110 protein-coding genes, 7 tRNA genes and 1 other RNA gene (2 of these 118 running past the window's edge) are annotated in these 111,096 nt (G+C 69.5%); 44 read left to right on the plus strand and 74 right to left on the minus strand.

What is annotated here, in order from left to right; all coding sequences use genetic code 11:
* The 4 genes in view from ACLBWJ_RS02410 to ACLBWJ_RS02425 are tightly spaced (at most 46 nt apart) and all read right to left on the minus strand, a layout consistent with a single transcriptional unit that may run on beyond the window.
* Positions 1-1,086, minus strand: the 5' portion of a protein-coding gene (locus tag ACLBWJ_RS02410) for an acetolactate synthase large subunit (protein ID WP_112614396.1). Its footprint begins 717 nt before the window's first position; the window shows 1,086 of its 1,803 coding nt (coding positions 1-1,086); the start codon lies at positions 1,084-1,086; its stop codon lies beyond the left edge, outside the window.
* 46 nt (positions 1,087-1,132) lie between these two features.
* Complete coding sequence (gene ilvD / locus ACLBWJ_RS02415) at positions 1,133-2,839, minus strand: dihydroxy-acid dehydratase (protein ID WP_112614394.1); 1,707 nt, start codon at positions 2,837-2,839, stop codon at positions 1,133-1,135.
* Between the two features lie 29 nt (positions 2,840-2,868).
* On the minus strand, positions 2,869-3,660 hold the full coding sequence (otsB, locus tag ACLBWJ_RS02420) for a trehalose-phosphatase (protein ID WP_447659681.1): 792 nt from the start codon (positions 3,658-3,660) through the stop codon (positions 2,869-2,871).
* Entirely contained in the window at positions 3,657-5,138 is a 1,482-nt protein-coding gene (locus tag ACLBWJ_RS02425; RefSeq protein WP_447659682.1) for an alpha,alpha-trehalose-phosphate synthase (UDP-forming), read from the minus strand. The genes otsB and ACLBWJ_RS02425 overlap by 4 nt, the downstream gene beginning before the upstream one ends.
* A gap of 81 nt (positions 5,139-5,219) precedes the next feature.
* Here ACLBWJ_RS02425 and ACLBWJ_RS02430 point away from each other — a divergent pair, with 81 nt between their 5' ends.
* Positions 5,220-5,477 (plus strand): hypothetical protein, encoded by a 258-nt coding sequence (locus ACLBWJ_RS02430; RefSeq protein ID WP_112614388.1) that lies wholly within the window; start codon positions 5,220-5,222, stop codon positions 5,475-5,477.
* 18 nt (positions 5,478-5,495) lie between these two features.
* Here ACLBWJ_RS02430 and ACLBWJ_RS02435 read toward each other — a convergent pair whose 3' ends face one another.
* Complete coding sequence (locus tag ACLBWJ_RS02435; protein WP_447659683.1) at positions 5,496-6,680, minus strand: acetyl-CoA C-acyltransferase; 1,185 nt, start codon at positions 6,678-6,680, stop codon at positions 5,496-5,498.
* Positions 6,681-6,984: 304 nt separating this feature from the next.
* Between ACLBWJ_RS02435 and ACLBWJ_RS02440 the strand changes: the two genes are divergently transcribed.
* Positions 6,985-8,289, plus strand: a complete 1,305-nt coding sequence (locus ACLBWJ_RS02440; protein WP_447659684.1) for a DUF222 domain-containing protein — start codon at positions 6,985-6,987, stop codon at positions 8,287-8,289.
* A gap of 71 nt (positions 8,290-8,360) precedes the next feature.
* Here ACLBWJ_RS02440 and ACLBWJ_RS02445 read toward each other — a convergent pair.
* Positions 8,361-8,436 (minus strand) — tRNA-Lys (locus ACLBWJ_RS02445).
* Between the two features lie 94 nt (positions 8,437-8,530).
* Between ACLBWJ_RS02445 and ACLBWJ_RS02450 the strand changes: the two genes are divergently transcribed.
* From ACLBWJ_RS02450 to ACLBWJ_RS02465, 4 genes are all read left to right on the plus strand, one after another.
* Positions 8,531-9,367 carry an inositol monophosphatase family protein gene (locus ACLBWJ_RS02450; RefSeq protein WP_447659685.1) on the plus strand — a complete coding sequence of 279 codons (837 nt, stop codon included), beginning with the start codon at positions 8,531-8,533 and terminating at the stop codon, positions 9,365-9,367.
* Positions 9,364-9,924, plus strand: a complete 561-nt coding sequence (locus ACLBWJ_RS02455; RefSeq protein WP_112614380.1) for a hypothetical protein — start codon at positions 9,364-9,366, stop codon at positions 9,922-9,924. The genes ACLBWJ_RS02450 and ACLBWJ_RS02455 overlap by 4 nt, the downstream gene beginning before the upstream one ends.
* Positions 9,924-10,316 carry a nuclear transport factor 2 family protein gene (locus tag ACLBWJ_RS02460; protein WP_282502471.1) on the plus strand — a complete coding sequence of 131 codons (393 nt, stop codon included), beginning with the start codon at positions 9,924-9,926 and terminating at the stop codon, positions 10,314-10,316. Before ACLBWJ_RS02455 ends, ACLBWJ_RS02460 begins: the two co-directional genes overlap by 1 nt.
* A 74-nt stretch (positions 10,317-10,390) precedes the next feature.
* Positions 10,391-10,549 (plus strand): hypothetical protein, encoded by a 159-nt coding sequence (locus ACLBWJ_RS02465; protein ID WP_269266462.1) that lies wholly within the window; start codon positions 10,391-10,393, stop codon positions 10,547-10,549.
* 69 nt (positions 10,550-10,618) lie between these two features.
* On the opposite strand, the gene ACLBWJ_RS02470 is transcribed toward ACLBWJ_RS02465, so the two are convergent.
* Together ACLBWJ_RS02470 and ssrA are read right to left on the minus strand one after the other, a co-directional pair.
* Positions 10,619-10,870, minus strand: a complete 252-nt coding sequence (locus tag ACLBWJ_RS02470) for a hypothetical protein (protein WP_447659686.1) — start codon at positions 10,868-10,870, stop codon at positions 10,619-10,621.
* A 100-nt stretch (positions 10,871-10,970) separates the two neighbouring features.
* Positions 10,971-11,340: a transfer-messenger RNA gene (gene ssrA, locus ACLBWJ_RS02475) on the minus strand.
* 132 nt (positions 11,341-11,472) lie between these two features.
* Between ssrA and ACLBWJ_RS02480 the strand changes: the two genes are divergently transcribed.
* Complete coding sequence (locus ACLBWJ_RS02480) at positions 11,473-12,135, plus strand: SIMPL domain-containing protein (protein ID WP_447659687.1); 663 nt, start codon at positions 11,473-11,475, stop codon at positions 12,133-12,135.
* Between the two features lie 26 nt (positions 12,136-12,161).
* Here the strand turns inward: ACLBWJ_RS02480 and smpB are convergent, their stop codons facing one another.
* The 4 genes from smpB to prfB all read right to left on the minus strand — a co-directional run bounded on the left by smpB (position 12,162) and on the right by prfB (position 15,807).
* The gene (smpB, locus tag ACLBWJ_RS02485; protein ID WP_112614374.1) at positions 12,162-12,638 is read right to left on the minus strand and encodes an SsrA-binding protein SmpB; all 477 of its coding nucleotides are present in this window, start codon (positions 12,636-12,638) and stop codon (positions 12,162-12,164) included.
* Between the two features lie 83 nt (positions 12,639-12,721).
* Entirely contained in the window at positions 12,722-13,636 is a 915-nt protein-coding gene (ftsX, locus tag ACLBWJ_RS02490) for a permease-like cell division protein FtsX (protein WP_112614372.1), read from the minus strand.
* Positions 13,633-14,613, minus strand: coding sequence for a cell division ATP-binding protein FtsE (ftsE, locus tag ACLBWJ_RS02495; RefSeq protein ID WP_023951105.1), 981 nt, complete (start codon positions 14,611-14,613; stop codon positions 13,633-13,635). The genes ftsX and ftsE overlap by 4 nt, the downstream gene beginning before the upstream one ends.
* 81 nt (positions 14,614-14,694) lie before the next feature.
* Positions 14,695-15,807, minus strand: a complete 1,113-nt coding sequence (gene prfB, locus ACLBWJ_RS02500; RefSeq protein WP_023951108.1) for a peptide chain release factor 2 — start codon at positions 15,805-15,807, stop codon at positions 14,695-14,697.
* A 25-nt stretch (positions 15,808-15,832) separates the two neighbouring features.
* On the opposite strand from prfB, the gene ACLBWJ_RS02505 reads away from it, so the two are divergent.
* The 6 genes from ACLBWJ_RS02505 to opgC all read left to right on the plus strand — a co-directional run bounded on the left by ACLBWJ_RS02505 (position 15,833) and on the right by opgC (position 23,355).
* On the plus strand, positions 15,833-17,164 hold the full coding sequence (locus ACLBWJ_RS02505; RefSeq protein ID WP_274178029.1) for an MFS transporter: 1,332 nt from the start codon (positions 15,833-15,835) through the stop codon (positions 17,162-17,164).
* Position 17,165: 1 nt separating this feature from the next.
* Positions 17,166-18,020, plus strand: coding sequence for an endo alpha-1,4 polygalactosaminidase (locus ACLBWJ_RS02510; RefSeq protein WP_447659688.1), 855 nt, complete (start codon positions 17,166-17,168; stop codon positions 18,018-18,020).
* A 91-nt stretch (positions 18,021-18,111) separates the two neighbouring features.
* Positions 18,112-20,118 carry a glycosyltransferase family 2 protein gene (locus ACLBWJ_RS02515; RefSeq protein ID WP_447659689.1) on the plus strand — a complete coding sequence of 669 codons (2,007 nt, stop codon included), beginning with the start codon at positions 18,112-18,114 and terminating at the stop codon, positions 20,116-20,118.
* Between the two features lie 3 nt (positions 20,119-20,121).
* Positions 20,122-20,457, plus strand: coding sequence for an STAS domain-containing protein (locus ACLBWJ_RS02520; protein WP_064956687.1), 336 nt, complete (start codon positions 20,122-20,124; stop codon positions 20,455-20,457).
* Positions 20,450-20,869, plus strand: coding sequence for an ATP-binding protein (locus tag ACLBWJ_RS02525; protein WP_323987585.1), 420 nt, complete (start codon positions 20,450-20,452; stop codon positions 20,867-20,869). The genes ACLBWJ_RS02520 and ACLBWJ_RS02525 overlap by 8 nt, the downstream gene beginning before the upstream one ends.
* Positions 20,866-23,355, plus strand: a complete 2,490-nt coding sequence (gene opgC, locus ACLBWJ_RS02530) for an OpgC domain-containing protein (RefSeq protein ID WP_447659690.1) — start codon at positions 20,866-20,868, stop codon at positions 23,353-23,355. The genes ACLBWJ_RS02525 and opgC overlap by 4 nt, the downstream gene beginning before the upstream one ends.
* A gap of 30 nt (positions 23,356-23,385) precedes the next feature.
* On the opposite strand, the gene ACLBWJ_RS02535 is transcribed toward opgC, so the two are convergent.
* From ACLBWJ_RS02535 to ACLBWJ_RS02575, 9 genes are all read right to left on the minus strand, one after another.
* Positions 23,386-24,558, minus strand: coding sequence for a SpoIIE family protein phosphatase (locus ACLBWJ_RS02535; RefSeq protein WP_282502464.1), 1,173 nt, complete (start codon positions 24,556-24,558; stop codon positions 23,386-23,388).
* A 95-nt stretch (positions 24,559-24,653) separates the two neighbouring features.
* Entirely contained in the window at positions 24,654-25,070 is a 417-nt protein-coding gene (locus ACLBWJ_RS02540; protein ID WP_282502463.1) for a pilus assembly protein TadG-related protein, read from the minus strand.
* Positions 25,067-25,528 (minus strand): TadE family protein, encoded by a 462-nt coding sequence (locus ACLBWJ_RS02545; protein ID WP_447659691.1) that lies wholly within the window; start codon positions 25,526-25,528, stop codon positions 25,067-25,069. Before ACLBWJ_RS02545 ends, ACLBWJ_RS02540 begins: the two co-directional genes overlap by 4 nt.
* Entirely contained in the window at positions 25,503-25,889 is a 387-nt protein-coding gene (locus tag ACLBWJ_RS02550; protein ID WP_282502461.1) for a TadE/TadG family type IV pilus assembly protein, read from the minus strand. The genes ACLBWJ_RS02545 and ACLBWJ_RS02550 overlap by 26 nt, the downstream gene beginning before the upstream one ends.
* 1 nt (position 25,890) lies before the next feature.
* Positions 25,891-26,079: a hypothetical protein gene (locus ACLBWJ_RS02555; protein WP_274177752.1), complete on the minus strand. Its 189-nt coding sequence runs from the start codon at positions 26,077-26,079 to the stop codon at positions 25,891-25,893.
* A 30-nt stretch (positions 26,080-26,109) separates the two neighbouring features.
* Positions 26,110-27,027, minus strand: a complete 918-nt coding sequence (locus tag ACLBWJ_RS02560; RefSeq protein WP_274177751.1) for a type II secretion system F family protein — start codon at positions 27,025-27,027, stop codon at positions 26,110-26,112.
* Positions 27,024-27,887, minus strand: coding sequence for a type II secretion system F family protein (locus ACLBWJ_RS02565; protein WP_447659692.1), 864 nt, complete (start codon positions 27,885-27,887; stop codon positions 27,024-27,026). Before ACLBWJ_RS02565 ends, ACLBWJ_RS02560 begins: the two co-directional genes overlap by 4 nt.
* Positions 27,884-29,059 carry a CpaF family protein gene (locus tag ACLBWJ_RS02570; protein WP_404568002.1) on the minus strand — a complete coding sequence of 392 codons (1,176 nt, stop codon included), beginning with the start codon at positions 29,057-29,059 and terminating at the stop codon, positions 27,884-27,886. The genes ACLBWJ_RS02565 and ACLBWJ_RS02570 overlap by 4 nt, the downstream gene beginning before the upstream one ends.
* 90 nt (positions 29,060-29,149) lie before the next feature.
* Positions 29,150-29,776, minus strand: coding sequence for a TetR family transcriptional regulator (locus tag ACLBWJ_RS02575; RefSeq protein ID WP_323987574.1), 627 nt, complete (start codon positions 29,774-29,776; stop codon positions 29,150-29,152).
* A gap of 86 nt (positions 29,777-29,862) precedes the next feature.
* Between ACLBWJ_RS02575 and ACLBWJ_RS02580 the strand changes: the two genes are divergently transcribed.
* Together ACLBWJ_RS02580 and ACLBWJ_RS02585 are read left to right on the plus strand one after the other, a co-directional pair.
* Positions 29,863-30,801: an ABC transporter ATP-binding protein gene (locus tag ACLBWJ_RS02580; protein ID WP_447659693.1), complete on the plus strand. Its 939-nt coding sequence runs from the start codon at positions 29,863-29,865 to the stop codon at positions 30,799-30,801.
* On the plus strand, positions 30,791-31,570 hold the full coding sequence (locus ACLBWJ_RS02585) for an ABC transporter permease (RefSeq protein WP_447659694.1): 780 nt from the start codon (positions 30,791-30,793) through the stop codon (positions 31,568-31,570). The genes ACLBWJ_RS02580 and ACLBWJ_RS02585 overlap by 11 nt, the downstream gene beginning before the upstream one ends.
* A gap of 470 nt (positions 31,571-32,040) precedes the next feature.
* Here ACLBWJ_RS02585 and ACLBWJ_RS02590 read toward each other — a convergent pair whose 3' ends face one another.
* Positions 32,041-32,982: a LysR family transcriptional regulator gene (locus ACLBWJ_RS02590; RefSeq protein ID WP_447659695.1), complete on the minus strand. Its 942-nt coding sequence runs from the start codon at positions 32,980-32,982 to the stop codon at positions 32,041-32,043.
* 118 nt (positions 32,983-33,100) lie between these two features.
* On the opposite strand from ACLBWJ_RS02590, the gene ACLBWJ_RS02595 reads away from it, so the two are divergent.
* The 5 genes from ACLBWJ_RS02595 (at position 33,101) to ACLBWJ_RS02615 (ending at position 37,184) form a co-directional block, all read left to right on the plus strand.
* Entirely contained in the window at positions 33,101-34,144 is a 1,044-nt protein-coding gene (locus tag ACLBWJ_RS02595; protein ID WP_447659696.1) for a putative oxygenase MesX, read from the plus strand.
* 15 nt (positions 34,145-34,159) lie between these two features.
* Positions 34,160-35,212 carry a methionine synthase gene (locus ACLBWJ_RS02600; RefSeq protein ID WP_282502459.1) on the plus strand — a complete coding sequence of 351 codons (1,053 nt, stop codon included), beginning with the start codon at positions 34,160-34,162 and terminating at the stop codon, positions 35,210-35,212.
* A gap of 77 nt (positions 35,213-35,289) precedes the next feature.
* Positions 35,290-36,123, plus strand: coding sequence for a formate/nitrite transporter family protein (locus ACLBWJ_RS02605; RefSeq protein WP_447659697.1), 834 nt, complete (start codon positions 35,290-35,292; stop codon positions 36,121-36,123).
* A 106-nt stretch (positions 36,124-36,229) separates the two neighbouring features.
* Positions 36,230-36,311, plus strand: a tRNA-Leu gene (locus ACLBWJ_RS02610).
* Between the two features lie 51 nt (positions 36,312-36,362).
* On the plus strand, positions 36,363-37,184 hold the full coding sequence (locus ACLBWJ_RS02615) for a DedA family protein (RefSeq protein ID WP_447659698.1): 822 nt from the start codon (positions 36,363-36,365) through the stop codon (positions 37,182-37,184).
* Here ACLBWJ_RS02615 and ku read toward each other — a convergent pair whose 3' ends face one another.
* A complete protein-coding gene (gene ku, locus ACLBWJ_RS02620; protein ID WP_323987567.1) occupies positions 37,185-38,162 on the minus strand; it encodes a non-homologous end joining protein Ku in 978 nt (325 codons plus the stop codon).
* A 61-nt stretch (positions 38,163-38,223) separates the two neighbouring features.
* On the opposite strand from ku, the gene ACLBWJ_RS02625 reads away from it, so the two are divergent.
* On the plus strand, positions 38,224-40,650 hold the full coding sequence (locus ACLBWJ_RS02625) for an ATP-dependent DNA ligase (protein ID WP_447659699.1): 2,427 nt from the start codon (positions 38,224-38,226) through the stop codon (positions 40,648-40,650).
* Here ACLBWJ_RS02625 and rdgB read toward each other — a convergent pair.
* From rdgB to murI, 3 genes are read right to left on the minus strand one after another with little or no spacing between them, the layout of a single operon-like run.
* The gene (gene rdgB, locus ACLBWJ_RS02630; RefSeq protein ID WP_274177734.1) at positions 40,647-41,240 is read right to left on the minus strand and encodes an RdgB/HAM1 family non-canonical purine NTP pyrophosphatase; all 594 of its coding nucleotides are present in this window, start codon (positions 41,238-41,240) and stop codon (positions 40,647-40,649) included. The genes ACLBWJ_RS02625 and rdgB overlap by 4 nt on opposite strands.
* The gene (gene rph, locus ACLBWJ_RS02635; RefSeq protein ID WP_112614334.1) at positions 41,237-41,968 is read right to left on the minus strand and encodes a ribonuclease PH; all 732 of its coding nucleotides are present in this window, start codon (positions 41,966-41,968) and stop codon (positions 41,237-41,239) included. Before rph ends, rdgB begins: the two co-directional genes overlap by 4 nt.
* A 31-nt stretch (positions 41,969-41,999) precedes the next feature.
* A complete protein-coding gene (gene murI, locus ACLBWJ_RS02640) occupies positions 42,000-42,836 on the minus strand; it encodes a glutamate racemase (protein WP_114587995.1) in 837 nt (278 codons plus the stop codon).
* A 79-nt stretch (positions 42,837-42,915) separates the two neighbouring features.
* Here murI and ACLBWJ_RS02645 point away from each other — a divergent pair, with 79 nt between their 5' ends.
* Positions 42,916-44,238 (plus strand): nicotinate phosphoribosyltransferase, encoded by a 1,323-nt coding sequence (locus ACLBWJ_RS02645; protein ID WP_447659700.1) that lies wholly within the window; start codon positions 42,916-42,918, stop codon positions 44,236-44,238.
* A gap of 113 nt (positions 44,239-44,351) precedes the next feature.
* Here ACLBWJ_RS02645 and ACLBWJ_RS02650 read toward each other — a convergent pair whose 3' ends face one another.
* The 3 genes from ACLBWJ_RS02650 to ACLBWJ_RS02660 are packed head-to-tail and all read right to left on the minus strand — an operon-like array spanning position 44,352 to position 47,670.
* Positions 44,352-44,618, minus strand: coding sequence for a DUF3039 domain-containing protein (locus tag ACLBWJ_RS02650; protein WP_023951164.1), 267 nt, complete (start codon positions 44,616-44,618; stop codon positions 44,352-44,354).
* 23 nt (positions 44,619-44,641) lie between these two features.
* Positions 44,642-46,177, minus strand: coding sequence for a hypothetical protein (locus ACLBWJ_RS02655; RefSeq protein ID WP_447659701.1), 1,536 nt, complete (start codon positions 46,175-46,177; stop codon positions 44,642-44,644).
* Positions 46,153-47,670 carry an ABC transporter ATP-binding protein gene (locus ACLBWJ_RS02660; protein WP_447659702.1) on the minus strand — a complete coding sequence of 506 codons (1,518 nt, stop codon included), beginning with the start codon at positions 47,668-47,670 and terminating at the stop codon, positions 46,153-46,155. Before ACLBWJ_RS02660 ends, ACLBWJ_RS02655 begins: the two co-directional genes overlap by 25 nt.
* Before the next feature lie 206 nt (positions 47,671-47,876).
* Between ACLBWJ_RS02660 and ACLBWJ_RS02665 the strand changes: the two genes are divergently transcribed.
* Genes ACLBWJ_RS02665 through ACLBWJ_RS02675 form a run of 3 tightly spaced genes read left to right on the plus strand, consistent with a single transcriptional unit; the run spans position 47,877 to position 49,758 of the window.
* The gene (locus tag ACLBWJ_RS02665; protein WP_114587798.1) at positions 47,877-48,569 is read left to right on the plus strand and encodes a phosphocholine cytidylyltransferase family protein; all 693 of its coding nucleotides are present in this window, start codon (positions 47,877-47,879) and stop codon (positions 48,567-48,569) included.
* 35 nt (positions 48,570-48,604) lie between these two features.
* Positions 48,605-49,540: a hypothetical protein gene (locus tag ACLBWJ_RS02670; RefSeq protein WP_447659703.1), complete on the plus strand. Its 936-nt coding sequence runs from the start codon at positions 48,605-48,607 to the stop codon at positions 49,538-49,540.
* Entirely contained in the window at positions 49,537-49,758 is a 222-nt protein-coding gene (locus tag ACLBWJ_RS02675; RefSeq protein WP_114587800.1) for an SCO4848 family membrane protein, read from the plus strand. The genes ACLBWJ_RS02670 and ACLBWJ_RS02675 overlap by 4 nt, the downstream gene beginning before the upstream one ends.
* Before the next feature lie 18 nt (positions 49,759-49,776).
* Here the strand turns inward: ACLBWJ_RS02675 and ACLBWJ_RS02680 are convergent, their stop codons facing one another.
* On the minus strand, positions 49,777-51,045 hold the full coding sequence (locus tag ACLBWJ_RS02680) for a CDP-glycerol glycerophosphotransferase family protein (RefSeq protein WP_447659704.1): 1,269 nt from the start codon (positions 51,043-51,045) through the stop codon (positions 49,777-49,779).
* 56 nt (positions 51,046-51,101) lie between these two features.
* Here ACLBWJ_RS02680 and ACLBWJ_RS02685 point away from each other — a divergent pair, with 56 nt between their 5' ends.
* Positions 51,102-52,193, plus strand: coding sequence for a glycosyltransferase family 2 protein (locus tag ACLBWJ_RS02685; protein ID WP_447659705.1), 1,092 nt, complete (start codon positions 51,102-51,104; stop codon positions 52,191-52,193).
* A gap of 1 nt (position 52,194) precedes the next feature.
* On the opposite strand, the gene ACLBWJ_RS02690 is transcribed toward ACLBWJ_RS02685, so the two are convergent.
* Genes ACLBWJ_RS02690 through ACLBWJ_RS02700 form a run of 3 tightly spaced genes read right to left on the minus strand, consistent with a single transcriptional unit; the run spans position 52,195 to position 56,421 of the window.
* Positions 52,195-53,646: a CDP-glycerol glycerophosphotransferase family protein gene (locus ACLBWJ_RS02690; protein WP_447660081.1), complete on the minus strand. Its 1,452-nt coding sequence runs from the start codon at positions 53,644-53,646 to the stop codon at positions 52,195-52,197.
* Positions 53,646-54,893 (minus strand): CDP-glycerol glycerophosphotransferase family protein, encoded by a 1,248-nt coding sequence (locus ACLBWJ_RS02695; protein WP_282502445.1) that lies wholly within the window; start codon positions 54,891-54,893, stop codon positions 53,646-53,648. The genes ACLBWJ_RS02690 and ACLBWJ_RS02695 overlap by 1 nt, the downstream gene beginning before the upstream one ends.
* A 43-nt stretch (positions 54,894-54,936) precedes the next feature.
* Positions 54,937-56,421, minus strand: a complete 1,485-nt coding sequence (locus tag ACLBWJ_RS02700) for a S1C family serine protease (protein WP_282502444.1) — start codon at positions 56,419-56,421, stop codon at positions 54,937-54,939.
* A 100-nt stretch (positions 56,422-56,521) separates the two neighbouring features.
* Between ACLBWJ_RS02700 and ACLBWJ_RS02705 the strand changes: the two genes are divergently transcribed.
* On the plus strand, positions 56,522-57,721 hold the full coding sequence (locus ACLBWJ_RS02705) for an aminotransferase class I/II-fold pyridoxal phosphate-dependent enzyme (RefSeq protein WP_269266493.1): 1,200 nt from the start codon (positions 56,522-56,524) through the stop codon (positions 57,719-57,721).
* Here the strand turns inward: ACLBWJ_RS02705 and ACLBWJ_RS02710 are convergent.
* Both ACLBWJ_RS02710 and ACLBWJ_RS02715 read right to left on the minus strand, forming a co-directional pair.
* Positions 57,695-58,513 carry a carbon-nitrogen hydrolase family protein gene (locus tag ACLBWJ_RS02710; RefSeq protein WP_282502443.1) on the minus strand — a complete coding sequence of 273 codons (819 nt, stop codon included), beginning with the start codon at positions 58,511-58,513 and terminating at the stop codon, positions 57,695-57,697. The genes ACLBWJ_RS02705 and ACLBWJ_RS02710 overlap by 27 nt on opposite strands.
* Positions 58,510-59,025: a DUF6328 family protein gene (locus ACLBWJ_RS02715; protein ID WP_269266495.1), complete on the minus strand. Its 516-nt coding sequence runs from the start codon at positions 59,023-59,025 to the stop codon at positions 58,510-58,512. The genes ACLBWJ_RS02710 and ACLBWJ_RS02715 overlap by 4 nt, the downstream gene beginning before the upstream one ends.
* Positions 59,026-59,159: 134 nt before the next feature.
* Here ACLBWJ_RS02715 and ACLBWJ_RS02720 point away from each other — a divergent pair.
* A tRNA-Met gene (locus ACLBWJ_RS02720) sits at positions 59,160-59,233 on the plus strand.
* A gap of 93 nt (positions 59,234-59,326) precedes the next feature.
* Here the strand turns inward: ACLBWJ_RS02720 and ACLBWJ_RS02725 are convergent.
* Complete coding sequence (locus ACLBWJ_RS02725) at positions 59,327-59,794, minus strand: MarR family transcriptional regulator (RefSeq protein ID WP_274177724.1); 468 nt, start codon at positions 59,792-59,794, stop codon at positions 59,327-59,329.
* 94 nt (positions 59,795-59,888) lie between these two features.
* On the opposite strand from ACLBWJ_RS02725, the gene ACLBWJ_RS02730 reads away from it, so the two are divergent.
* The 6 genes from ACLBWJ_RS02730 to ACLBWJ_RS02755 are packed head-to-tail and all read left to right on the plus strand — an operon-like array spanning position 59,889 to position 64,930.
* Positions 59,889-60,944, plus strand: coding sequence for a polyprenyl synthetase family protein (locus tag ACLBWJ_RS02730; protein ID WP_447659706.1), 1,056 nt, complete (start codon positions 59,889-59,891; stop codon positions 60,942-60,944).
* Positions 60,941-61,816 (plus strand): phytoene/squalene synthase family protein, encoded by an 876-nt coding sequence (locus ACLBWJ_RS02735; protein ID WP_447659707.1) that lies wholly within the window; start codon positions 60,941-60,943, stop codon positions 61,814-61,816. The genes ACLBWJ_RS02730 and ACLBWJ_RS02735 overlap by 4 nt, the downstream gene beginning before the upstream one ends.
* Entirely contained in the window at positions 61,813-63,408 is a 1,596-nt protein-coding gene (gene crtI, locus ACLBWJ_RS02740; RefSeq protein ID WP_447659708.1) for a phytoene desaturase family protein, read from the plus strand. The genes ACLBWJ_RS02735 and crtI overlap by 4 nt, the downstream gene beginning before the upstream one ends.
* 3 nt (positions 63,409-63,411) lie before the next feature.
* On the plus strand, positions 63,412-63,759 hold the full coding sequence (locus tag ACLBWJ_RS02745; protein WP_114587808.1) for a lycopene cyclase domain-containing protein: 348 nt from the start codon (positions 63,412-63,414) through the stop codon (positions 63,757-63,759).
* Entirely contained in the window at positions 63,756-64,058 is a 303-nt protein-coding gene (locus tag ACLBWJ_RS02750) for a lycopene cyclase domain-containing protein (protein WP_447659709.1), read from the plus strand. Before ACLBWJ_RS02745 ends, ACLBWJ_RS02750 begins: the two co-directional genes overlap by 4 nt.
* Positions 64,055-64,930, plus strand: coding sequence for a prenyltransferase (locus tag ACLBWJ_RS02755; protein WP_447659710.1), 876 nt, complete (start codon positions 64,055-64,057; stop codon positions 64,928-64,930). Before ACLBWJ_RS02750 ends, ACLBWJ_RS02755 begins: the two co-directional genes overlap by 4 nt.
* A gap of 30 nt (positions 64,931-64,960) precedes the next feature.
* Here ACLBWJ_RS02755 and ACLBWJ_RS02760 read toward each other — a convergent pair whose 3' ends face one another.
* The 16 genes from ACLBWJ_RS02760 to ACLBWJ_RS02835 all read right to left on the minus strand — a co-directional run bounded on the left by ACLBWJ_RS02760 (position 64,961) and on the right by ACLBWJ_RS02835 (position 83,395).
* Positions 64,961-66,529, minus strand: a complete 1,569-nt coding sequence (locus tag ACLBWJ_RS02760; protein ID WP_378718301.1) for a Rieske 2Fe-2S domain-containing protein — start codon at positions 66,527-66,529, stop codon at positions 64,961-64,963.
* 104 nt (positions 66,530-66,633) lie between these two features.
* Positions 66,634-69,564 (minus strand): DEAD/DEAH box helicase, encoded by a 2,931-nt coding sequence (locus ACLBWJ_RS02765; protein WP_447659711.1) that lies wholly within the window; start codon positions 69,562-69,564, stop codon positions 66,634-66,636.
* Positions 69,565-69,610: 46 nt separating this feature from the next.
* Positions 69,611-70,021, minus strand: coding sequence for a transcription antitermination factor NusB (nusB, locus tag ACLBWJ_RS02770; protein WP_094261760.1), 411 nt, complete (start codon positions 70,019-70,021; stop codon positions 69,611-69,613).
* A 16-nt stretch (positions 70,022-70,037) separates the two neighbouring features.
* Entirely contained in the window at positions 70,038-70,598 is a 561-nt protein-coding gene (gene efp, locus ACLBWJ_RS02775; RefSeq protein ID WP_112614292.1) for an elongation factor P, read from the minus strand.
* A 53-nt stretch (positions 70,599-70,651) separates the two neighbouring features.
* Positions 70,652-71,095, minus strand: a complete 444-nt coding sequence (aroQ, locus tag ACLBWJ_RS02780; RefSeq protein WP_447659712.1) for a type II 3-dehydroquinate dehydratase — start codon at positions 71,093-71,095, stop codon at positions 70,652-70,654.
* A gap of 28 nt (positions 71,096-71,123) precedes the next feature.
* Complete coding sequence (gene aroB / locus ACLBWJ_RS02785) at positions 71,124-72,200, minus strand: 3-dehydroquinate synthase (protein ID WP_112614288.1); 1,077 nt, start codon at positions 72,198-72,200, stop codon at positions 71,124-71,126.
* On the minus strand, positions 72,197-72,706 hold the full coding sequence (locus ACLBWJ_RS02790; protein WP_269266504.1) for a shikimate kinase: 510 nt from the start codon (positions 72,704-72,706) through the stop codon (positions 72,197-72,199). The genes aroB and ACLBWJ_RS02790 overlap by 4 nt, the downstream gene beginning before the upstream one ends.
* The gene (aroC, locus tag ACLBWJ_RS02795) at positions 72,703-73,914 is read right to left on the minus strand and encodes a chorismate synthase (RefSeq protein WP_112614284.1); all 1,212 of its coding nucleotides are present in this window, start codon (positions 73,912-73,914) and stop codon (positions 72,703-72,705) included. Before aroC ends, ACLBWJ_RS02790 begins: the two co-directional genes overlap by 4 nt.
* Positions 73,915-73,918: 4 nt before the next feature.
* The gene (locus ACLBWJ_RS02800) at positions 73,919-74,779 is read right to left on the minus strand and encodes a shikimate dehydrogenase family protein (RefSeq protein ID WP_282502437.1); all 861 of its coding nucleotides are present in this window, start codon (positions 74,777-74,779) and stop codon (positions 73,919-73,921) included.
* The gene (gene mltG, locus ACLBWJ_RS02805) at positions 74,760-76,172 is read right to left on the minus strand and encodes an endolytic transglycosylase MltG (protein ID WP_447659713.1); all 1,413 of its coding nucleotides are present in this window, start codon (positions 76,170-76,172) and stop codon (positions 74,760-74,762) included. The genes ACLBWJ_RS02800 and mltG overlap by 20 nt, the downstream gene beginning before the upstream one ends.
* Before the next feature lies 1 nt (position 76,173).
* A complete protein-coding gene (gene ruvX / locus ACLBWJ_RS02810; RefSeq protein WP_269266507.1) occupies positions 76,174-76,644 on the minus strand; it encodes a Holliday junction resolvase RuvX in 471 nt (156 codons plus the stop codon).
* Positions 76,641-79,304, minus strand: a complete 2,664-nt coding sequence (alaS, locus tag ACLBWJ_RS02815; RefSeq protein WP_447659714.1) for an alanine--tRNA ligase — start codon at positions 79,302-79,304, stop codon at positions 76,641-76,643. Before alaS ends, ruvX begins: the two co-directional genes overlap by 4 nt.
* A gap of 67 nt (positions 79,305-79,371) precedes the next feature.
* Positions 79,372-79,674, minus strand: coding sequence for an ATPase (locus ACLBWJ_RS02820; RefSeq protein ID WP_114587817.1), 303 nt, complete (start codon positions 79,672-79,674; stop codon positions 79,372-79,374).
* Between the two features lie 88 nt (positions 79,675-79,762).
* On the minus strand, positions 79,763-80,392 hold the full coding sequence (rpsD, locus tag ACLBWJ_RS02825; protein WP_023951228.1) for a 30S ribosomal protein S4: 630 nt from the start codon (positions 80,390-80,392) through the stop codon (positions 79,763-79,765).
* Between the two features lie 156 nt (positions 80,393-80,548).
* Complete coding sequence (locus ACLBWJ_RS02830) at positions 80,549-82,066, minus strand: tetratricopeptide repeat protein (RefSeq protein WP_447659715.1); 1,518 nt, start codon at positions 82,064-82,066, stop codon at positions 80,549-80,551.
* 3 nt (positions 82,067-82,069) lie between these two features.
* Entirely contained in the window at positions 82,070-83,395 is a 1,326-nt protein-coding gene (locus ACLBWJ_RS02835; protein ID WP_447659716.1) for a replication-associated recombination protein A, read from the minus strand.
* A gap of 99 nt (positions 83,396-83,494) precedes the next feature.
* Between ACLBWJ_RS02835 and ACLBWJ_RS02840 the strand changes: the two genes are divergently transcribed.
* The 3 genes from ACLBWJ_RS02840 to ACLBWJ_RS02850 all read left to right on the plus strand — a co-directional run bounded on the left by ACLBWJ_RS02840 (position 83,495) and on the right by ACLBWJ_RS02850 (position 85,788).
* Positions 83,495-83,809, plus strand: a complete 315-nt coding sequence (locus ACLBWJ_RS02840; protein ID WP_282502433.1) for a dioxygenase — start codon at positions 83,495-83,497, stop codon at positions 83,807-83,809.
* Positions 83,810-83,877: 68 nt separating this feature from the next.
* Positions 83,878-85,140 (plus strand): DUF349 domain-containing protein, encoded by a 1,263-nt coding sequence (locus ACLBWJ_RS02845; RefSeq protein WP_282502432.1) that lies wholly within the window; start codon positions 83,878-83,880, stop codon positions 85,138-85,140.
* Positions 85,141-85,233: 93 nt separating this feature from the next.
* Positions 85,234-85,788 carry an SAM-dependent methyltransferase gene (locus ACLBWJ_RS02850; RefSeq protein WP_282502431.1) on the plus strand — a complete coding sequence of 185 codons (555 nt, stop codon included), beginning with the start codon at positions 85,234-85,236 and terminating at the stop codon, positions 85,786-85,788.
* Here ACLBWJ_RS02850 and ACLBWJ_RS02855 read toward each other — a convergent pair.
* The 10 genes from ACLBWJ_RS02855 to pdxS form a co-directional block, all read right to left on the minus strand.
* The gene (locus ACLBWJ_RS02855) at positions 85,775-88,027 is read right to left on the minus strand and encodes a RelA/SpoT family protein (protein WP_112614264.1); all 2,253 of its coding nucleotides are present in this window, start codon (positions 88,025-88,027) and stop codon (positions 85,775-85,777) included. The two genes, ACLBWJ_RS02850 and ACLBWJ_RS02855, sit on opposite strands and share 14 nt — an antisense overlap.
* Positions 88,028-88,076: 49 nt before the next feature.
* Positions 88,077-89,066: a protein translocase subunit SecF gene (gene secF, locus ACLBWJ_RS02860; RefSeq protein ID WP_112614262.1), complete on the minus strand. Its 990-nt coding sequence runs from the start codon at positions 89,064-89,066 to the stop codon at positions 88,077-88,079.
* Positions 89,066-90,781: a protein translocase subunit SecD gene (secD, locus tag ACLBWJ_RS02865; protein WP_323987561.1), complete on the minus strand. Its 1,716-nt coding sequence runs from the start codon at positions 90,779-90,781 to the stop codon at positions 89,066-89,068. Before secD ends, secF begins: the two co-directional genes overlap by 1 nt.
* 44 nt (positions 90,782-90,825) lie before the next feature.
* Entirely contained in the window at positions 90,826-91,329 is a 504-nt protein-coding gene (locus ACLBWJ_RS02870; protein ID WP_274177711.1) for a preprotein translocase subunit YajC, read from the minus strand.
* Positions 91,330-91,408: 79 nt separating this feature from the next.
* Positions 91,409-92,434 (minus strand): Holliday junction branch migration DNA helicase RuvB, encoded by a 1,026-nt coding sequence (ruvB, locus tag ACLBWJ_RS02875; protein WP_112614224.1) that lies wholly within the window; start codon positions 92,432-92,434, stop codon positions 91,409-91,411.
* Complete coding sequence (ruvA, locus tag ACLBWJ_RS02880) at positions 92,427-93,044, minus strand: Holliday junction branch migration protein RuvA (protein WP_112614222.1); 618 nt, start codon at positions 93,042-93,044, stop codon at positions 92,427-92,429. Before ruvA ends, ruvB begins: the two co-directional genes overlap by 8 nt.
* Before the next feature lie 70 nt (positions 93,045-93,114).
* On the minus strand, positions 93,115-93,684 hold the full coding sequence (gene ruvC / locus ACLBWJ_RS02885) for a crossover junction endodeoxyribonuclease RuvC (RefSeq protein ID WP_258524533.1): 570 nt from the start codon (positions 93,682-93,684) through the stop codon (positions 93,115-93,117).
* Positions 93,685-93,808: 124 nt separating this feature from the next.
* On the minus strand, positions 93,809-94,570 hold the full coding sequence (locus ACLBWJ_RS02890) for a YebC/PmpR family DNA-binding transcriptional regulator (protein WP_112614218.1): 762 nt from the start codon (positions 94,568-94,570) through the stop codon (positions 93,809-93,811).
* 10 nt (positions 94,571-94,580) lie between these two features.
* Positions 94,581-95,180 carry a pyridoxal 5'-phosphate synthase glutaminase subunit PdxT gene (gene pdxT / locus ACLBWJ_RS02895; protein ID WP_274177708.1) on the minus strand — a complete coding sequence of 200 codons (600 nt, stop codon included), beginning with the start codon at positions 95,178-95,180 and terminating at the stop codon, positions 94,581-94,583.
* Between the two features lie 16 nt (positions 95,181-95,196).
* Positions 95,197-96,093: a pyridoxal 5'-phosphate synthase lyase subunit PdxS gene (gene pdxS, locus ACLBWJ_RS02900; RefSeq protein WP_404568052.1), complete on the minus strand. Its 897-nt coding sequence runs from the start codon at positions 96,091-96,093 to the stop codon at positions 95,197-95,199.
* 86 nt (positions 96,094-96,179) lie between these two features.
* On the opposite strand from pdxS, the gene ACLBWJ_RS02905 reads away from it, so the two are divergent.
* A complete protein-coding gene (locus ACLBWJ_RS02905; RefSeq protein WP_323987559.1) occupies positions 96,180-97,508 on the plus strand; it encodes an aminotransferase class I/II-fold pyridoxal phosphate-dependent enzyme in 1,329 nt (442 codons plus the stop codon).
* Positions 97,509-97,512: 4 nt separating this feature from the next.
* Positions 97,513-98,364 (plus strand): pyridoxal kinase PdxY, encoded by an 852-nt coding sequence (pdxY, locus tag ACLBWJ_RS02910; RefSeq protein ID WP_269266518.1) that lies wholly within the window; start codon positions 97,513-97,515, stop codon positions 98,362-98,364.
* Between the two features lie 9 nt (positions 98,365-98,373).
* Here the strand turns inward: pdxY and ACLBWJ_RS02915 are convergent, their stop codons facing one another.
* The 3 genes from ACLBWJ_RS02915 to thrS form a co-directional block, all read right to left on the minus strand.
* A complete protein-coding gene (locus ACLBWJ_RS02915) occupies positions 98,374-98,943 on the minus strand; it encodes a hypothetical protein (RefSeq protein ID WP_274177706.1) in 570 nt (189 codons plus the stop codon).
* Positions 98,944-99,032: 89 nt separating this feature from the next.
* On the minus strand, positions 99,033-99,590 hold the full coding sequence (locus ACLBWJ_RS02920) for an HIT family protein (protein WP_274177705.1): 558 nt from the start codon (positions 99,588-99,590) through the stop codon (positions 99,033-99,035).
* A complete protein-coding gene (thrS, locus tag ACLBWJ_RS02925; protein WP_274177704.1) occupies positions 99,587-101,623 on the minus strand; it encodes a threonine--tRNA ligase in 2,037 nt (678 codons plus the stop codon). Before thrS ends, ACLBWJ_RS02920 begins: the two co-directional genes overlap by 4 nt.
* A gap of 198 nt (positions 101,624-101,821) precedes the next feature.
* Between thrS and ACLBWJ_RS02930 the strand changes: the two genes are divergently transcribed.
* Positions 101,822-102,982, plus strand: a complete 1,161-nt coding sequence (locus ACLBWJ_RS02930; RefSeq protein ID WP_282502566.1) for an SLC13 family permease — start codon at positions 101,822-101,824, stop codon at positions 102,980-102,982.
* A 41-nt stretch (positions 102,983-103,023) separates the two neighbouring features.
* Here ACLBWJ_RS02930 and ACLBWJ_RS02935 read toward each other — a convergent pair whose 3' ends face one another.
* The 4 genes from ACLBWJ_RS02935 to ACLBWJ_RS02950 all read right to left on the minus strand — a co-directional run bounded on the left by ACLBWJ_RS02935 (position 103,024) and on the right by ACLBWJ_RS02950 (position 103,925).
* A complete protein-coding gene (locus tag ACLBWJ_RS02935) occupies positions 103,024-103,530 on the minus strand; it encodes a glycine cleavage system protein R (RefSeq protein ID WP_282502423.1) in 507 nt (168 codons plus the stop codon).
* Between the two features lie 98 nt (positions 103,531-103,628).
* Positions 103,629-103,700: transfer RNA gene (locus ACLBWJ_RS02940), tRNA-Val, on the minus strand.
* A gap of 27 nt (positions 103,701-103,727) precedes the next feature.
* Positions 103,728-103,798, minus strand: a tRNA-Cys gene (locus ACLBWJ_RS02945).
* 55 nt (positions 103,799-103,853) lie between these two features.
* Positions 103,854-103,925, minus strand: a tRNA-Gly gene (locus ACLBWJ_RS02950).
* Positions 103,926-104,076: 151 nt separating this feature from the next.
* Here ACLBWJ_RS02950 and ACLBWJ_RS02955 point away from each other — a divergent pair.
* Positions 104,077-104,153, plus strand: a tRNA-Val gene (locus ACLBWJ_RS02955).
* Positions 104,154-104,309: 156 nt separating this feature from the next.
* On the opposite strand, the gene ACLBWJ_RS02960 is transcribed toward ACLBWJ_RS02955, so the two are convergent.
* From ACLBWJ_RS02960 to zapE, 4 genes are all read right to left on the minus strand, one after another.
* Positions 104,310-105,044 carry a VIT1/CCC1 transporter family protein gene (locus ACLBWJ_RS02960; RefSeq protein WP_274177701.1) on the minus strand — a complete coding sequence of 245 codons (735 nt, stop codon included), beginning with the start codon at positions 105,042-105,044 and terminating at the stop codon, positions 104,310-104,312.
* A 136-nt stretch (positions 105,045-105,180) separates the two neighbouring features.
* Positions 105,181-105,744, minus strand: a complete 564-nt coding sequence (locus ACLBWJ_RS02965) for a type II toxin-antitoxin system PemK/MazF family toxin (protein WP_447659717.1) — start codon at positions 105,742-105,744, stop codon at positions 105,181-105,183.
* Between the two features lie 184 nt (positions 105,745-105,928).
* Positions 105,929-107,197, minus strand: coding sequence for an ammonium transporter (locus ACLBWJ_RS02970; protein WP_112614198.1), 1,269 nt, complete (start codon positions 107,195-107,197; stop codon positions 105,929-105,931).
* Between the two features lie 165 nt (positions 107,198-107,362).
* On the minus strand, positions 107,363-108,391 hold the full coding sequence (zapE, locus tag ACLBWJ_RS02975; protein WP_274177699.1) for a cell division protein ZapE: 1,029 nt from the start codon (positions 108,389-108,391) through the stop codon (positions 107,363-107,365).
* A gap of 33 nt (positions 108,392-108,424) precedes the next feature.
* On the opposite strand from zapE, the gene ACLBWJ_RS02980 reads away from it, so the two are divergent.
* Positions 108,425-109,132 (plus strand): dihydrofolate reductase family protein, encoded by a 708-nt coding sequence (locus ACLBWJ_RS02980; protein ID WP_274177698.1) that lies wholly within the window; start codon positions 108,425-108,427, stop codon positions 109,130-109,132.
* On the opposite strand, the gene ACLBWJ_RS02985 is transcribed toward ACLBWJ_RS02980, so the two are convergent.
* Positions 109,086-110,306, minus strand: coding sequence for an alpha/beta hydrolase family protein (locus ACLBWJ_RS02985; protein WP_274177697.1), 1,221 nt, complete (start codon positions 110,304-110,306; stop codon positions 109,086-109,088). The genes ACLBWJ_RS02980 and ACLBWJ_RS02985 overlap by 47 nt on opposite strands.
* Positions 110,307-110,331: 25 nt before the next feature.
* On the opposite strand from ACLBWJ_RS02985, the gene ACLBWJ_RS02990 reads away from it, so the two are divergent.
* Both ACLBWJ_RS02990 and ACLBWJ_RS02995 read left to right on the plus strand, forming a co-directional pair.
* Complete coding sequence (locus tag ACLBWJ_RS02990) at positions 110,332-110,922, plus strand: DUF3000 domain-containing protein (RefSeq protein WP_114587835.1); 591 nt, start codon at positions 110,332-110,334, stop codon at positions 110,920-110,922.
* Positions 110,915-111,096: the beginning of a ribonuclease D gene (locus ACLBWJ_RS02995; protein WP_282502421.1), read on the plus strand. It continues 1,015 nt past the right edge of the window; the window shows 182 of its 1,197 coding nt (coding positions 1-182); it begins with the start codon at positions 110,915-110,917; its stop codon lies off the right edge, out of view. The genes ACLBWJ_RS02990 and ACLBWJ_RS02995 overlap by 8 nt, the downstream gene beginning before the upstream one ends.

Genomic DNA, 111,096 nt, shown 5'->3' on the forward strand with positions numbered 1-111,096 from the left:
CGTGTCGGGCTTGCCGTCACCGATGACGCCGCGGAAGGCCGACTCGAGGTCGACCAGCACGTCGCGCACATCGCCCACGATCGGGACGTCGGCGAAGCGGATCTTCGAGATCTCGGCCGGATCGATGTCGACGTGCACGACCTTGGCGTGCGGCGCGAACAACGACGCCTTGCCGGTCACACGGTCGTCGAAGCGCGCACCGAGGGCGACGATCAGATCGGACTCCTGCAGCGCGAGCACCGCGGGCACCGTGCCGTGCATGCCCGGCATGCCGAGGTGCTGCGGGTGCGAGTCGGGGAAGGCGCCGCGCGCCATGAGCGTCGTGACCACGGGTGCGCCGGTCGCCTCCGCGAGCGTCAGCAGCTCGTCGGATGCGCCGCCGCGGATGACACCGCCGCCCACGTACAGCACGGGCTTGTGCGACTCGGCGAGAAGCTGCGCAGCCGCTTGGATCTGCTTGCCGTGCGCCTTGGTCACCGGACGATATCCCGGCAGGTCGATCTTCGGCGGCCAGACGAACGGCGCGCTGTTCTGCTGAGCGTCCTTCGTGATGTCCACGAGAACCGGGCCGGGGCGGCCGGTGCCGGCGATCTCGAAAGCCGCGGCGATCGCGCCGGGGATCTCCTCGGCGGTCTTCACGAGGAACGAGTGCTTCGTGATCGGCATCGTGATGCCGACGATGTCGGCTTCCTGGAAGGCATCCGTGCCCATGAGGGTCGAGAACACCTGCCCGGTGATGCAGACGAGCGGGACGGAGTCCATGTACGCGTCGGCGATCGCCGTCACGAGGTTGGTCGCGCCCGGGCCCGAGGTGGCGATCGCGACGCCGACCCGGCCGGATGCCGCGGCGTAGCCCTCGGCCGCGTGCCCTGCACCCTGCTCGTGACGGACGAGGATGTGGCGCACCGCCTCGTCGTCCATGAGCGGGTCGTAGACGGGCATGATCGCGCCGCCCGGGAGCCCGAAGACCTCGGTGACGCCGAGATTGTCGAGCGATCGGACAACGGCCTCTGCTCCCGTGATCACGGGTGCCGAGGGTGTGCGGGACGGCGGCCGGGGAATGGCCGCGGAGATGTCGGTGGACATGGTGATGAACCTCGCTGGAGAAGAGGAGACGATGTCGGAGCCGAAGTCAGCCGGTGGTCGCGCCCTCCGCGGCGGAGCGCACGAGCTTGGAGTACTTGGCCAGAACGCCACGGGTATAGCGCGGGGGAAGAGGGGCCCAGCCGTCACGGCGGGCGTTCAGCTCAGCCTCGTCGACGAGTAGGTCGAGGGAGCGAGCCGCGATATCGACCCGTATCAGATCACCATCGCGCACGAATGCGATGGGACCTGCGTCCACCGCTTCGGGTGCTATGTGGCCGATGCACAGGCCGGTTGTGCCGCCTGAGAATCGTCCGTCCGTCAAGAGTAGTACATCTTTTCCGAGCCCGGCGCCCTTGATGGCGGCGGTGATGGCGAGCATCTCGCGCATGCCCGGTCCACCCTTCGGGCCTTCGTAGCGGATGACGATGACCGAGCCCGGCTCGATCTCACCGTTCGCCACGGCATCCATCGCCGCGCGCTCGCGCTCGAACACACGCGCGGGCCCCTCGAACACCGCGGCGTCGAAGCCTGCGGTCTTGACGACGGCGCCCTCGGGGGCGAGCGACCCGTGCAGGATCGTGATGCCGCCGCTGGCGTGGATCGGGTTGTCGAACGTGTGGATGACCTTGCCGTCGATCGGCTCCGGGTCGAGGTCGCGGAGGTTCTCGGCGAGAGTCTTTCCGGTCACGGTCAGAGCGTCGCCGTGCAGCAGCCCCTCGTCGAGCATGGCCTTCATGACGACGGGGATGCCGCCGTGCCGGTCGACGTCGTTCATGACGTACTGGCCGAAGGGCTTCATGTCCGCGACGTGCGGCGTCTTGTCGCCGATGCGGTTGAAGTCGTGCAGGCTCAGGTCGACCTCCGCCTCGCGGGCGATCGCGAGGAGGTGGAGGACGGCGTTCGTCGAGCCACCGAGGGCCATGACGAGGGCGATCGCGTTCTCGAACGCCTCCTTCGTCAGGATGTCCTTCGTCGTGATGCCCTGACGCAGGAGGTTGACGACGGCCTCGCCCGAGCGATGGGCGTAGTAGTCGCGACGGCGGTCGGCCGACGGCGGCGCGGCGGAGCCCGGCAGGCTGAGGCCGAGGGCCTCGCCGACGGAGGCCATCGTGTTGGCGGTGTACATCCCGCCGCAGGCACCCTCCCCCGGGACGATCGCGCACTCGATGCGCTTGAGGTCCGCCTCGCTCATCTTTCCGGCACGGCACGCGCCGACACCCTCGAACGAGTCGATGATCGTGACGTCCTTCTCGGTGCCGTCGCTCAGCTTGACCCAGCCCGGCATCGTCGAGCCGGCGTACAGGAAGACGCTCGACAGGCCGAGGCGCGCGCTCGCCATCATCATGCCGGGGATCGACTTGTCGCAGCCGGCGAGCAGGACCGTGCCGTCGAGGCGTTCGGCCATGATGACGGCCTCGACCGAGTCGGCGATGACCTCGCGCGACACGAGGGAGAAGTGCATGCCCTCGTGGCCCATCGAGATGCCGTCCGAGACGGAGATGGTGCCGAACTGCAGCGGGTAGCCGCCGCCCGAGTGGACGCCCTCCTTGGCACCCTGCGCGAGCCGGTCGAGGCTCAGGTTGCAGGGGGTGATCTCGTTCCAGCTCGAGGCGATGCCGATCTGGGGCTTGTCCCAGTCCTCGTCGCCCATTCCGACGGCACGGAGCATGCCTCGGGAGGTCGTGGCTTCGATGCCGTCGGTGACGGCACGACTGCGGGGCTTGATGTCGATGGTCTCGGAGCTGTCGGACATTCTCGAATTCTATGCCCGTGCGGCAGGGCTCATTCTCCCGCCCGGGCCTCGGCGAGCCGTCCCAGCAGGACCGCGAGGGCGGCGGCATCCGCCACTCGGTATTGAGCGACCGTCTCTCCCCCACCCACGCGGATCCCCACGTCGCCCGGGTCGAGCGAGGCGAGCGCGTCCTCGTCGGTCACGTCGTCGCCGGCGAAGAGGACGACGTCGGCCCCGACCCGATCACGGAGGCTGCGGACGGCCGAGTCCTTGCCCTCGTGCCGCGAGGCGAACTCGAGGATGTCCTGGCCGGTGCGGCGGCGCCACGCGGGCGCCTCGGTCCGGACGAGATCATCGATCCGGGTGGCTGCCTCGGCGGCCTGCTCCCGATCGGCCAACCGCGTGTGGAGGGCGAACCCGAACCGCTTGTGCTCGATCCATGCGCCGTCGAGGCCTCCGATGATCTGCTCCGCGCGCGCCGTGAGCTCGTCGCGGAGTGAGACGTCGCTGTCGCTGTCCTGGGCGGAGTCCGCGCCCGGATGCCAGAACTCGGCACCGTGCGAGCCGGCGAGATGTATCCGCGAATCCGGCTCGCGCTCGGAGATCTCGGCCAGGTGTTCGAGCGTACGACCCGACACGAGCGCGACCGTCGTCGCGGGTGCGTGAGCGAGCCGCGCGAGCGCGTCGCGCGCGGCGGGCAGCATTCTGGCCGACATCGGCTCATCGACGAGCGGGGCGAGCGTGCCGTCGAAGTCGAGCGCGATGAGGAGGTGCCGTGCGCTCGCTGCGCGCGCGACGGCTTCTGCGAGACCCTCGGGCGATGTGGACGCGACGGCGCTCATGCGCGGTGCTCCGCTTCGGTGGCGGCGGTCGAGACGGCGCGCGCGGTGGCAGCCGACTCAGCCGGGCTATTGGACTGAGCGGCGGTAGCGAGCGCGTCCAGGAATGATCGTGACCAGTCGTCGACGTCGTGTTCGCGGACGCGCTTGCGGAGAGCCCGCATGCGCCTCCCCTGCTCGGCTGCGGGCATCTCGATCGCCCGCACGATGGCATCCTTCATTCCGTCGATGTCGTGCGGGTTGATGCGCACGGCGCTCGCGAGTTCGTCGGCAGCACCGGCGAACTCGCTCAGGACGAGTACCCCGCGGTTGTCGATGCGACTGGCGACGTACTCCTTCGCGACGAGGTTCATGCCGTCACGGAGCGCGGTGACGAGCATGATGTCGGCGGCGAGGAAGAGGGCCACCATCTCTTCGCGCGGGAACGCCTGGTGCATGTAGCGGATCGCGCTGTGACCCCAGGTGTCGTGGTCGCCGTTGATGCGCGCGACGGTCAGCTCGATCTCGTCGCGCAGCTGCACGTACGACTCGACGCGCTCCCGGCTGGGGCTGGCGACCTGCACGAGAGTGGCGTCCTCGACGGAGACCCGTCCGTCCTCGATGAGCTCGCCGAAGGCCTTGAGGCGGTGCCGGATGCCCTTCGTGTAGTCCAGCCGGTCGACGCCGAGCAGGACCGTCTTGGGGTTGCCGAGATCCTCGCGGATCTCCGCGGCCCGCGCCTGGATGTCAGGACGCTGTGCGAGCTCGATGTAGTCGTCGGTCGAGATCGAGATCGGGAACGCCTTGGCGAGTGCCGTGCGGTGCCCTCCGCCCGGGGCGGGGACGCGGATGCCGCTGGCCTTGGTTTCGTACCGCAGTTGACGCCGCACAGCGCGCGCGAAATTGCCGGCGTCGGCCACGCGCTGGAAACCGATCACGTCAGCGCCCAGGAGGCCCTCCAGCACCTGCTTCCGCCACGGGAGCTGCGAGTACAGCCCGTAAGCGGGGAACGGGATGTGGTGGAAGTACCCGATCGTGAGGTCGGGACGCATGTCGCGCAGCATCTTCGGCACGAGCTGCAGCTGGTAGTCCTGCACCCACACGGTTCCGCCGTCCGCTGCCACCGCAGCCGCAGCCTCGGCGAAGCGCCTGTTCACGCGCTGGTATGCCTCCCACCAATTGCGCCGGTATCGCGGGGCGGCGATGACGTCGTGGTAGAGGGGCCAGATCGTGTCGTTGGAGAAGCCCTCGTAGTAGTCCTCGACGTCGGCGCCGCTGAGGGCGACGGGAACGAGGTGCATGCCGTCGAAGTCGAACGGATCGAACTCGAGGTCGGGCTTTCCGGGCCAGCCGACCCACGCGCCCTCGGTGCGGCGCATGACGGGCTCGAGGGCGGTGACGAGCCCTCCCGGCGAACGGCGCCATTCTCCGTCCCCACCACCGTCCGTGTTCCGGTCAACCGGAAGCCGGTTGGCGACGACGACGAAATCAGCGGTGCTCATGCATGCCTCCAGGCTGCGATCGGCGGTGATCCCAGCCTACCCGCGCGCCCAGCGCCCCCTGCGGGCGGCTACGTTTGTGGTATGCGCAAGTACCTTTTCGGCACCGGCCTCCTCTCCGCGATCACCGGTGGCGTGACGCTCCTCCGCTCGGCCCGCAGCGACGAGCCGTTCACGTGGCGCACCGCCCTGGCATGGCTCAGCTGGGGCATCACGATGGCGCTGGCGATCGGCGCCGTCGTCGACAGCTACCGCGGTGCTCGTGGGCGGCTCGTGGCGGACGACTCGAACGTCGACCGCGACAAGCTCTTCGCGGAGCGGGTCAAGCGCGGCCGGCGCTGACCCCGGGTCGAGGCGGGCTCAGCGCGTCAGGATGAGCGCTTCGCCCTGACCGCCGCCGCCGCACAGACCCGCGGCCGCTGCGCCGGCTCCGCGGCGCGCGAGCTCATGGGCGAGATGGACGACGAGCCGTGCTCCGGAAGCGCCGATGGGGTGCCCGAGCGCGATGCCGCCGCCGTCGATGTTGACGATGTCAGCAGAGACACCGAGCCGGCGCACCGATGCTGCCACGACGGCGCCGAACGCCTCGTTGATCTCGACGAGATCGAGCTCCGAGACCGACATACCCTGCTTGGCCAGCGCCCGCTCGATCGCGGCGGCCGGCTGCTCGTGGAGCGAGTTGTCGGGACCGGCGACCTGGCCGTTGGCGCCGACGACGGCCATCACCGACCATCCCTCCCGCTCGGCGCACTCGCGCGTCGTCAACACGACCGCCGCTGCGCCATCTGAGATCTGAGAGGCATTGCCGGCGGTGATCGAGCCGTCCTTCGCGAAGGCGGGACGCAGCCCACCGAGGGTGTCGACGGTCGTATCGGCACGGATGCCCTCATCGGTATCGACGATGAGAGGCTCGCCCCGACGCTGCGGCACCGCCACCGGGGCGATCTCAGCCGCGAAGCGGCCTGCGTCGCGGGCTGCCGCAGCACGCTGATGAGAGCGCGCGGCAGCGGCATCCTGGTCCTGCCTGGACACAGCGAACCGAGGGTTGAGGCGCTCGGTCGAGGCGCCCATGCTCTCGCGGTCGTACGCATCGGTGAGCCCGTCGAAGGCGGTGTGGTCGAGCACCTCGATCGATCCATAGGACCAGCCCGAACGCGAGCCCGGGAGGAGGTGGGGCGCCCGGCTCATCGATTCCATGCCGCCGGCTACCACGACCTCGGCGTCGCCGAGCGCGATCATGCGCGCGGCGTCGATGATCGCCGTGAGGCCGGAGAGGCAGACCTTGTTGACGCTCGAGGCCGGGACGTCCCAGCCGATGCCGCCCGCGAGCGCGGCCTGCCGAGCCGGATTCTGTCCATTGCCCGCGGGGAGGACCTGCCCCATGATGACGGCGTCGACCGCAGTGGCGGCGACGCCTGATGCCGCGAGAGCACCGGCGATGGCGGCGCCACCGAGCTCGGGGGCCGGAACGGACGACAGACTCCCCTGCAAGCGCCCCTGCGGCGTGCGGGCGGCGGCGACGATGACGATCTCGGGCGTGGTCATGTTCTCAAGCCTACGAGCGTCCCCGACGTCGATGGCCCGTGCAGGTCCCCGCCGCGGGGACGAGATTCCGGCCCCTGTGGAGAGTGGCGGGCCGATGTCGGGGGTTCGTGACAGTATTCGAACATGCATTCGAATGACGAACTCGGCGGCCGACTCGGCAGCGGGATGGGCAGCGACGGTGACGTCGATGCCCTGGCGGTGCTGGTCGCGGATGCCGAGGGCGCGGCGGATGCTGCGCGGTTGGCGCAGATTCGTGAGGTTCGGGTGCTCGCTGCGGCGGGGGGTTCTCGCGGAGAAGCAGGCCGTGGGCGCGTCGGAGAAGGTCAAGGCGCGCGAGATGGCGTTGCGCGGGATCGCCGCGGAGCTGGCCGGGGTGTTCGTCGCGACCGACCGGACACTGCAGCGGCGGATCGACGAGGCGCGCGATCTGGTCGACAACTTCCCGCTGACGATGGCCGCGTGGGAGGACGGGCGCATCGTGCGTGGGCATGTGCGGGTGATTCAGGAGGTCGGATGCCTCGTGCCCGTGGAGGGCCGGGCGGAGTTCGAACGCGTCGCGATCGAGCGGTGCGAGGGCGAGACACCGAACCGGGTGCGGGACGCGTTGCGGATGATCGCGGAGCGGATTCACCCGCGGACGTTCACCGAACGGCACGAGGAGGCAGCGGCGGGGCGGTGCGTGTGGGTGCAGCCCGGGCCGGATGGGATGTCCGATTTGATCGCGACCTTGCCGACGGTGATCGCGGACGGGATCGTGGACCGGCTCACTCGTCAGGCGCGGGAGATCATCAACGCGCGGGCCCAGGCTGACGCGGCGGGCGTTGACGCTGACGCGCCTGACGCTCGAGCCGACACCAATGGCGGCGCGCCCGGCGCCGACACGACAATCCGCGACGGGTCGTCGTTCGTCGACGATGCCCGCACCATCGACCAGGTCCGCGCCGACGTGTTCTCCGACCTCCTCCTCGCTGCGTCGCCGGCGCTCGACCCGACCGGCACCGGTGACGGCGACGGAACGCTCGGGGCGATCCGGGCACACGTGCAAGTCGCCGTGTCCGCGCTGACGCTCATGGGACAGGACGACGGGCCGGCCGACCTCGCGGGGCGCTCCCCCATCGACGCCGCCACCGCACGCGAACTCGCAGGTAACGCGACCTCCTGGGAACGGTTGCTCACCCACCCGGTCACGGGAACCGTGCTCGAGTGCGACAGCTACCGGCCCACCGCCGCCATGGTCAGGCTGCTGCGGGCCCGGGACCGGCACTGCCGGTTCCCCGGATGCCGGCAACCCACGATCCGGTGCGAACTCGACCACACCATCGCCGCATCCGACGGCGGTGCCACCCACGTGTGCAACCTCGCCAACCTCTGCAAGAGACACCACGACGTCAAACACCACACCCGATGGCACGTGCGACAACTCGCGGGCGGAAGGCTGATCTGGACCTCACCCACCGGGCGGATCTACCGCGAAGACGCACCACCACCACTCGTCGCATTCACCGTCACGGAACCGCCCGGCGGTGACGGACGGCACTCCGTCCTGCACGCAGCACCGACCGGGTCGGTCGCTGTCGCGCGGCCCGCTCGCAGCGCTCCGCCGTTCTGAGGCGCTCGACCGCGCCCTGACGGCAACACACGAAGGCCCCGCAACTGGCGAGAGTTGCAGGACCTTCGTGCTGGTGCACCCCCTGGGACTCGAACCCAGAACCCACTGATTAAGAGTCAGTTGCTCTGCCGATTGAGCTAGAGGTGCAGGCTGTTCGCAGTGAAGCGAACCGAGGAGAAACGTTACCCCACTTCGCGTCGTCGCGCCAATCGAGGCCCCCGGCGCGTCGTATCCTGGAGCCGTGACCCCCACCACACCGGATCTGACAGCGCCTTCTGCAGACGCCCTGGCCGACGACCTGGCATTCGCACTCCGGTTGGCAGACGCCGCCGACGCGGTGAGCATGGCCCGTTTCGACGCGGCCGACCTCGACGTGCACCTGAAAGCGGACGCGTCGCACGTCACCGAGGCAGACCTCGCCACAGAACGCGCCATCCGCGACATGCTGGCCGCCGAGCGCCCGGACGACGGCGTGCTGGGCGAGGAGTATGGCGCCACCGGCGACGCACGACGCCAGTGGATCATCGACCCGATCGACGGCACCGCGAACTACCTCAAGGGCATCCCGATGTGGGCGACCCTGATCGCGCTGTCCGTGGACGGCACGCCTCGCGTCGGCGTCGTCAGTCAGCCGGCCATCGGTCGTCGCTGGTGGGCCGCGACAGGGCACGGGGCGTGGACGAACGTCCCGGGCGAGACGACGCCGCGGTCACTCTCGGTCTCGTCGATCGACGACCTCGCGCAGGCGAGCATCAGCTTCCAGAGCATCCACCAGTGGGATGAAGTCGGCCGGGGCGAACAGCTCCTCGCACTCTCGCGCCGAGTCTGGCGCGATCGTGGCTACGGCGACGCGTGGCCCTACATGCTCCTCGCCGAAGGACGGCTCGAGTTCGTCGCCGAGTTCGGTGTCAAGGAGTACGACCTGGCCGCCCACGTGCCCATCGTCACCGAGGCAGGGGGACGCTTCACCGACATCGACGGCGCTGAGACCCTGTCGACGCGCTCATCGCTCGCGACCAACGGCATCCTGCACGACACCTTCCTCGAGATGCTCGCTCACGAGGGCGGTCGCGCATGACCCGGCGGCACGCATCCCTCGTCCTGGCGACCGGCTCGGCCCTGGCTCTGACGTTCCTGACCGGCTGCTCCGCACCCGAACCGACGGAGACCGCGCCGCCGGAAGCCGTCCCCTCCTCTCCCGTCGCGACGCCAGAGGCCACCGCCTCGGAGCCGGCGCTCCCGGACCCGACCTGCGAGAACATCATCCGAGAGGCCAGCCTCGAAGAGCTGCAGTCGCAGGGCTGGGAGTACCAGCAGGGCCCGTTCATGATCGGCGAGATGCAGATCGACGCGGGCGTCTCCTGCACCTGGACGAACGCGGCCGAACCTGGCGGGAACATCCTCCAGTTCGGCTGGGCACCGCTGACAGCCGCCGAGACCTCAGACGCCGAGCGCGCCCTTGTTTCGGAAGGCTGGATCCGCGAAGAGGGCGACGGCGGGGTCTACATCACCGAAGATCCGGCGTTCGCGCTGAACATCGACGGCGACGGATACGGCGTCACATACTTCTTCGGCGAAGGCTATGCCCAGGTCGCCGATGTGAAGCAGGGCCTCGTCGTCATCGAGCGACGTTGATGGGAGAGCTTCACGCCGTCGGTGTCGCCGACGATCTGGCGGGCCGTATCCGCGACGCCGAACGCGACCTGCTCACCAGTGCCGTCCGGCAGGACGCGCGCCGCCTCCGCGAGCTCATCCACCCGGACTTCACCGAGATCGGCCGGTCCGGCCGCCTATGGACGCGCTCCGACCTTCTCGTCGAGCTCCTGGAGGAGGCGACCCGCGACACTCCGCATACGGACGAGTGGGTCATCCAGCGCCTCGACGTGGACACGGTGCTCGTGACATACCGGCTCATCGCCGGTACCCGGGTCAGCCGGCATTCGTCGGTCTGGGCCACCTCGGGTGACGTCCTCGCGCTGCGTTTCCACCAGGGCACCGAACAGTCGGCTGCCGACGCACGTCCGTAGCCTCGCGCATAGAGTCTGCGGCCCGCGAGGTCAAGCACCTGCGGTGAGGCGGCACCCACGTGCACAATCGAGGCATGCCTGCACTTGCGATCATCCTCATCATCATCGGCATCGCGTTGCTGTTTACGGGAATCTTCGTCGAAGCGGTGAAGTTCCTGCTCTTCATCGGCATCGCGCTGATCATCATCGCGGTCATCGCCTGGCTCATGCGTTCGATTCGCAACAAGACCTGAGACCGCACGTATCAGCGAAAGCCCCTGCGCCTCAACCGAGGTCGGGGGCTTTCGCTTGCGCCGACAGCATCACTCGGGACCCTCGTCGTGTGCGGCAGCGCCGTCACGACGGGCCCTGATGGCGCCGATCAGTGTCGCGACCCAGAACACCAGCAGCACGCCGAACAGCACCGCGAGCACCATCGTGAATGCACCGCCGTCACCGCGCGCGACGGACCAGACGTTCATGGCGAGCAGGCCGGCGGCCACCACGATCTGGACGATCAACAGCCACAGCCGCGATCCCGACCACGTCCTCACGTTGTCCCGCCAGTACGCCATGCCCCGAACGTAGCGCACGACGGTGTCGGCTCGACATAGCAGAAGCCCCCGATCCCCTGTTTCCAGGGGGATCGGGGGCTATGCAGCGTGACAGCGGCAGTGGTGGAGATGGGGGGAATCGAACCCCCGTCCATCGCTGAGATACGGCGTCTTCTCCGGGCGCAGTCTGTGAAGGCGTTCTGCTCGGCCCCGACTTTCAGTACAGACACATAAGTCGACGGGCCCAGTCCGGGAAGAGTCCCGCGTGACGTCCGGACGCCGTCACGCAGCAAGATCCCTAGATGACGCCAGGGTCCGTGGCGGGATCACACACGGTCTGACGGACTATCGGGCTCGCTTACGCAGCGAGGGCGAAGTCAGTGCGCTTGGATTCGGCACTTATAGTTTTGCAGAGATCGTTAACGAGATAACCCTGCATCCTCGGCCCGCTTCTCGCCGACACACAGGCGATGTCGAAACCGATCATCCCCTTGAGCCTTCGGTCAAAGGGCCGCTGTCACACTGTGGACTTACCAAACCGGATGCCGCAGCACCCGAGCACTACAGACTACAACCGATCGGCGCCCCACGCCATTCCCACCCTTCGCGCCTAGAGTCGGAGCATGGCAGACATCCTCATCTCCGTCCGCGGCGAGGCCGAGCGACGCGTCTCGCCCGAGGTCGCGATCGTCTCCGCCGCCGCCTCCGCCGACGGTCCTCAACGGACCGCCGTCGTCTCCCGGGCGACCGCGACGATCGCACCCCTGCGCACGCGCCTCGAGGAGCTCACACGAGCGGGCGTCGTCTCGAGCTGGTCGAGCGGGTCCGTCTCGACCTGGTCCGACCGGCCGTGGAACCCCGAGGGGAACCAGCTCGCACCCGTGCACCACGCGACGATCGACCTCGTGGCCACATTCGACGACTTCGTCGCGCTCGCGGAATGGGTGTCTCTGCTCTCCGACGACGAAGGGATGCGCGTCTCGAACGTCGAGTGGCAGCTCTCCCCCGCGACACGGGCGACGATCGAACGCGAGGTCGCGACCTCCGCCGTCGGCGTCGCTGCGGCACGCGCCTCGGCGTACGCGACCGCGCTCGGTCACGGCACGGTCGAGCCTGTCGAGATCGCCGATGTCGGGCTCCTCAGCGGCGCCGATGCTCCGCCTGCCGCGCCGGTGTTCGCGCGAGCGGCGACGATGTCAGCCGACGCGTCGTCCGGGGGCATCGAGCTCCGGCCCGCTGAGATCGACGTGACCGCCGCGGTCGAGGCGCGCTTCCGCGCCCGTTGACGACCGGACGGCGAAGCGGGATACCGCTACTCGCCGAGTCGGTTGCGGGTGCGCATCGCCCGCTCCGCCTCGCGCTTGTCCTCGCGCTCGCGGATGGTCTGTCGCTTCTCGAACTCGCGCTTACCCTTCGCGACCGCAATCTCGACCTTCGCCCGGCCGTCCGAAAAGTACAGCCGTAGCGGTACGAGGGTGTACCCCCCGGCGCTGACCGCGTGCGAGAGCTTGATGATCTCCTCTTTGTGGAGCAGCAGCTTTCGCGTGCGTTTGGTCGCGTGATTCGTCCAGTGACCCTGCGAGTACTCCGGAATGTGCACGGCATCGAGGTAGGCCTGACCGTTGTCGATGTAGGCGTAGCCGTCGGTGAGGTTCGCGCGGCCCTGCCGCAGCGACTTCACCTCGGTGCCGGTGAGCACGAGACCCGCCTCGTACGTCTTCTCGATCGCGTAGTCGTGTCGGGCGCGCTTATTGCTCGCCACGAGCTTCTCGCCCTGTTCCTTCGGCATGACGCGCCTCCTTCCTGGTGCACTGGCGCAGCCCTACAGTCTAGGGGTACGGCGACGCGCGGGCGACGCGGCGGGGTTCGGCCTCAGGCGCGCAGCCACCGTCTGATCGCGAACCCGGCCGAGACGGCGGCCAGCACGACGCCGATCACGATGACAGCCGGAACCACCAGCGCGACGTCGCCCAGGTTCACCCAGGTCGTCACGAAGTCGATCTGCGACGACAGGTAGTCGCCGACTCCGACCTGCACCATCGCGATGATCGCGACGCTCGCGAGAGCCGATCCGATCAGCGCCGCGAACACCCCCTCGAGGATGAAGGGCGTCTGGATGAACCGGTTGGAGGCTCCCACGAGCCGCATGATGCCGAGCTCCCGCCGCCGCGCATAAGCCGACAGCCGGATGGTCGTCGCGATGAGGAGCACCGCAGCGATCAGCATCAGACCGGCGATGCCGACCGCGATGTATGTGGCGACGGTGAGCGCCGAGAACAAGGGGTCGAGATACTGCAGCTGGTTCGCGACCTCCTCGACTCCGTCGAAGTCTTTGAACGCCTCGCTGATGACGTCGCTCTGCGACGGGTCGGCGAGGTTGACCCAGTAGGTGTTGTTCAGCTGCTCGGGGCTGACGAACTCGGCGTAGTCCTCCCCCATGAGCGAGAGGACGTTGTCGTACGCCTCCTGACTCGTCTCGAACCGCACATCGCGCACGACGCTCTGCAACGCGGGCGAGGCCAGCCTCTCGGCGACCGCCGCGATCTGCTCGTCGGTCGCGGGACCGTCGGCGCAGTTCTGCACCGTCGCTTCCTCACGGCACATGTAGACGGCGACCTGCGCACGCTCGGACCAGTAGTCCTTCGTCTTGCTGATCTGCATCTGCATGAGCATCGCCGCACCCACGAAGGTGAGCGAGACGAAGGTCACGAGGACGACGGAGATCACCATCGACGCGTTGCGGCGCAGGCCCGTCAGAGCCTCGCCGAGGATCAGGCCGACTCTCATGACGTGGGCCCCACTTCGTCGCTGCGATCGTCGCGATCGCCGAGTCCGAGCTTCTTGGCGACGTCGGGCAGTCCGAGGCCGGCAAGATCGATGTCGGGGGCGACGATCGGGATGGCCCGCGTCTCCCCGACCGGCGGCGGCGGCTCCGCCGGCGCCTCGGGCTCGTCGGGCACCGGGACGTGCGCGGTGGGCGGGGTCTCGGCGATCTCACGCTGCAGCTCCAGAACCGCCGTGAGAGCAGCGACCGCGGCAGCGCCGCGCACCGGCTCGGGGGCCAGGCTCGGGAGTGCCGAGGTGTCGCCGTACCCGCCGCCGACCTCGTCGCGGACCATGACGCCACCGCTCAGCTCGATCACGCGGCGCTGCATCTGGTCGACGAAGCCGGCCTCGTGCGTGGCCATCACGACCGTCGTGCCGTTGGCGTTGATCCGGGCGAGCAGCTGCATGATGTCGACGGATGTCGCGGGGTCGAGGTTTCCGGTGGGCTCGTCGGCCAGGAGCACCTGCGGCCGGTTGACGATCGCGCGCGCGATGGCGACGCGCTGCTGCTCTCCGCCCGAGAGCTCGTGCGGCAGCCGCTTCTCCTTGCCCGCGAGGCCGACGAGCGCGAGCGCCTCCGGAACGGCCTGCGAGATGAAAGCGCGAGACGAGCCGATCACCTGGAGGGTGAAGGCCACGTTCTGGAAGACGGTCTTGTTGGGCAGCAGCCGGAAGTCTTGGAAGACCGCGCCGATGTGGCGACGGAAGTAGGGCACCTTGCGCGTCGACAGGCCGCGCAGGTCGCGGCCGAGCACGACCACGCGCCCCTCGGAGGCGACATCCTCGCGCAGGATCATCCGCAGGCACGACGACTTGCCGGATCCGGAAGCGCCGACGAGGAAGACGAACTCGCCGCGCTGGATCTCGAAGTCGACGTCGCTGAGCGCGGGCTTCGAGGTGCCGCGATACCGCTTGCTGACGTGTTCGAACCGGATCATGACTCGATGAGCCTAAGCGGCTCCCCCGCACAACCACGCCGCGACACCCGCGCGCCGCGGCATCCGCGCCTCAGCACTCGATCAGGCGTCGTCGTCCTTGCGCTTGCGCCACCGGATGCCCGCGGCGATGAACCCGTCGAGGTCGCCATCGAAGACGGTCGACGGGTTGCCGACCTCGTGGCCGGTGCGCAGGTCCTTCACGAGCTGCTGGCCGTAGAGGAAGTAGGAGCGCATCTGGTCGCCCCAGCTCGCGGTGATGGTGCCCGCGAGCTCCTTCTTCTTCGCCGCCTCTTCTTCACGCTGCAGCAGCATGAGTCGGGTCTGCAGAACACGCATGGCCGCTGCGCGGTTCTGGATCTGCGACTTCTCGTTCTGCATCGACACGACGATGCCGGTGGGGATGTGGGTGATGCGCACGGCCGAGTCGGTGGTGTTGACCGACTGCCCACCGGGACCGGACGAGCGGAAGACGTCGACGCGGATGTCGTTCTCGGGGACGTCGACCTCGACGGCCTCCTCCATCACCGGGATGACCTCGACGGCGGCGAAGCTCGTCTGGCGCTTGTCCGCCGACCCGAATGGGCTGATGCGCGCGAGACGGTGCGTACCGGCTTCGACCGACAGCGTGCCGTACGCGTAGGGCGCGTCGACCTCGAACGTGGCCGACTTGATCCCCGCACCCTCGGCGTACGAGGTGTCCATGACCTTCACGGGGTACTTGTGGCGCTCGGCCCAGCGCAGGTACATGCGCAGCAGCATGTCGGCGAAATCAGTGGCGTCGTCGCCTCCCGCGCCCGAACGGATCGTCACGACCGCCGCACGGTCGTCGTACTCGCCGTCGAGCAGGGTCTGCACCTCGAGCTGGCCGATGACCTCTTCGAGCTGCTTGAGCTCCTTGCGCGCCTCCTCAGCCGATTCCTCATCGTCCATCTCGATCGCGAGCTCGACGAGGACATCGAGGTCGTCGAGTCGGCGCTCGACCTCGGTGACGCGCTTGAGCTCGGCCTGGCGGTGGCTGAGGGCGCTGGTGACCTTCTGAGCCTTCTCGACGTCATCCCAGAGATCGGGCGCGCCGGCCTCCTCGGAGAGGCGGGCGATCTCGGCCCGGAGAGCCTCGACGTCGACCACCGCCTGGATGTCGGCGAACGTGGAGCGCAGGGCCTGGATGTCGGCGGAGATATCGAATTCGAGCATGGCACTCCAGAGTATCGTGGAAGCAATGGGAGCCAGCGACGAGAACGAACCGATCCGCCGCGTTCTCTGGCGCCTCGCCCCGATGATCTACGGCCCGACGACCCTGTTCGGTCTCGGCGAGGGCGCCGTCATACCCCTCATCCCGGTCATCGCCGCCGAGCTGGGCGCCGACGTCGCCACCTCGGCGCTCGTCGCCGCCGCACTCGTGGTGGGACAGCTGTGCGGCAATCTGCCCGCTGGGTGGGCCGTCGCCCGCATCGGCGAGCGGGCCACCATGATCATCGCCGGGCTGCTCGCCCTCGTCGGTGTCGGGGCTATGGCCTTCGCCCCGGTGCTGGGGGTGTTCGCGGCATCCGTCTTCCTCATCGGCATCTGCGCGGCCGCCTTCGGAGTCGCCCGTCACGCGTTCATGACCACCCGCGTGCCGCTCACATTCCGCGCTCGGGCCCTGTCGCTGCTCGGCGGCAGCTTCCGCCTCGGCATGTTCGTCGGACCCTTCATCGCCGCTGCGCTGCTGTGGGCGTTCGGCGACGAGCACGCCACGATCTGGTTCTTCGGCGTCTGCCTCGTCGCGATGATCGCGCTGGTCGCCTTCGGGCCCGAACCCGAGAAGCGGCTGGGACCGCCGCCCGCCATCGCACGGACCGTCGAGGGCGAAGCGATCACGACGGCGCCCGTCCGGACGCGCCGCGTCCCCGGCACCGGTGTCGTCCGCACCGCTTGGCGCAATCGCGACGTGCTCGCGCGGCTCGGCGTCGCCGCCGCGTCGCTGTCGGCGTTGCGATCCACGCGCCAGGTGCTGCTGCCGCTGTGGGGCGTCGCGATCGGACTGGACGGCTCGACGATCGCACTCGTCGTGGGCGTCTCGGGAGCCATCGACTTCGCGCTCTTCTACGCCAGCGGTCAGGTCATGGACCGCTTCGGCCGCCTGTGGGCGGCCCTCCCCGCCATGCTGCTCATGAGCGCGGGCCTCATCGCGCTGGCAATCACGTCGGCCAGCGCGCAGCCCGAGCTCTGGTTCGCGCTCTTCGCCGCCGTGCTCGGTGTCGGCAACGGACTTTCGAGCGGCATCCTCCTCACTCTCGGAGCGGATGTCGCGCCGACGGCGAACCCGGCCCCGTTCCTCGGCTCCTGGCGCACGCTCACCGACGCGGGCGGTGCCGCCGCCCCGCTGCTGGTCTCCGGGATCACGGCTGTCGCCTCGCTGCCGGTGGCAGCCGGTGTCATGGGCGTATTCGGTCTCGTCGGCGCGTTGGGGTTCATCCGGTGGGTCCCCCGCTTCGTCCCGCGCACCCGGATCAGCCGTGATCCCGAGGGCCCGGACGGCGGCCCCGACGACCGTGACGACCCCGCGTAGCATGCTCGTCGTGCGCAGATTCGCGGAGGCCGGCTCGGCCATCCTGATCGCCGCCCTTCTCTCCGGCTGCACTGTCGGCATCCCCGGGCACGGGGATGCGAAGAGGGATGTCGCCGAGTCAGCTCACGCCGTGGACGTCACGCTGCCGCCGGCCGGCGGAAAGCCGGACTACCAGCTGGGCGGAGCGTACCCGCCCGGCGAGGCCGTGGAGATCGTCGGCCGCGACCGCACAGCAGAGCCCGCGCCGGACCGTTACTCGATCTGCTACGTGAACGGGTTCCAGACGCAGCCGGCAGAACGCGACCTGTGGGATGACGATCTGCTCGTGACGGTCGACGGCGAGCCCCTCATCGATCCGGACTGGCCCGACGAGGTGCTGATCGATTCATCGACGGCCGACAAACGCGAGCGCATCCTCGCCCTGGTCGCCCCCTGGATCCGCGGCTGTGCCGAGTCCGGGTTCGACGCGGTCGAGTTCGACAACCTCGATTCGTTCACGCGCTCCGAGGGCATGCTCGACATCGACGGCAATCTCGCTCTCGCCGCCGCCTACGTCGACATCGCTCACGATGCGGGTCTCGCCGCAGGCCAGAAGAACGCCGCGGACTTCGCTCACCAGCTCCGCGACGAGGCAGGCTTCGACTTCGCCGTCGTCGAGGAATGCGCCGCGTATCTCGAGTGCTCCCGCTACACCGAGGTCTATGGCGAGGCCGTCGTCGACATCGAGTACACCGACAATCTTCCGCGCACCTGGGACGAGATGTGCGCCGATCCGGAGACCCCGCTTTCCGTCGTGCTGCGCGATCGGGGCCTGACGGTGGAAGGCTACCCTGAGCATGTAGCGACGCATTGCTGAGGCGAATCTTGGTCTGAACGTCGTTCCTGGCGCAACCCGTTTCAGGTTGCGACCGGGGGCTGACAGCGTTGCTCTCGACCGAGGGAGATCGATGGTCTTCGAGACGACGTTGGGCCGCGAGGGGACGCGGCGGGATGCGGCGCGCCAGTCGAAGAAGTCGTCGAGACGTCTCGCACTGATCCGCCTGGTGGTTCTGCTCGCAGCGATCTCCGGTGTGAACTACATCGTCTGGCGCTGGCTCGCCTCGGTGAACTGGGAGGCGTGGTGGATCGCCGTGCCCCTCGTGCTCGCCGAGACGTACAGCCTGATCGATTCGCTCATCTTCGCCGTCGGCGCCTGGCGGCTGCGCGAACGCCACGATGCGCCGCCGCTGACACGCGAGGTCACGGTCGACGTCCTCGTCACCACGTACAACGAACCGCTCGACCTCGTCATGCGCACGGCGCGCGCCGCGCAGGCGATCAGCTACCCGCACGAGACCTGGATCCTCGACGACGGCGACCGGCCCGAGCTCCGCCGTCTCGCCGAGGCCGAGGGCATCGGCGTCGTCACCCGGTCGCAGGCGTGGCGTGACCGGCCGCGCCACGCGAAGGCCGGGAACATCAACAACGCCCTCATGGTCACGGAGGGCGAGTTCCTGCTCATCCTCGACGCCGACCAGGTGCCCTCGCCGAAGATCCTCGATCGCACGCTCGGCTGGTTCATGGACGACAAGGTCGCCCTGGTCCAGACGCCGCAGTGGTTCGTCAACGTTCCACCCAGTGACCCGCTCGGCAGCCAGGCGCCGTTGTTCTACGGCCCGATCCAGCAGTCGAAGGACGGGTGGAACGCGGCGTTCTTCTGCGGATCGAACGCGATCCTCCGCCGCGAGGCACTGATGCAGCTCGGGGTCTCACGCTACGTCGACGAGGTCACGCTCGCCGTCAACCGCGGCGTGCGATCCTCCCGTCGCGTGCTCGCACGCGCGCGTCGGGATCACGGCTCGGACCCGCGCATCACGGCCGCCCTCGACACCGTCGCGGACGCCCTGGATCAGGTGAAGGTCGAGATCGCGCGCGGCGATGCCCTCGCCGATGTGACTTATGCGTTCCAGAGCCGCATCGATCGGGTGCGTCGGGAGCTGAGCGATCAGGACGTCTCCGACGTCCGTGAGGAGTTGCGCGCTCTCGCCGAGCTCACCGCCGACACCGAGGCCCTCGCCGTCATCGATGAGGTCACTCTCGACGCTCTGGGCGATCGGAGCCTCTCTCCGCTGGCTGCGCTCGAGTCGATCAGCATGCTCGTCTCGGCGTTCGATGTCGGGCGCGACGAAGAGGCCCAGGCGATCATGCCCCTCGCGACCATCTCGGTCACGGAGGACATGGCGACCTCGATGCGGCTGCACGGTCTGGGCTGGAAGTCGGTGTACCACGACGAGGTGCTGGCCGAGGGTCTCGCCCCCGAGGATCTGCCGACGATGCTGACGCAGCGGCTGCGATGGGCTCAGGGCACCATGCAGGTGATGTTCCGCGAGAACCCCCTCGTGCAGCGCAGCCTCAGCTGGGGCCAGCGGATCATGTACTTCGGCACGATGTGGAGCTACTTGGCCGGCTTCGCCGGCATCGTCTACATCGCCGCGCCCGTGCTCTACCTGACGTTCGGCGTCATGCCCGTGCAGGCGTGGAGCGTCGACTTCTTCGCGCGCTTCATCCCCTTCTTCCTCCTGAACCAGCTGCTCTTCCTCGTCGTCGCCAACGGACGCCCGACCTGGCGCGGTGCCCAGTACTCGCTCGCGCTCTTCCCCGTCTGGATCCGCTCCGTGACGACGGCGTTCGCAAACGTCTACCGCGGTCGAGCCTTGGGGTTCGCCGTCACCCCGAAGACGCGCGCCGCCGAGGACAGCCCGCGATGGGACCTCGTGAAACCGCAGCTGATCGCGATGGCTGCGCTCGTCCTGTCGCTCGTCGCCGTCGCCATCCGGTACGCCGTCGGGCAGGCGCAGGGCATCGCGCCCCTCATCAACATCGTCTGGGTGCTGTACGACCTCATGGTCTTCAGCATCATCATCCGCGCCGTGCTCTACCGGCCACCGGCACACCTGGAACTGAAGGAGACCTGACCCATGCTGGACCTCGATATCGACGTACGCGAGAACGGTCGGGTCGTCCGCCCCCACGGGCGGCTCACCATGGTCTCGGCCCGTCCTTTCCGCGAGCGGGTGACCGAAGAGATCGCCGCAGCGGGCGAATCGCCCGTGATCGTGGATCTGTCGGATGTCGCCTTCATCGACTCGTCGGGCCTCGGCGCCCTCGTCGCGTGCCTCAAGACTGCACGTCAAGGCGGCGGCGACCTGCGGCTCGCCGCGCCGAGCGAACAGGTGACGATGGTGCTCGGTCTGACGAACCTCGACCGCGTGCTCCGGCCGCGCGCCACCGTGCAGGACGCCCTCGATGGCTGAGGTCGTCCACCGGTCGCTCGTCGCCGATGTCTCGCTCGAGAGCGTCGAAGCCGTCCATGATCTGCTCGCATCGTGGTGGGAGGAAGCCGGCGACGTCGAGCCCCGTACGCGCTTCGCATTCGAGATCGCCGTCGTCGAGATCGCGGGCAACATCGTCGAGCACTCCGTAGCCGCGCACGGCGCCGAAGGACGGCACTTCACCCTCGACCTGCAGGCCACACCCGAGGCATTGACGGCGACCTTCGAGGACGACGCTCAGCCCGCCGAACTCGACCTCAGTGCTGTGACCATGGCCGACGCCGACTCCGAGGACGGCCGCGGCCTCGCCCTCGCCCTCGCGAGCGTCGACTCCGTCGAGCACCGCTACGAGAACGGGCGCAACGTCTGGACTCTCGAGTGCCGCCGCGAGTGACGCGGCACCTGCGGCGGGCGCTGGCGGCCCTGGCTTTAGCGACGGCCACCGCTCTTCTGACGGCGCCCGCGGCGATCGCTGATACCGGCGAGCCTGCCCCCGTCGCGCAGGACGGACTCTGGTTCGGCCCGGAGCTCGACTGGGGCTCGGACGGCCCCGACGGATACGCCGACCGGCTCGGCGAGACGCCCGCGACCTACGCCATCCGCTTGTCGTACCCACTCGATGACAGAGCCCGCCAGGACTGGTCTCGCGCAGCCACGGCGGCCTCCGCCCAGGGCGCCGTCCTCGTCCTGAGCATGGAACCGCGGGTTCCTCTCGCGGACCTGACGCGCGACGATGCCGCGGCGTTCAACGCGATGCTCGAGAAGATGCAGGGCGACTACGACACGCACCATCTCGTGCGTTTCGCCCCCGAGATGAACGGTTCGTGGACCTCGTGGGGGCAGCAGCCGCGCGAGTTCGTGCGCGCGTTCGAGGCCGTGTCCGACGTCGTCCACGACGGCGGATCGGGAGCCGAGATGGTCTGGGCCCCGTCATACGGCGCGGGGTACCCCTTCGAGCGCGCCGACGGGCGCCTCGACGACCTCTCCCCCGCGGACCTTCGAGCTCTCGACACCGACGCGGACGGACTGCTGACCGAGGCCGACGACCCGTACGGCCCCTACTTCCCCGACGCGGATGCCGTCGACCGGGTAGGCCTGACGATGTTCTACTTCGGCAAGGGCGAGTCGGGAGCTGCCGCGGGTCGCGACGTGCCGCTCGTGTCGAACAGCGCTCCTGACGAGGGTGAGGTGGCCGCGCGCCTCGACGAGCAGTGGGGCTACACCGTGCCGCAGGCGGAGACCTTCTACGACAGGTTCGCGGCGGGCGAGAGCCGGGACATTCTGCTCGACACCGGCGCGCTCTACGACTTCTCACTCGACGGAGACACCGAGATCGCCGTCAAGCAGGGCTGGTGGCGCCAGGTGCTCGCCGAGCTGCCCGACCACCCGCGGATCACCGCGGTCACCTGGCTCGAGGCCGTGCGCGAAGAAGCCGAGGCCGGCGCCCAGGAAGTCGACTGGCGTCTGACCGCCTCGGGTGAGCTGGCGAGCGCGTTCCGCGCCGACCTCGCGGCATCCGGGCAGGTCCAGTGGAGTCCGATCACCGACGTGATCACCCCCGAGCAGGCCTCGGCCAGCACCGTGCAGGTGCGCGAGGGCAACGACGAGATGAACTGGATCACCGGCGCCGCCGCCGTGCTCGCCATCGCGTTTCTCGTCTCGGGGATCGTGGGACGGACGCTGCCGTCGTGGCGCTACCCCGACGATTCCGCGACTCGCGACCTGCGCATCGACATGATGCGGGGCTTCGTCATCATCGTGGTCGTCGTGACGCACATCGAGGTGCTGAGCCCCTACTCGTTCGCGTCGCGGAACATCATCGGCGCCATCACGGGTGCCGAGCTCTTCGTCCTGCTGAGCGGCGTCGTCCTCGGCATGGTCTTCCCCGCCGCAGTGAAACGCGGCGGGGAGTGGGGCGCGGCGCTCGCTGCGTGGGCCCGAGCACGAAAGCAGTACCTCGTCGCGCTCGCCGTCATCCTGCTGATCTTCGTCGTCAGCTTCGTGCCGTTCATCGACGCGTCGGCGATCATGACGTTCACCGACCGCGGCACCGGCGAGGACGGTCAGGCGACCTCCGGCCGCGTCTACGACCTCTACCCGAATGCCGATCGCCTGCTCGACTACCCGCCGCCGTGGTACGCCGTGCGCCAGCTGCTGCTGCTCGAGATGGGACCGTGGCCCTTCAACATCATGGGGCTGTTCGTCGTGCTGAGCCTGGCCTACCCCGCGCTCATGTGGCTCATCCGCCGGCGCCTGTGGTGGCTCGTGCTGGCGGGCAGCTGGGGCCTGTACGCCCTCCACATCACGATGCCGGAGCTGTCACCGCTGCCGTCGCAGTTCAACGCGGTCTTCCCCCTGCTTGCCTGGCAGGTGCTCTTCACGCACGGACTCGTCATCGGGTACTACCGGCGCCAGATCATCCGGGCGCTCACCTCCACACCGGGGAAGATCCTCGTCGGGCTCTTCGTCGTCGGCTACGCCGGGTTCCTCGTCTATCTCTGGGCGGGCGACAGCTTCGGGTTCGAGCCGGCCCCGTTCCCTGCCGGCCTCTACGGGATGCTCTACGACTCGGGCTACCCGCGGATCGATCTGCACTGGGGGCGCCTGCTCGACCTCGTTCTCGTGATCACCTGCAGCTACGCCGTGCTCACGGTGGCCTGGAGGCCGATCAACGCGGTCATGGGGTGGCTCTGGATCCCGCTCGGGCAGGCGAGCCTCTACGTGTTCATCGTGCACGTGTTCTTCGTGCTCGCCGTCGCGAACATCCCCGGCCTCGACCGGCAGAGCTTCTGGCAGGGAACGCTGATCCATACCGCGGTCATCGCGCTCATCTACCTGATGGTGCGGCGGCGGTTCCTCTTCTCGGTGATCCCCCGCTGACGCGCGGTCAGAGCGCGCCCGCGCCGTGCGTCAGCGCACCGAGATGACCACCGCCGTCACGTCATCGTCGACGACGTGCTCGGAGACGCGGATGGACAGCTCGTCGAAGAAGGCATCCGGTTCGCTGGCGCGGCGGAGGTCTTCGCCGATGAGACGCAGGCTGTCGAGCGTGGAGTCATAGGCGTCGAGGGCCCCGTCCGAGACGGAGACGATCAGGTCGCCGTGACCGACCACGGTCTCGCCCGCCTCCCACTCGGCGTCGGAGGGGCGCAGGCCGAGCGGGAGGTTGCGGGAGCTCAGGCGCTCGCTCGTGCCGTCGGCGCGGAGAAGCAATGTGAGCCCGTGCCCCGCATCGACGTAGGCCACCCGGCCGCTCCGGGTCTCGATAACCGCGTGGAACAGGGTGGCGAAGGTCTCGCGATAGCGCTTGTCGTGCCGGGCATAGTCCTCGACCGAGAGCATCGCCTCGACGGGGTCGAGGTGGGCGCGCTGCTGGAGTGCGCCGATCAGCTCCTCGGCGAACCCGCCGGCCTCTTCACCCTTGCCCATGACGTCGGCGAGAGTGACGATGATGCGGTCTCCGACCTGTTGCCAGCTGCTCCGGTCACCGCTGACCTGCCCATACGGGATCGCCAGGGCGGCCAGGCGAACCTCCCCCGCCGCCAGACGGTCATCACGCACGGCCGGGGCGACCGACGCGGCGGGCACGGGCCCGGCACCGGAGACACCGGGATCGTCCATGCGCATCTCGGCCTGCGCCCATAAGCCGAAGCGCTCGAACGCGTCGCGGTCGGCGTCGCTGAGATCACGAGGCGAGGTGTCGAGCAGGCAGAGTGTGCCGACGGTCTCTCCCGCATCGGTGTGGATCGGAAAGCCCGCGTAGAAGCGGATGCCGTGCTCGGCGACGATCGCGCGGTCGGCGAACCGCGGGTCGGCGCGGCCGTCGGGAACCTCGAGGACGGCGGGCTGCTTGACGGCCTCGCCGCAGAACGAGTCCTCGATCGGGGTGTGCCGGAAGTCCGACTCCGCCGGCTGCGACTTCGTGAACACCGTCTCGGAGTTCACGACGTTGACGACGGCGTAATCGACGTCGAACATCTCGCGTGCGAGCCGCGTGATGCGGTCGAAGCGCTCCTCCGGGGCGGTGTCCATCAGACCGAGTCGCGTCACCGCGTCGTCGTTGACATCGAGTTGCTGGGTCATGAGTGGGCTCCCATCCACGCATTGCCGGTCCTCCGACCCTAGTCAGCGCGAATTCCTCCGGTAAGGAGGTTGCATTATCGCTGCGCGTCCGGGACTCAACGCAGCACGGTCCGGCTCGTCGCGGTCGCCTCGACCCTCACGCCGTCGGGCACGAACACCGATGACACCGGAGGGTGCCACACCGTCGCCACGGTGACTCGCGCGGACACCCCATCGGGCGTGCCGGCTTCGACCAGCGTCACGTCACCGGTTGCCGCGATGACCTCGGCGGCCAGGTCACGGACGTCGGCCGGGTCGAGCACAGTGCGCGGTGAGCCTTCGTCGACGACCAGCGCAAACCCGTCGGATGCCGCCAGGGCCGCGGCATCCGCGACGGCGTCCGCCCGCTTGTGGGCGAGATACAGGCTCATCGCGTCCGCGCCGACGAGGACGAGCACGATGGCGAGCAGGGCGTATCCGAGTGTGAGGGGCAGCACGCTCCCCTCGTCCCCCAGCCGGTGATGACGCCTCATGGCGCGCCCCACAGGCGCGGCATCCGTTGCACCGCGGTCGCCTCGATCGGAACACGGGCGAGCCGGTCGAGGCCGAGCACGGGAGGCACGAGCGGAAGCGTCGCCTCGGTCTCCGCGGTGACGCGGAACATCTCGCCCGGTCGCGGGCACGGACCAGCCCCGTCGCACGAGACGGCGAGCGCGAGATCGTCCGCCGCCATGCCGTACTCGGCGGCGATAGCGCGCGTGATCGCTTCAGCGCGCGTGTCGGCCTGGGCTACATCAGTGGCTGTCGCAACCGCGCGGGCGATGTGTCGTGCTGCCGCCTGAGCCGCGAACGTGTGCGACTGAACGATGCCGAGGGAGACGATCAGGTATACGACGGGGACGAGCAGGATGAGTCCTGCAGTCAGGAACTCAAGGGACGCCGATCCGTCATCGTCGCCACGTCGCTTACTCCCCGTCGTCCGCAGGCGCATGCGCGGTCACCTCCCACGCTGCCGGGATGCCCATCAATCCGACGAGCGGCAGGGTCAGCCGCATCGTCACCTGCACCATGGTCGCGTCGTCGACCGCAGTGCGCTGTGCCCGAACGCCCTGCACGAACCCCGCCCCGAGCGTCCGGTCGACGATCTCCCGGGCGCGCGCGGCTCCCTCTCCGTCGGTCACGTCGGCGAGCGCGGCGTCGTAAGCGCCTTCGACAGCCGCGTCGTGAGCGACCCCCCGAACGTAGACGGCGAGAGCGAGCTGCATGACCCCCAGGGTCAGCAGGGTCAGCAGCGCTCCGACCATCACGAACTCCGCCGGACTCGACCCGCGGTCGTCGAGAGCGAACGCCATGTCAGAGTCCGGACACTCGCGCGATGGCCTGTTCGAACAGATTCGACAGCGCGGGCCCGGCGAGCGCCCAGATGACGACGACCAGCCCGGCCGTCATCAGGGTGACGAGCACCCAGCCGGGAACATCGCCTCGCTCGTCATCCCGGAGATCTCGTGCAGCGCCTCGGACCATCGTGACCGTTCGTCTCATCGCGTTTCCTTTCTTCGTTCTGAATGTGGTTCACAGCCCCAGGCGCAGCATCACGATGCCGGGGAACACCGCGAACAGGACCGAGAGAGGCAGCACGAGGAACACCAGCGGAAGCAGCATGAGGATCTCCTTGCGCCCGGCCTGCTCGATCAGAACCCGCTTCGCGTCCTCGCGCGCATCGGCAGCCTGGGTCTGCAGGACCTGCGCCAACGGGGCGCCACGTTCGATGGCTCCCACGAGCTGGTCGACCGCGCGATCGATACTGGCCACGTCGAGGGAGCGCGCCATGTCGCGCAGGGCATCGATCAGGGTCGACCCGGTCCCGGCGGCCAAGACGGCGGCGCGCAGATGTGCGGTCAGTTCGCCGGCGCCCACCTCGCTGACGCGGCGCAACGCATCGTTGAGGCTCTCGCCCGCAGAGAGGCAGAGCGCGAGGAACTCCAGCACCGTGGGCACCTCTTCTCGCACCTGCCGCATCCGCTTCTCCGCGGCCTGGGCCAGCACCATGTGGAGACCGAGCATTCCGGCGGCAGCGAGAACGACCGGAAGCAGCAGCGTGGCGCCGTTCGCATCGCCGCGCATCACGACGGCGACGGTCAGCGCGGTGCCGAGCGTGAGTCCCCCGACCCCCGCGAGCAGCTGCCGGAGACGGAACCTCTCGGGCGTCAGCGCCCAGCCGGCCCGCAGGAGCCGTCGCCGGAGGGCTACCGGGCCGCCCAGCTTCGCGCCCATCCGCGTGGCGCGTTCCCGCCAGCCTGCGAGCCACGACGAGCCCGCATGGAGCGGGGTCAGGCCGATCGGATCGGCGATGTCGCGCAGATAGGGCGCAATCCTGCGCTCAAGAGGTGGCGCGACCCATCGCGGCATTCCGGAGATCGTGAGAAGCACACCGGCAGCAAGCGCTGTGCCCAGCACGACGGCAATGGCGAGCTCCGACACCCCGGTCACCGCACCCACCGCCGCGGTTCGGGAAGCCGGCCGATCCGCAGCATGACCCGGTATGCGAGGAACGACACCGCCGCGCCCACGATGATGAGGATCGCTCCCTCCGCCGAGGCATACGCGCGGGCCCCTTCCGGTCGAAGTGCCAGGAGCGTGAGCACCACCCAGGGAGCGATCAATCCGAGCACGGCTGCGCCTCGGATCCACGACTGGCGCGCCTCCACCTCGGCGCGGAGAGCCGCATCGGCGCGGACGGACGTCGACAGCGCCCTGAGAACCGGGACCAGCTCAGTCCCTCCGACCTGCCGGGCCATCCGGAGGGTCTCGACGATGCGGTCGGCCACCGGGTCTGCGAGAACCGCCTGCAGACGCGCGGCACTGGTGTCGAAATGACCGGACGCGGCGAGATCTCGCGCGAAGCCCCGGAAGGCGCGTCGCAGGGCGGGCGGCCCGGTCTCGGCGATCGACGAGACCGCGTCACCGAGCGGCATCCCGGCCCGAACCGATGCGACGAGCAGATCGCAGACGTCGGGCCAGAGCCCCCGGCGCACTTTCCGAAGTCGGCGGGCGCGCGAGCGCAGCCAGGCCGTCGGCAGCAGCGCTCCTGCCCCGGCAGCGACGGCGGCGACGACGGGGAGGGAGGTCACCAGCCAGGCAGCCGCGGCGGCGAGCGCTGCTGACCCGACCGATATGGCGCCGAGCCCGCTCACCGGCGCATGTGCGAACCCGGCGGATTCGAGGAGGCCGCGGCCGAATCCGCGAGCGCGACCGGATGTGGCTGGTGTCATCGCCTCACGAGGCGACAGCCACGGCGCGACGATGAGCACGAGCCCGGCGCCGAGGGTCGCGCCCCAGAAAAGGGTCACCCGTGGCTCCGATACACCGACCGGGTCGCGATCACACCGTCGGTCACGGCGCCGGTGGGCGACACGATCTCGGCGACGCGTCGGCGCCCCGAGTCCAGGAGCTCGCAGTGCACCACGATGTCGACGGATGCCGCGAGGGCATCACGCACGAACTCGACGTCGATGTTCCGCCCGGCCAGAAGCGGGAGGGCCGAGAGCTTCCGCAGCGCGTCCGCGGCGGAGTTCGCGTGCACCGTTGCGGCGGCGGGCACGCCGGTGTTGAGAGCAAGGAGCAGATCGAGAGCTTCGGCATCGCGCACCTCCCCCACGACGAGGCGGTCGGGTCGCATACGGAGCGCCTCCTTCACGAGGCGCCGCAGCGTCACCTCTCCCCCGCCCTCAAGGCTTGGCTGCCGGGCCTGCAGGGCGACGACGTCGGGCAGATCGACGAATAGCTCGAACGTCTCCTCCACCGTGACGACGCGCTGCTCGGCGGGGCTTGCTGCAACCAACGCGCTGAGCATGGTCGTCTTACCCGCGTGGGTGGCCCCGGACACGATGATGTTCCGTCCGCTCGCGATCGCGGTGCGCAGGATGTCCGCCGCCTCCACGGTCACCGACCCGACCGCCACCAGGTCGTCGAGCGTGCGGAACGTGCGGAGGAACTTGCGGACGTTGACGGCCCAGTGCCGCGTGATGTCTGGGATGACGACGTGGAGCCGGGAACCGTCGGGAAGCGACGCGTCGGCGAAGGGTTGACTCAAGTCGACGCGGCGACCGCTGGCGTGCAGCATCCGCTCGACCAGGTCGCGCACCTGCTCCTCGGTCAGGGCCAAAGCGACCCTCTCGCTCCGTCCGCCTCGCGCGACGAAGACGCGGTCGGGAGCGTTGATCCACAGCTCCTCGACACTCGGATCATCGAGCAGCGCCTGCAAGGGGCCGTAACCGGCCACGGATGCCAGCACGCGGCGCACCGCAGCGGACTCGTCGTCGACCGCTTCGAGCCCGCGTGCCAGAGCGAAATCGTTGTGTCGCTGCACCTCCGCGACCGCGACGCGCTCGACCTCGTCCGGGCGCTCGGCAGGATCGATGCCCTCCGACCGCAGCCGATCGCGCAGACGGCACGCGATCCGCGTCTCGGGAGGCAGATCAGGCGGCTCGGACCCGGATGCGGAAGAGAGGGAGATGCTCACCCGCAGCATCGTGGTCGTTACCTCGTCAGCCCGTGGCGACTTTCCACAGGGCTAGCTCCAGCGCTCAGGCCGGCGCCGGCGATCGAGGCGCTACCCTGCCTGATCCCGGGCCTCGTGAAGCGTTCGCGCGAGCGACAGCACTGCCGTCTTGTACAGCTCGGGTCTCACATTCTCCGGGTCGAAAAGGGCCAGCGCAGACAATCCCAAGTCGAGGGCCGTCAGGATGCGGAACTGATCGGCGGGAGGCATTTGCGCGAACCTGCTGTCGGCCGGGATCGGGGACGCGTCGGCCGGGATGTCGTCGGGCGGCGATATGAACCCGAGGAACTCAGCCGTTAGTCGGTCATCCCGCAGCGCGTAAGGAATGAAGTCGAAGACCAACCGCGCGTAGCTGGCGCGATCGCCGCTTCTCGCAGTGCGGATCCAGATGTCGCACCACGCTTCGAGTCGTTCATCGTCATTCGTCGCCCTCTCGAGGGTGGCACGAAAGTCCTGTGCCTCCGGCGAGAGCGCCTGACGGTATCGGATGACCTCCAGGATCAGTTGACCTTTGTCGCGGAAGTTGGAGTAGACCGCCCCCTTCGTCAGTCCGGCTTCCAGCGCCACGTCGTCGAGAGAGGCGCCTGCAACGCCGTGCGCGGCGAAGATCCGCTCTGCCGCTTCGAGCAACAGCGTCCTGTTCCGCTGCCGCTGTTCATCGCGGGTCGTCCGTGTCATGGGTCGAATCCTAGAACAGCGCGACCAGCCGCCTTCGACACCGTCGAGGCGTTGATCCGGGTTTCGAATACTGTCAGTATCTGGATATGGAACGCGTAGCAGCTGGCACCGACGCCCTATCGCTGGAGCAGATCACCAAGATCTACAAGCGAGGGGGTACTGCGGCGAATCGGGCGGTCAGCCTGACCTTCCGCCCGGGTGAGCTCGTCGCGTTGGTCGGCCACAACGGGGCGGGGAAGACCACACTCCTCAATCAGATCATCGGAGTGGTGAAGCCTACCTCCGGGGACATCCGTTACGGAGCAGCCTCGCTCGTTTCGTCACCGGATCTCGCGCGCCGGGTCGCGTCGATGATGCCGCAGATGCACGCTCCGCTGACGGGCGTGACGCCGTGGCAGGCGATAACGTCGATCGCCCGATTGAGGGGCCTCTCTGGATCAGATGCCAAGACCGCCGCGCTCGGCTTGATCGATTCGCTCGACATCGAGCCCTGGAAGAACACCGGCGGCGAGAAGCTCTCCGGCGGCCTGCGTCGATTGACGTCGTTCGGGATGGCTGTGATCGCGCCCCCACCGGTGCTGTTGATTGATGAGCCCACAAACGACGTCGACCCGATCCGGCGGCCCCTGATCTGGCGACATCTGCGCCGGCTCGCCGATGACGGACACACCGTCGTGGTGGTCACGCACAACCTGGTCGAAGTCCAGCGCGCCGCCGACCGGTACGTGTTGCTCCAGAACGGCACAGTCCTCGTCGACAGCACGCCGAGCCAACTGCGTCAACAGGCGCGCACCGCCACCCTCACCGTTTCTCTCCATCCCGGTTGCGAGGTCACGACAACTCCCCCGGTCGCAGCGCACATGGTCGACGACGATGGGCAGCTCACACTCGACCTGGAACCGGCGCAGATCCCCGCCGCGATCGAATGGGTGCTCCACCTGGTCGATACCGGCACCGCTGACACCTATGCGCTCGCGCCGGCATCGCTCGAAACCCTCTACGAAGGGATCACCCATGGCCGTTGACGTTCTCACGACCCCGACGATCAGCGTGCCACGCCGGCGCGCGTGGCTCGGCAGCTGGTGGGGTCTTGTCCGGTGGAGCCTGACTCGGCACAAATACCTCTTGCCGGCGTTCACCGTGGTGCAAGCCCTATTCGCCATCGCGATCGTTTACGGCCTCGCGCTGATGATCCCGAACATCGGCGCCGAGGCGGCCCGCTATCTCTCCTCAGGCGCCTGGACGCTGGGAATCATTGCCGTCGGGTGCGTGCTCGCCCCGCAGATCATGAGCACCTCGAAGCAGGAGGGCCTGCTCGACTATCAGAGAACCCTTCCGGTTCCGCGCTCCGCGATCCTCCTCGCTGACGCCGTCGTCTGGAGCTTCGCGGCGTTGCCCGGGATCGCGGTCGGAATGCTCGCCGCGTTCCTGCGCTTCGAGCTCGACATCCACCTCGACCTGCTCGCCGTGGCCGCGATCCTCGCTGCGCAATTCACCGCGGTGAGCATCGGCTACGCGATCGCGCTCTGGCTGCCGATGGGTGCCACGTCTCTCGTGACGCAGGTCATCATGATCGGGGGCTTGCTGTTTTCACCGATCACCTACCCCGCCGAGCGCCTCCCCGAATGGGCCGTCACACTCCACCAGTTCCTTCCGTTCGCGCCGATGGCAGACATCATCCGCGAAGCGGCTTTTCGGACCGGCGAGAGCCCGGTGGTGAACATCATCGTCGTGGCCGCGTGGGCGACGGCGGCATACTCGACGGCTTATCTCGCGCTGCGCAAGAGGCGATGATCTCGCCATCAGCCGTTCCGTGCGCGTCTACCGCGCAGGCGAGCCCCTGTCATACGCCATGCCCGCGGCATTTCTGACGGAGATGTCTGCTTCCAGTTTGGGCGGACTTTCCATGCGACGAAGGCGCTTGCTGCGAAGATCGCTCCGAGCACGGCAGGGATCCAACTCTGCACGGTGGCGTCATCGCCGAGCGCCGCTGGTAGCAACCAGATCAGGCTCGCTCCCGCCGCCGCTGCGATGATGAAGAAGAGCAGAAAGTGGCCTCTCGAACGCTTCATAACTCACCTCCGGTGAAGCAGCCCATGACGGCTCCGATAGACGCCCCGCCAACGGCCGCGATGCCGCCGATGCATGCTGCACAGATGGTAGCAGTGGGGGCGTAACGGGCACCCGGCATCGTGGCCGCTACCCCGTGAAGCGGTGGCGACCTTCCACAGGGCCGGTCGGCTCACCACCTCGCCACCCCAGCCTCACCCGAGCAATTCGATGCCGAACCCCGCGACGACGGCCCGCACCTCGTCGAGATACCGCTGCGCCTGCTCCGTGAGCGGAACAGCCGTGCGGCCGATCCAGCCGATCTCGATGCGCTCGTCGACGTCGAGGGGCACGGCGACGATCTCGGGGTCGAGGTCGTCGCTGATGATGCCCGTCGAGATCGTGTAGCCGTCGAGGCCGATCATGAGGTTGAAGATCGTCGCACGGTCCGACACCCGGATCTCCTGCGTGCTCGAGAGCGTCGAGAGGATCTCCTCGGCGAAGTAGAACGAGTTGTTCGCACCCTGGTCGAACGTCAGGCGGGGCAGGTCGGCGAGGTCGTCGAGCGTCGCGCGGGCCCGCGAGGCGAGCGGGTTCCGGCGCGCGACGAAGATGTGCGGCTGGGCGACGAACAGCGGGTGGAACGCGAGCCCGGAATCGCGCAGCAGCTTGTCGATGACATTCCGGTTGAAGTCGTTGCGGAACAGGATGCCGAGCTCGCTGCGCAGCGTCCGGACGTCTTCGATGATGTCCCACGTCCGGGTCTCGCGCAGCGAGAACTCGTACTCCGGCGCCCCGGTGCGCCTGACCATCCGAACGAACGCGTCGACGGCGAACGAGTAGTGCTGTGTCGAGACACCGAGCAGCCGGCGCGACGGCGGCCGCCCGAGGTAGCGCTGCTCGAGCAGCTCGGCCTGCTCGACGACCTGGCGGGCGTAGCCGAGGAACTCGACGCCGTCGGTGGTGAGAGTCACGCCTCGGGCCGAGCGCACCAGCAGATCGCGGCCGACCCGCGCCTCGAGGTCCTTCATCGCCGCCGACATCGTGGGCTGGGCGACGTAGAGCAGATCGGATGCCGCCGAGATCGAGCCCTCGGCGGCGACCTCGATGAAGTACTGCAGCTGCTGAAGGGTGATCCCGCTTCGACGACCGGACATAGAGCCAGCCTATGGCAAAGGATAGTGACAGCGGATTACCCGATGGCTCCCCTCTGCCCACACCATGGAGCCAACATCTTCCGCATGGCTCTTCGGAGCTCCGCTTGATTGGCTGCTCATGGCGAACGAATTCGCGTTCCGCATCTCGACGACACGCTTCGACGAGGACTACTCCCCCTCCGACTCATCGCGGATCACGACCAACTTCGCCAACCTCGCCCGCGGCGAGCGCCGCCGTGAGAACCTCCGCGGAGCGCTCGCGATGATCGACGCTCGCCTGAATGACCTCGCCCGCACCGACAACCCGGAGGGCGACCGCTACACCGCCGAGCTCGACATCGTCTCGGTGAACCTGCGGTTCGAGGATGACGCCGAGGATGCGGCGACGCATGCTGCCGACGACCGCGAGTTCCCGTTGCTCGAGGTGCTCGACATCCACGTCCTCGATCGCCAGACCGGCGAGCGCCACCATGGCATCGTGGGCAACAACTTCTCGTCCTACCTCCGCGACTACGACTTCAGCATCCTGTTGCCCTCGGCCCAGCAGACGCCCGGCGCGTTCGTCGTGCCGGAGGACTTCGGCGACCTCCACGGGAAGCTCTTCCAGCACTTCCTCGAGTCCGACGCCTACCGCGAGCGGTTCCCGCAGTCGCCCGTCGTCTGCATCAGCGTGTCGACGAGCCGCACCTACCGGCGTAACGGCAACCGGCATCCGGTTCTCGGTGTCGAGTACGAGCAGGACTCCTTCTCGCTCACGGACGAGTACTTCGCCAAGATGGGGCTGCAGGTGCGGTACTTCATGCCGCGCGGCAGCGTCGCCCCGCTGGCGTTCTACCACCGCGGCGACCTGCTCGCTGAGTACACCGACCTGCAGCTGGCCGGCACCATCGGCACCATGGAGACGTTCCAGAAGATCTACCGGCCCGAGATCTACAACGCGACCGAGCCGGCGGGCGAGGTCTACCGGCCCACCCTCGAGAGTGACGACTTCGTGCGAACGGACATCACCTACGACCGGGTCGAGCGCAGCCAGCTCGCCACGACGCAGGGCAAATACGCCGAGGAGCACTTCGTGACCCCACACCGGCAGGTGCTCAGCCGCTGGGCCGCCGACTACGCCGCCCCGACCGCCGAGGCCGTGCCGGCCGCGCTGACCCGCTGACCCGAAGGACGATCCGTGTCGCATTCCCTCCTTCCCACCTCGACCGTCGGCAGCCTGCCCAAGCCGTCCTGGCTCGCCAAACCCGAAGTTCTGTGGTCGCCGTGGGAGCTGACCGGCGATGTGCTCGTCGAGGGAAAGCGCGATGCTCTCCGCGCTGCCGTTCACGAGCAGGAGCGCCGCGGACTCGACATCATCAGTGACGGCGAGCAGACGCGCCAGCACTTCGTCACGACCTTCATCGAGCACCTCGACGGTGTCGACTTCGAACGGCGCGAGACCGTCCGCATCCGCGACCGCTACGACGCGAGCGTCCCCACCGTCGTCGGCGCCGTCAGCCGCCGGCGGCCCGTCTTCGTCGATGACGCGGCCTTCCTCCGGCAGCAGACCGACCGCCCCATCAAGTGGGCGCTCCCGGGCCCCATGACCATGATCGACACGCTGGCCGATCGTCACTATCGGAGCCGCGAGAAGCTCGCGTGGGAGTTCGCGACGATCCTCAACCAGGAGGCCCGAGAGCTCGAGGCCGCCGGCGTCGACATCATCCAGTTCGACGAGCCCGCGTTCAACGTGTTCTTCGACGAGATGAAGGACTGGGGTATCGCCGCACTCGAACGAGCCGCCGAGGGCCTGCGCGCCGAGACGGTGGTGCACATCTGCTACGGCTACGGCATCGCGGCGAACAACGAGTGGAAGGCGACGCTCGGTCCGGAGTGGCGGCAGTACGAGGAGTCGTTCCCGCTTCTCCAGCGCTCGAGCATCGACGTCATCTCGCTCGAGAGCCACCACTCGCACGTTCCGGTGGAGCTGATCGAGCTCATCCGAGGCAAGAAGGTGATGCTCGGCGCCATCGACGTCGCCAGCCACGAGGTCGAGACGCCGGACGAGGTCGCCGAGACCCTCCGCCGTGCCCTCGAGTTCGTCGACGCCGACAAGCTGATCCCGAGCACCAACTGCGGCATGGCACCGCTGCCCCGCGCCGTGGCGAACGACAAGATCAGCGCCCTGGTGGCCGGGGCCGCCATTGTCCGAGCCGAGGTCTCCGAGCCGAGCGCGCTCGCCGTGCGCTGATCGGGTTATCCCCGGCCCGCCGCCCCCTTTCGGCCCGCGCATCGAGCGCACACTGGCGGCGGAAGGACGGTGATCCCGTGCTCACGATCCCCGAGGCGCTCGCCGCACAAGCCGAGAACGGCCGCCACAAGACGGACGGGCTGCGCTCGCCCGCTCGCTTCACGGTGTCGGGCATGCTCGCCGGCGCTTACATCGGCGTCGGGGTCGTTCTCATGGTCACGGCAGCCGGGCCCCTCTTCGCGGCGGGCTCGGGCTGGGGCAAGCTCGTGTCGGGACTGGTGTTCGGGGTCGCCCTGACGATCGTCGTCATCGCGGGCGGCGAGCTCGTGACCTCCTCGATGATGACGGTCCCCCAGGCGACGCTCATGAGGGCCGTGCCGGCGGGGCGCGCCGCCGGGGCGGTCCTGTGGACGTTCGGCGCCAACCTCGTCGGATCGGCCGTGTTCGGAGCGCTGATCGTCGCGTCGGGGGTGCTGCACAGCAACGCCGCGGCCGGCACGATGATCTCCGACATGCTCGCCGCGAAGGCACACGAGTCGCCGGTCGAGCTGTTCGTCCGCGGCATCCTGTGCAATGTGCTCGTCTGCATCGCGATCTGGATGACGGTGCGGCTGCGCAGCGAGACCGCCCGCATCCTGGTCGTCTTTGCGGCGATCCTCGCGTTCATCACATCCGGCTTCGAGCACGTCGTGGCGAACATGACCACGTTCACGATCGGTCTGCTCTCCGGCGACCCGTCGGCGACCGTGGGCGGCTTCGCCCTCAACCTGCTGCTCGTCGGCGCCGGGAACCTCGTCGGCGGCGGGCTCGTCGTCGGCGCCGGATACTGGTTCGTCGGCGGCTCCCCGCGACTCGCTGACGCCCCGGCGAACGTCCCGAACTCCGGACTCAGGAGCTCCATCGCGCGATAGGTGGGCCCGAGCGGCCATGCGCGCCGCGACCGCCCCATCGTCTCGGCGAATTCGGGGGTTATCCGGACGGATTCGCTTATCGCTGACGCCTAGACTGAACCCGTCCGCGGGAGTGGTGGAATTGGCAGACACGCAGGATTTAGGTTCCTGTGCCTCACGGCGTGTGGGTTCAAGTCCCACCTTCCGCACGGATCGGGCGTTCGCCCGCCCTCGCGTCATCCTCTCCCGACGGGAAACTCGTGCATCAGATCGCCCTCATCCCCTGGCTCGACCCCGCCACCATCATCAGCGCGGCGGGTCCGTGGGCTCTGCTCGTGGTGTGCTTCATCATCTTCGCCGAGACGGGACTGCTCGTCGGCTTCCTGCTCCCCGGCGACACGCTGCTGATCATGGCCGGCCTGCTGTCGAACCCGGTCACGCACGCCCCCCACGGAGTCTTCGGGATCAACGTCTGGATCGTCGGTCTCCTGATCGGATTCTCGGCATTCCTCGGCGGTGAGGTGGGCTACGTGATCGGTCGCAAGGGCGGTCCCGCCGTCTTCGAGCGCAAGGAATCGGGCCTGTTCAGTCGCCGCAACGTCGAGCGCACGAACGCGTTCTTCGAGCGATACGGCGGCGTCACCGTCATCCTCGCCCGATTCGTGCCCATCGTCCGCACGTTCGCGCCCGTCGCCGCCGGTGTCGGCAAGATGCCGTGGCATCGGTACTCGCTCTACAACCTCATCGGGGCCGTCATCTGGGGCTTCGGCCTGACCGTGATCGGCTACCTCGTGAGCCTCATTCCCGGCGTCGGCGAGTTCGTCGCGAAGTACATCGACGTCATCCTGCTCGCGGCCGTCGTCGGCACCGTCTTCTTCATCGTGTGGCACTACTTCGCCGAGAAGCGCAAGGCGAAGAATGAGATGGCCGCGGGGCCCGACGAATACACCGACGCCGACGAGGCGCGCGAGCTCGTGCTCGACCCGGAGGTCTTCCGCGAGCACGGCCACGGCGCTCCGCACGCGCACCGCCCCGACGCGTCCACGACCGACACCGACCGGCGCACCGACCCGCGGAGCTGATCAGGAGGCTTTCGCGCTCTTCTTCGCCGGAGCCTTCTTCTCGGCCGGCTTCTTCGCGGGAGCCTTCTTCGCGGGAGCCTTCTCGTCCGTGTCCTTCTTCGCGGCGCTCTTCGCGGTGCTCTTCTTCGCGTCCGTCTTCGTGCCGGAGCGCCCCGCGTCGCCGCCGTCCGACGTCTTCGAGCCCCCGCCACGCGCCGCACGGCTGCGCTCGACACTCGCCCGCAGCGCCTCCATCAGATCGATGACCTCGCCGCCCTCCTTCTCGGCCTTCTCACCGAAGGTCTCCGAGGTGTCGAGGGCGTCGCCCTTCTCGAGCTTGGCGTCGATGAGCGTCCGCAGCTCCTCCTGGTACTCGTCCGTGAACGCCTCGGGATCGAAGTCGCTCGAGAAGCTCTCGACGAGGGATGCCGACATCTCGAGCTCCTTCGCCGAAATGCGCACCGACTCGTCGAGGGCGGGGAACGCCGCCTCCCGAACCTCGTCCGCCCACAGCAGCGTCTGCAGCACGAGCACATCACCCCGCACGCGAAGCGCGGCGAGCCGCGTCTTCTGCCGCAGGGAGAACCGCACGATCGCGGTCCGGTCGGTCTGCTCGAGCGTCTTGCGGAGCAGGACGTACGACTTCGGCGAGGAGGAGTCGGGCTCGAGGTAATACGCCTTGTCGAGCGTGAGCAGGTCGATCTGATCGCTCGGCACGAACTCGACGACGTCGATCTCGCGGCTCCGCTCGGAGGGCAACGACGCCAGGTCCTCCTTCGTCAGGACCACGGTCTGCTCGCCGTCGTCGTAGGCGCGATCGATGTCGGCGTAGGGCACGACCTCACCGTCGATCTCGCAGATGCGCTGGTAGCGGATGCGCCCGCCGTCGGCGTTGTGCACCTGGTGCAGCGGCACGTCGTGGTCCTCGGTCGCCGAGTAGACCTTCACCGGCACATTGACGAGCCCGAAGGTGAGGGCGCCTTTCCAGATCGATCTCATGCACGAAGTACACACCGCAACCCCTCACCGACGCCAGCGGGTGGCGCAATAGCCTGTCGGCATGGCAGGAGAGCAGACGGTCCAGGTCGACGGCCGCCGGCTGCGCCTGTCGAACCTCGACAAGGTGCTGTACCCGAGAACGGGCACCACGAAGGGCGAGGTGATCGACTACTTCTCGCGCATCGCGCCGCTGATGCTGCCGCATCTCGACCGGCGCCCGGTGACACGCAAACGCTGGCCCGAGGGCGTCGAGCAGCCGGACTTCTTCGCCAAGGCCCTCGAGCCCGGAGCCCCGTCGTGGCTCCCCCGCCTGCCGATCGACCATTCCAGCGGCTCGAAGGACTATCCCCTCGTCGAGGAGGTCGCCTCGCTCGTCTACCTCGCACAGGTCGCGAGCCTCGAGCTGCACGTCCCGCAGTGGCGCTTCACCGACGCCGGCGAGCGCGGCGCCCCCGACCGGCTCGTCCTCGACCTCGATCCCGGCCCCGGCGTCGGCCTGGCCGAGTGCGCCGAGGTGGCGCGGTGGGTGCGCAGCATCCTGTCGGACATGGGCATGGAGTTGTTCCCCGTCACGAGCGGCAGCAAGGGCCTCCATCTGTACGCTCCGCTCGCCGGCGCGCAGACGAGCGATCAGGCCTCCACGTTCGCCAAGGAGCTCGCCCGGGCGCTCGAGGCCGACCACCCCGACCTCGTCATCAGCCAGATGACCCGCAGCGCCCGGGCGGGCAAGATCTTCCTCGACTGGAGCCAGAACAACGGCTCGAAGACCACCATCGCTCCCTACTCACTGCGTGGCCGCGACGAGCCGACAGTGGCCGCACCACGGACGTGGGACGAGCTGGACGACCCCGACCTGCGCCATCTGCGCTTCCACGAGATGCTCGAGCGCGCCCGTGACCTCGGCGACCTGCTGACGCCCCTCGCGCCCCGGCGGACGGCACCGCTCGCGCCGTACCTCGCCAAGCGCTCCGCGGACCGGACTCCCGAGCCGATGCCCGAGGCGGTGTCGGTGAGTGCGTCGGGGGTTCCGGGTACCGGCTCCGCCGGCAAACCCCGGTTCGTCATCCAGGAGCATCATGCTCGCCGCCTCCACTACGACCTGCGACTGGAGCGGGATGGCGTACTCGTCAGCTGGGCCGTGCCGCGCGGCATCCCCGAGACACCGGACCGCAACCATCTCGCCGTGATGACCGAGCCGCACCCGATGGAGTACCTGACCTTCCACGGCGAGATCCCGGCCGGTGAGTACGGCGCGGGAACGATGACCATCTGGGACACCGGTCTCTACGACCTCGAGAAGTGGCGAGACGACGAGATCATCTTCACGCTCCGAAGCACGAACGGCGGAGGGGCAGCCGATGCGCGCCTCGTGCTCATCCGCACCGGCGGGTCGGGTGAGAAGTCGCAGTGGTTGCTGCACCGGATGAGAAGCGACGTCACGGATGCGGCAGGCGCGGCGAGCCCCGGTTCTTCAGCATCCGAGACAGCCGCGTCGTCGCTGGGCGCGGCGGGTCCGGTGCCGCCCATGCTGGCCGTCCCCTCGTCGCCCGGGCCCGCCCGCGCGGCCGCGGAACGGTGGGGTCCCTGGGTCGAGTTCAAGTGGGACGGAGTCCGGGCGATCGCCTTCTGGGACGGCAAGCGGATGCGGTTGTACGCGCGAAGCGGTACCGACATCACCGCACGCTACCCCGAGCTCACCGACGCAGATGCCGATCTCGGCCTGGGCGACATTCCCCTCGTGCTCGACGGTGAGATCGTCGCGCTCGACGAGGCGGGCCGGCCGAGCTTCCCGCTCCTGCAGAACCGGATGCACCTCACCAAGGCCCGCGAGATCACCCGAGAACGGGCTCGGACTCCGGCCGACTTCTTCGTCTTCGACCTGCTGCGGCACGGCGACCGTGATGTCACTGATCTCCCGCTGCGGGAACGTCGTCGCCTGCTCGAGTCCGCGTCGGCGCGAGCACGGCCTCCGCTGGCCGTGCCGCCGGTGACGGATGACCTCGACGCTGCGCTCACCGCGGCCCGCCAGCTCGATCTCGAGGGCGCGGTCGTCAAAGACCCCTCGTCCCGCTATCGCATCGGCGTCCGTTCCGAAGAGTGGCTCAAGGTCAAGCTGACGCGAACGCAGGACGTCGTCGTCGGTGCCATCCGGCCGGGCAAGGGCGCCCGACGGGGCGGCATCGGGTCGCTGCTGCTGGGCATCCCCGACGACGACGGGGCGCTCCGGTACGCCGGTCGCGTGGGGTCGGGGTTCTCGGATGCCGAGCTGACACGGCTCACCGCGGCCCTCGACCCCCTCCGCACCGATCGGAATCCGTTCGTGGGTGTCCCGGCGGCCGACGCATCCGATGCGCTGTGGGTGCGACCCGAGCTCGTCGGCGAGGTCGAGTTCGCCGAGTTCACCCCCGGCGGCATCCTGCGCCATGCCCGGTGGCGCGGCCTGCGGCCGGATCGAGCGCCCGGCGACGTCCGCCGCGACGACGGCTAGAGCGAGCGCAGCACCTCGGTGAGCGCTACGAAGGCTCGCGCCCGGTGCGACGCGGCGTTCTTCTCCGCGGCGGACCACTCCGCGACGGTGCGAGCGGGCCCGGACTGCCCGTCGGGAACGAAGACGGGGTCGTATCCGAAACCACCCTCGCCGGCCGGCTCGGCGGCGAGCCGCCCCGTCCAGACGCCCTCGACGACGTGCTCGGTGCCACCGTCGACGAGCGCGATGACCGACACGAACTGCGCGGTGCGACGCGGGTCGGCGATGTCGGAGAGCTGATCGAGCAGCAGGGCCGTGTTGGCGGCGGCATCCTTCTTGTGGCCGGCCCAGTAGGCCGAGAAGGCGCCCGGGGCTCCCCCGAGGGCGTCGACGCAGATCCCCGAGTCGTCGGCGAGCGCCGGCAATCCCGTGTGCGCCGCTGCGGCCCGGGCCTTGATCAGCGCATTCTCCGTGAAGGTGACGCCGTCCTCGACCGGCTCCGGACCGTCGTAGCCGATCACCTGCAGATCGGGGCGGACCGCCGCGACGATCGCGTGGAACTCCTCGACCTTGTGCGGGTTGTGGGTCGCCAGGACGATGCGGCCGGTCATGCCAGCGTCGCCGCCTGGATGTCACGCAGCTGCGCGCATCCGTTCACACCGAGCTCGAGCAGCGCGTCGAGCTCGCGCTTGTCGAAGGGCGCGCCTTCGGCGGTGCCCTGCACCTCGACGAAGAGCCCGCGGCCGGTGACGACCACGTTCATGTCGGTCTCGGCCCGCACGTCCTCGACGTAGGCGAGGTCGAGCATCGGCGTTCCGTCGATGATCCCGACCGACACCGCCGACACCGAGTCGACCAGCGGGGCGGAGCGCTGTGCGATGAACTTCTGCGACCGGCCCCACTCGATCGCGTCGGCCAGAGCCACGTAGGCTCCGGTGATCGCGGCGGTGCGGGTGCCGCCGTCGGCCTGCAGCACGTCGCAGTCGATGACGATCGTGTTCTCGCCCAGCGCCTTCGTGTCGACGACGGCGCGCAGGGCACGACCGATGAGACGCGAGATCTCGTGCGTCCGCCCGCCGACCTTGCCCTTGATCGACTCGCGGTCGTTCCGGCTGTTCGTCGCGCGCGGCAGCATGGCGTACTCGGCCGTGACCCAGCCCTTGCCCTTGCCCGTCAGCCAGCGCGGGACGCCGTTGGTGAACGACGCCGTGCAGAGCACCTTGGTACCGCCGAAGCTCACGAGAGCCGATCCTTCGGCATGGGCGCTCCAGCCGCGCTCGATCGTCACGGTGCGGAGCTGGTCGGCGGTGCGCCCGTCGGCGCGCAGGGAATCGGTCATGAGGGGTCTCCGATCGGACGGCGGATGAGGGTCAGGATGCGGGTGGGGCGAGCTTCGGCAGCACGATCGCTCCGGTCTGGACCATGCGGACCGACGGCACGCCACGACCCATGAGCCGGTCGGCCAGGTTCAGGAAGTCGTCGCCGGAGTCGCCCGTGGCCTCGTAGACGTGACGGGGAACCGCGTCATCGTTCGCGAGCAGGCCGCGGGAGACCAGCTGTCGGTACACGTCCTTCGCCGTCTCGGAGTCGCTCGACACGAGCGCGACGTCGGGGCCCATGACGTAGCTGATCGCGCCTTCGAGGAAGGGATAGTGGGTGCAGCCCAGGACGAGCGTGTCGACCCCGGCGTCCCGGAGCGGCGCCAGGTACTCCTCGGCCACGGCGAGCACTTCGGGAGACTGCGTGATGCCCGCCTCGACGAACTCGACGAACCGCGGGCAGGATGCCGCGAACACCTCGAGGCGCTCGTTGACCTCGAGCATGTCCTGATACGCACGAGATGCGATCGTGCCGATCGTGCCGATGACGCCGATGCGGCCGTTCCGGGTGGTGGAGATCGCCGCGCGCACGGCAGGGTTGATGACCTCGACGACCGGGACGTCGTAGCGCTCCCGCGCGTCGCGCAACAGGGCCGATGAGGCGGTGTTGCACGCGATCACGAGCATCTTCACGCCCTCGTCGACCAGAGTGTCGAGGACCTCGAGCCCGTAGCGCCGGACGTCAGCGATGGGCTTCGGGCCGTAGGGCGAATGAGCCGTGTCGCCGATATAGAGCAACGACTCTCGCGGCAGCAGCTGCGAGATCGCCCGCGCCACCGTGAGCCCGCCCACGCCCGAGTCGAAGATTCCGATGGGCGCGTCATTCACGATCATCGAGCCTACCTGGCGTCGCACCCTCACATCCCGAGGCGCTGCAGCGGGATGCGGCGTCGCTACAGTGGCACACATGGCCTCCAGCGCTCTGCTCACCGACCGTTACGAGATCACGATGCTGCAGGCTGCGCTGCGCGACGGCACCGCCGATCGGCACTGCGTGTTCGAGGTCTTCGCGCGTCGGCTCCCGGGCGGGCGGCGATTCGGCGTCGTCGCAGGCACCGGGCGACTGCTCGAGGAGGTCGAGAACTTCCGCTTCGGCGACGAGGAGCTGGAGTTCCTGCGCGAGCACGGGGCGCTCGACGAGCAGACTCTCGCGTGGCTCGCCGACTACCGCTTCACGGGCACGATCACCGGATACCGCGAGGGCGAGCTCTACTTCCCCGGCTCGCCGGTCCTGACGGTCGAGGGCACCTTCGCCGAGGCGGTCGTGCTCGAGACCCTCGTGCTCAGCATCCTCAACTACGACTCCGCCGTCGCCACGGCGGCGGCGCGTATGGCGATCGCCGCCGGTGACCGCCCGCTCGCCGAGATGGGCTCGCGTCGTGCGCACGAGCGCAGCGCGGTGGCTGCGGCCCGGGCCGCGCACATCGCGGGCTTCGGCGCGACCAGCAACCTCGAGGCGGGCCGCACGTGGGGCATCCCGACCATGGGCACCGCCGCACACGCCTGGACGCTGCTCCACGACACCGAGGAAGCGGCCTTCCGCAGCCAGATCGACGCTCTCGGCGTCGACACCACGCTGCTGATCGACACCTACGACATCACCGAGGGCGTCGCGACGGCGATCCGAGTCGCCGGTACCGGCCTCGGCGGCGTTCGGATCGACTCGGGCGACCTCCCGACCGTCGCAGCCGACGTCCGCGCGCAGCTCGATGCACTCGGCGCGCGCGACACACGCATCACGGTCACGAGCGATCTCGACGAGTACGCGATCGCGGCCCTGGCGGCATCCCCCGTCGACGCATACGGCGTGGGGACGTCACTCGTCACCGGCTCGGGCACCCCTACAGCGGGCATGGTGTACAAGCTCGTCGCGCGGCAGAACGACGACGGATCGTGGCTCTCGGTCGCGAAGGCGTCAGCGGACAAGGCCTCCCACGGGGGTCGCAAGACGGCGTTCCGTGCGCTCGACGGCGGTACGGCCAAAGAGGAGGTCGTCGTCGTCTCCGACGGCTTCGAGCCGCTCGACACCCCTGCCGAGCACCCCGACGCGCGCGCACTGCAGACGACGCTCTTCTCGGATGGGCGTGCTGTGACCGAATGGATCGGGGCCGCGGGGGTTCGCGCCGCCCGCGCCCACCACGCCAGCGTGATCGAGGAGATGCCGGTGCGCGCTCTGGCGCTCAGCCGATCCGAGCCCGCGATCCCCACGGTTTACCACGACGCCGATTGAGGTCGCCGCGTCGACTGGGCCCACAACGCCGAAAACGCACCCTCTCGCTCAGAGCGCACCTTCGCCGGTGCGTCCTTGACGGGACGGTGCGTTTTCGCGATGTCGGTGGCGCGTCAGCGCGTCATCGACTCGTAGATCTCCTTGCATGTCGGGCAGACGGGGAACTTCTCCGGATCACGACCCGGCGTCCACTTCTTGCCGCACAATGCGCGCACCGGCTTGCCGGTGATCGCCGACTCGAGGATCTTGTCCTTCTTGACGTAGTGCGAGAACCGCTCATGGTCGCCCGGCTCGATCGTCTCCTCGCGGATCAGCTCTTCGAGCTCGCGGTCGAGGGTCGCGAGACCGCCCTGGTCGGGAGAATCGAGAGGAGTGCTCATGCGGGAATTCTATCGGCGAACGATCAGGTCGTCTCGGCGAATGCCATCAGCCGGTCCCCGCGGCGGTCGAACAGCAGACCCCCGATGAGGATGCCGACTGCGAGCACAAGCAGCCCGACCCCGAGTCCGGTTCCGAGAGCCCACCACTGCGCGTGCGCCTCCCCCTGCAGGAACCGCCAGGACCACCACAACGCCGGCGATGCGGTGAGAAGCGCGCCGACCAGCACCGCGCTCTGAGCGACCCCGCCGCCCGTGCGCTGGGGCTGCTGGAACGGACTGTCTCCGTGCCGGGCGACGGCGTAGGGAGCGAGGACGGACGACACCGACGAGAGGCCGAGGCCACCGAAGAGCAGCGCGGAGCACACCCCGACCATCACCGGCAGAACGTTCCAGTCACCGTGGATGCCGATTCCCACCGGGATCGCGATTGCGAGCAGCGGCAGTGCGACCAGGAGCAGCGGCACGAGTCGCCCGACGCGGTCAGACGCACCGCGCACAGCGCTCGAGATGTGCAGCCACACCGCCGAACCGTCGTACGCGAGGTCATTGTGGACGACCCAACCGAGCAGGAGGGCGATGAGCGGAGCGGGGATCAGCGCCGCGATCTCATGCGGCACGCCGACGATGATGAGAGGCACGACCGCGACGACGGCCGCGACCGGGATGATCGCGATGTCGACGAGGTACCGCGGATCACGCAGCCAATACACGAGAGAGCGCGCCGCTACCGCGCCTCCGGGCGTGCCCGGGGTGACGGTAAACCAGCCGAGTCCCCGGCGCTCACGGACGGATACGGGTCGCTCGGTGTGGGTGAGCATCCGTCGCACGATCAGGATCCATGCTGCGGTCAGCGCCGCGACAGACAGGACCGCGACGATGACGACGGCCGGACGCGGATCGAGGGGCAGGACCCACGCCGCCCCGACAGGTGTGACCGCGAGGGTCCTCACCGCAGCGAGTAGGGGGCCCGGAACGCCGTCGTCCCAGTCCAGCGATGCGAGGAAGACCGCGACCGGGATCGCGACCACCGCGATGCCGAGCAGCAGCAGCGTCGTCAGCTCGCGCGACCGGCGGTCGGCGAGCACGAGAGCGGCGACCCCGAGGGCTACTCGCGCGAGCAGGAGCTGGGTGACGACGATCAGCGCGGCGCCGAAACCCGCGGCCACCGGGTCGACGCCATGGGCGACCCAGGTCAGGGCGACGGCCACCGCGACCACGATCACCGCCGCCGAAGGCAGACTCAGCGGACTGGCCGCGGCGGTCGCGGCCGCGACGAGCCGCCAGTCACGGCCGGTCACGATGAAGGCGCGCGGATCGAGAGGATCGCGAACGGGAGTGACCAACGGCACCACCGCGAAGCAGGCCGACACGGCCGCCCCACCGACCGCGAGCACCACCAGTGCGCTCGCGAGGGGCGCGTCCTGCAGGCGCAGGAGCGCGAGGACGATCGCACCGACCAGCACGACGGCCGCGGCCAGCGCTGTCAGAGCGCGGGCACGGTGGAATCGCAGCGCCCCGACCAGGACGTCGAACCTCAGTCGGAGAACGTGTGCAACCATTCGAGGCCCTCCACCGCGCTGGTCCCGCCGGCAAGTTCGAGGAACCGCTGTTCCAGCGTGCGCCCGTCCCGCACCTCGTCGACCGTCCCGGCTGCCAGGATGCGGCCGCCGACGAGAACGGCGACGCCGGAGCAGGCGCGCTGGACCAGTTCCATGCCGTGACTCGACAGGATGACGGTGCCGCCGTGGGCGACGTACTTCTGCAGGATGTCGAGGATGGCGGCGCTCGATACGGGATCCACCGACTCGAAGGGCTCGTCGAGCACGAGAAGGCGCGGCGCGTGGATCATGGCACCCGCGAGCATGACCTTCTTCGTCATGCCGGCCGAGTAATCCGAGACGCTGCGTCCGAGCGCGTCGGTCAGATCGAAGGCCGCAGCGAGGTCGTTGATGCGATTCTCGACGACCGCGGGCTTCAGTCCCCGCAGGACGCCGTAGTAGTACAGGAGCTGGCGGCCGGACAGCCGGTCGAAGGTCCGCAGGCGGTCGGGCAGGACGCCCATCTGCCGCTTCGCCCTGGCCGGGTCTCGACGGATGTCGATGCCCGCGATCTCGACAGCCCCCTCGTCGGGACGGAGGAGTCCGGCGATCATCGACAGCGTGGTCGTCTTGCCGGCACCGTTCGGACCCACCAGCCCGTAGAACGACCCCGCGGGGATCTCGAGGTCGATGCGGTCGACTGCACGCGCCTCGCCGTAGGCCTTGGTGACGCCGCTCAGACGCAGCGCCGGGGGCGCGGCTTCCGTCTCCACATCGGCCACAGCATCGGCCGCCGGCGCGGTGACGACGGGCTCGAGCTCCGGCTCCGGCTCCGGCTCCGGCTCCGGCTCAGGCAGGGGCTCGGGCTCAGGTTCCGGTTCCGGCTGCGGTTCTGGCTGCGGCTCAGGCTCGGGCTGCGGCTCCGGCGAGGGCTCCGACTCCGGTTCCGGCAGGGGCTCGGGCTCAGGTTCCGGCAGGGGCTCAGGTTCCGGTTCCGGTTCCGGTTCCGGCTGCGGTTCTGGCTCAGGCTCGGTCGCCGGGGCGCTCTCCGGTTCAGCCGCGTCCGTCGCTGCCTCGTCGTGCAGCTCAGCGGGCGCGGATGCCGCGTCGCCCACGATCGCATCGCTCGATGCCATGCCATCCGACTCCGCGTTCTCACGCGCGGCGTCCTCCGCCGGTGCCACGAACGCGGCCGCAGCGACGGCTGCGGGAATCTCAGGCTTGGGCGGCGTCGTACCCGCCGCGGTCGAAGCGCTCGCGGAGCGCGGCTTCCGCGGGGACTTCTTCGCCGCGGGTGCCCCCGACGCGCGCGGCTTCCGCGGCTTCGCCGTCTTCACGGGGGACTTCTTGCGGTCCGTCGACGCTTCTTCGGACGAGGCGGCAGCCGACGTCGCGGCGACCGCGAGTCCGGCCGCAGCGACCTCGGCGGGGATGTCCGGCAGAGGTGGCACAGAGGTATCGACAGGCAACTCGACACGCTTCTCGATCTGGGGGGCGGAGGTGTCGTCTGTCACCCCCCAAACCTATCAAGCGGGTGGTCAGCGCCACGGCTCGTCGTCATCAGCAAACACCGAGAATCGCGCTACCAGGAAGGTCACGAAAGCGCAACGGCTCCGAGTGTTCCGGCGAGCTCCCAGAAGCGGTCGGTACCATGAAAAACGCTCTGCCGGGGTTTCACCTCGGTGAATACTGATCTAACTCGTAACTTCAGGAGATGCTCGTGGGCCTTCAGATCGTGATCCTCGCCGCAGGGATGGGTTCCCGTCTGGGCCGTTCCCTCCCCAAGCCGCTGACCGAGCTGAACGACGGCCGGAGCATCATGCAGCAGCAGCATGACAACATCCGCGCCGCTTTCGGCGACGACGCGCGCATCACGACCGTCGTCGGCTACCGCGCCGAGACGATCGTCGACGCGTTCCCGGATGTCGACTACGTGTACAACGCCCGCTACGACGAGACGAACACCTCGCAGAGCCTGCTGCGCGCACTCAAGGCCTCGGGCCGCGGCGGCGTGCTCTGGATGAACGGCGACGTGGTGTTCGACCCCCGCGTGCTCGGACGCGCCGTCTCGCTCATCGAGCGGGACCAGTCGTTCGTCACTGTCAACACCGCGAAGGTGAGCGACGAAGAGGTCAAGTACACCGTCAGCGGCGAGGGCTTCATCAAGGAGCTCTCCAAGACCGTCCGGGGCGGCATCGGCGAAGCGGTCGGCATCAACTACATCTCCGGGCGCGACAAGAAGGCTCTCATCGCGCAGCTCGCTCGTGTCGACGACCAGGACTACTTCGAGCGCGGACTCGAGCTCGCGATCGCCGAGAACGGCCTGCTGCTCGAGCCGATGGACATCTCCGACCTCTACGCCGTCGAGGTCGACTTCGCGGAAGATCTCGAACGCGCGAACCTCTACGTCTGAGCCCGCCGCGCCCGCGGCGCGAGAGGATGGGTGTCATGGCCCGAAAGGTGCATCGCATCGACTCTCTTCCCGACGGCGCCCCGCGCCGCGACGCGGGCGACCCTGAGGGAGCGCAGCATCCGCTGACCGTCCGCACGCTCGACCGGCTCCTCGCCGTGCAGCGTCCGGTCGTCCTGGCACATCTGCGCGGCATCCGGCAGCGGCACCCCGGTGCCACGACCGCCCAGGTCGTGCAGATGCTCGAACGTCGATACCTCACGGCGGTCACCACGGGCGGCGCGGCGGTCGGAGCCACGGCGGTGATCCCCGGGATCGGCACGGCCACGACGCTCGCCCTCAGCGGCGTCGAGACGGCGGGATTCCTCGAAGCGACCGCTCTGTTCGCGCAATCTCTTGCAGAACTGCACGGCATCCCGGTCGACAACCCCGATCGCGCTCGAGCCCTGGTCCTCGCGCTCATGCTGGGCCGCGAGGGCGCGGATCTGGTCGGTCAGTTCGCACGACAGGCCAGCGGCAAGGGCGCAGCGCGCAGCTCCTACTGGGGCGAGCTCGTGACGTCATCCCTCCCCCGTACGGCCGTCGGTCCTGTCCTCGACCGGTTGAAGCACGCTTTTCTGCGCCGCTTCGCCGCGGCGGGAGGCGCGTCGGTCGTCGGCAAGGCGCTTCCGTTCGGCATCGGCGCAGCGATCGGCGGCACGGGCAACCACATCCTCGGGCGCCGCGTCATCTCGGGCGCACGCCGGGCCTTCGGCGTTGTCCCGAGCGCGTTCCCGGCGACGCTGGATCCCGGAGAGGAAAATCAACCGAACGGACGAGGTCCGGCGCTCGTGGCGCGTCGGATCAGCGGCACGTTCGCCGAGGGCGGCCGTCAGCTCGGCTCGCTCGCCTCTCGACCGTTCCGGCGTGTCGAGCGGCGCAGCGCACGAGAGAAGGGCGCGAACGACGCTTCCGCCGATCGGAGAGAATCATGATCGCTTTCGTCGTGACGATCCTCCTCGTGGGCGCCGTCTTCAACATCGTCACGTGGCCGACCTTCCTGCGACGTGTCTCCCGTGACCCGCGCGCGAGGGATGCCGACGGGCGGCGTACCCGGTTCTTCACCGTGCATCTGGTGCTCGTCGTGATCGCCGTCGCGCTCGCGGCACTCTTCCTCGCCGGCGCGGCGATGATCGGGTTCGCCGGCTTCTGAAGCCGGCAAGGGCCCCCGTCAGGCGTCGTCGAACTCCGCCTCGTCGCGTTCGTCGGCGACGGTGACCGTGCGTGCGTCCCACTCCGCCCATCGCTGCATGAGCAGCTCGATCGCGGCGTGGAAGCGCGCTGTTGCGGCCCCCGGCGATGTGTCGCCGAAGTAGTGACGCGACCACCCGCGCAGGCGCCCGGATGCGTCGGGGTCATCGGCGATGCGGTCTGCGATCTCGACGATCGACGCCGCCGAGGCCGCGTCGAGCCAGGCGGCATCCGCGAGGTAGCCGCCCGTATCGACGAGCGCTGCCGGATCCGCGGGCCGGGTGACGAGCAGCGGCTTCGCGACCGCCAGCCGGTCGTAGATCATCGCGGAGATGTCGACGACGGCGAGATCGGCGGCGGCGAGCTGCCACCCCAGCTCGGGACCATCGTCGTACACGTGATGAGCGAGCGGGTCAGCGCTGTTGGCGGCGGCGATCGCCGCGACGATGCGCCGATGCGCGTCACCGTACGCCGCGTCGACGACCCCGGACCTCGGATGCGGCCGATAGATCAACCGGTGCTGCGGTGACGCGAGGACCGCGGCCGCCAGAGCCTCGCCGTGCGAGGCGATCGAGCCATAGTGCGCGGCGGGGCGGTCGCCCTCCCAGGTGGGCGCATAGAGGATGACGCGGCGCCCGTCCTCGGGGTACGGGAGCGATCCCGAGAAGTGATCCGCCTGCGGCCGACCGATCGCGATCGTGCGCGCGTCGAGGTCGTAGTCCCAGAGAACGCGACCGAGACGCTCTCGAGCCGCATCACCTGCGATCAGGGCATAGTCGTACGCCTTGAACTGGTTCGTGGTCATGTACATCTTGTCGGACTCGCCGTGGTTGATGAACACATGCCATCGGTGCCCGTAGCGGAACATCTGGAAGTTGCGGGTGTTCTGATTGACGTACAGGACGACCCGGATGTCCTGCGCGGCGACCACCGATTCGAGGGCCCGGACGGTCGGGGCGAACAGGACGGGCAGCGCACCATCGGCGAGGATCGCCTGCGCGCCGGTGGCGCTGCGGCTGATGACGACGACCGGCCAGGTCTTCGCGAGGAGTTGGAGCGGCTTGTACCACTGCCGTATCTGGTACATGTTCACGTCACCGTCGGCGAAGTACACCGCGATGCGGAAGTGACCGGCGGGTGGCCGCGGCGCCCGGGTGAGGGAGCGTCGCACGTCGACGTACGCGGCCCGGTTCGAGACGGCACGCCGAACCAGTGCGACGGCTTTTCGGACGTCCGAGATGATTCCCACCCTTCCAGGGTACCGAGCGGGTCGGCCGGAGCTGGGACGCGTGACATGATCGACGGATGCATGACGACGCGCACGGATGGCGTCCGGCGCCCGTACCGGACCGAGGCGCGGGCGTGTCCTTCGTCATCCCCGTGCTCAATGAGCGCGACTACCTCGAACACGCCGTGCGCAGCGTGCTCGCTCAGGACCTCGACGCGCCGATCGAGGTGATCCTCGCGCTCGGCCCGTCCTCCGATGGAACGGACGCGGTGGCCCGCCGGCTCGCCGACGAGGAACCGAGGATCCGTCTCGTCCGAAACCCCGCGGCTCACATCCCCGTCGGCTTGAACATCGCGATCCGGGCGGCTCGCTACCCGACGATCGTGCGGGTGGACGCGCATTCGGAGCTCGAGCCCGGGTACGCGCGCGCCGCACTCGACACGCTCGCTCGGGTGCAGGCGGCGAACGTCGGCGGTGTGATGCGCGCCGAAGGCCGAAGCGCTTTCCAGCGAGCGGTGGCCCGCGCCTACAACTCGCGCATCGGGCTCGGCGGCGGCGCATACCACGGCGGTACCACCGAGGGCCCCGCCGAATCCGCCTACCTGGGCGTGATGCGGCGCAGCGTCCTCAACGAGGTCGGGTTGTTCGACGAAGGAATCCGCCGCGGCGAGGATTGGGAGCTCAACCTCCGCATCCGGCGAGCCGGGTATCGGGTGTGGTTCGACCCCGACCTGCACGTCACCTATTGGCCTCGCGACAGCTGGTCCCGCCTCGTACGGCAGTTCCGGGCGACCGGCTCATGGCGGGGCGAGCTCGTACGACGTTTCGGCAGACGGAACGGTCTGCGCTTCTTCGCTCCCCCGGCACTCGTCGTGGCGACCGCCGCATCGCTCGTCGTCGGCGCGGCCCAGCTCCTCGGAGCGGCGCCGGGACGCGCCGGCATCCTGCTGTCGATCGTCCATGCGCCTGTCGCGGCCTACGCGGCCATCATCGCCGTCGTCGCAGCCGGGCGCGGCGGCGGTCGCGGACTGCGAGACCGCCTCTGGACCCTCGCGGTCCTGCCGTCCATGCATCTGTCATGGGGCGTCGGCTTTCTGCAGGGCGCCGCGCGCGGGGCGCGGGGCACCGTCGACACATCGCGCCTCGAGCGGAACACGCCGCTTCCCTAGGTCAATCGCGCGAGACCAATCTCTGGTCGAGGATCCGCGCGACCACGCGCTCTGCGGCCCGACCGTCATCACGAGCGTTGAACCGGGCGCGCCAGCGGGCGTACCGCTCGGGGTCGCCCCCCTCGCCAGAGGTGATGGCGCGAACCAGTTCCTTCTGCGTCCGCACGACCGGACCGGGGGCCGCATCCGTCAGATCGAAGTAGAACCCGCGCAGCTCACCGCGGTAGTGCTCGAGGTCGGGAACGAAGAAGTACATCGGCCGCCCGGTGACGGAGTAGTCGAACATGACGGACGAGTAGTCGGTGATGAGTGCGTCCGAGGCGAGCTGAAGCGCGGCCGGGTCGGGGTACGACGTCACATCGATCACGCGGGCCCCGCGCTCGTCGGCGCCGGGCGCCAGCGTCCGCGAGTGCCCGCGGACCAGCACCACCGCACCTGTCGCCTCGGCGAGCGCCGGCAGATCGAGGAAGTCGACGATCGTCTGACGGTCGTCGCGCCACGTGGGCGCGTACAGCAGCACCTGCTCTCCGGCATCGATCCCGAGAGACGCGCGCACGGCCTCCCGGTCGCCGGTGTGCAGTTCATCCGTCCGCGGATACCCTTCGACCCACACCGGCTTGCGCCGGAACGCGTACGCCGCCCCGAGCACGCGTGCGCTGTAGGGGTTCTGGGCGAGGAGGATGTCCCAGCGTCTGCTCTCTCGGAAGACGGCGAGGGCCCGTCGCGGGTCGAAGCCCGGCCGGTGGAGAGCGAGTCGTTTGAGAGGCGTACCGTGCCAGGTCTGGAGGACGACCTGACCCGGTTTCCGGACGAACTGCCGGCGCAGCCAGTCGTTGACCACGAGCAGTCGGGCGGCGCCCCGGGCTCGCCACCATTCGGGGCTTCCGTCGACCACGGCGATCGCTCCCTCGGGCACCGCGACCGAGAGATCGACAACGCTCCAATAGCGGGTGACTGCGGGAGCCACGCGCGCCAGTTCGCGGTCGATCGCGAGCGGATTGTCGCTCGCGCTCCGGCCGTAGAAGCTCTCGAAGAAGACGGCGTTCTCGAGGGGTCCGCGGTGAGCGGCATAGCGCTGTTCGAGGGCCCGACTCCCCTCTCCCGACGCGAGCGCCGGATCGACGGGCGGCCCGATGCGCAGCAGTGCTCCGTCCCAGCTCGCGCGAAGCGTGCTCCCGTGGAAGGGCGCCGGCATCTCGGTGTCCTGGCCGCCGTCGCCCTGCATTCGGACGCCGTCGATGACGAGGTCGTAGCTTCCCCCGGGCAGCGGGAGGGAGGCGCCGCCCCAGCGGGACGCGTGCAGAGGGACACGCGCCGTCCAGCCGCCGGCCACAGTCGTCACCTCGGCGCGAGATCGCGCCCGCGGGCCGACGACCTGAACCTCGCCGGGCGTGGGGCCGGCACCACTCACGGTGAGGACGGGTGAGCCCTCGACATCGAACCCGATGATCATCACGACCGCTCCCCTGCAGCTTCCGGCACCGCAGCGACGATCGCCTCGTGTACTCGACGCGCGTTCCCGCCGTCTCGCCACGCGTGCATGCGCAGGCTCAGCTCAGCCGATCGGCGGCGACGACGATCCGTTTCCGGTCCTCCCGCGAGGAGCTCGTCGAGCTGCGAGCACAGCTCGGGCCACGATCGGGCGGCGTCGTCGCCCGCGACCTCCCCGTAGGTGCCGTAGAAGCCGCGAGTGCGGGCGTAGCGCTCGACATCGGGGGCCAGGAAGAGCGTCGGCAGCGGCACGAGCCCGGCGTCGTAGACGAGAGAGGAGTAATCCGTGACGAGCGCGTCCATGGCCGGGAGCAGGGGCGTCACGTCCGGGACGAGGTCGCTCCCGAGTATGCGGACGCGCGGCGTCGGCGACGGTGGGGTGTAGTCGCCCCCGCCCAGGGGGTGAGAGCGGACCAGGAGAACGGCGTCGTGCGCCTCGAGAACGGTAAGGATGCGCTGCCAGTCGGCAGCGTCGGGCGTCGCCGGATCGGGGTCTCCGTCGCGCCAGGTCGGCGCGTACAGCACGGCATGAGCATCTGCGAGGCCGGGGACCGCGGTCTCGAGGCGCCGACGCGCGTCCTGTCGCCCCTGTCGGCGGTCCGCGGGCGAGAGCACGTCGACCCGCGGCTCACCGAGCACGGGCACATGGCTGTCGTCGAGCCCGAAGGCGCTCTCCAGGCGGCCGCGCACGCGGTGGGACGCTGCCGGCAGGAGGTCGATCTGAGCCTGCGTGCGCCGATACGCCAGAGCCAAGAGACGCCGGATGCCGGGAACACCGCCCAGCCGACCGGGGTCCGTCGTGACCGGCGCGTCGAGGCCGATCCGCTTCAGCGGGATGCCGTGCCACAGCTGCACGAGGAACGCACCGCCGACGCCGTAGCGATTGACGTCGCCCAGACCATGCGTGACCACGACGACCCCCGCCCGGGCCGTATGCCAGAAGCCCGCAAGCGAGTCCCGCTGCACGGTCGGGATGCCGAGGCGCTTCGCATCGTCGGCCTGCCGCTGCGACGACACCAGCCACACGGCCCGGCGACGGGGCGCCGCCTGCCAGAGGGCGAGCGCCCCATCGGCGATGCCGACGGCGCACCCGAACACCCAAGCGGATCGATCACGCGGGATCACGAGGGTGGCGAGCCGTCCCGCGAGATAGGCGGGGATGCGCAGGACCTTGCGCACATTGCCCGCGCCGAACGAGAAGGACGCCACCCCGCGAGCCTATCGCGGGGTGGCGTCCGGGCCGGTACGGCGCTTACTGCTGCAACTGGCCGAGGGTCACGGTCGCGGTCTGCTCACGGCCGTCACGCACATACGTGAGCTTGGCTTCGCTGCCTGCGGCCAGTGCGCGCACCTGTGCGGTCAAGTCGACCTGGTCGGTGATGGCGATCCCGTTGAACTCCGTCACGATGTCGCCGTTGCGCAGGCCCGCCGACGCGGCGGCCCCACCCGAGCTCACCTCATTGATGAGAGCGCCGGCACGCGTCGCGCCGGGTGCCGCAGCGGCATCTCCGACCGTCGCGCCGAGGAGGCCGTGGGTAGCCGAGCCGTTGTCGATGATCTCGTTCGCGACGCGTTCGGCGACCGTCGAGGGGATGGCGAACCCGACACCGATGGAGCCGGCCTCGGTGGACGCCCCGCCCGCGCTCGCGATCGCGACGTTGATGCCGATCAGTCGACCCTTGCCATCGACGAGGGCGCCGCCGGAGTTGCCCGGGTTGATGGCGGCGTCGGTCTGGATGACCGAGATCGCGATCGACGACTTCGGCTGGGACGGCGTCTGCTGACCCTGGCCGAAATCGAACTCGAACGGCGTGCGCCCGCCCGGGGTCTCCTGCTGCGATCCGCCTTCCGATTCGGGCGCCGCCGACGACGCGATCTGGATCGAGCGGTTCAGCGCGCTCACGATGCCCGTCGTCACGGTGTTGGACAGCCCCAGAGGCGCGCCCACGGCGACCGTCTGGTCGCCGACGTTGAGCTTGCTCGAGTCGGCGAACTCGATGGGGGTGAGGCCTGAGGCGTCGGTCAGCTTGATGACCGCGAGGTCGTACGTCGGGTCAGTGCCCACGATCGTGGCCGCGTACACCCGGCCGTCCGAGGTGGTGACCGAGAGCTTCGGGTCGCCGGTGGCTCCGTCGAGCGTGACCACGTGCGTGTTCGTCAGTACGTAGCCGTCTTCGCTGAGGATCACGCCGGAGCCCGTCCCGCCGGAGGTGCCGGACGAGGCGGAGATGGTCACGACACTCGGCAGCACCTTCGTCGCGATGGCCGTGGTCGCGTTGACCGAGTCGGGGTTGTTGACGGTGATCGACGACGGGCCCGAGCTCTGGGAAGCGGGAGCCGCGACGAACGACGATCCCACCGCCGCCGCGCCACCGACACCGGCCGCACCACCGACGAGGGCCGCCGCAACGAGGATCGCCGCGATCTTCCCGCCTCCGACCTTGCTTCGGTCGTGAGACTCGGGGGCCGCGGTCGTCGCGAAGGGCTGACCGAAGGCCGGAGCGCCACTGTGCGGTGCGGGCTGGCCGTAGGGCTGAGTCGGCTGGGTGTGGAAGGCCGGGCCGGGGTCCGCCGGCGCGCCGGGCAGCGGCGGGCGGGGCGGGATGGACGCGTCGGCGCGCGGCGTCGCTGCCGCGTCAGGTGCCGACACGGGCGAGGTACGGGCGTGGTCGGCAGGCTGCTCGGCGTCGCTGCGCGCGTCGGGAGTCCGGTCGTCGGGGAAGTTCTGATCGCTCATCGAGGTTGCTCCTTTGTCCAAGCAAGAACAGGTTGCCGCCCCATGCTGTGGTTTGCCTATGCCGAGGATGGGACACGCCTATGCGTGTAGCCTGAGCCGGATGCACGAGGTTCCCGGCGCGTGGCGCCGCGCCGCACGAGGCGCCGGTCTCCTGACCGATGACGGTCTGCCCGTCCCCACCATCTTCGCCGAGATGACCGCGCTCGCCGCTCGAACGGGCGCGATCAACCTGGGTCAGGGCTTCCCCGACGAGGACGGGCCGCAAGAGGTCCTCGAGGCCGCGCGCGCGGCCATCGCCGGCGGCCGTAACCAGTACCCGCCCGGTCGCGGAGAGCCGGAACTGCTGGCCGCGATCGCCGAGCACCAGTCGCGTTGGTACGGCATCGAGCTCGACGCCGACACGCAGGTGCTGGTGACCGCCGGCGCTACCGAGGCTCTCGCCGCGACGGTGCTCGCGCTGGTCGACGGCCCGGATGACGAAGTCGTCGTCTTCGAGCCCTACTACGACGCGTATGCGGCCCTGGTCGCGCTGTCCGGTGCCCGCCTCGTGGGCGTTCCGCTCCGGTGGCCCGACTTCCAGCCCGACCTCGACGAGCTCGCCGCAGCCGTCACCGATCGCACCCGCATCATCCTGGTCAACGACCCGCACAATCCGACCGGGACGGTCTTCTCACGCGAGACGATCGACGAGATCGTCCGCTTGGCGCATCGGCACGACGCCGTGATCGTCACGGACGAGGTGTACGAACACCTGACCTTCGACGCGCCCCACGTCCCGATCGCGACCCTGCCCGGCGCCGCTGGGCGGACGCTGTCGATTTCGTCCGCAGGCAAGACGTTCTCGGTGACGGGCTGGAAGGTCGGGTGGGTCACGGGCCCCGCCGAGCTCGTCCGCGCAGTCCTCGCGGTCAAGCAATGGCTCACGTACGTCAACGCCGGCCCGTTCCAGCTTGCCGTCGCCGCCGGACTGCGGCTTCCCGACGGCGTCTTCTCGGGTATCGCCGATCGTCTGCGCGCGGGTCGGGATCTCCTCGGCGCCGGGCTGCGCGAGGCCGGCTTCGCCGTGTCGACCCCAGCCGGTTCGTACTTCACCGTCGCGGATGCCGCGCCCCTCGGGGCTTCCGACGGCGACGCGTTCTGCCGGGAGCTGCCGGACCGTGCGGGTGTCGTGGCGATCCCGCTGACGGCCTTCGCGTCGCCCGCGCACCGGACCGAGTACGCCACGCTGGTGAGGTTCGCCGCCTGCAAGCGCCCGGACGTCCTGGCCGAGGCGTCAGCTCGACTCGCGCGGGCCTTCTGACCGGGGCACGACCTCGAAGCGGCGCAGCCGAAGCGCGGGGTTGACCCGTCGGACGCGCTCGACCGCATGGACGTCGATGTGGGCGACGGCGACGTCGCTCGACGTTCCCACCGCGGCGATCTCCACACCCTGCGGATCGAACACCCCGGAGTTGCCGACCCCCAGCGGCGGCGGATGGTCCGCGGCCGCGACGAAGAAGGTGTTCTCGATAGCGCGAGCCCGCAGCAGCGTGTTCCACTGCAATTCCTTGAGCGGGCCGCGCACCCACTGTGCGGGAACGAGGACGACGTGCGCGCCGGTGTCGGCGAGTACGCGGCCGATCTCCGGGAACCGCAGGTCGTAACAGGTCATCAGCGCGAAGCGCACGCCGTCGATCTCGAAGGTCTCCGGCGGTGCGATCTCACCGGGCTCGACCCAGTCGGACTCGCGCTGCCCGAAGGCATCGTAGAGGTGCAGTTTCCGGTACGACGCGACGAGCCCGTCGGGTCCCACGGCCACGACCGTGTTGCGCACGCGCTCGGCGTCCGAAGCCCGCTCCAGAAGGCCCGCGACGATGTGCACGCCGTGATGATGTGCGAGGTCGCCGAGCCCCTCGACGAACGGACCCTGGAGGTCCTGGGCGTTCTCGCGGAGCGTCTCGTCGAACGGGTCGACGAAGTAGCTCGAGTACTCCGGGAAAAGGACGATCTGGGCTCCGCGCGACCGAGCGCGTTCGACGAACCCGGCGATCGCGCGGAGATTGTCGTCGACGTCGGCCGCGGGCGCGAACTGGGCCACGGCGAGAGCTGTCATCGGTCCTCCGAACGGCGGTGGCGGTAGATGAGCGGTGAGACCACCCAGAGCAGAGCTATGAGGAACGCCAGCGCGCCCCCCGCTACCCAGGATGCCGCAGTGCTGACCACGACGTCGAAGACGAAGACGACCACGCCCACCAGCAGGACCGATACCGTCACCAGCGCGAACAGCAGAGCCGTGTGACCGAACGCGACGACGGCGGGCTTGGCCCGGCGGCGGAACAAGCCGCGATGGAGGGCCACCGGCGACAGGGCGACGATCGCGCTGAGTGCTGCCAGCACGACGAGGGTCAGATAGAACACCCGCTGCGGCCCGCTCAGGTCGCGGAACGCCGGTTGGAAGGCGAGAGCCAGCAGAAAACCGGTCAGGATCTGGGTGCCCGTCTGCAGGACGCGCAACTCCTGGAGCAGCTCGTTCCAGTTGCGGTCGGCACGCTCGTCCGCCGACTCGGCACGACCGTCGTCTGCGACGTCATCGCCTCGGTCGGTGACCGGGGTGGCGGGACTCATGTCGCTATCTTCCTCGCCCCGGACCGAGGACGCCAACACCCGGATGCCGGTCGCGTCACGACACGCCCGGGACGCTCCGGATGCCACCCCGATTGGACGCCCCTCGGACCTCGTGCTAGTGTTATCTCTTGTGCCGCGGGGTGGAGCAGCTCGGTAGCTCGCTGGGCTCATAACCCAGAGGTCGCAGGTTCAAATCCTGTCCCCGCAACAAGAACACGAAGGCCCCGTCGAAAGACGGGGCCTTCGTTGCATGTAGCCGCGCCCGCCGAAAGCCAGCGGAGCCAGTCTCAGCGGCTCTTCGTCAGTCGGCCAGCATCGCTTCGCTCATGCCGTCGAGGAAGCGTGTGACCGTCGCGAGCTCCTCGGGACTGAACGGGTCCATCGCCTCTCGCATGCGGCGCAGGCGTGCGGCGAAATGCCGGCCGAAGTCCTGCCGGGACGATTCGGTGAGCGTGATGACCAGTGCACGTCGGTCGTTCGGGTGCGGCGCGCGCTCGATGAACCCCTCCTTCGCCAGTCGATCGAGCATCTTCGTCGTGGAAGCGCTCGATATACCCAGATGGCGCGCGAGGTCGTGCGGCTTCACCAGCTCACCGCGCTGCTCGCGAATGCTGAGCATGCGCAGCGCCGAGAGGTCGGTGGCGTTCATGTCCATGTCCGAGCGGAGCCCGGTATGCATGCGATCCATCGCGTCGCTGAACGCTCGCACGGCTTCGAGAGCCGAGCGCTCTACACGACTTCTCGCCACCTCGGCATTCGGGTCAGCCATGTGGACACCACCTCTCGAGCCTGGTTATCATCGGCTCAAACGCTAGTTAAGCTAGCAAAAACGCCTCGCGAATGGCATATCCAGGACGGTGAACGTGATCTCCTTGCCCGATGACAGCAGAGCCGCTGTCGATCGCGCGCTCGAGGAAGTCCTCACCAGGCTCACACAGCGGGCCATCCCTCGGGGCTCATCGGCTCTTGCCCTCATCCGCGCCGCCTCGGCGGCGACATCCGGCGGCAAGCGCTTCCGCCCGGCTCTGGTGGTGGCGTCGTTCGACGCGTTCGGCGGCGACCGCCTGGCCACGCCCGGCCTGTGGGACGTGGCAGCCGCGTTCGAACTGCTCCACAGCGCGTTCGTGATCCACGACGATCTGATCGACCGCGACATCGAGCGGCGCGGTGTTCCCAACGTCGGCGGGACCTTCCGATCGCACGCCCGGTCCCTGGGCGTCAGCGCAGACGACGCCGAGCGGGTGGGCGATGCCGCCGCCGTCCTTGCCGGCGACATCCTTCTCTACGAGGCGGCGCGTCTCGTGGCCACGGCCGACGTCGCGTCGGATCAGCGGGTACCCCTGTTCGATCTGCTCGACGATGCCGTGCTGGTGTCGGCCATCGGAGAGCTCGCCGACGTCGAGCAGGCCGTCGTCCCTGCCGAGCCGGAGACCGCGCAACTGCTCAGCACGGCTCACGACAAGACGGCGGTCTACTCCTTCTGCGCACCGCTCGCGGCGGGTGCCGTGCTCGCCGGGGCGGACGACGGTGATCGCGGCGTGCTGATGTCGGTCGGAGCGGACCTCGGCCTCGCCTTCCAGCTGGTGGACGATCTGATCGGCACCTTCGGCGACGAGGCGCAGGCCGGCCGGGGCGCCGGCGCGGACCTCCGCGAGGCCAAGCGCACGCCTCTCATCTCCTTCGCCCGCGACTCGGCGTCCTGGCCACAGGTGTCGTCCGCGCTGGCGATGGCGCCGACGGGTCCGATCGCCGTCCAGGCGGCACAGCGCGAGCTCGACGCCAGCGGCGCCCGCGAGCAGCTGGTGACCCTCATCGGCCAGACGCTCTCCTCGGTGCGGCGTCGGGCGGTCGAACTGCCACCCGCCGCGCGTGCGCTCATCGAGCAGCTCGCCGACGGCATCGAAGGACGGATCCCGTGACCCCCGACCACTCCGCGATCGCCCTGTACGACCGAACCGCGCGCGACGCCGCAGCCGTCGTGATCTCGGCCTACTCGACCTCGTTCGGGCTCGCTGCGCGGCTCCTGGGGCCGCGCGTGCGTCCGCACGTGCGGAACATCTACGCCCTGGTTCGCGTGGCCGACGAGATCGTCGACGGATCCGCCGAGCAGGCCGGGATGCCCCTCACGGCACAACGACGCGTCCTCGACGCGCTCGAGGAGGAGACGCTCCTGGCGGTCGAGGAGGGCTTCAGCGCGAACCTCATCGTCCACGCGTTCGCGTCGACGGCGCGGGAGTGCGGTATCGGCGCAGACCTCGTGCGACCCTTCTTCTCCTCGATGCGGACCGATCTCGAGGTGTCGTCCCACGACGCGGGCTCGCACGCCTCCTACGTCTATGGTTCGGCCGAAGTCGTCGGACTGATGTGCCTCCAGACCTTCGTCAACGCCGGCGGCTCGCACCCGCGCCCCGCCGACCCCGATCTCGTCGATGGCGCACGTCGCCTCGGCGCCGCATTCCAGGACGTGAACTTCTTGCGTGATCTGCCCCACGACGTCGGATCCCTCGGCCGCGACTACCTCGGTGTCGACGGCGCCGACGGCACCGCCTCGCGCGTCGAAGTGCTCGACCGTATCGACGCCGACCTCGATGCGGCCGGCGCCATCATCCCGCGCCTGCCGGCGGACTGCCGACGCGCCGTCACCGCAGCGCACGATCTGTTCACGGCGCTCTCCCACCGCCTGCGACGGGCCGGTGACACCGACCAGCGAGTCCGCGTACCGAACACCGTGAAGCTCGGCCTGGCCGCTCGCGCGACGGTCGGCGCCGCTCCCCTGCGAGCCGGCGCATGACCCGGGCACGATCGCCGCGCCCCGCGCCCGGCTCGCGCGTCGTCGTGATCGGCGGCGGCATCGCCGGTCTCGCCACGGCTGCACTGCTGGCCGATGAGGGTTACGCCGTGACGGTGATCGAGGCGCGGGAGGAGACAGGCGGACGAGCGGGCACGTGGGAGCGCGATGGCTTCCGGTTCGACACCGGGCCGAGCTGGTACCTCATGCCCGAGGTCTTCGAGCACTTCTTCGCCCTGCTCGGGACGACGGCGGCGGCTGAACTCGACCTGGTCCCCCTGGTCCCGGCCTATCGCGTCTACGCGGAGCCCGAGGGTGACGGCGCCGGAGAGCACATCGACGTCGTGTCGGGGCGAGCCGAGGCGACAGCGCTGTTCGAGAGCCGTGAGCCCGGTGCCGGCGCACGACTGGACGAATACCTCGATTCCGCTGCCGACGCCTACGACCTCGCGGTATCGAAATTCCTGTACGACACGTACGCCTCGTCCGAGGGGCTCCGCGACCCCGACATCCTGCGGCGCATCCCGACGCTCGCTCCGCTGCTCACCCGCTCGCTGAACCGGTTCGTCGACAGCCGGTTCCAGGACCCGATGCTGCGCCAGGTCCTCGGCTACCCCGCGGTCTTCCTCGGCTCGTCGCCGTATGACGTGCCGAGCCTCTACCACCTCATGAGCCACCTCGACCTCGACGACGCCGTGCTGTACCCGCGCGGCGGCTTCACCGAGATCATCGCGGCGATCGAGCGCTTGGCGCGCGAACGCGGCGTCGAGGTGCGCACCGGCACCGCCGTCGCGCAGATCCTCACCGCCGCGGACGGCAGCGCCCGCGGGGTCCGTCTGGCCGACACGAGCGAGATCGCCGCCGACATCGTGGTGTCCGCAGCCGATCTGCACCACACCGAGACGGTCCTGCTCCCTCCCGAGCGGCAGACGTACCCCGAGCGCTGGTGGCGCAAGCGCACGCCGAGCTTCGGCGCGCTGCTGATCCTCCTGGGCGTCGAGGGCGAACTGCCCGAGCTGTCGCACCACACCCTGCTCTTCACCCGCGGTTGGCGCGAGAACTTCGATGCGATCTCGGGACGGGACACCCACATCCCCGATCCCGCGTCGCTGTACGTGTGCCGTCCCAGCGCGACCGACGACACCGTCGCTCCAGCCGGATCGGAGAACCTGTTCGTCCTGGTTCCCATTCCGGCCGACCCCGAACTCGGCCGCGGAGGTGTCGACGGGGCCGGTGATGCCGCGATCGAAGCCGCCGCCGACCGGGCGATCGAGCAGATCGCGCAGTGGACCGGGGTGGACGATCTCGCTTCTCGCGTACGCGTCCGCCGCACGATCGCACCCGCGGACTTCGCGCGCGACCTCGGGGCGTGGCGCGGAAACTCCCTGGGACTCGCGCACACGCTGGGACAGAGCGCGTTGTTCCGCCCGGGGAACGCCTCCAAGAAGGTTCCCGGTCTCTACTACGCCGGCGCTTCCGTGCTCCCGGGCATCGGGCTGCCGATGTGCCTGATCTCGGCAGAGCTCGTCGTCAAGCGCCTGCGCGGAGACACGACCGCCGGCCCGCTGCCCGAGCCGGCCGCCCCCACCGGCTGAGCGGTGCCGGGCCTGTACCTGCTCGCCCTGCTCGTATCGCTCTGCGGTGTCGGGCTGCTCGATCGTCGGTTCCGCCTGGCGTTCTGGCGCGACCGTCGACGCACGGTGATCGCCTCTGTGCTCGGCACGGCATTCTTCCTGCTGTGGGACGCTGTCGGCATCGCAACGGGCGTGTTCGTCAAGGGCGACAGCCCCGCGCTGCTCGGTGTCGATCTCGCCCCGCACCTGCCGCTCGAAGAGCCGGTCTTCCTCCTCTTCCTCAGCTACCTCGCGCTGGTCGCCTACGGCGGCGCGCGGCGCCGGCACGAGGGACGGCCGCACGAGCCCCGCCGGAGGGATGTCGCGCCATGATCTATCCCCTCATCGTCATCCCCTTCGTCCTCGTGACCGTCGTCGTGACAGCGATGTCCGCTCGGCGCCCGCGCTTCGCCGCCCGCATGGCCTGGTCCTCGGTCGCCGCGGTCGTGCTCCTCCTGCTGACGGCGGTATTCGATAACGTGATGATCGCCGCCGGGCTGTTCACCTATCCGGAAGAGCACCTGAGCGGCATCCGAATCGGACTCGCGCCGCTCGAAGACTTCGCCTACCCGCTGTGCGCGGCCTTCCTGGTGCCTGCCGTCGCGACCCTCTTGGAGAAGCCGAAACGATGACCGCCCCCGCGCTCGCGCGCCAGCTCCTCGTCGCCTCCCGCCCGGTGAGCTGGATCAACACCGCCTACCCGTTCGCCGCGGCTTACCTCCTCACCACTCGCCAGATCGACGCGACTCTGCTCATCGGCACCCTGTTCTTCCTCGTCCCGTACAACCTCGCGATGTACGGCATCAACGACGTCTTCGACTACGAGTCCGACCTGCGGAACCCGCGGAAGGGCGGCGCGCACGGCGCCATCCTCGACCGGCGGGTGCACCGGGCGACGCTCTGGGCCGCCGCCCTGTCGTGCTTGCCGTTCGTGGCCTATCTCGTCGCGGTCGGTTCCCCGCTGTCCTGGCTCATCCTCGCCGCGAGCCTCTTCTTCGTCGTGTTCTACAGCGCTCCCCCGCTTCGGCTGAAAGAGCGGCCGTTCGCCGACTCGATCACGAGCAGCATCCACTTCTTCTCCCCCGCCGTGTACGGGCTGGTCCTCACCAGCGCGACCTGGACGTGGCAGCTCGTCCTCATCCTGCTGAGCTTCGCCGCGTGGGGCGTCGCCTCGCACGCGTTCGGGGCCGTACAGGACGTCCAGGCCGACCGCGAGGCGGGAATCGCGTCCATCGCGACCGTGCGCGGCGCCCGCTGGACCGTGAGGTTCGCGCTGGGCTGCTACGCCCTCGCCGGCGCTCTCATGCTCGCGACCAGCTGGCCGGGCCCGCTTGCGGCTCTCGTGGCGGTCCCGTACCTCATCACGCTGTGGCCGTTCCGCAACATCACCGACGAGACGTGCGAACGAGCCACCGCGGGCTGGGACCGCTTTCTCTGGCTCAACCAGCTCGGCGGCTTCCTCGTCACCCTGCTGCTCGTCTGGTGGTGGCTGATCACGTCGTGATCCGCTACCACCCGTTCGGCGCTGACGAGATCAGGCGGCGGGGTTGGTCGCGTTCGCGGTCTCGATGATGCGGCTCGCGCGAATCGGGTGTCCCTGGGTGGTCAGGCAGCGCCCGGTCGCGAGGTCCCACTTCCAGTCGTGCAGCGAGCAGGTGAGCACACCGTCCTCGATCTTGCCCGTCTTCGTGAGGTCTGCTCGCAGGTGCGGGCACCGGCGCTGCACGGTCCAGTCGCCCAGTTCGGCATCCTCGGTCTGATCCGACTGCTCGGCGTACCAGTTCTCGACGTACTCGATGCGATCACGCGACAGGCATTTCAAGAACGTCGTGAGGAACTCGTTGAACTTGCCGCTGCGGCCGACCTCGAACTGCATCGACAGGAAGATCGAGTTCGACCAGTCGATCTCGTGGTCGCGGATGTTGGTCGACACCAGGTCGGCGGGGATCGTGTACCAGTAGATGCACTCCTCGCCCGCGTACTCGCGGACCTTCGCCTTCGGGAAGTCGACCACCATGTCGAGCTCGCCGATGCGGAAGCGCACCATCCCGCCCACACCGTTGCGGATCGTCCGGGCGCGGCGCAGGAGCGGCTCCCACCACTGCTTGATCGCAGCCAGCATCTCGTCCGGCGGCAGGATCGGGGCGCGACGCTCGATCTCGGCGCGGACCTCGGCCTGACGACTGTCGCGCTGCTCGGCGAGGTAGGCCCACTTGTCCGAGAAGATGCGCTCGATCTCGGCATCCGTGTACAGCGTCTGGGTGACCTCCAGCACGCCGTCGTTGAGATCGACCTGCGTTCCCGGAACGAACAGGTACCCCTTCTGATCGGGACGCTCTTCGGCCATATGAGCCAGGAACTGCGCCTGATCGGTGAAGATCGAGTCGTTCTGCTCGCCCCAGCCGTTGTAACGGAACAGCTCTTCGCGCAGGAACATCGGCGGTCCGGCCATCGGGAAGACGTGAGGCGCGTCGACCTTGTCGATGTAGTACATCGCGCGCTTGTTCTGCGCATCGCGCTTGAGCTGAGCGAAGTTCTGCTTCGCGTCCTGCGGCAGGTCGTAGACCATCGGCCACCAGATCGCGCCGGACACCTGGGTGAAGTAGGCCTCGGGCTTGCCGAACGACATCAGCTTCTCGAGATCCAGCGGGTGGGAGTCGTTCTGGTTCAGCACCGAGGCGGTGCCGTCGTCGACCGACAGGGACGAGTCGCCGATCGGGCCGTCGCTCGGGGCGCGCAGGGGCGTGACCATGACCTTGAGGTCGCCGAACTCCAGGGGCACACCCGCCTGCGTGTAGATGATGTTGTCGTACCCGAGATCGCGGAGATCGCGTTCGAGATCGTCGGTCGGGTAGTCCGGCAGAAGCACGCGGATGTCGGTGGGGACGTGCGCGCGCAGCAGCGCGGGGTCGAAGTGATCGCGGTGCCGGTGCGAGATGTACAGGAAATCGGCGCGCCCGAAGCGCTCCCAGTCGAGGCCCCGGTTGTCGGGGAACGGGAACCACGAGCCGAAGAAGCTCGGTCCGACGACCGGGTCGCAGAGGATGCTGCCCCCTGCCGTCTCGATGAACATTCCGGCGTGTCCCAGGCCTGTGATGCGCATGACGATGACCTCCTGTTGCGACTGGTCGAGTCTACGTGAGGCGTCGGCGACCCCTGCCCGCCGTGGGCCGTGTCAGTTCACCCGACGTCGATGCGAGGGGAAGCTCACGCCAGCAGGAGGCGGATGTCGTCGGCGGTCAGGGCGTTCGAGAACGCGCCGTCGGCGTCGAGGACCGCACCGACGAGTCGTGCCTTGCGCCGCTGCAGCTCCACCACCTTCTCCTCGATCGTGCCCGCCGCGATCAGGCGGTACACGCTCACTGGCCGGTCTTGGCCGATGCGGTGCGTGCGATCGATCGCCTGCTGCTCGGCCGCCGGATTCCACCAGGGATCGAGCAGGAAGACGTAGTCGGCCTCCGTGAGGGTCAGCCCCACGCCGCCCGCTTTGAGGCTGATGAGGAACACCGGGTCATCGCCCTTCCGAAACGCTTCCACCACCGCCGCCCGGTTGCTCGTCGAGCCGTCGAGGCGGACCACTCCGGTGCCGCGCGCCCGGAGGTCGGCTTCGACGATGTCGAGGAACGAGGTGAACTGACTGAACACGAGCGCTCGGTGCCCCTCGGCGATCACCTCGTCCAAGCGCCCGCGGAGCGCCTCGAGCTTGCTCGGGACGAGACCCGGCCCACCGGCGTCCACGAGAGCGGGCGCGAGCGCCAGCATGCGCAGAAGAGTCAGGGATCGGAAGACAATGAACCGCTGGCTGTCGAGATCGTCCAGCAGCCCGAGCACCTTCCGGCGCTCCCGCTGCAGCACGCGCTCGTAGACGGCACGGTGACCGCTGGAGAGCTCGACGCGCACGTCCTGCTCCTGCCGAGGCGGCAACTCGGGCGCCACGACATCCTTCGTGCGTCGGAGCAGGAACGGCCGGATGCGCCGCCGCAGCCGCGCAAGCCGGCGTTCGCGCGCGGGGCCCCCTTCGAGGTTCTCGTCGACACGGCCACGCTCGATCGGCTGTACATACTCCTCCCGGAAGCGTCGGGCCGAGGGGAAGAGGCCGGGGCTCGTCAACGACAGGATCGCCCAGAGGTCGGTCAGACTGTTCTCGAGCGGTGTGCCGGTGGCAGCGAGGACGACATCGGCACGCAGGCCGAGCACGGCGCGGTGCACGCGCGTCCGCGGGTTCTTGACGTACTGCGCCTCATCGAGCACGACCGTCGACCATTCGCGCTCGGCGTACGCGGCGGCGTCGAGGCGGAGCAGCGCATAGGAGGTCAGGACGAGGTCCGCCTCGATCCGCTCGAGCGCGGCCCCGACACCGTCGACCACGACAGTGCGCAGGCCCGGGGCATGACGCGCCGCCTCATCGCGCCATGCCGACACGACCGAGGTCGGCGCGACGACGAGCGCGGGCCGACTCGAACCGCGCTCGCGCTCGCGCTCGAGCAGCGCGAGGAGCTGCAGAGTCTTGCCGAGCCCCATGTCATCGGCCAGGATGCCCCCCAGGCGCGCGTCGCGCAGTGCCGCGAGCCACGCGTACCCCTCATGCTGGTAGGGCCGCAGGGGGGTGACGATGCCGACCGGCGTCTCCGCGGCGGCCGCAGGCACGCCCTCGGCTGCCGCATCGCGGAAGTCGTCGACGGCCGCACGCCACCGTACGGCCGGCTCCGCCTCGTCGGCGACGTCCTCGAACGCCGTCCAGAGCTCCACCTGATAGCGGCTGACGCGGGCGCTGCCGGTCTCCCATTCGACCAGGTCGCGCGAATCCTCGATGAGCTCGCGCAGACGGTCGAGTGCCGGATGCGAAAGGGAGAAGTACGCACCATCGGACAGCAGCATCTTCTTCCGACGCTGCGCGAGGGCGGTGAACAGCGGGCGGAACGGAACGCGGCGTCCCTCGACCTCGACGTGCACGCCGAGGTCGAACCAGTCCGCGTCGGTGGTCTCGACCGTCTTCACGGTGATGCGCGGGTCGCCCGAAAGCTCCCGATACGACCGCGTCACGCCCGACACCTCGACGCGGACCCCGTCGAGCGCCTGCAGCACCGGCAGCACCTCGGTCGTGAACTCCGCCGCCTCGACGCCGCTGCGGGTTCCTTCGGGCACGAACGGGTCGTCCGTAGCGCTCGCCCACGCCGCCTCGAGGGCCACTCGGAGCTCGGGATCGGCGGACGCCGATCCCGCGGCAGCGTCCCACGCGACGCGGCCTGCGCCGGGCACCTGCCAGGCGAACGCGTACGCGAGCTCGTCGCGCGGGCCGTGATCGACCGTGACGACGAGCGTCGTGCGTTCGGGCGGGGGCAATCGGACTCCCGGGGCGGGCACGACGACCGTCTCCCGGGCCAATCTGGGGTATGCCTCGCGGAGGAACTCTTCGCGATCCGCCGCGGGAACGCGGATCGAGTCGCCGGCCGCCAGGAGAGATCGGACACCCGGGCCGAAGCCCACCGGTGCGAAGACGACCCGCAGGCCATCCGCGACCTGGCTGGCGCCGTAGATGCCGACATGTCCGAGCGGGCGCGCATGCGCAGCGGTTTCCTCACCGCCGGCGAACCGCACGACGGGCGTGAGCTGCAGGTCACCGTCGACGCTGTCCACCCGCACCTCGATCGACGCGCCGTCGGCCAGGAGCACCTGCTGATCGGGTCGGGTCGGCACAATCGGGATGCCGAGACCGGCCGCGGCGCGAAGGTGGGGCCAGAGGAGCTCGGAGTCGGCGCCGTCGAGCGTCAACCACTCCGAGTCGCCGTAGCCGCCGAGCAGCCGGGCGTCATGCGCGATGCCGTACAGCGTCGAGAACCAGCGCGCGCGCACCGGATCGACCCGCCACGCACCGCGTCGCAGCGATTCCCAGCTCTCGTCGCCCTGCACCCATCGACCACTGGTTCCGCTGCGAGAGAGCGGACGCACCGCGAGCCGGAGCTCGCCGTCGGAGGTGGCGACGCTCCGCGGGGTCGCCGGAAGCACCCGCCGCGGCCCCCAGTGAGCCGCGGCGGCGCTCTCTCGCTGGCGCAGCTGCACGCCCAGGGCGACGGCGTTCTCACCCGACGCCGCCGGCGCCAGGACGGCGCGCCACGACGGCGCTGCCCTCTCGGTCACGGGTTCGACCTCATACGAGGATTCTCGAGGGTGCCTCCGACGTCGGTCAGCCCAGTCGGGCGACCCGACCGAGCACGCCGTGGACGAAAGCGCTCGATCCGTCGGTCGAGAACTCCTTCGCGAGCTCCACGGCCTCGTCGATGGCCACTGCGGCAGGAACCGCGTCGTTGTACACGATCTCCCAGACACCGAGCCGGAGGATCGCGCGGTCGACGGCCGGCATCCGCGCGAGGGACCAGTCCTTCGCGAACGTCGTGATCTGCTCGTCGATGTCTTCGCGGTTGTCGATGATGCCGTCGATGATCTCGCGCGCGTACAGCCACGACGCCTCGCGGGCGGGCTCGAGAGCCGCGCGCTTCGCCTCGGCGGCGAGGGTCACCCCGAGGTCGTCGCCGCGGATGTCGGACTGGTAGAGGATGTCGAGGGCGCGCTTGCGCGCCTTGGAGCGAGCGCTCATCGGGCGGGGACCGGCGTCAGTTCACGCGGCCGAGGTAGTCACCCGTGCGGGTGTCGACCTTGACCTTCGTGCCCTGCTCGACGAACAGCGGAACCTGGATCTCGTAGCCGGTCTCGACCGTCGCGGACTTCGTGCCCGCCGACGAGCGGTCGCCCTGCAGGCCCGGCTCGGTGTACGTGATCTCGAGGACGACCGAAGCGGGCAGCTCGATGTAGAGCGGGTTGCCGTTGTTCAGCGCGATCTGCACCTGCTGGTTCTCGAGCAGGTAGTTCTTGGCGTCGCCGACGGTGGCGGCGGGGACCGTGATCTGGTCGTAGTCGTCGACGTCCATGAAGACGAAGTTGTCGCCGTCGTTGTACAGGTAGGTGAAGTCGCGGCGGTCGACGTTCTCGATCTCGATCTTCGCGCCGGCATTATAGGTGCGGTCGACGGTCTTGCCCGACACGACGTTCTTCAGCTTCGTGCGCACGAACGCACCACCCTTGCCGGGCTTGACGTGCTGGAACTCGATGACGTTCCAAAGCTGACCGTCGATGCTGAGGACGACGCCGTTCTTGATGTCTGCGGTCGATGCCATGAGTGTGGAGTTCCGTTCGTGTGGTCGGGCGGCCGACGGGCCGAGGATCGATTCTACGCGAGGATGTCGAGCAGCTGTCGCGTCGCGCGCGCGTATCCGGCGACACCTTCGCCGATGACATGGACCGAGGCGACGTCGGCGACGTAGGAGTGGTGGCGGAAGCTCTCGCGCTCGTAGACGTCGGAGATGTGGACTTCGGCCACCGGCAGGGACACTCCCGCGAGCGCATCACGGAGGACGACGGAGGTGTGCGTGAGCCCGCCGGGGTTGATCACGATGCCGACGCAGTCCGCACGGGCCTCGTGGATGGCATCGATGAGGACGCCCTCATGGTTGCTCTGCACGCAGCGCACCTCGACGCCGCGTTCCCCGGCCGCCGCGATGACGAGGGCCTCGACGTCGGCGAGGGTCTCGCGTCCGTAGACCTCGGGCTCGCGGGTGCCGAGCAGATTGAGGTTCGGCCCGTTGACCAGCAGTAGGCGTCGAGGGGTGCTCACGCGCCCACCCTACCGATGACGCGCCGGCTCAGGCCCCCACCTCCTGGTAGGCGGCGAAGAGCAGCGACTCATCGGGGGCCTGCAGAACGGTCGGCTTGGCGATGTCGTCGAGCACGATGAACCGCAGCATCGAGCCGCGGGTCTTCTTGTCGCGCTGCATCGTCGCCAGCAGCTGGCGCCACGCACCCGCACGGTACGAGGTGGGCAGCCCGAGGGTCTCGAGGATGTCGCGGTGACGCTGGGCTGCGGCATCCGGGAGTCGTCCCGCCAGACGCGACAGCTCGGCCGCGAACATCATCCCCACCGAGATCGCGGCGCCGTGGCGCCACTGGTACCGCTCGGCGTGCTCGATGGCGTGCCCGAGCGTGTGCCCGTAGTTGAGGACCTCGCGAAGCCCCGCTTCGCGCAGGTCCTCCCCCACGACCTTCGCCTTCATGTCGATCGCGAGCTCGATGCTCCGCCGGAACGCGTCGCTGTGCGGGTCGACGGCCGCCTCGGGATCCGCTTCGATCAGGTCGAGGATCTCGGGGTGCCAGATGAAACCGGCCTTCACGACCTCCGCGAAGCCGGCGACGCGCTCGTTGCGCGACAGCCCGTCGAGCAGGTCGAGGTCGCAGACCACGGCGACCGGGGGCCAGAAGGCACCCACGAGGTTCTTTCCCTCCGCGGTGTTGATGCCCGTCTTCCCGCCGACGGCGGCATCCACCATGCCAAGCACCGTCGTGGGGACCTGCACGACCGCGATGCCGCGCAGCCACGTCGCGGCGACGAAGCCGGCGAGGTCGGTCACGGCGCCGCCGCCGAACCCGACGACGGCATCCGTGCGCGTGAAGTCCGCCTGGCCCATGACCTGCCAGCAGAACGCCGCGACCTCGACGCGCTTGCCCTGCTCGGCGTCGGGGATCTCCGCCAGCAGCACCTGGCGGTCCGACCCCAGGATCTCGCGGAGACGCTCGGCCTGTGCGGACAGCGTCGGGGGGTGCACGATGAGCACCTTGCGAGCGGCCTCGGGCAGCGCCGAGCCGACGAGCGGAAGAATGCCTCGCCCGATGGTCACGTCGTAAGGCGCGGTGCCCCCGACGGTGATGACGGTGGTGTCTGTCATGACGTCTCCTCCTGAGCCCACGCCGCGATGGCGTCGACGATGTCCTGGATCCGGCCGGTGGATGTGTCGAAGCGTGCGTCGGCGAGCTGATCGTAGAGCTCGCGTCGGCTCTCGGCGACCTCGCGCCAGCGACCCACCGGGTCGTCGCCCTGGAGCAGCGGGCGCGTGGTGCCGGCGAGGCGGGAGGCGATCGTCTGCTCCGAAACGGTGAGCAGCACCACACGGTGCGCGGCGAGGTCGCTCCGGGTATCGGGATGCAGCACCGCGCCGCCACCGAGGGCGACGACACCGCCGCGCCCGAGGGCCTCGGCGACCGCGAGCCTCTCGATCTCGCGGAAGCGCTCCTCGCCACCCTCCGCGAAGAGCCGTTCGATGGGGCCGTGGTCGCGGACGACGAGGCCGTCACTGTCGGTGAACGTCGCGCCGAGAACGCGCGCGAGCTTCTTGCCGATGCTCGACTTGCCCGCGCCCATCGGTCCGATCAAGACGATCGCGGGGGCGGTCATCCGATCGCGTCGTCGCTCAGCGCCGCCGAGCGCAGCGTCTCGGGGATCGCCGCGAGGTATCCCTCGAGGTTGCGGCGGGTCTCGGCAACGTTGTCGCCCCCGAACTTCTCGAGCACGGACTCCGCGAGCACGATCGCGACCATCGCTTCGGCGACGACGCCGGCTGCCGGCACCGCGCACACGTCGGACCGCTGGTGATGAGCCGTCGCCGCGTCGCCCGACGCGACGTCGACCGTGCGCAGCGCCTTCGGCACCGTCGCGATCGGCTTCATGCCCGCTCGGACCCGCAGGACTGTGCCCGTCGACATCCCGCCCTCGGTGCCACCCGCCTTGTCGCTCGAGCGCGCGATGCCCGCGTCGGTCGCGAAAAGCTCGTCGTGTGCCGCGGAGCCGCGACGACGCGTGGTCTCGAAGCCGTCGCCGACCTCGACGCCCTTGATCGCCTGGATACCCATGAGCGCCTGCGCGAGCTTCGCGTCGAGACGGCGGTCCCACTGCACGTGGGATCCGAGCCCGGGCGGGAGCCCGTACGCGAGGACCTCGACGATGCCGCCCAGCGTGTCGCCGTCCTTCTTCGCAGCGTCCACCTCGGCGACCATCGCGGCAGAGGTCTCGGCGTGGAAGCACCGCAGCGGATCGGCATCCAGCACGTCGACATCGTCGGGCGTCGGCAGCGCCGAGCCGTCGGGCACCCGCACGGGGCCGATCGAGAGCGTGTGGCTGACGAGCCGGATGCCGAGCTCGTTCAGGAACGACCGGGCCACCGCGCCGAGAGCCACGCGCGCGGCCGTCTCACGGGCGCTCGCGCGCTCGAGGATCGGCCGGGCCTCGTCGAATCCGTACTTCTGCATGCCGACGAGGTCGGCGTGGCCGGGGCGAGGCCGAGTCAGGGCGGCACCGCGTCCGCGGGAGCGCTCGGTGAGCTCGATCGGCTCGGGGCTCATCACCTCGACCCACTTCGGCCACTCGGTGTTGCCGATGCGCAGAGCGATGGGGCTGCCGAGGCTGAAGCCGTGTCGGACGCCCGTCGAGATGGTGAGTTCGTCCTCCTCGAACTTCATGCGCGAGCCGCGGCCGTAGCCCAGCTTGCGCCGAGCGAGGTCGGCCTGGATCGCGGCACGTGAGACCGGCACGCCGGCGGGGAGGCCCTCCATGAGGGCGACGAGTTCGGGGCCGTGAGATTCGCCGGCCGTGAGCACGCGGAGCATTCGTCTATCCTCCCATGAGCGCCCGGCGCATGACGGCGACGACGTCCTCCTCGCCGGGCAGCGGGTCGTCGGGCGAACCGGTCGCGAAGATGCGGATCTGGAGCACCGCCTGATGCAGCAGCATGGTCGCGCCCGGGTGGGCCGGCTGTCCTGCGGCGAGCCAGGCGTGTCCGAGCGCTGTCGGCCACGTGCCGTAGACGACGTCGTAGAGCGTGCCCCCGCTCGCGGCGAGACCCGCGGAGACGGCGTCAGCGACCGGCGCGTCGCCCGGCAGGGTCGACACGGTCAGCTCGACCTCCCCCGCCGGCGCGTCGAGGGGCGACACCGTCGCCGCGATGCCTCGGCTCGCCGCGAGCGTCCGCAGCGGCTCGGCTGCGGCGGGCCGTCGTGCCGCGATGTCGATCCGGCCGACGCCGACGCGCTCGAGCGCGAGGAGCGCCGACGTCGCCGTCGCGCCTGCGCCGACGATGCGGGCACGAGGCGCAGCCGCGGACCCGATCTCCGCGAGCGCAGCCGCGAGTCCGCCGACGTCGGTGTTGAACGCCGCCCACCCATCGCCCGTCCGGAGGAGCGTGTTCGCTGCGCCGGTTGCGGTCGCCGCGGCATCCCGCATCCGAGCCGCGTCGTGCGCGAGTGTCTTGAGCGGCATGGTGAGCGACAGCCCGTGGAACTCCGGCCCGAGGGCTGCCAGCTCGCTCGCGAACGACGCCTCGTCGACGTGCCGCCGCCCGTACCGCCACGGCAGACCGAGCCGGTCGTACGCCGCGGTGTGGAGGACCGGCGACAGGCTGTGGTCGATCGGCGAGCCCCACACCTCGAAGCGGCGCGGGTCTTCCGCAAACGGATCAGCAGCCGCGGTTGTCATTCGCGTCGCACCATGCGTGCCACTGCTCGATGCCGGCCTGGTGCTCCTCGTAGGTCGCGGAGAAGATCGTCTCGCCGGTGTCCATGTTCCAGGTGACGAAGTACAGCCACGGCCCGTCTGCGGGATTCATCGCCGCGTCGATCGCCTCGTCGCCGGGATTCGCGATCGGCCCCGCCGGCAGCCCCGCTCGGACGTAGGTGTTCCAGGGGTTGTCGTCCTCGAGCGCCTCTGCCGACGAGCTGACCGTACCGTCGTGCATCTCGTTGTACCCGTACTGGGCCGTCGAGTCCATCTGCAGGGGCATGCCGTCCGCGAGGCGGTTGGCGATGACGCGAGAGACCTTGTAGAAGTCGTCGGACAGACGCGCCTCGCGCTGGATGATCGATGCCGTCGTGAGGATCTCCTCGCGGCGCTCCTGAGGAACGCCCGCGGCGTCGAGCGACTCGATCGTGCGGTCGACCATCGTGCGCACGATGTCCGTGGCCGAGAGCCCGGGGTCGAACTGATAGGTCGCCGGAAACAGCCAGCCCTCCAGCGTGTCGGCGGCGACACCGTACGCGGACGGGTCGCCGACGGCGGCTGTGAAGTCCTCGACGGGCATACCCGTGCCCTGTGCGAGCACCTCGACGGTCTGGTCGACGGTCAAGCCTTCTCGCAGCTGGGCGGCGTTCTGTCGCTTGCTCGCGGGATCGAGGATGAGCTTCAAGGCCGCCTCGGACGTCATGCGCTGCTGCAACGCGTACACCCCCGGCTGGAACGTGGGGTCCTGTGCCGTCGCGATGAGGTGGTCGTAGAACGCCGTCGGCGTCTTCGTGACGCCCTGGTCGAAGAGCGTCTGGGAGATCGTCGACCCGGTGTCGCCGGTCACGACGGTCACCAGCACCTCGCCGGTCGCCTCGCCGGGCTCGAAGTCCTTCGGCTCCTCCCAGCCCATCACGGAGCGGATCTGAGGCTCGTACGTGTTCCACACCCATGCGCCCGCGGCCACGATGCTGCCGAGGATCGCCAGGATCACGATGAGGACGACCCATTTGGCGATCCGGCTCTTCTTGCGGTCGCGATCATGCCGGCTGGGGACGGCACCCACCTCATGCGTGCTCACTTCGCCCGTGAAGAGGGCGTCGAGCGTGCCGACAGCAGGCGCAGCGGCCCGCGGCGTCTGCCCGTGCGACGCCTGTTCGCCCAGAGCCTGCTCGCGGGACGCCGGTGCGTCCACCGATCCGCGGTGCTCCGCGGCCGGAGTCGGGGTGTGCTCCGCACGCGAGGAGTCGTCGGGACGCGCTGCGCCTCCCGGCGTGGATGCCGGACCCTGGGACGCCGGACTCTGGGATGCCGCACGCGCGGCGCGTCGGCTCGTCGGGACGCCATTGTCGTGCGGCGGGCGGTCAGTCATGTCAGGGGTGCTCCTGCAAGGGTGCGACGGGAACACCGGGCGGGTTACCGGTGCTCTTCTCGACGTCGAGTGCCTGCTGGAGGAGCACTACGGCGGCGACCTGGTCAACAATGCTACGAGACGATCGCTGTGATCGGCCCGAGCCGCGCAACGCACTGTGTGCGCTCACGGTGCTCAGCCGCTCGTCGACGAGACGGACACGGTGTCCGGCGGCCGCGAGAGCCTCGGCGAAACCGCGTGCGTCTGCCGTCGACGCGGTCTCCCGCCCGCTGAGCGCGACCGGCAGGCCCACAACGAGCTCGACGGCGTCGTACTCCTCGGCCAGAGCGCCGATGCGTGCGAGATCTCCCTCTGCGCGCGGCACGGTCTCGACCGGAACCGCGAGCAGGCCGTCGCGGTCGCATCGGGCGACGCCGATGCGGGCCGTACCCACATCGACGCCGAGCCGCACGCCCGGCCGGAATCCGCTCACAGGCCGCTCGCCGCGTCGCGCACCGCGCGGAGGGCCACGGGAAGCGCTGCGGCGTGCGTACCGCCGCCCTGCGCCACGTCGTCGCGCCCGCCGCCACCGCCGCCGAGAGCGGATGCCGCGGCCTTCGCGAGCACACCGGCCTTGGCTCCTGCCGCGCGGGCGGCATCGTTGGTGGCGACGACCACGACGGGGCGGTCCCCCACGACGGCCCCGAGGGCGACGATCGCTGCGGCGTCGGCTCCGAGACGGTCGCGCACCTGCAGTGCCAGGGTGCGGACATCGTCCGCCGATCCCGCCGAGCCGAGCGATTCGGCGACGATCTGGAACGGGCCGGCGGCCGCCGCAGCGCCCACCAGCTGCGGCAGCCGGTCGGCGAGGGCGCGAGCCTCGAACTGGGCGATCCGCTTCTCGGCGGCCTTCAGGCTCGCGGCGAGCTCGGCCACGCGAGCGGCGAGCTGGTCGCGCGGCGTCTTCAGCGAGGTCGTCAGCTGCGACACGATGGCACGCTCGGCGGCGAGCTCACGGAAGGCGTCCTGCCCGACGAGCGCCTCCACGCGCCGGTTCGACGCGCCCACCGACGATTCGCCGATGAGGTTGATGAGTCCGACCTCGGCGCTCGACGACACGTGGGTCCCCGCGCAGAGCTCGCGCGACCAGGGGCCGCCGATGTCGACCATGCGGACGGTCTCGCCGTACTTCTCACCGAACAGGGCCATCGCGCCGGCGGCTTTCGCCTCGTCGAGCGACATGATCCGGGTCGTGACCTCGAGGTTGTCGCGGACGGCGTTGTTGGCGATCTCCTCGATCTCGGTACGAGTCTCGGGCGAGAGCGCCTGACCCCAGGAGAAGTCGAAGCGCAGGTAGCCGGCGCGGTTGAGCGAGCCGGCCTGGGTCGCGCTCTTGCCCAGCGTGTCGCGCAGTGCCGCGTGGACGAGGTGCGTCGCGGAGTGGGCCTGCTGCGCAGCGCGGCGGTTCGCGGCATCCACCACCGTCGTGGCGGCCTCGCCCACGGCCACTTCACCCGTCGTCACCTCGACGGTGTGGCTGACGAGACCGGGCACCGGCTTCTGCACGTCGAGGACCTCGAGCTCGTAGCCCGGGCCGACGATGACGCCCTTGTCGGCGACCTGGCCACCCGACTCGGCGTACAGCGCCGTCTCGGCGAGGATCACCTCGGCGATCTGACCTTGGCTGGCGCGGTCGACGGAGACGCCGCCGACCAGAAGGCCGAGTACCCGCGAGCCCGTCTCGAGCTCGGTGTAGCCCGTGAACACCGTCTCGCCCTGAGCGCGGAAGTCACGGTAGACGCTCGTGTCGGCGAGCTGCCCCTTGCGGGACCGCGCGTCGGCCTTGGCGCGCTCGCGCTGCTCCTGCATGAGCGAATCGAAGGCGCCGCGGTCGACGCTGAGCCCCGCCTCCTCGACGATCTCGAGAGTCAGGTCGATGGGGAACCCGTACGTGTCGTGCAGAAGGAACGCCTGCGCGCCGCTCAGCTTGCCCTCCCCCGCCTCCTTGGCCTGCTCGACCGACTCGTCGAGCAGCTCGGATCCCGCGGCCAGGGTGCGCAGGAAGGTCGCCTCCTCGGCCAGAGCGTACTGCGAGAGCCGCGCGTAGTCGGTCTCGACGATCGGGTACGCCTCCTTCATCGCGTCGCGCGACGCTGCGAACAGCTCCGCGAAGCTCGGTCCGTCGACGCCCAGCAGGCGCATCGAGCGGATGGCGCGACGCATCAGACGGCGCAGGATGTAGCCGCGCCCGTCGTTCGACGGCGTCACGCCGTCGGAGAGCAGCATCAGCGACGACCGGATGTGATCTGCGATGACACGGAACCGCACGTCGTCTTCGTGGTTCGCGCCGTAGGTCTTGCCCGAGAGCTCGACGGCCTTGTCGAGCACGGGACGCACCTGGTCGGTCTCGTACATGTTGTCGACGCCCTGCTTGATGAAGGCGACGCGCTCGAGCCCCATGCCCGTGTCGATGTTCTTGTTCGGCAGCTCGCCGACGATCGTGAAGTCGTACTTCGAGCGCACGTCCGCGATCTCGTACTGCATGAACACGAGGTTCCAGATCTCGACGTACCGGTCGTCGTCGGTCGCCGGTCCGCCGTCGATGCCGTACGCGGGACCGCGGTCGAAGAAGATCTCCGAGCACGGGCCGGCAGGACCCGGGAGGCCGGTGCTCCAGTAGTTGGTGTCCTTGCCGAGACGCTGGATGCGCTCGTCGGGCAGCGTCGAGTGCTTCAGCCACAGCTGGCGCGCCTCGTCGTCCTCTTCGTAGACCGTGACCCAGAGATCCTTCGGGTCGAACCCGAGGCCGCCCTCCGATTCGGGGCTGGTCAGCAGTTCCCATGCGAACGAGATGGCGCCCTCTTTGAAGTAGTCGCCGAAGGACCAGTTGCCGAGCATCTGGAAGAAGGTGCCGTGGCGCGGCGTCTTGCCCACCTCTTCGATGTCGTTGGTGCGGATGCACTTCTGGACATCGGCCGCTCGCGCGTACGGGGCAGGGACGTCGCCCGAGAGGTAGGGGATGAAGGGGACCATGCCTGCGACGGTGAACAGCAGCGCGGGGTCGTCGGTGACGAGCGATGCGGAGGGCACGATCGTGTGCCCCTTCTTCTCGAAGTAGTCCAGGTAGCGCTGGGCGATCTCGGCGGTCTTCATCGGGTTCCTTCGGCAGGCAGGCATCGGCGTCGCGCCCGGAGGCACGACGTCAAGATCAGGTCGGGTGTCAGTGTGAGGAGTCGGCGGCGTTCTTGGCCTTCGCGACCGCGTCGCGCGCTGCGTCCGCGGCGTCGGAGGCGGCGTCCGCGGCCGAGTCGAGGGCGTCGGAGGCCACGCCCTTCACGTCGGCTGCGAGACCCTCGATGCGGGCTTCCTGCTCGCGGTAGGCATCGCCGATCCGATCGGCGAATTCGGAGATTCGCGCGTCGACCTCGGCGAGCATCTCGTGACCGCGCGGATCCTTGTTGACCACGTGCGCGGCGACGAAACCGCCGGCGACGCCCAAAACGAACCACAGCGCGTTCTTCATGGCATCCATGTTAGGTGCAAAGCATGAAGGGCGCCGGGAGAACCCGACGCCCTTCATGGCAGTGCTGAGACTCAGCGAGCCGTACGACTCAGCGCGCGGCGTAGTACTCGACGACGAGCTGCACGTCGCACGTGACGGGCACCTCGGCGCGCTTCGGGCGGCGCACGAGGCGCGCCTGCAGCTTGTCGAGCTCGACCTCGAGGTAGCCCGGGACCGGGGGCAGGACGTCGGCGTGACCGCCGGCGGCTGCGACCTGGAAGGGCTCGAGCGACTCGCTCTTCTCCTTGACGTGGATGAGCTGACCCGGCTTCACGCGGAACGACGGGCGGTCGACGAGCTGGCCGTCGACGAGGATGTGACGGTGCACGACCAGCTGGCGGGCCTGTGCGGTCGTGCGGGCGAAACCGGCACGAACGACGAGCGCGTCCAGACGCATCTCGAGCTGCTCGACCAGGTTCTCACCGGTCAGACCGTCCTTGCGGCGGGCCTCGTTGAACTGGATGCGCAGCTGCTTCTCGCGGATGCCGTACTGCTCGCGCAGACGCTGCTTCTCGCGCAGACGGACGGCGTAGTCGCTGTCGGCCTTGCGCTTGGTGCGGCCGTGCTCACCCGGAGCGTAGGGACGCTTCTCGAGGTAGCGGGCGGCCTTCGGGGTCAGCGCGACGCCGAGGGCGCGCGACAGACGGACCTTGCGGCGGTCCTGAGACTTCGTGGTCACGAAGCTCTCCTTCCGATGACGTGGTCGCGACGTTCACGACTCACGGACGTATCTCCGTCTCCTCGCCCGTCTCGGACTGCACGCCGGGGCACGCCGAGAGGTCTTGATCAGAAGAGAGGGATGCCCGAAAACTGGGCTTCGAGCCGGTCGAGTCTATCAGACGGCGTCCGCGTCGACCGCGGCGGCGAGGTCGAGGACGCCGGCCGGGTAGAACGGGGTCGCATCGCGTCGCAGGTCGTCGATGCGGTACCAGCCGACGGAGGTGTCTCCGTCGAGCACGGGGAGCCGTTCCCCGAGGGGCAGCGCCTCGAGCGCGGCGCTGCGGACGGCGAAGACATGCGCGATCTCGTGCCCGCTCTTGCGACCGTCGTCGAAGATGTTCTCGCTCACGGTGAGCAGCGTGAGTTCGTCGACGCCGGTGGCGAGCTCCTCGCGCAGCTCGCGCCGCATGGCGGCCGCCGCGGTCTCGCCGAACTCCACGCCGCCGCCGGGTGCTCGCAGGAACCGCCCCGCGCCCGGCCCGCCGGGGTACTCCTCGGCGAGGACGTACCCGTCGGCGACGATGACGGCCACCGAGATGACCCGGATACGGCGAGGCGAGGTGAGGTCGGCCGCGTACGCCTCCACCGAACGGCGGTAGGCCGGGAGGTGGGGCGCGAGCGCCTGCAGCGCCGTCCGGAGTGCGGGCGCGGGCTTCTGATCGCTGAACAGCGCCAGCGCCTCGAACGCCCGGGCGGCGTCGACGAGCGGATCGGTGTCGGGAAAGCGGTGCAGCAGTGCGAGAGCGCCCGAGGGATCGCCGACGTTGCGCAGCGAGCTCGCCAATTGGATGATGCACGCCGAGCGCCGCTTTCCGGCCAGGCCCTCATCGAGCGCCGACCGGTACAGCGGGATCGCCTCCGCCTCCTCGCCGAGGAAGTCGTGCAGCGAGGCGCGCTCGTAGCTGCGCACCGCCTCGGCCGAGTCCGCGGCGAGCTGGTCGAGCTCGGCCCACAGGGCGGCGGCGTTCTTCCCGTCGGCGGCATCCCAGAACGCGTCGAACGGATCGGCACCGGCCGTTGTGTCGTCGTCGGCGGGGAACGTCGCGAGAAGCTCCCGCACGCGCGACTGCAGACCGCGGAGTGCGGGGTCGACGCCCCGACTCGCCGCGAATCGGATGAGCCCCCGCAGGGCGGGCCCGCCGTCGCTGGTCTCGCCGGCAGTCAGGTGATCGATGAGGTCGGATGCCGCGATCGTCCGTACCCGGCCCGTCTCGTGCTCGCCCCACTCCGGCGCGGCGACGCGCAGACAGTCGGCGGCGATGACCACGTGCCGTCGTCGCCGGGCGTTCGCGGCGGCCCACTCGCCGCCGGCGTCGAAGACGGCGCCGGCACGATACCCGGTCTCCTCCAGCAGCTCTCGCACGCCCGCCGCGACAGCGTCCTCACCGGGATCGATCAGCCCGCCGGGCAGCTCGCTCAGCACGCGCTGGGGGCCGACGCGGTACTGATCGAACAGCACGACGGTGTCGTCGGGCGTGACCGCGACCACCGTGACGGTGTCGCCGACCTCGACGACATCCCAGTCGCTCTCACTGCCGTCGGGCAGCAGGTAGCGGTCGCGGCGCACGCGCACGTAGCCGTCGAAGGCGGGCGACGAGCCCAGCAGCGTCCACGCGGGTACGGGATCGTCCACGGCTCAGTCCCCCAGGATCTTCCGCAGCTTCTCGACCCGCGCGCCGATCTCGCGCTCGACACCGCGATTCGTCGGCTCGTAGTACCGCTTGCCACGCAATTCGTCGGGGAGGTACTGCTGCGTCGCGACGCCGACCTCGAGGTCGTGCGGATAGACGTACCCCTTGCCGTGCCCCAGCCGCTTCGCGCCGGCATAGTGAGCATCGCGCAGATGTTTGGGCACGCGACCGAACCCGCCGGCGCGGACATCGGAGATGGCCGCGTTGATCGCGTTGTAGGCGGCGTTCGACTTGGCGGTGGTCGCGAGATACGCCGTGGCCTCGGCGAGCGGGATGCGGCCTTCCGGCATCCCGATGAAAGCGACCGCGTCGGCGGCGGCAACGGCGATCGTGAGAGCCTGCGGATCGGCGAGGCCGATGTCCTCAGAGGCTGAGATGACCAGGCGCCGCGCGATGAACCGAGGATCTTCGCCCGCCTCGATCATCCGAGCCAGGTAGTGCATGGCGGCATCGACATCCGATCCGCGGATCGACTTGATGAACGCGCTGATGACGTCGTAGTGCTCGTCGCCCTGCCTGTCGTACCGGAGCAATGCACGGTCGACCGCCTGAGCCACGTGGTCAGCGGTGATGACCGGCGCCTCGTCGTCATCGCCGGGCTCGGCCATCGTCGCGGCGGCTTCGAGCGACGTCAGCGCGCGTCGGGCATCGCCGGAGGCCAGCCGGATCAGCACCGTCCGCGCATCGTCGGCCAGGACGACCGAGCCGGCGAGTCCGCGGGCGTCCGCGACGGCGCGGTCGATGAGCCCGCCGAGGTCGTCGTCGCTGAGCGGCTGGAGGGTGAGCAGCAGCGAGCGGGACAGCAGGGGCGCGACGACGGAGAACGACGGGTTCTCGGTCGTCGCGGCGATGAGCAGGACCCAGCCGTTCTCGACGCCCGGCAGCAGAGCATCCTGCTGCGCCTTCGTGAAGCGGTGGATCTCGTCGAGGAACAGGATCGTCGAGATGCCGTAGAGGTCGCGCTGCGTCATCGCCTCTTGCATGACCTCGCGCACGTCCTTCACGCCTGCCGTGACCGCCGACAGCTCGACGAAACGGCGGCCCGACGAGCGGGCGATCGCCTGCGCGAGCGTGGTCTTGCCGGTGCCGGGCGGCCCCCACAGGATGACGGATACCGCTCCCGCCCGGTTGCCGTCGGGCGACGCGAGGGCGACCAGGGGCGAGCCGGGCCGCAGCAGATGACCCTGGCCGGCGACCTCGTCGAGCGACGTGGGGCGCATCCGCACCGCGAGCGGCGTCTGCCCGGAGAAGAGCGCGCTCGAATCGGTCATCCTCTCAGGCTACTCGCGCGCGCGGACACCGGGATTTTGTCGCGGCGCAGACCCGCGCCATAGGCTTGAGCGGCCCGCAACGGGCACGAAGGAGGCAACGTGGCAGGTCGCGGCAAGAACCGGGACGATCGCGCGGCGCACGAACGCGCTCGTCTCTATGCGGCCCGGCGCGAGTACCACGACGGCCTCGCACGGCGCCGGTCGCGCGACAACGTCATCGCCGCCGTCGCCGGCGGCGTGCTGATCCTCGCCGCTATCGGCGCTCAGGTCGCATACTTCACCGCAGGTCCCGGAGCGCCCGCGCCCGCCGAGAGTCCGGCGCCCTCTCCCACGGAGACCTTGTCACCCACGCCGACGCCGACACAGACCCCGACACCGGCGGATTCCACTCCGACAACGATCCCGTCGCCCTGACGCCCTCCGTACTAGGCTGTCCCCCGACCTGACCCCCATGCGGCGCGAGCCGCGACGAGGTGCCTTCCGTGACTTCCACCCCTGACTCCACGACCACCCCCGCCGACGACGCCCCGTGGGGTCGCGTCGATGACGACGGCACCGTCTCGGTGCGCGAGGGGGCCGAATGGCGCGTCGTCGGCCAGTACCCCGACGGCACGCCGGAAGAGGCGCTCGCCTACTTCCAGCGCAAGTTCTCCGACCTCGCCGGCGAAGTGACGCTCATCGAGGTCCGTCACCGCCGCGGCGGAGCGTCAGCCTCCGACCTGCGCTCGACCGTGAGCACGCTCCGTTCCCGCATCGCGGGGGCTGCGGCCGTCGGCAACCTGGCCGCGCTGGAGGCGCGCCTGGTCGCGCTGGAGGGCGAGCTCGACGCCGCCTCCGAGTCCGAGGCGGCGGAGGCCAAGCAGGCGCTCGACGCCGCGATCGCCGAGCGTACGGCGCTCGTCGAGGCGATCGAGGCGATCGCCTCGCGCGATCCGAAGTCGATCCAGTGGAAGCAGACCTCCGCAGAGGTCACCGACCTCTTCGACCGCTGGCAGCGCCATCAGGCCGACGGCCCGCGTCTCCCCCGCGGCACCGGCCAGCAGCTCTGGAAGCGATTCCGCGACGCCCGATCGACCATCGACAAGCACCGTCGTGAGTTCTACGCCAGCCTCGACGAGACGCACAAGAGCGCGCGCGACGCGAAGCAGCGCCTCATCGAGCGGGCCGAGGCCCTCGCTCCCCGCGGCGAGGACGGCATCGGCGCCTATCGCGATCTGCTCGAGCAGTGGAAGCAGTCGGGCCGCGCGGGCAAGAAGGCCGACGACGCGCTCTGGGCACGGTTCAAGGCCGCAGGCGACGCGCTCTACGGTGCCCGAGCGGAGCGCGAGCAGGCCGACGCCGAGGCCTCGCAGGAGAAGATCGTCGCGAAGCGCGCTCTGCTCGACGAGGCCGCCGCCGTGACCGCAGAGAAGGACACCGCTGCCGCCCGGGCGCTGCTCACGGGCATTCAGCGTCGTTGGGACGAGATCGGTCGCATCTTCCCCCGCGACAAGGAGCGCGCCCTCGACGACGAGCTCCGCAAGATCGAGCAGTCCGTGCGTGCGCGCGAGGACGCCGACTGGAAGAACAACAACCCCGAGACGAAGGCGCGCCAGGGCGACATGCTGTCGCAGCTGCACGACGCGATCGCGAAGCTCGAAGCCGAAGTCGCCGACGCGGAGGCGTCGGGCGACAAACGCGCCATCGCACAGGCCAAAGAGGCGCTCAGCGCCCGGAAGGCCTGGCTCAGCGCTCTCGGCGGCTGACTCTCTCCCCGCGAACGGTCTGTGGAGGCCATGCTGTCCACAGACCGTTCGGCTCTCTCCGCGCGGTTCGGACGCACCCGCCAGACTGACGGAATGATCTGGCCGTTCGTCTACACCCCGGGTACCCAGCTCTCCCTGGCCGAGCTGGCTGCTGCACGCCTCGACGGTGACGTCGTCGAGGTCGGCGAAGCATTCATGCCTGCGGACGCCGTCGAAGGACCCGAGATCCGGGCCGCATCGCTGCGCCCCCTCGTCGCGCCGGGCCTGGCCCTGACGCACGAATCGGCTGCCTGGGTCCACGGCGCGCTCGCCGACCCCCCGGTGCGGCACAGCGTGCAGCGCTGCACCGAGCGACGCCGGAACCACGTGCTCGATCATCGGCTGCACTACCGCGACCTTCAGCTTCCGGCGCGAGAGACCGTGCATCTGGGCGGGATGCCCGTGTCGAGCCGCGTCCGGACCCTGTGCGACCTGTTGCGCGCCGATGCCGCCGCCAGCGACGCGCCACGCGCGGGCGCCGTCGCGATGATCGCCGCGTTCCCCGGCATCCTCGACGAGGCGCATCGGTCGTTGGCGTCGAGCGGCCCCCTGCCGTTCAAACGGCAGGCCCTGGCCTGGCTGGAGCGCCCGCCGGTCAGGACGACGTGACGCGGTACACGTCGTAGACCGCGTCGATGCGCCGCACCGCGTTCAGCACGCGGTCGAGGTGGACGGTGTCGCCCATCTCGAACACGAACCTGCTGAGTGCGAGCCGATCGTTGTTGGTCTGCACCGACGCGGAGAGGATGTTGACGTGGTGCTCGCTGAGCACGCGCGTGACGTCGCTGAGGAGCCCGGCGCGGTCGAGCGCTTCCACCTGGATCTGGACCAGGAAGAGACTCTTCGTCGTCGGCGCCCACGACACCTCGATAAGTCGTTCCGGATCGCGCATGAGCGACTCGACGTTCGTGCAGTCGGAGCGGTGCACCGACACGCCGCTCCCGCGGGTGACGAAGCCGACGATCTCATCACCCGGAACGGGCGTGCAGCACTTCGCGAGCTTCACGAGGATGTCGGGCGCGCCGCGGACGAGAACACCCGAGTCGCTGTCGCGCTTCTGGCGCGACCGTCCCACAGCCGGCAGCTGGATCGGTCCGGTGGAGGTGTCCTCCTCTGCCCGGACGAGCGCGGTGACCTTCTCGATCACCGACTGCGTCGAGACGTGCCCCTCGCCCACAGCCGCGTAGAGCGCAGTGACGTCCTCGTAGCGCAGCTGGTGCGCCACTTCCGTGAACGCGTCCTGCCCCATGAGGCGCTGGAGCGGCAGGTTCTGACGTCGCATCGCCCGAGCGATCGCGTCCTTGCCCTGCTCGACGGCCTCTTCGCGCCGCTCCTTCGTGAACCAGCCGCGGATCTTGTTGCGGGCCCGCGTGCTCTTGACGAATGTCAGCCAATCCTGGCTCGGGCCGGCGTCGGGGTTCTTCGAGGTGAACACCTCGACGACATCGCCGCTGGAAAGGGTCGACTCGAGCGGCACGAGACGCCCGTTCACCTTCGCACCCATCGTGCGGTGGCCGATCTCGGTGTGCACGGCGTAGGCGAAGTCGACCGGGGTGGCCCCCGCCGGCAGGCCGATGACCCGACCCTTCGGGGTGAAGACGTAGACCTCTTTCGCGCCGATCTCGAATCGGAGCGAGTCGAGGAACTCCCCCGGGTCGGCCGTCTCGGCCTGCCAGTCGGAGATGTGCGCGAGCCACGCCATGTCGTTGTCGATCGCCTTGGCGTCGGCCTTGCCGCCCGCCATCCGCTCCTTGTACTTCCAGTGCGCCGCGACACCGAACTCGGCCTGCTGGTGCATCTCGTGGGTGCGGATCTGGATCTCGACCGTGCGACCACCCGGTCCGATCACGGTGGTGTGGAGCGACTGATACAGGTTGAACTTCGGGGTCGCGATGTAGTCCTTGAATCGCCCGGGCAACGGCGTCCACCGCGCGTGGATCGAGCCGAGCACGGCGTAGCAGTCGCGGACGGTCGTCACCAGAACACGGATGCCGATGAGGTCGTAGATGTCGTCGAACTCGCGCCCGCGCACCACCATCTTCTGGTAGACGGAGTAGAGCTGCTTCGGTCGCCCCATGACGCGACCGCGGATGCGGAGCTCACGGAGATCCGTCTCGACGGCGTCGATCACGGTCTGCAGGTACTGCTCGCGCTGCGGGGTGCGCTGAGTGACGAGGCTGTCGATCTCGGCGTACAGCTTCGGATGAAGGACCGCGAAGGAGAGATCTTCGAGCTCGCTCTTGATGGCCTGGATACCCAGCCGGTGCGCGAGCGGCGCGTAGATCTCGAGGGTCTCGGTCGCCTTCTTCGCCGCTTTCTCCGGCGGCACGAAGCCCCAGGTACGCGCGTTGTGCAGCCGGTCGGCCAGTTTGATCAGCAGGACGCGGATGTCGCGCGACATCGCGACGATCATCTTGCGCACGGTCTCGGCCTGCGCGGCGTCGCCGTACTTGACCTTGTCGAGCTTCGTGACGCCGTCGACGAGCATGGCGACCTCGTCGCCGAACTCCGCCGTCAGCTGGTCCAGACCGTATGAGGTGTCCTCTACGGTGTCGTGGAGCAGCGCGGCTGCAATGGCCCTCGGGCCGAGGCCGAGCTCGGCGAGGATCTGGGCTACGGCGAGCGGATGCGTGATGTACGGCTCGCCGCTCTGACGCTTCTGCTGCGCGTGCGCCCGTGACGCCGTCTGATAGGCGCGATCGATGATCGCGATGTCGCCCTTGGGGTGATGTGCGCGCACCGTCCGGACGAGCTGCTCCAGCCCCTCCCGCGGCGCAGCGCGGGAGAAGATCCGAGGAACGAGGCGCCGGAGCGAGCTCTGGGCAGGGGGCGGGGTGATCTCCGTCATACCCTCACCTCCGCCATGCAGACATCGATTCTACGCGCCCTCGCGGCGCTCAGGCCTCGACCGAAGCACGCTCGCGCGACTCGAGAACCCGGGTGTCGTTCGCCTTGATGGCGGGCTCGTTCTCGCGCAGCAGGGCGAACAGCGGCACCGCGACGAAGAGCGTCGAGTAGGCGGCGACGAGCGTTCCGACGAAGATCGACAGCGAGATGTCGGTGAGAGTCTGAGCACCCAGCCAGAGCGCACCGATGAAGAGGATCGCACCGGTCGGAAGGGCCGCAACGATCGTCGTGTTGATCGAGCGCACGAGCGTCTGGTTGGCCGCAAGGTTGACCGACTCGCCGAACGTCCGCCCCGACTTCTCGCCGTCTTCGAATGTGTTTTCGCGGACCTTATCGAACACGACCGTGGTGTCGTACAGCGAGTAGGACAAGATCGTGAGGAAGCCGATGACCGCCGCGGGAGAGATCTCGAACCCGAAAAGCGAGTAGACGCCCACGGTCACGACGAGCACGTCGACCAGGCCGATGATGGCGGCGACGGACATCTTCCAGGTGCGGAAGTACAGCGCCAGGATCAGGAACGTCAGCGCGAGGAAGATCGCCAGGCCCCACAGCGACTGTCGGGTGACGTCCTGGCCCCAGCTCGGCCCGATGAACGATGAGCTCACCTCGGCGGCCGGGACGTCGTACGCCTCGGCCAGTCGCGCCGTGACGTCGCGGGTCTCGGCGTCGGACATCTGGTCGGTCTGCACGCGCACAGCGTCCTCGCCGATCGTCGTCACCTTCGTCGTCGCGCCGGGCACGACCTCCTGCACCGCGTCGGTCGCGAGCAGCTGATCGGTGTTCGACACGTTCGTGACGGTGAACTGCGATCCGCCCGTGAACTCGATCGAGAACTGCGGCGGCTTGACCACGAGGACGAGCACCGAGCCCAGCACGAGGGCGGCGGCGATGATGAACCACAGCGTGCGACGGGCGACGAAGGGGAACGAGAGCTTCCCCGTGTAGAGGTCGTTGCCGAACCGATTGAAGAAACGCATCAGTGCTTGTCCCCCGTCGCATCGCGCTGGTCGCCTGCGGCCTGTTCAGCACGCTTGCGCTCCGCGATCGTCTGTCGCCGTTCGGCCTCACCACGCGACTTCGCTGCGCGGCGTCCTGCAGAGGTCTTCGCCGCCGCGGCGACCGGCTCGCGGAACTGCGCCCGTCCGCGGTACACGGCGCCCAGAGCGTCCGGGTCGAGACCCGACAGCTTGTGCCCCGACCCGAAGAACCGCGTGCGCACGAGCAGCTGCAGCACGGGATGCGTGAAGAGGATGAAGATCAGGATGTCGATCGCGGTCGTGAGCCCGAGGGTGAACGCGAAGCCCTTCACCGTCGAGTCGGCCAGGATGTACAGCACGACCGCGGCGAGGATGTTGATCGACTTCGAGATGAAGATGGTCCGCTTGGCGCGGGACCAGCCGTCCTCGACCGCGCTCGTGATCGACTTGCCGTCGCGCAGCTCGTCTCTGATGCGTTCGAAGTAGACGATGAAGGAGTCTGCGGTGAACCCGATGGTCACGATGAGGCCCGCGACACCGGCCAGCGAGAGCCGGAAGCCCATGCGCCAGGCGAGGATCGTGAGCGCCGCGTAGGTGAGCACGGCCATGACCACCAGTGACGCGATGATGACGGTTCCGAGCGCCCGGTATACGACGAGCGAGTACACCGCGACGAGCGCGAGGCCGATGAGGCCGGCGATGAGACCGATCTGCAGCTGCTGGGAGCCGAGCGTCGCGGAGATCGTGTTGGTGCTCTGCACCTCGAAGCTCAGCGGCAGAGCACCGAACTTCAGCTGGTCGGCGAGCACCTTCGAGCTGTCCTGGTCGAACGTGCCCGTGATGGACGGCTTGCCGGTGAGGATGACGGCATCCATGGAGGGCGCCGACAGCACAGCGCCGTCGAGCACGAAGGCGAACTGGTTGAGCGGCGACTGCTGCCCGTAGAGTCGCTGGCTGATCTTGCCGAACGTCTCGGTGCCCTGCTGATCGAACGTGATGTTCACGGCCCAGCGACCGGTGCTCTGCTCGAGACCGTTCGTGGCGTTGTCGATGGACGAGCCGTCGAGCTCGACCGGGCCGAGGATGTACTTCGCGGTCCCGGTGCGGTCGCAGGTGACGAGCGGCTGATCGGCCGGTGCGTCCGCGGGGTCGTTCGCCGGATTCGCGCAGTCGTAGGCGAGGAACTGAGCCTGCAGCGCCTCGGTGATCCACGCCGGGTCGCTGCCATTGGACGGCGTCGTCGACGGGGTCGCCGGGAGGTCGGGATCGGGAGTGGGGTACGGCGTCTCGTTGCCGTCGTCGCCGACGAAGCTGGTGGCGGGTGAGCCGGTGTAGAGCACCGCGCGCAACTGCAGCTGGGCCGAGGCGTCGATACGCTCACGGGTCTCGTCATCGACCTCGCCCGGAAGCTGAACGACGATCTGGTTGCCGGCCTGCGTGGCGATGTCGGCCTCGACCAGGCCGGATGCGTCGACGCGCTGTCGGATGATGGACGCCGCCTGCTGCATCTGCTCGCTCGAGGGCGCCGCCCCGTCGGACTGCGCCTCGAGGATGATCTGCGTCCCGCCCTGGAGGTCGAGTGCGAGCTCCGGAGCCCACGAACTCGCCTTGAACACATAGACGCCGAGCGCGTTGATACCGAACAGGAGCGCCGTCAGGACCACGAGTCCGGTCAGCGCGCGCCAGGCACGGCGCACAGGTGTGGAAGTCGCCACGGGGAGGTCAGCTTTCGTCGAGCGAGCGCCGGGTCAGCGGCGGATCAGGCGCGGGGCTTGTCGTCGCGGTCGACCGCGCCCTCGGAGGCGGCGTCGGCGCGATCACGCGCGGCGTCGTCGCTGACCGAGGTGATCAGACCCTGCTCGACATCGGCGACGTACTCGTCGTGGTGCTCTTCGGCCTCGATGTACTCGTCCTCGGTGAGCGTTCCCTCTGCGGGGTCGACCACCCGCAGGATCGCCTGGCTGTGCACCTCGACCTCGACGCCGGGCGCGAGCTCGACACGAGCCGACTTCGAGAGGTCCTCGCCGTCGTACTCGACGATCGTGCCGTAGAAGCCGCCCTGCAGCAGCACCTTCGCTCCGGGAAGCAGCTGGCGGGACTTCTCCGCCTGCTCCGCCTTCATCCGCTGCGCGCGACGGCGCTGGCTCCAGAACATGAAGACGATGAGCAGCGCGAGGATGATCAGCAGACCGTACTCGGCGAAGAACTGCACCGCCGGGTTCGCGGGAGGGGCGTCGGCCGGAGTGGTGGCGAAGAAGAGCATGGAGGTGGGAGCACCTTTCACGGGTAGGCACGCGAAGAATGCGCACCCTCGGGATTCGTCGGCGAGAAGCCTTCAGCGATTATAGGTCATCGATCTCGAGCGCCCCGTCGGCGCGGGGAACGCCCAGGTGGCGGTAGGCCGAGGGCATCGCGACGCGGCCGCGCGGCGACCGGCCCACGAACCCGATGCGGACGAGGTACGGCTCGACGACCGACTCGATCGTCTCCGCTTCCTCCCCGACCGTGACCGCGAGGGTGTTGAGCCCGACGGGCCCACCGCCGAATCGGCGCACGAGTGCGTCGAGCACGGCACGGTCGAGCCGATCGAGGCCGATAGCGTCGACGTCGTACAGCTCGAGCGCGGCCGCGACATCCGCCTCCGTCGCACCCGCCGCCGTGTCACCGTGCACCACGACGAAGTCTCGGACGCGGCGCAGCAGGCGGTTCGCGATGCGCGGTGTGCCGCGGGAGCGGCGCGCGATCTCAGCCCGTGCGACGGCCGGGACGTCGACGGCGAGGACGCTCGCGGACCGCTGGATCACGCGTTCGAGCTCCTCCGGCTCGTAGTACTCCATGTGCGCGGTGAACCCGAACCGGTCGCGAAGCGGGTTGGGCAGGAGGCCCGACCGGGTCGTTGCGCCGACGAGGGTGAACGGGGCCAGCTCGAGAGGGATGCTGGTGGCACCGGCACCCTTGCCGACCATGATGTCGATGCGGAAGTCCTCCATCGCGAGGTACAGCATCTCCTCCGCCGAGCGCGCCATACGGTGGATCTCGTCGATGAAGAGCACCTCGCCGGGCACGAGGCTCGACAGCAGCGCCGCGAGATCGCCCGCGTGCTGGATCGCCGGGCCGCTCGACATCCGCAGCGGCCGGCCGCTCTCGTGGGCGACGATCATCGCGAGCGTCGTCTTCCCGAGACCGGGAGGTCCCGACAGCAGGATGTGGTCGGCTGGACGGTCCTGCATCGCGGCCGCCTGCAGAAGCAGCTCGAGCTGCCCGCGCACCTTCTGCTGTCCGACGAACTCCGCGAGCGAGGTCGGCCGTAGTGCCCCCTCGACGGCCAGTTCGGTCTCGTCGGCGGCGAGCTCGTGCGCGTCAGACACCGGTCTGCTCCGGTCGCGCCGGCCCGAGCTGCGCGAGCGCGAGCTTCAGCAGAGCGGGCACGGTCGCGGGGGCCGCAGCATCCGCCGTGACCTGCGCGACGGCATCCGCGGCCACGCGTTCGCTCCACCCCAGAGCCACGAGCGCTGCGACGACCTGACCCACGAGCGTCCCTCCCCCCGAGGGAGCGGACGCCGGCTGAGCAGACGGCACCGCCTGCAGCTTGCCCGCCAGCTGTACCACGATGAGCTTCGCGGTCTTGGGCCCGATGCCCGACACCCGTCGGAACGGGGCGTCGTCTTCGGCGGTGACCGCCTCGGCGATCTGGGCGACGCTCAGTGCCGACAGCACGCCGAGAGCCGACTTCGGTCCGACACCGGTCACGCCGATGAGCAGCAGGAAGACTCCGAGCTGCTCGCGCGTCTCGAAACCGAACAGCGAGAGCGCGTCTTCGCGGACGACGAGGTTCGTGTGCAGCACGATCTCATCGCCGACGTGGAACGAGCGCGGGATGTCGGGGGTCACGGCGACCGAGAACCCGACCCCGCCGACGTCGATGACGACGCTGTCGGACTCGAGGTGCAGCACGCTGCCGCGCAGGGAGGAGATCATGATCCGAGCCTAGGCGCCGCTTCGCAGGTATGTTCGAGCGACACGCGTCGCTCACCACCGGGTGGGAGCGTCAGCGCCGGGCCAGGCGCTCGGCGTCCGCCCACGCCCGCTGCGCCGGAGTGAGCGCCGCTGTGCCGGACGACGACGCCGGGCCGCCGACACCGCGTCGCCACGCATGGCAGATCGCGAGGGCCAGCGCATCAGCGGCATCCGCGGGCTGGGGCAGCGAGTCCAGGCGCAGCACGCGGGCGACCATCGTCTGCACCTGCAGCTTCTCCGCCGAGCCGTAGCCGGTGATCGCCGCCTTGACCTCGGAGGGCGTGTGGGTCGCGGCATCGAGGCCGCTCTCCGCGGCGACGAGCAGCGCGATGCCGCTCGCCTGCGCCGTCCCCATGACGGTGCTCCGGTTGTGCTGAGCGAAGACCCGCTCGACGGCGACGACGTGAGGCTGGTGCTCTGCGATGACCGCGCGCAGGCCCGCTGCGATCGTCGCGAGCCGCCGCTCGATCGGCAGCTCGACGTCGGATCGGACAACCCCGACATGCACGAGGGCGGCGGATCGATCGCGGGCGACGTCGACGACGCCGACTCCGCATCGGGTGAGCCCGGGATCGACACCGAGCACGCGCAGAGAGGTCACTCCCCCACGCTACGTCTGCCGCAGCCGAGCGGAGCGGCGACAACCCGCGAAACGCGCAGTTCCCGGCATCCGACGCGAAATGGGCTGCGCGGGATGCCGGGAACTGCGAGCGATGCTCGGACTGTTACTCGTCGTCGCTCTCGAGCTCGGCCTGCACCTCGGGGGTGAGGTCGAAGTTCGTGTAGACGTTCTGCACGTCGTCGCTGTCCTCGAGGGCGTCGATGAGACGGAACACCTTGCGGGCGGTGTCGGCGTCGACCTCCACCTTGAGCGAGGGGACGAACTCGACGTCGGCGGAGTCGTACTCGATGCCGGCGTCCTGCAGGGCGCTGCGCACCGACACGAGGTCGGAGGCCTCGGTGATGACGCCGAAGCCGTCGCCGTGCGGCTCGACCTCTTCCGCCCCCGCTTCGAGGACCGCGAGCATGACGTCGTCTTCGGTCGTGCCCTCGGACGGGACGACGATGACGCCTTTGCGGCTGAAGTTGTAAGCGACGCTGCCCGGGTCGGCCAGCGTTCCGCCGTTACGGCTGAGAGCGGTGCGGACTTCGGCCGCGGCGCGGTTCTTGTTGTCGGTCAGACACTCGATGAGGAACGCGACGCCGTTCGGTCCGTAGCCCTCGTACATGATCGAGGAGTACTCGACGGCCTCGCCGCCGATACCGGCGCCGCGCTTGATCGCGCGGTCGATGTTGTCTTTCGGGACCGAGGTCTTCTTGGCCTTCAGGACGGCGTCGAAGAGCGTGGGGTTGCCCTGCAGATCGGGGCCGCCGAGCTTGGCAGCGACCTCGATGTTCTTGATGAGCTTGGCCCACGACTTGGCACGGCGCGCGTCGACGACGGCTTTCTTGTGCTTGGTCGTGGCCCATTTGGAGTGACCGGACATGCGCTCGATCTTACCGGGCGGATGCGCTCGCCTCGCGGACGTGCACGAGGAACCTCTCGTGGAAGCGGCGCTCGCCCGAGACCTCCGGGTGGAAGGCCGTCGCGAGCAGACGACCCTGCTCGACCGCGACCACCCCGCCATCCGGCAGGGTCGCGAGCGACCGCACCTGCGGCCCGAGCTCGGTGACGAGGGGCGCTCGGATGAACGCCGCGTGGACGGGTGGGTCCCAGCCCGCGACGGCGAGCGCCGTCTCGAACGATTCGGTCTGACCGCCGAAGGCGTTCCGCCGCACGGTCACGTCGAGCCCGCCGAAGGTCTCCTGACCCGCGATGGCCCCGTCGAGGCGGTCGGCGAGCAGGATGAGCCCGGCGCAGGTGCCGTAGACGGGGAGGCCCGCGGCGATCGCGTCGCGGATGGGCTGCTGCATCCCGAACGCGCGTGCCAGCTTGTCGATGACGCTCGACTCACCGCCCGGCAGGACGAGACCGTGTACCGCCGCCAGGTCGCCGGGACGACGGACGAGGGATGCCGTCGCGCCGAGCTCCGTGAGCACGCGCAGGTGTTCGCGGACGTCTCCCTGCAGGGCGAGGACTCCGACGTGCGGCGGCATCCCTTCGTCCACCGACTCACCAGCCGCGGTCGGCGAGACGGTGCGGGGCAGGCAGATCGGAGACGTTGATGCCGACCATCGCCTCGCCGAGTCCGCGCGAGGCCTCGGCGACGACGGCGGCGTCATCGTGGAAGGTGGTCGCCTTCACGATGGCCGCGGCACGGCGAGCGGGGTCGCCCGATTTGAAGATGCCGGAACCCACGAAGACGCCGTCCGCGCCGAGCTGCATCATCATCGCGGCGTCGGCAGGGGTGGCGACACCGCCCGCGGTGAAGAGCACGACCGGCAGGGTGCCGGTGGCTGCGACCTCGGCGACGAGGTCGTACGGCGCCTGGAGCTCCTTCGCCGCGACGTACAGCTCGTCGGGGCTCTTCGCCTGCAGAGCACGGATCTCGGCGGTGATCGTGCGGATGTGGCGCGTCGCCTCCGAGACGTCGCCCGTGCCGGCCTCGCCCTTGGAGCGGATCATCGCGGCCCCCTCCGTGATGCGACGCAGAGCCTCGCCGAGGTTTGTGGCACCGCACACGAACGGGACGGTGAAGCCCCACTTGTCGATGTGGTGCGTGTAGTCGGCCGGCGACAGCACTTCGGACTCGTCGATGTAGTCCACACCGAGCTCCTGGAGCACGCGCGCTTCGACGAAGTGCCCGATGCGCGCCTTCGCCATCACGGGGATCGACACCGACGCGATGATCTCGTCGATCAGGTCGGGGTCGCTCATGCGCGCCACCCCGCCCTGGGCGCGGATGTCGGCGGGGACGCGCTCGAGCGCCATGACGGCCACGGCGCCGGCATCCTCCGCGACCCGTGCCTGATCGGCGGTGACGACGTCCATGATGACGCCGCCCTTCAGCATCTCTGCGAGGCCGCGCTTGACGCGCGATGATCCGGTGACGGTCTGGTCGTTCGACACGATGGGGCTCCGATCCGGCCGTCTTCTCGGGATGCAGTTCGGCCTAGGCCAAAAAGTAGCATGGCATCCGACATAAGATCGTCCCGATGACTTCCCGTGACACGATCACCGGACACACGGCGGGTGAGATCGCCGACAGCGTCCGGATGCTGCTCGAGCGAGGCGCCCTGCGCGCGGACGACGCGCTGCCACCGGTGCGCGCCCTGGCGGAGCAGCTCGGCGTCAACCGGAACACCGTGGTCGCCGCCTACCGGCTCCTCGCGCAGGCCGGCGTCGTCGTGGCCCGCGGCCGCGGCGGAACGCGAATCGCCGAGGTCTCCCCCGTCGCCGCCGAGGGCGTGGCCGCCGACACGGTGCTGCGCGACGTCGGGTCCGGAAATCCGGATCCTGCTCTCATCCCCGATCCGCGCGGCGTGCTCGGCCGAGTCGCCGGACGCCCCGTCCTGTACGGCGAGCCGGTCATCGACGCCGGTCTCGCAGCCTGGGCCAGGAACTGGTTCGCCGCTGACACGGCAGCGGATGCCGACATCCACCTCACCGTCACCGGTGGCGCCGTCGACGCCGTCGAGCGCCTCCTGGCGCAGGCTCTCACCCGCGACGACGCGGTTGCCCTCGAAGACCCGTGCTTCCTCGCGAGCATCCACACGGTGCGCCTCGCCGGCTACCGCGCGATCCCGGTGCCCGTCGACAACGAGGGCATGACGGTCGATGGACTGCGAGCAGCCCTGGATGCGGGCGCCCGCGCCGTCGTCATCACCCCGCGAGCGCAGAATCCCACCGGTGCGAGCCTGTCGGCCGAGCGCGCGGCAGCCCTGCGCGCGGTACTGGCCGATCATCCGTTCGTCCTCGTCATCGAGGACGACCACTTCTCCCTCCTGTCGACCCAGCCGTACCGCTCGGTCATCGGCGACCAGCACGAACGCTGGGCACGGGTGCGCTCGGTGTCGAAGTTCCTCGGACCGGACATGTGCCTCGCGGTCACGGCATCCGACCCCACGACCGCGGAACGCCTGGCCCTGCGCCTCGGCTCGGGCACCACATGGGTCAGCCACCTGCTGCAGCGCCTTACACACGCTCTCGTCTCGGACGACACCGCCGCCGGCACGATCGCCACCGCTCGGGCTCACTACGCCGACCGCAACAGCGCCTTCGCAGCCGAGCTGACGCGCGCGGGCCTCCCCTGCGCACCCGGTGACGGACTCAGTCTCTGGGTCGAGGTACCCGGCACCGCCCGCTCCGTCGCCGACGCCCTGATGCGCCGGGGCTGGCTCGCGCGCACCGGCGACGAATTCCGGCTGGCCGACGATGCACCCTCGCGCCACCTGCGGCTGACCGTGCACGACCTGAACGACGCCGACGCCGCACTGCTCACGCGCGACCTCGTCGCATCCGCCCTCCCCTCTCGAAAGGCATGACCCCATGAAGGTGCTCTCGATCCAGTCGGCCGTCGCATACGGACACGTCGGCAACTCCGCCGCGGTGTTCCCGCTGCAGCGCATCGGCGTGGAGGTCATGCCGGTCTACACGGTGAACTTCTCCAACCACACCGGGTACGGCGCCTGGGGTGGCCCGATGATCAGCCCGGACGACGTCCGCGCCGTCATCGCGGGCGTCGAGGATCGCGGCGCCTTCCCCCAGATCGATGTCGTCCTGTCGGGCTACCAGGGTGGCGAGGGCATCGCCGACGTCATCCTCGACACCGTCGCGCGCGTCAAGGCCGCGAACCCGGATGCCGTCTACGCGTGCGACCCCGTCATGGGCAACGCGAAGTCCGGGTGCTTCGTGGCGCCGGCGATCCCGATCCTGCTGCGCGAGCGCGTCGTGCCGGCCGCAGACATCATCACGCCGAACCAGTTCGAGCTCGGCTTCCTGACCGAGACCGAGCCGACCGATCTCGACTCGACTCTCGCCTCCGTCGACGCCGCCCGCGCGATGGGTCCGCGCACCGTGCTCGTGACGAGCGTCGAGCGCCCCGACCGACCCGAAGGCACGATCGAGATGCTCGCCGCGGACGACGCCGGGGCTTGGATCGTCCGCACGCCCCACATTCCCATGAAGGCGAACGGATCCGGCGACGTGACGGCGGCCCTGTTCACCGCTCACTACCGCAGCACCGGCTCCGCGGCCGAGGCGCTGGCGCGCACGACCTCGAGCGTGTTCGACCTGCTCACGCGTACGCACGAGTCGGGCGAGCGCGAACTCCAGCTCGTCGAGAGCCAGGAGGCCTACGCGCACCCGCGGATGCAGTTCACGGTCGAGCAGGTGCGCTGACCGGCGTCACTACTGTCCGCCGGACTCCGTCCACGCCTGCTCCCACTGCGGAGCGTCGTCCGGGCAGAGGAACCGCGTGCCGAAGACCATGATGCTCACGGCGCCCTCGCGCGACGCGTCGTCGACGGCGAGGCTCTGGATGAGCGGCGACGACGTGACGTGCATCTGGAACACGTTCTGGTCGACCTGGTGCCCGTTGAGGATGGAGGTCTCGCACGCGTCCAGGGCAAGGGCGAGCGTCACGGTCTCGGCCTGCTCGGACCACTGTCCGCCGTTCGCCTCGAGGTGCGCGCGCTGTTGGGCGACGAGCTCCTGCTGCGCGGGCGTCTTCGCGGCGAGCGTGGGCTGTCCCACCGGCTGCTGCTGCTCCGCGATGAAGGCGTCGCGCTCGGCGAGAGCGTCGCCCGCGTCGGGGGTCGCAGCCGAGCTCTCCTCCTGCGCGGACGCCGTCGGAGCCGGAGTCGGAGTCCCCTCCGAAGAGCCCGCATCACTCGCGGGCGTGCACCCCGCCAGGGCGACCACGCCCAGGACGGCCAGTGCGGCGAGGGTCGCGGTACGGGGACGGGCGGTGATCGACATGGTGCCTCCTCAGTGAGCGCTCAGGTTATCGTCCCCGCGGCGCCCCGCGGCGGGGCTTGCGCTCGGGGTGGAGCACGAGGAAGGAGTGGTCAGTCGGTCGGCCAGGCGCCCGCGACCGCTTCGCGGACCTCGCCGAGCAGCTGCGGGAGTGCCTTCGTCTTCGCGATGATCGGGAAGAAGTTCGCGTCGGTCGCCCACCGGGGCACGACGTGCTGGTGCAGGTGCCCGTCGACGCCGGCGCCCGCGACCGCGCCCTGATTCATCCCGAGGTTGAAACCGTCGCACCGCGACACCTCCCGCAGCACGCGCATGGCCGTCTGCGTCAGCGCGCCGATCTCGGCCACCTCCTCAGCGGTCGCGAGGTCGTACGTCGGGATGTGCCGGTACGGGCACACCAGCAGGTGACCCGAGTTGTACGGGAAGAGGTTCAGCAGCACGTAGGCGGTGCGCCCCCGCGCGACGATGAGGCCGTCGGCATCCGACTTGCCGGGCGCCGCGCAGAACGGGCACTCGTCGCGCAGCGGCTCGGGGCCAGCCTGGATGTACGCCATCCGGTGCGGTGTCCACAGCCGCTGGAACTCGTCGGGCACCCCGGCCAGGCGCGCGGCGTCCTCAATAGGGCGCGGGGTGTCCGACGAGCCGGTCACGCGAGCTGTCCCGCAGCGTCCAGGTGCTCCGCCGTGTCGACGAGCGTGCGGTTCGCGATGGCCGCCAGGATGCGCTCGACGGCTTCGTCCACGGCGACGCCGTTGGTCTGCGATCCGTCGCGGAAGCGGAACGAGACCGTGCCTCCGGCGCGGTCCTGTTCGCCCGCGATGAGCTGCAGCGGAACCTTCTGCGTGGTGTGGGTGCGGATCTTCTTCTGCATCCGGTCATCCGAGCGGTCGAGCTCGGCACGGACGCCGGCCTTGCGCAGACGCGAGACGATCTCCTGCAGGTACGGCGCGTAGTCGTCGGCGACGGGGATGCCGACGACCTGCACGGGCGCGAGCCAGACCGGGAAGGCACCCGCGTAGTGCTCGAGCAGGATCGCGAAGAAGCGTTCGATCGACCCGAACAGAGCACGGTGGATCATCACCGGGCGGTGCTTCTCACCGTCAGGGCCGGTGTACTCGAGTTCGAAACGCTCGGGCTGGTTGAAATCGAGCTGGATGGTCGACATCTGCCAGGTGCGGCCGATCGCATCGCGGGCCTGCACCGAGATCTTCGGGCCGTAGAACGCCGCGCCGCCGGGATCCGGAACGAGCTCGAGACCCGACCCCTCGGCGACACGCCGGAGCGTCTCGGTCGCCTGCTGCCAGAGGGAGTCGTCGCCGATGAACTTCGGGTTGCCCTCCTCCTTCGTCGACAGCTCGAGGTAGAAGTCGTTGAGTCCGTAGTCGCGCAGAGTCTGCAGCACGAACTCGAGGCTCCGCACGAGCTCGTCCTCGACCTGGTCGGGGGTGACGTAGATGTGAGTGTCGTCCTGGGTCATGCCGCGCACGCGGGTGAGCCCGGACAGCGTGCCGCTCTTCTCGTAGCGGTAGACAGACCCGAACTCGCTGAGCCGCAGCGGCAGCTCGCGGTAGCTGCGTCCGCGCGAGCGGAAGATCAGGTTGTGGAACGGGCAGTTCATCGGCTTGAGGTAGTACTCCTGCCCCTGCCGCGTCACGTTGCCCTCGGCGTCGACGGTCTCATCGAGCTTCATGGGCGGGTACATGCCGTCGGCATACCACTGCAGGTGGCCGCTCGTCATGAACAGATCGCCCTTGGTGATGTGCGGCGTGTTCACGACCTCGTAGTCGTTCGCGAGCAGCTGCTCGCGCATGTAGCGCTCGATCTCGTAGCGGATGATGCCGCCCTTGGGGTGGAACACCGATAGGCCGGGGCCGATCTCGTCGGGGAACGAGAACAGGTCGAGCTCGACGCCGAGCTTGCGGTGATCGCGGCGGGCCGCCTCGGCGAGGCGTTCCTGGTACGCGCGCAGTTCGTCCTTCGACGGCCAGGCGGTGCCGTAGATGCGCTGCAGCTGCGGGTTCTTCTCGCTGCCGCGCCAGTAGGCGGCCGCCACCCGGGTCAGGTCCCAGCCGTTGCCGACCATACGGGTGCCGGGCACGTGCGGTCCGCGGCAGAGATCCTTCCAGGCGGTCTCCCCGTCGCGGGTGACGTTGTCGTAGATCGTCAGCTCACCGGCGCCGATCTCGGCCGACGCCCCCTCTGCCGCGTCAGCGCCCGACCCGGGGCCGCCGGCGAGGTCTACGAGCTCGAGCTTGAAGGGCTCGTCGGCGAGCTCGGCGCGCGCCTCGTCAGCGGTGACGACCCGGCGGACGAACCGCTGGTTCTCGCGGACGATGCGCTCCATCTCCTTCTTGATCGACTTGAGGTCCTCCGGAGTGAAGGGCTCATCGACGCCGAAGTCGTAGTAGAAGCCGTCCTCGATGGGCGGCCCGATTCCGAGGTTCGACTGCGGCCGGATGCGCTGCACGGCCTGGGCCAGCACGTGCGCCGTCGAGTGGCGGAGGATCGCGAGACCGTCGGGGCTCGATACGGTCACCGGCTCGACGGCATCCGTCTCGGCGACGACCGTCGCGAGGTCCTTCAGATCGCCGTTGACGCGCAGAGCGACGACGGAGCGGTCGGGGAAGAGGGCGAAGCCGTCGGCGGGGTACGACACGTCCGACGGGGAAACGACGTCAGTCAAGGGAACATCTCCAGATGGGTGGCTCGGATCAAGGCTACTCAGCTTCGGACGCTCGCCGCGTCCCGCCCGCTCAGGCCGAGAGCGTTCGGCCGGCGGCGACGAAGCGGGTGAGCACACGGGCTCCGATCCGGCGTCGTTCCATGCGTCGATCCTACTCGTGAGCGTCGTCGACTTCAGAGCGGGCCCCGAGGGCCCATGATGGATGCCGTGAAGCTCGCCATCGCCGGAGCCGCACTGCTGCTCGTGGCGGCGGGCGCGGTGGTCTCCGGCGTGCTGCCCCCGGACGATCTCGTCGGGATCGCCGAGCGTGTCGCCCCGATCCTCGCTTTCGTGGTCGCCGTCACGATCGTGGCGGAGCTGGCGGCGAAGGCCGGCGTGTTCGACGTCGCGGCCGGCCGGCTCGCCCGCGCCTCCCGGGGCCGGACCATTGTGCTCTGGCTCCTCGTCGTGGCGCTCGCCGTCCTCGCCACGGCCTTCCTCTCGCTCGACACGACCGCGGTGCTGCTCACCCCGGTCGTCGTCGCCGTCGCACGCGCCAACGGACTGCCGCCGCTGCCCTTCGCCTTCACAACGGTGTGGCTCGCGAACACCGCTTCGCTCGTGCTCCCCGTGTCGAACCTGACCAACCTGCTGGCCCTCAGCCGGCTGCCCGAGGGCGGCCCCCTGGCGTTCCTCGCGCTGATGGGGCCGTCTGCAGCCGTCGCGATCCTCGTGACGGTCGCGCTGCTGTTCGCCGTCCACCGGCGCTCGCTCGTCGGGCGCTTCGAGCCCGCGCCTGTGCCGCGCGTCACCGACCGGATGCAGCTGGTCGTGGCATCCGTCGTCGTCCTCGCACTCATGCCGGCCCTCGTCAGCGGGCTGGAGCCGTGGATCCCGGCGACGGTCGCCGCGATTCTGCTCATCGGACTCTTCGCATGGCGATCGCCCCGCGGGCTCTCCGCGCGCCTCGTCCCGTGGCAGCTGCTCGTGTTCGCGGCGGGACTGTTCACCGCCATGGCGGCGCTCGAGTCCCTCGGCTCCGCAACGGTGGTGTCGCTGGTCGCCGGAGAGGCCGGCGGGCCGTTCGAGCTGTGGCGCATGGCGGGCACCGCCCTCGTCGCGGCGAACACCGTCGACAACCTGCCCGCGTACCTGCTGCTCGAGTCGGCGGCGGGAACCCCGGAGCGTCTCGGCGCGCTGCTCGTCGGTGTCAATGCGGGACCGCTCATCACCCCGTGGGCGTCGCTCGCGACGCTGCTCTGGCACGAGCGGCTGCACGCGGTGGGTGTCGACGTCCCCTGGCGGCGCTTCATCCTCTGGGGCCTCGTTGCGGCACCGCTCGTCGTCGGCTTGTCGGTCCTGCCGCTCGCGCTGCGCTGAGCCTCACCTCGCCCGGCCGTAGCCACTAGAGGCGTCGAGGCTCACGTCAGGGTGAGGTCGACCTGGATCTCACCCGCGAGACGCTCGAGGTCCGCCACGATGTCGGCGGCGTCGAACTCCGCGGGCAGGCGGACCACGAGAGTCGCCTCGAACAGCGTGCCGCCCGCCATCGGAGCGTCGAGGGTGCGGCTGGTCAGCGCGTCGATGCTCAGCGCGTGGGCGCCGATCGCGTCGCTCACCTCGCGCACGATTCCGGGACGATCGTTGCCGAGCACCGTGAAACGCAGCACTTGCCCGCTCGCGACGACTGGCGTCAACGGCTGGTGTGTCGTGATGCGCAGCAAGCCGTCCAGACGCTCGAGCGCCTCGACGAGGCCGGCCTCGCGATCGGCGGGCACCTCCACCAGCACGATCCCCGCGAAGGCGCCGGCGAGCTCCGCGAGTTCGCTGCGCTCCCAGTTGCCGCCGTGCGCGGCGACGGTGTCGGCGAGCGTGCGGACAAGTCCGACCCGGTCGTCTCCGACGACGGTGAGCACGAGCTGAGTCATGGCGCCGAGCCTAACCGGCGGAGAACTCCGGCGCAGCGGAGACCCAGGTCACCGACCCGCGAACGACAAAACCCCCGGCAGAACCGGGGGTTTCTCGGTGCGCGATACTGGGATCGAACCAGTGACCTCTTCCGTGTCAGGGAAGCGCGCTACCGCTGCGCCAATCGCGCCTATACAGGCTGTTCAGTTATGAGGCGAGGTGGCGACGGGATTCGAACCCGTGTAAACGGCTTTGCAGGCCGGTGCCTAGCCGCTCGGCCACGCCACCGTGTGTGGTTCTGACCCACGTGCCGGATCTCCTTGACGGGAGATCCTCGCACTCGAGCGGATGACGAGATTCGAACTCGCGACCCTCACCTTGGCAAGGTGATGCGCTACCACTGCGCTACATCCGCATTTCGTTCCGGATCGCTCCGGCACTTGTTAAACATTAGCCGACGATCGCACGAGTGCAAAACCGGCGTCGCCCCGCGCGTGTCTCGCCGCCGCGTTCGGGAACCGTCGCGGCATCCGGTATGCTCGTGTCTCGGCCCTCACGGGCCAGATGGGCGATTGGCGCAGTTGGTTAGCGCGCTTCCTTCACACGGAAGAGGTCGTGGGTTCGAGTCCCGCATCGCCCACCACCCCGCCCCGGCTCTCACAGCCGGGGCGTTTTTCGTTGGGCGTGCACTCTGCGGACGGCGAGGACGCACCAAGGCCGCGAGCACGCACCGAACACCATGCGTCCTCGCGTCAGCGGTGCGTTCTCTCCGCGCTCGACATCGCACGCGGGAGCCGGGTCAGACGGCACCGGAGACGCCGAGGAGCGAGCCCACCGTGAAGGTCGCGATCAGCGCGAGTGCCCCTCCGACGACGACCCGGATGACGGGGCGAAGCGGCGGACTGTCGCCGAGACGCGCGCTCAGGTAGCCGGTGAGAGCGAGAGCGATGAGGACCGCGACGAAAGTGACGGGAACCCGGATGCCGGCGGGCGGCAGGAGGATCGCGAGGAGCGGCAGCAGCGCGCCGATGGTGAAGGCGAGCGCACTCGCTCCGGCCGCCGACCACGGACTGACGACCTCGTCCTCGGTCAGCCCCAGCTCGGCCTCGAGGTGCGCGGCGACCACATCGTGCTCGGTCAGTTCCTCCGCCACCCGTCGCGCGGTCTCGGGCGAGAGCCCGCGCTGCTCGTAGAGCCCCGCCAGCTCTATGAGCTCCGCCTCGGGGTCCTCGGCGAGCTCGCGGCGCTCCTTGGTGATCATCGCCCGCTGACTGTCGCTCTGACTGCTGACCGAGACGTACTCGCCGAGCGCCATGGAGATCGCGCCGCCCACGAGGCCCGCGACGCCGGCGGCGAAGATCGGTGCGGCACCCGTCGTCGCCCCCGCGACACCGACGACCAGGGCCGCGGTCGACACGATGCCGTCATTCGCGCCCAGGACGCCCGCGCGCAACCAGTTCAGCCGCCCCGACATGGACGACGCGTGCGGCTCCCCCGGGTGCGCCCCCGGGGCCGCCGAGAACGATTCGCTCATGACGCCATGAAACCACCCGTGCGGCGATCACGGCAGGCCCCCATGCGCCGAGGACGCACCGTCTCCGCGAGAGCGCACGCTCCCCGGCACGTCCTCGCCGAGAGGGTGCGCTTTCGAGGCGCCGAGCCGGCGCGGGTCAGCGCGCGGCGCGCCAGCCGTAGCGCTGCGAGAGGGCTTGCGCGACCCGACCGTAGGTCGCGCGGTCGAGGGCGCCGGCCGTGCGGCGGATGCCGCTCGTGGGCACGAGGTAGATCTGGTCGACGTCGAGCCACGATGGTCGCCGCTCGCGGTCCCAGTCCCCCGTCCCGAGCGGGATGTGGTCGCGCTCGCCGTCGTGCGGCTTGCTCGTGAGCTTCATGGCCCAGCTGCGGCCACTGTCGGCGCGTGCGAGGACGAGCAGCGGGCGATCCTTGCCGCGCGCGGCATCCTCCGCATACGGAACCCACGCCCAGACGATCTCGCCGGGATCGGGTTGCCCGTCGGGCGTCGGCTCGTAAGCCAGACGCAGGCTGCGCGCATCGGGCAGCGCCACCTCGACGACGGATGCCGCGCCCGCGACCCCTCCGCCCGACGCGGACGGCATGTTGGGGCGAGCCGGCGTGACGGTCCCCGGCCGCGGACGCGCAGCGGCCGGCCGACCCGAGCCATCCGCCGTCCGACGCGGTCGCAGCAGGTCCCACACACGCGAAAGCACACCCATGCGCCCAAACCTACCCAGCTCGCGAGGCGCGCCACCCCATCTCCCCCTCCGCTTCACCTGGCAGCTCGCGCCGCTTCACCTCTCGCGAAGCGGCGCCGCCTGCCAACCGAGCGCCAACGAGAAACAGGGCGGGACACCGCGGATCACTCCGCGATGCCCCGCCCGGGTCAGAGCCGAGGTCTGATCAGACCTTCGCGTCCGAGAGGGTGTAGCCGACCTCGCCGTGCATGACCGTGTCGATGCCGGCGATCTCGTCCTCGTTCTTCACGCGGAAGCCGATGGTCTTCTCGATCGCGAAGCCGATGATGAAGGCCAGCACGAAGGAGTAGACGAGGACAGCGAGGGCCGCGATCGCCTGGACGATCAGCTGGCTGGCGTCGCCGCCCATGAACAGGCCCGTGCCGTTGGCGAAGAAGCCGAGGTAGAGCGTTCCGATGAGGCCGCCGACGAGGTGGATGCCCACGACGTCGAGCGAGTCGTCGAAGCCGAGCTTGTACTTCAGCTCGATCGCCAGGGCGCAGGCGGCACCGGCGATGAGGCCGAGCACGATCGCCCAGATGGGGTCCACCGAGGCGCACGCCGGGGTGATGGCGACGAGGCCCGCGACAGCGCCCGACGCGGCGCCGACGGAGGTGGGCTTGCCGTCCTTGATCTTCTCAACGAGCAGCCAGGCCAGGAGAGCCGCGGCGGGAGCGGCGATCGTGTTGATGAAGGCGAGCGCGGCGGTGCCGTCGGCAGCGAGCTCGGAGCCCGCGTTGAAGCCGAACCAGCCGAACCACAGCAGACCGGCGCCGAGGAGCACGAACGGCGGGTTGTGGGGAACGTGGACGCCCTTCTGGAAGCCGACGCGCTTGCCGAGGACCAGGGCGAGGGCGAGAGCCGCAGCACCGGCGTTGATGTGCACCGCGGTACCACCGGCGAAGTCGATCGCCCCGACGCCGAAGACATCCTGCAGGCCCTTGGTGATCCAGCCGCCGTATTCGAAGGAGCCGTCATCAGCGAGGCCGAAGTTGAAGACCCAGCTCGCGACGGGGAAGTAGACGATCGTCGCCCAGACGCCGGCGAACAGCATCCACGCACCGAATTTGGCGCGGTCGGCGATGGCGCCCGAGACGAGCGCGACGGTGAGGATCGCGAAGGTCGCCTGGAAGCACACGAAGGCCATCGGCGGGAAGTCGGCGTCGGCGGGCGTCTCGAGCAGGCTGCTCAGACCGATCGCGCTCCAGTCGATCGACCAGGGGGCGACGGTTCCCTCAGCGCCGGGGAAGGCGATGGCGTAGCCGAAGAGCACCCAGAGGACGCCGATGAGCCCGAGGGCGCCGAAGCTCATCATCATCATGCTGATGACGCTCTTGGCCTTGACGAGACCGCCGTAGAAGAACGCGAGTCCTGGCGTCATCAGCAGGACGAATGCGGCCGCGATGAGTATGAATGCGGTGTTGCCTTGATCCATCTCGAAGGGAACCTCTCTGCAGGGACGCAGGTGTAGCGTCGGGTCCCCTCAGTGTCGAGGCGCTCAGTTTCCCCCGACGGCGCAGTCGTGTTTCCGAACGGTTACGCTGCCGCTCCCCCGGTAAACATCAGGTTTCCTCGCGCCGCACGACTCCTGCACAGGCGCTCAGGAGTGGGTGAGAGCCACGAGGCGCGAGATGGCGCGCAGGTACTTCTTGCGGTATCCCCCGCCGAGCATCTCGTCGCCGAACACCTCGTCGAGCGGACGCCCCGTCGCGCGGATCGGGATCTGCGCGTCGTAGGCGCGGTCAACGAACGCGACGAAGCGCAGGGCGGCCGACTGGTCCGTCAACTGCGTCACGTCACGCAGGCCGATCGTGGCGATGTCATCGACGAGACGGATGTAGCGCGAGGGGTGGACGGTCGCGAGGTGCGCGATGACGTCGGCGAACGCGTCGTCCGAGACGAGTCCGGATGCCGCGGCCTCCGCGATCGTCGCCTCGTATTCATCGGGCGCGAGTGCGACGGCGTGCCCGTCGACGGCACGCTGCCGGTAGTCGGTGCCGTCGATCCGGATCGTCTGGAAGCTCGCCGACATCGCGTGGATCTCGCGCAGGAAGTCCTGAGCGGCGAATCGCCCCTCGCCCAGCGCGTTCGGCGGCGTGTTCGAGGTCGCCGCGAGACGCGTGCCCGACGCGACGAGCTCGCCGAGGAGCCGCGTCATCACCATCGTGTCGCCCGGGTCGTCGAGCTCGAACTCGTCGATGCAGAGCAGATCGGCCCCGCGGAGGAGCTGCACGGTGTTCTGGTAGCCGACGGCCCCCACGAGCGCGGTGTACTCGATGAACGACCCGAAGTACTTCCGGCGTGCCGGCATCGCGTGATAGATCGCGGCGAGCAGGTGGGTCTTGCCGACGCCGAAGCCGCCGTCGAGATAGACGCCGGGCTTCGTCTCGGGCACCTTCTTCGCACGGCGGAACAGTCCCCCGCGCGCCGCGGGGGCGCTGCCCCCGGCGAACGCCTCGAGGAGGTCCTTCGCCTCTTGCTGCGACGGGTACTGCGGGTCGGCCCGGTACGAATCGAACGTCGCCGCGTCGAACTGCGGCGGCGGCACCAGGGCGGCGAGCATCTCGGTGCCGCTCACCTCGGGACGGCGGTCGCTGAGACGCAGGATTCCGGCGGATGTGCTCGTCACGGATCAACCCTAACCGCGTGAAAGGATGACGCCGTGCGTGTGACCGAGATGCTTCCGGAAACCGGCGAAAGCGCCGATTCCGCGACGGATGACGGACGGGCGTGGCTCGAGCGGCGCTACCGGCGAGCGCCGGGCGCGTACGTCCGCCTGAACATGGTGACCACCCTCACCGGGTCGGCTTCCGGCGGTGACGGGACGAGCGACACCATCACGAGCCCGACCGACCGCAGCATCCTCGGCATCATCCGCCGGGATGCCGACGTCGTCGTCGTGGGCGCGGAGAGCGTCCGGGCCGAGGGCTACGTCGTCCCGCGCACCGCTGCCCTCGCGATCGTCTCGCGGTCGGGGCGTCTCGACGGCCACCGCCTGGCCGAGGCCGAGGCCGGGCGCGTCGTCCTCGTCGTCCCCGACGGCATCCACCCCGAGGCGCCGGCCGGGGTCACCGTCGTCACCGCTGGCCGCGGTCCCGATCTGTCCCCAGACGACGTGCTGGCCGCCCTATCGGCCCGCGGCTGGGAGCGCGTCGTCTGCGAGGGAGGACCGACCCTCGCAGCGCAGTTCGTCGCCGCGGGCGTGGTCGACGAGATCTGTCTCACGGTCGCGCCACGGATCGGCCCCGTCCGGCATGCGGTCCTGCCGGTCGCCGACGACGCGCCGACCGCCGTCGCGGGCGCCCTGATGGATGCCGCGGGCTTCAGCTATCTACGGCTGAGCGTCGGCGCTCGAGCCACTCGCGGATGACCGAAGTCCACCGTTCGGGGTCGTAATTCCACAGCTTCGTGTGCCGGGCGGTCCGGAACACCTCGAGCTCGACGAGGTCGGGACGCGCCTCCGCCAGCTGATACGACGCGTCCGCGGGGACGAAGCCGTCGTCGTCGCTGTGCAGGATGAGGATCGGATGCCGCAGCTCGGCCGCACGCGCGACCACGTCGAGCCGGTCGAACGGTATCGGCGTGTTCAGCCCGACGACCCGCGAGCCCCACTCACTGTCCAGTGCCCGCACGGCCGTGCTCGCGACCGGCCCCGGGATGCGCAGCAGGTGCGCCTGGTAGTCGAGCACGATGCGCCAGTCGATCGCCGGCGATTCGAGCACGACTCCGGCGATGATGTCGCGATGGGCCGAGTTGAGTGCCACCTGGAGGGCGATCGCGCCGCCCATCGACCAGCCCATGAGGAAGATCCGGCGCGCGCCGCGGCGGCGGGCCGCTCCGATCGCGGCATCCACGTCGCGCCATTCGGTCGCGCCGAGCATGTACGTGCCCGAGCGACTGCGCGGCGCCTCGCCGTCGTTGCGATACGACACCAGCAGGGATGAGACACCGGCGGCGTGGAACACCGGCACCGCGCGGAGCGTCTCGGTCCGCGTCGTGCCACGTCCGTGGATCTGAATGACCCAGGTGTCGCTCGGCGCTCCGGTTTCGTCCGTGGCCGGGAAGAACCATGCCGGGCAGGGTCCGAGCGGGGACCCGACGAGCTCGGAGTGGTACGGCAGGTGCAGCTCCGCAGGATCGGAGTAGTACCAGCCGCTGAACGCGGCAGCAGCCGACAGCCGGTCGTCGGTTCCGATCTGCGTGAGCAGCTTGCGCTTGACCGAACTCTCGTCCAGAGCCAGCACGGCGCCGACCTTGACGTACGACGCGGTGCCCGTCGTGAACAGCCCGTATCGACCGGGGAGCTCGGTGTCTGGGGTGCGCGAGAGGGTGAGCGTCTGCGCGGCAACGTCGACGGCGAGCAGTTCCGTATCGGGCACCCGCCCCGCGGGCGTCACGACTCTGCGAGCTACGCGCATCGACACGGTGCCGAGCGCCGCGAGCGAGATACCGAGGGCTCCGGCGAGCGCCGCGATCGTCGTCTTCGCGGCGGTGGCTGCTGCGGGAGATGCGCCCGCAGCCCCGGCGCGCCTGGAACCCATCATCGAGGCCTCACTCTAGTCTGTCGACGTGGCCGATTCCCGTCCTCCCGCCGACGCGACGGCATTCGTCGTCGCTCGCGATGCGGTGCTGGCGATGACGTTCCGCGACGACCTCGTGGTGCGCGAGATCCCCGCACCGACCGGGCTCGCGCCGGAGGCCCTCGCACTCGCGGGCGATGTGCGGCCCGAGGATCACGCCGTCGACTCCCCCTACGGCACCGGGCGCATCGTCATCCTCCACGACGACGACGAGCCCGACGCCTGGGGCGGTCCGTGGCGCATCGTCGCTTTCGCTCAGGCGCCGCTCGAACCCGAGATCGGAGTCGATCCGCTTCTCGCCGAGGTCGCCTGGTCATGGCTGATCGACGCTCTCGATCACCGCGACGCCTCGTTCCACTCGGTTTCGGGGACCGCGACGAAGACACTCTCGCGCGGCTTCGGGAGCCTTGCCGAGGAGGGCGACGGTGCGCAGATCGAGCTGCGCGCCTCGTGGACCCCCGTCGGAGACATCACCGCCCACATCGACGCCTGGGCGGAACTGACCTGCATGCTGGCCGGCCTTCCTCCGGGGTCGGAGGGCGTCGCCGTTTTCGGAGCACGCCGGGGGAACCGTGGCTGAATACACCGTCATCGCCGATGACGCCGGACTCGAACGCGCCGCGGAACTGCTCGCGGCCGGTGACGGCCCCGTCGCCGTCGACGTCGAACGGGCGTCGGGCTTCCGATACTCGCAACGCGCCTATCTCATCCAGGTGTTCCGCCGCGGCGCGGGCGTGCACCTGTTCGACCCGCC

The sequence above is a fragment of the Microbacterium sp. M4A5_1d genome, from assembly GCF_053345465.1.

Bases quoted from the DNA above. Each gene is read 5' to 3' on its own strand.
- ACLBWJ_RS02580 (WP_447659693.1), top strand. From the start codon at position 29,863: ATGGAACGCGTAGCAGCTGGCACCGACGCCCTATCGCTGGAGCAGATC.
- ACLBWJ_RS02525 (WP_323987585.1), top strand. From the start codon at position 20,450: ATGGCTGAGGTCGTCCACCGGTCGCTCGTCGCCGATGTCTCGCTCGAG.
- ACLBWJ_RS02985 (WP_274177697.1), bottom strand. From the start codon at position 110,306: ATGATGGGTTCCAGGCGCGCCGGGGCTGCGGGCGCATCTCCCGCAGCA.
- aroB (WP_112614288.1), bottom strand. From the start codon at position 72,200: ATGACAGACACCACCGTCATCACCGTCGGGGGCACCGCGCCTTACGAC.
- pdxY (WP_269266518.1), top strand. From the start codon at position 97,513: ATGAAGGTGCTCTCGATCCAGTCGGCCGTCGCATACGGACACGTCGGC.
- ACLBWJ_RS02590 (WP_447659695.1), bottom strand. From the start codon at position 32,982: ATGTCCGGTCGTCGAAGCGGGATCACCCTTCAGCAGCTGCAGTACTTC.
- ACLBWJ_RS02650 (WP_023951164.1), bottom strand. From the start codon at position 44,618: ATGAGCACTCCTCTCGATTCTCCCGACCAGGGCGGTCTCGCGACCCTC.
- ACLBWJ_RS02685 (WP_447659705.1), top strand. From the start codon at position 51,102: ATGCATGACGACGCGCACGGATGGCGTCCGGCGCCCGTACCGGACCGA.
- ACLBWJ_RS02425 (WP_447659682.1), bottom strand. From the start codon at position 5,138: ATGAGCACCGCTGATTTCGTCGTCGTCGCCAACCGGCTTCCGGTTGAC.
- secF (WP_112614262.1), bottom strand. From the start codon at position 89,066: ATGCGTTTCTTCAATCGGTTCGGCAACGACCTCTACACGGGGAAGCTC.
- ruvA (WP_112614222.1), bottom strand. From the start codon at position 93,044: ATGATCTCCTCCCTGCGCGGCAGCGTGCTGCACCTCGAGTCCGACAGC.
- ACLBWJ_RS02715 (WP_269266495.1), bottom strand. From the start codon at position 59,025: ATGAGTCCCGCCACCCCGGTCACCGACCGAGGCGATGACGTCGCAGAC.
- ACLBWJ_RS02430 (WP_112614388.1), top strand. From the start codon at position 5,220: ATGCGCAAGTACCTTTTCGGCACCGGCCTCCTCTCCGCGATCACCGGT.
- ACLBWJ_RS02965 (WP_447659717.1), bottom strand. From the start codon at position 105,744: ATGGGTGTGCTTTCGCGTGTGTGGGACCTGCTGCGACCGCGTCGGACG.
- ku (WP_323987567.1), bottom strand. From the start codon at position 38,162: ATGAGATCGATCTGGAAAGGCGCCCTCACCTTCGGGCTCGTCAATGTG.
- efp (WP_112614292.1), bottom strand. From the start codon at position 70,598: ATGGCATCGACCGCAGACATCAAGAACGGCGTCGTCCTCAGCATCGAC.
- ACLBWJ_RS02850 (WP_282502431.1), top strand. From the start codon at position 85,234: ATGATCTGGCCGTTCGTCTACACCCCGGGTACCCAGCTCTCCCTGGCC.
- rdgB (WP_274177734.1), bottom strand. From the start codon at position 41,240: ATGACCGGCCGCATCGTCCTGGCGACCCACAACCCGCACAAGGTCGAG.
- nusB (WP_094261760.1), bottom strand. From the start codon at position 70,021: ATGAGCGCTCGCTCCAAGGCGCGCAAGCGCGCCCTCGACATCCTCTAC.
- ACLBWJ_RS02690 (WP_447660081.1), bottom strand. From the start codon at position 53,646: ATGATCATCGGGTTCGATGTCGAGGGCTCACCCGTCCTCACCGTGAGT.
- ACLBWJ_RS02930 (WP_282502566.1), top strand. From the start codon at position 101,822: ATGGATGCCGTGAAGCTCGCCATCGCCGGAGCCGCACTGCTGCTCGTG.
- ACLBWJ_RS02480 (WP_447659687.1), top strand. From the start codon at position 11,473: ATGGCAGACATCCTCATCTCCGTCCGCGGCGAGGCCGAGCGACGCGTC.
- ACLBWJ_RS02970 (WP_112614198.1), bottom strand. From the start codon at position 107,197: ATGGATCAAGGCAACACCGCATTCATACTCATCGCGGCCGCATTCGTC.
- alaS (WP_447659714.1), bottom strand. From the start codon at position 79,304: ATGAAGACCGCCGAGATCGCCCAGCGCTACCTGGACTACTTCGAGAAG.
- aroC (WP_112614284.1), bottom strand. From the start codon at position 73,914: ATGCTCCGCGTGCTCACGGCCGGCGAATCTCACGGCCCCGAACTCGTC.
- ACLBWJ_RS02460 (WP_282502471.1), top strand. From the start codon at position 9,924: ATGGGAGAGCTTCACGCCGTCGGTGTCGCCGACGATCTGGCGGGCCGT.
- ACLBWJ_RS02890 (WP_112614218.1), bottom strand. From the start codon at position 94,570: ATGTCCGGTCACTCCAAATGGGCCACGACCAAGCACAAGAAAGCCGTC.
- ACLBWJ_RS02710 (WP_282502443.1), bottom strand. From the start codon at position 58,513: ATGACAGCTCTCGCCGTGGCCCAGTTCGCGCCCGCGGCCGACGTCGAC.
- ACLBWJ_RS02645 (WP_447659700.1), top strand. From the start codon at position 42,916: ATGGCCTCCAGCGCTCTGCTCACCGACCGTTACGAGATCACGATGCTG.
- ACLBWJ_RS02515 (WP_447659689.1), top strand. From the start codon at position 18,112: ATGGTCTTCGAGACGACGTTGGGCCGCGAGGGGACGCGGCGGGATGCG.
- ACLBWJ_RS02960 (WP_274177701.1), bottom strand. From the start codon at position 105,044: ATGAGCGAATCGTTCTCGGCGGCCCCGGGGGCGCACCCGGGGGAGCCG.
- prfB (WP_023951108.1), bottom strand. From the start codon at position 15,807: ATGCTCGAATTCGATATCTCCGCCGACATCCAGGCCCTGCGCTCCACG.
- ACLBWJ_RS02760 (WP_378718301.1), bottom strand. From the start codon at position 66,529: ATGCGCATCACAGGCCTGGGACACGCCGGAATGTTCATCGAGACGGCA.
- ACLBWJ_RS02755 (WP_447659710.1), top strand. From the start codon at position 64,055: ATGACCGCCCCCGCGCTCGCGCGCCAGCTCCTCGTCGCCTCCCGCCCG.
- ACLBWJ_RS02935 (WP_282502423.1), bottom strand. From the start codon at position 103,530: ATGACTCAGCTCGTGCTCACCGTCGTCGGAGACGACCGGGTCGGACTT.
- ilvD (WP_112614394.1), bottom strand. From the start codon at position 2,839: ATGTCCGACAGCTCCGAGACCATCGACATCAAGCCCCGCAGTCGTGCC.
- ACLBWJ_RS02595 (WP_447659696.1), top strand. From the start codon at position 33,101: ATGGCGAACGAATTCGCGTTCCGCATCTCGACGACACGCTTCGACGAG.
- ACLBWJ_RS02505 (WP_274178029.1), top strand. From the start codon at position 15,833: ATGGGAGCCAGCGACGAGAACGAACCGATCCGCCGCGTTCTCTGGCGC.
- ACLBWJ_RS02905 (WP_323987559.1), top strand. From the start codon at position 96,180: ATGACTTCCCGTGACACGATCACCGGACACACGGCGGGTGAGATCGCC.
- ACLBWJ_RS02540 (WP_282502463.1), bottom strand. From the start codon at position 25,070: ATGAGGCGTCATCACCGGCTGGGGGACGAGGGGAGCGTGCTGCCCCTC.
- ACLBWJ_RS02705 (WP_269266493.1), top strand. From the start codon at position 56,522: ATGCACGAGGTTCCCGGCGCGTGGCGCCGCGCCGCACGAGGCGCCGGT.
- ACLBWJ_RS02790 (WP_269266504.1), bottom strand. From the start codon at position 72,706: ATGACCGCCCCCGCGATCGTCTTGATCGGACCGATGGGCGCGGGCAAG.
- rph (WP_112614334.1), bottom strand. From the start codon at position 41,968: ATGACCGATTCCCTGCGCGCCGACGGGCGCACCGCCGACCAGCTCCGC.
- ftsE (WP_023951105.1), bottom strand. From the start codon at position 14,613: ATGATCCGGTTCGAACACGTCAGCAAGCGGTATCGCGGCACCTCGAAG.
- ACLBWJ_RS02675 (WP_114587800.1), top strand. From the start codon at position 49,537: ATGATCGCTTTCGTCGTGACGATCCTCCTCGTGGGCGCCGTCTTCAAC.
- ACLBWJ_RS02655 (WP_447659701.1), bottom strand. From the start codon at position 46,177: ATGGTTGCACACGTTCTCCGACTGAGGTTCGACGTCCTGGTCGGGGCG.
- ACLBWJ_RS02915 (WP_274177706.1), bottom strand. From the start codon at position 98,943: ATGTCGATCACCGCCCGTCCCCGTACCGCGACCCTCGCCGCACTGGCC.
- ACLBWJ_RS02820 (WP_114587817.1), bottom strand. From the start codon at position 79,674: ATGAAGAACGCGCTGTGGTTCGTTTTGGGCGTCGCCGGCGGTTTCGTC.
- ACLBWJ_RS02800 (WP_282502437.1), bottom strand. From the start codon at position 74,779: ATGACAACCGCGGCTGCTGATCCGTTTGCGGAAGACCCGCGCCGCTTC.
- ACLBWJ_RS02465 (WP_269266462.1), top strand. From the start codon at position 10,391: ATGCCTGCACTTGCGATCATCCTCATCATCATCGGCATCGCGTTGCTG.
- pdxT (WP_274177708.1), bottom strand. From the start codon at position 95,180: ATGCCGCCGCACGTCGGAGTCCTCGCCCTGCAGGGAGACGTCCGCGAA.
- ACLBWJ_RS02870 (WP_274177711.1), bottom strand. From the start codon at position 91,329: ATGCTCTTCTTCGCCACCACTCCGGCCGACGCCCCTCCCGCGAACCCG.
- ACLBWJ_RS02575 (WP_323987574.1), bottom strand. From the start codon at position 29,776: ATGACACGGACGACCCGCGATGAACAGCGGCAGCGGAACAGGACGCTG.
- ACLBWJ_RS02470 (WP_447659686.1), bottom strand. From the start codon at position 10,870: ATGGCGTACTGGCGGGACAACGTGAGGACGTGGTCGGGATCGCGGCTG.
- ACLBWJ_RS02670 (WP_447659703.1), top strand. From the start codon at position 48,605: ATGGCCCGAAAGGTGCATCGCATCGACTCTCTTCCCGACGGCGCCCCG.
- ACLBWJ_RS02520 (WP_064956687.1), top strand. From the start codon at position 20,122: ATGCTGGACCTCGATATCGACGTACGCGAGAACGGTCGGGTCGTCCGC.
- ACLBWJ_RS02555 (WP_274177752.1), bottom strand. From the start codon at position 26,079: ATGAGACGAACGGTCACGATGGTCCGAGGCGCTGCACGAGATCTCCGG.
- ACLBWJ_RS02725 (WP_274177724.1), bottom strand. From the start codon at position 59,794: ATGGCTGACCCGAATGCCGAGGTGGCGAGAAGTCGTGTAGAGCGCTCG.
- ACLBWJ_RS02750 (WP_447659709.1), top strand. From the start codon at position 63,756: ATGATCTATCCCCTCATCGTCATCCCCTTCGTCCTCGTGACCGTCGTC.
- ACLBWJ_RS02435 (WP_447659683.1), bottom strand. From the start codon at position 6,680: ATGACCACGCCCGAGATCGTCATCGTCGCCGCCGCCCGCACGCCGCAG.
- ACLBWJ_RS02535 (WP_282502464.1), bottom strand. From the start codon at position 24,558: ATGACCCAGCAACTCGATGTCAACGACGACGCGGTGACGCGACTCGGT.
- ACLBWJ_RS02700 (WP_282502444.1), bottom strand. From the start codon at position 56,421: ATGAGCGATCAGAACTTCCCCGACGACCGGACTCCCGACGCGCGCAGC.
- crtI (WP_447659708.1), top strand. From the start codon at position 61,813: ATGACCCGGGCACGATCGCCGCGCCCCGCGCCCGGCTCGCGCGTCGTC.
- ACLBWJ_RS02835 (WP_447659716.1), bottom strand. From the start codon at position 83,395: ATGACCGATTCGAGCGCGCTCTTCTCCGGGCAGACGCCGCTCGCGGTG.
- ACLBWJ_RS02510 (WP_447659688.1), top strand. From the start codon at position 17,166: ATGCTCGTCGTGCGCAGATTCGCGGAGGCCGGCTCGGCCATCCTGATC.
- ACLBWJ_RS02625 (WP_447659699.1), top strand. From the start codon at position 38,224: ATGGCAGGAGAGCAGACGGTCCAGGTCGACGGCCGCCGGCTGCGCCTG.
- ftsX (WP_112614372.1), bottom strand. From the start codon at position 13,636: ATGAGAGTCGGCCTGATCCTCGGCGAGGCTCTGACGGGCCTGCGCCGC.
- mltG (WP_447659713.1), bottom strand. From the start codon at position 76,172: ATGACTGACCGCCCGCCGCACGACAATGGCGTCCCGACGAGCCGACGC.
- ACLBWJ_RS02545 (WP_447659691.1), bottom strand. From the start codon at position 25,528: ATGCGCCTGCGGACGACGGGGAGTAAGCGACGTGGCGACGATGACGGA.
- ACLBWJ_RS02455 (WP_112614380.1), top strand. From the start codon at position 9,364: ATGACCCGGCGGCACGCATCCCTCGTCCTGGCGACCGGCTCGGCCCTG.
- ACLBWJ_RS02855 (WP_112614264.1), bottom strand. From the start codon at position 88,027: ATGACGGAGATCACCCCGCCCCCTGCCCAGAGCTCGCTCCGGCGCCTC.
- ACLBWJ_RS02550 (WP_282502461.1), bottom strand. From the start codon at position 25,889: ATGGCGTTCGCTCTCGACGACCGCGGGTCGAGTCCGGCGGAGTTCGTG.
- otsB (WP_447659681.1), bottom strand. From the start codon at position 3,660: ATGAGCGCCGTCGCGTCCACATCGCCCGAGGGTCTCGCAGAAGCCGTC.
- ACLBWJ_RS02585 (WP_447659694.1), top strand. From the start codon at position 30,791: ATGGCCGTTGACGTTCTCACGACCCCGACGATCAGCGTGCCACGCCGG.
- smpB (WP_112614374.1), bottom strand. From the start codon at position 12,638: ATGCCGAAGGAACAGGGCGAGAAGCTCGTGGCGAGCAATAAGCGCGCC.